Origin of the sequence: Synechococcus sp. W4D4 (assembly GCF_047716805.1) — a bacterium.
Taxonomy (GTDB): Bacteria; Cyanobacteriota; Cyanobacteriia; order PCC-6307; family Cyanobiaceae; genus Vulcanococcus.
In genome coordinates, this window is the sequence record NZ_CP180404.1 from 275,059 (window position 1) to 381,094 (window position 106,036).

Annotated in this window: 119 protein-coding genes, 4 tRNA genes and 1 other RNA gene (2 of these 124 running past the window's edge); 58 read left to right on the forward strand and 66 right to left on the reverse strand. The window is 62.1% G+C overall.

The features are described 5' to 3' along the window. On the forward strand, positions 1 to 976 hold the 3' portion of the coding sequence (locus tag ACLM42_RS01505) for a glycosyltransferase (protein ID WP_415399509.1). It extends 221 nt beyond the left edge of the window; 976 of the gene's 1,197 nt are visible here — the last part of the coding sequence; its start codon lies off the left edge, out of view; it ends in the stop codon at positions 974 to 976. 76 nt (positions 977 to 1,052) lie between these two features. After that, on the forward strand, positions 1,053 to 1,736 hold the full coding sequence (locus ACLM42_RS01510) for a sugar transferase (RefSeq protein WP_247911653.1): 684 nt from the start codon (positions 1,053 to 1,055) through the stop codon (positions 1,734 to 1,736). Here the strand turns inward: ACLM42_RS01510 and cbiB are convergent. Genes cbiB through ACLM42_RS01535 form a run of 5 tightly spaced genes read right to left on the reverse strand, consistent with a single transcriptional unit; the run spans position 1,710 to position 6,339 of the window. Beyond that, complete coding sequence (gene cbiB / locus ACLM42_RS01515) at positions 1,710 to 2,720, reverse strand: adenosylcobinamide-phosphate synthase CbiB (protein ID WP_415399510.1); 1,011 nt, start codon at positions 2,718 to 2,720, stop codon at positions 1,710 to 1,712. The genes ACLM42_RS01510 and cbiB overlap by 27 nt on opposite strands. 26 nt (positions 2,721 to 2,746) lie before the next feature. After that, the gene (ilvC, locus tag ACLM42_RS01520) at positions 2,747 to 3,742 is read right to left on the reverse strand and encodes a ketol-acid reductoisomerase (RefSeq protein ID WP_415399511.1); all 996 of its coding nucleotides are present in this window, start codon (positions 3,740 to 3,742) and stop codon (positions 2,747 to 2,749) included. 60 nt (positions 3,743 to 3,802) lie between these two features. After that, positions 3,803 to 4,405: an ATP-dependent Clp protease proteolytic subunit gene (locus ACLM42_RS01525; RefSeq protein WP_247911651.1), complete on the reverse strand. Its 603-nt coding sequence runs from the start codon at positions 4,403 to 4,405 to the stop codon at positions 3,803 to 3,805. A gap of 36 nt (positions 4,406 to 4,441) precedes the next feature. Next, positions 4,442 to 5,119: an ATP-dependent Clp protease proteolytic subunit gene (locus tag ACLM42_RS01530; protein WP_247911650.1), complete on the reverse strand. Its 678-nt coding sequence runs from the start codon at positions 5,117 to 5,119 to the stop codon at positions 4,442 to 4,444. 32 nt (positions 5,120 to 5,151) lie between these two features. Then, entirely contained in the window at positions 5,152 to 6,339 is a 1,188-nt protein-coding gene (locus tag ACLM42_RS01535) for a PIN/TRAM domain-containing protein (RefSeq protein ID WP_415399512.1), read from the reverse strand. On the opposite strand from ACLM42_RS01535, the gene hemW reads away from it, so the two are divergent. Next, positions 6,323 to 7,621: a radical SAM family heme chaperone HemW gene (hemW, locus tag ACLM42_RS01540; protein WP_415399513.1), complete on the forward strand. Its 1,299-nt coding sequence runs from the start codon at positions 6,323 to 6,325 to the stop codon at positions 7,619 to 7,621. The genes ACLM42_RS01535 and hemW overlap by 17 nt on opposite strands. On the opposite strand, the gene panB is transcribed toward hemW, so the two are convergent. Next, a complete protein-coding gene (gene panB / locus ACLM42_RS01545; RefSeq protein WP_247911647.1) occupies positions 7,524 to 8,360 on the reverse strand; it encodes a 3-methyl-2-oxobutanoate hydroxymethyltransferase in 837 nt (278 codons plus the stop codon). The two genes, hemW and panB, sit on opposite strands and share 98 nt — an antisense overlap. A gap of 44 nt (positions 8,361 to 8,404) precedes the next feature. Between panB and ffs the strand changes: the two genes are divergently transcribed. Next, an RNA gene (gene ffs / locus ACLM42_RS01550) (signal recognition particle sRNA small type) lies at positions 8,405 to 8,501 on the forward strand. Between the two features lie 59 nt (positions 8,502 to 8,560). On the opposite strand, the gene ftsZ is transcribed toward ffs, so the two are convergent. From ftsZ to miaB, 5 genes are all read right to left on the reverse strand, one after another. Next, on the reverse strand, positions 8,561 to 9,703 hold the full coding sequence (ftsZ, locus tag ACLM42_RS01555; protein ID WP_415399514.1) for a cell division protein FtsZ: 1,143 nt from the start codon (positions 9,701 to 9,703) through the stop codon (positions 8,561 to 8,563). Positions 9,704 to 9,807: 104 nt separating this feature from the next. After that, the gene (locus ACLM42_RS01560; protein ID WP_247911645.1) at positions 9,808 to 10,659 is read right to left on the reverse strand and encodes a cell division protein FtsQ/DivIB; all 852 of its coding nucleotides are present in this window, start codon (positions 10,657 to 10,659) and stop codon (positions 9,808 to 9,810) included. Next, a complete protein-coding gene (locus ACLM42_RS01565) occupies positions 10,656 to 11,066 on the reverse strand; it encodes a hypothetical protein (RefSeq protein ID WP_415399515.1) in 411 nt (136 codons plus the stop codon). Before ACLM42_RS01565 ends, ACLM42_RS01560 begins: the two co-directional genes overlap by 4 nt. Then, positions 11,063 to 12,157, reverse strand: coding sequence for a D-alanine--D-alanine ligase family protein (locus ACLM42_RS01570; protein WP_415399516.1), 1,095 nt, complete (start codon positions 12,155 to 12,157; stop codon positions 11,063 to 11,065). The genes ACLM42_RS01565 and ACLM42_RS01570 overlap by 4 nt, the downstream gene beginning before the upstream one ends. Positions 12,158 to 12,210: 53 nt before the next feature. Then, the gene (gene miaB / locus ACLM42_RS01575) at positions 12,211 to 13,605 is read right to left on the reverse strand and encodes a tRNA (N6-isopentenyl adenosine(37)-C2)-methylthiotransferase MiaB (protein WP_415399517.1); all 1,395 of its coding nucleotides are present in this window, start codon (positions 13,603 to 13,605) and stop codon (positions 12,211 to 12,213) included. 70 nt (positions 13,606 to 13,675) lie between these two features. On the opposite strand from miaB, the gene ACLM42_RS01580 reads away from it, so the two are divergent. Continuing rightward, positions 13,676 to 14,731 (forward strand): dipeptide epimerase, encoded by a 1,056-nt coding sequence (locus tag ACLM42_RS01580; RefSeq protein WP_415399518.1) that lies wholly within the window; start codon positions 13,676 to 13,678, stop codon positions 14,729 to 14,731. Then, on the forward strand, positions 14,731 to 15,792 hold the full coding sequence (locus ACLM42_RS01585) for a DUF1611 domain-containing protein (protein WP_415399519.1): 1,062 nt from the start codon (positions 14,731 to 14,733) through the stop codon (positions 15,790 to 15,792). Before ACLM42_RS01580 ends, ACLM42_RS01585 begins: the two co-directional genes overlap by 1 nt. A gap of 67 nt (positions 15,793 to 15,859) precedes the next feature. On the opposite strand, the gene ACLM42_RS01590 is transcribed toward ACLM42_RS01585, so the two are convergent. After that, positions 15,860 to 15,932 (reverse strand) — tRNA-His (locus ACLM42_RS01590). Between the two features lie 40 nt (positions 15,933 to 15,972). Here ACLM42_RS01590 and ACLM42_RS01595 point away from each other — a divergent pair. Genes ACLM42_RS01595 through ACLM42_RS01605 form a run of 3 tightly spaced genes read left to right on the forward strand, consistent with a single transcriptional unit; the run spans position 15,973 to position 19,084 of the window. Next, on the forward strand, positions 15,973 to 16,398 hold the full coding sequence (locus tag ACLM42_RS01595) for a DUF4359 domain-containing protein (protein WP_415399520.1): 426 nt from the start codon (positions 15,973 to 15,975) through the stop codon (positions 16,396 to 16,398). Between the two features lie 11 nt (positions 16,399 to 16,409). Beyond that, on the forward strand, positions 16,410 to 17,687 hold the full coding sequence (locus tag ACLM42_RS01600) for an amidohydrolase family protein (protein WP_415399521.1): 1,278 nt from the start codon (positions 16,410 to 16,412) through the stop codon (positions 17,685 to 17,687). Further along, on the forward strand, positions 17,687 to 19,084 hold the full coding sequence (locus ACLM42_RS01605; protein ID WP_415399522.1) for an FAD-binding oxidoreductase: 1,398 nt from the start codon (positions 17,687 to 17,689) through the stop codon (positions 19,082 to 19,084). Before ACLM42_RS01600 ends, ACLM42_RS01605 begins: the two co-directional genes overlap by 1 nt. On the opposite strand, the gene ACLM42_RS01610 is transcribed toward ACLM42_RS01605, so the two are convergent. From ACLM42_RS01610 to murA, 5 genes are all read right to left on the reverse strand, one after another. Continuing rightward, the gene (locus tag ACLM42_RS01610; protein ID WP_247911964.1) at positions 19,081 to 19,608 is read right to left on the reverse strand and encodes a pentapeptide repeat-containing protein; all 528 of its coding nucleotides are present in this window, start codon (positions 19,606 to 19,608) and stop codon (positions 19,081 to 19,083) included. The two genes, ACLM42_RS01605 and ACLM42_RS01610, sit on opposite strands and share 4 nt — an antisense overlap. Before the next feature lie 21 nt (positions 19,609 to 19,629). Beyond that, complete coding sequence (locus tag ACLM42_RS01615) at positions 19,630 to 20,829, reverse strand: bifunctional folylpolyglutamate synthase/dihydrofolate synthase (protein ID WP_415399523.1); 1,200 nt, start codon at positions 20,827 to 20,829, stop codon at positions 19,630 to 19,632. Then, the gene (locus ACLM42_RS01620) at positions 20,799 to 22,013 is read right to left on the reverse strand and encodes an aspartate aminotransferase family protein (RefSeq protein WP_247911635.1); all 1,215 of its coding nucleotides are present in this window, start codon (positions 22,011 to 22,013) and stop codon (positions 20,799 to 20,801) included. Before ACLM42_RS01620 ends, ACLM42_RS01615 begins: the two co-directional genes overlap by 31 nt. A gap of 41 nt (positions 22,014 to 22,054) precedes the next feature. Beyond that, positions 22,055 to 22,136: transfer RNA gene (locus ACLM42_RS01625), tRNA-Leu, on the reverse strand. Positions 22,137 to 22,165: 29 nt separating this feature from the next. Next, positions 22,166 to 23,461 (reverse strand): UDP-N-acetylglucosamine 1-carboxyvinyltransferase, encoded by a 1,296-nt coding sequence (gene murA, locus ACLM42_RS01630; RefSeq protein ID WP_415399524.1) that lies wholly within the window; start codon positions 23,459 to 23,461, stop codon positions 22,166 to 22,168. Positions 23,462 to 23,648: 187 nt separating this feature from the next. On the opposite strand from murA, the gene ACLM42_RS01635 reads away from it, so the two are divergent. From ACLM42_RS01635 to trpC, 5 genes are all read left to right on the forward strand, one after another. Further along, a tRNA-Leu gene (locus ACLM42_RS01635) sits at positions 23,649 to 23,732 on the forward strand. Between the two features lie 108 nt (positions 23,733 to 23,840). Further along, a complete protein-coding gene (locus tag ACLM42_RS01640; protein WP_415399525.1) occupies positions 23,841 to 24,089 on the forward strand; it encodes a hypothetical protein in 249 nt (82 codons plus the stop codon). After that, positions 24,089 to 24,898 carry a TrmH family RNA methyltransferase gene (locus ACLM42_RS01645; protein ID WP_415399526.1) on the forward strand — a complete coding sequence of 270 codons (810 nt, stop codon included), beginning with the start codon at positions 24,089 to 24,091 and terminating at the stop codon, positions 24,896 to 24,898. Before ACLM42_RS01640 ends, ACLM42_RS01645 begins: the two co-directional genes overlap by 1 nt. A gap of 35 nt (positions 24,899 to 24,933) precedes the next feature. Further along, a complete protein-coding gene (gene lpdA / locus ACLM42_RS01650; protein WP_415399527.1) occupies positions 24,934 to 26,376 on the forward strand; it encodes a dihydrolipoyl dehydrogenase in 1,443 nt (480 codons plus the stop codon). Positions 26,377 to 26,401: 25 nt separating this feature from the next. Next, a complete protein-coding gene (gene trpC / locus ACLM42_RS01655; protein WP_247911963.1) occupies positions 26,402 to 27,286 on the forward strand; it encodes an indole-3-glycerol phosphate synthase TrpC in 885 nt (294 codons plus the stop codon). Positions 27,287 to 27,369: 83 nt separating this feature from the next. Here the strand turns inward: trpC and rpsD are convergent, their stop codons facing one another. Next, positions 27,370 to 27,978, reverse strand: a complete 609-nt coding sequence (rpsD, locus tag ACLM42_RS01660) for a 30S ribosomal protein S4 (protein WP_415399528.1) — start codon at positions 27,976 to 27,978, stop codon at positions 27,370 to 27,372. 131 nt (positions 27,979 to 28,109) lie between these two features. On the opposite strand from rpsD, the gene yidD reads away from it, so the two are divergent. The 3 genes from yidD (at position 28,110) to ACLM42_RS01675 (ending at position 30,207) form a co-directional block, all read left to right on the forward strand. Further along, positions 28,110 to 28,337, forward strand: coding sequence for a membrane protein insertion efficiency factor YidD (yidD, locus tag ACLM42_RS01665; protein WP_247911625.1), 228 nt, complete (start codon positions 28,110 to 28,112; stop codon positions 28,335 to 28,337). Continuing rightward, the gene (locus ACLM42_RS01670) at positions 28,337 to 28,591 is read left to right on the forward strand and encodes a glutaredoxin family protein (protein WP_247911624.1); all 255 of its coding nucleotides are present in this window, start codon (positions 28,337 to 28,339) and stop codon (positions 28,589 to 28,591) included. The genes yidD and ACLM42_RS01670 overlap by 1 nt, the downstream gene beginning before the upstream one ends. A 104-nt stretch (positions 28,592 to 28,695) precedes the next feature. Further along, complete coding sequence (locus tag ACLM42_RS01675; RefSeq protein ID WP_415399529.1) at positions 28,696 to 30,207, forward strand: UDP-N-acetylmuramoyl-L-alanyl-D-glutamate--2,6-diaminopimelate ligase; 1,512 nt, start codon at positions 28,696 to 28,698, stop codon at positions 30,205 to 30,207. On the opposite strand, the gene ACLM42_RS01680 is transcribed toward ACLM42_RS01675, so the two are convergent. After that, the gene (locus tag ACLM42_RS01680) at positions 30,204 to 31,424 is read right to left on the reverse strand and encodes an aminotransferase class V-fold PLP-dependent enzyme (protein WP_415399530.1); all 1,221 of its coding nucleotides are present in this window, start codon (positions 31,422 to 31,424) and stop codon (positions 30,204 to 30,206) included. The two genes, ACLM42_RS01675 and ACLM42_RS01680, sit on opposite strands and share 4 nt — an antisense overlap. On the opposite strand from ACLM42_RS01680, the gene ACLM42_RS01685 reads away from it, so the two are divergent. From ACLM42_RS01685 to ACLM42_RS01695, 3 genes are all read left to right on the forward strand, one after another. Continuing rightward, entirely contained in the window at positions 31,402 to 32,571 is a 1,170-nt protein-coding gene (locus ACLM42_RS01685) for a tyrosine-type recombinase/integrase (protein ID WP_415399531.1), read from the forward strand. The two genes, ACLM42_RS01680 and ACLM42_RS01685, sit on opposite strands and share 23 nt — an antisense overlap. Positions 32,572 to 33,296: 725 nt before the next feature. After that, the gene (locus ACLM42_RS01690) at positions 33,297 to 34,205 is read left to right on the forward strand and encodes a hypothetical protein (protein ID WP_415399532.1); all 909 of its coding nucleotides are present in this window, start codon (positions 33,297 to 33,299) and stop codon (positions 34,203 to 34,205) included. 69 nt (positions 34,206 to 34,274) lie between these two features. Continuing rightward, positions 34,275 to 34,433, forward strand: coding sequence for a ribbon-helix-helix protein, CopG family (locus tag ACLM42_RS01695; protein ID WP_415399533.1), 159 nt, complete (start codon positions 34,275 to 34,277; stop codon positions 34,431 to 34,433). Positions 34,434 to 34,442: 9 nt separating this feature from the next. On the opposite strand, the gene ACLM42_RS01700 is transcribed toward ACLM42_RS01695, so the two are convergent. Then, the gene (locus tag ACLM42_RS01700; RefSeq protein ID WP_415399534.1) at positions 34,443 to 34,634 is read right to left on the reverse strand and encodes a hypothetical protein; all 192 of its coding nucleotides are present in this window, start codon (positions 34,632 to 34,634) and stop codon (positions 34,443 to 34,445) included. 16 nt (positions 34,635 to 34,650) lie between these two features. Next, positions 34,651 to 35,280, reverse strand: a complete 630-nt coding sequence (locus ACLM42_RS01705) for a hypothetical protein (RefSeq protein WP_415399535.1) — start codon at positions 35,278 to 35,280, stop codon at positions 34,651 to 34,653. A gap of 102 nt (positions 35,281 to 35,382) precedes the next feature. On the opposite strand from ACLM42_RS01705, the gene ACLM42_RS01710 reads away from it, so the two are divergent. Then, on the forward strand, positions 35,383 to 35,880 hold the full coding sequence (locus tag ACLM42_RS01710) for a hypothetical protein (RefSeq protein ID WP_415399536.1): 498 nt from the start codon (positions 35,383 to 35,385) through the stop codon (positions 35,878 to 35,880). Positions 35,881 to 35,944: 64 nt separating this feature from the next. Here ACLM42_RS01710 and ACLM42_RS01715 read toward each other — a convergent pair whose 3' ends face one another. Beyond that, on the reverse strand, positions 35,945 to 36,595 hold the full coding sequence (locus ACLM42_RS01715) for a hypothetical protein (RefSeq protein WP_415399537.1): 651 nt from the start codon (positions 36,593 to 36,595) through the stop codon (positions 35,945 to 35,947). A 795-nt stretch (positions 36,596 to 37,390) separates the two neighbouring features. On the opposite strand from ACLM42_RS01715, the gene ACLM42_RS01720 reads away from it, so the two are divergent. Next, positions 37,391 to 37,753 (forward strand): hypothetical protein, encoded by a 363-nt coding sequence (locus tag ACLM42_RS01720; RefSeq protein ID WP_415399538.1) that lies wholly within the window; start codon positions 37,391 to 37,393, stop codon positions 37,751 to 37,753. 51 nt (positions 37,754 to 37,804) lie between these two features. Here the strand turns inward: ACLM42_RS01720 and ACLM42_RS01725 are convergent, their stop codons facing one another. Together ACLM42_RS01725 and ACLM42_RS01730 are read right to left on the reverse strand one after the other, a co-directional pair. Further along, positions 37,805 to 38,353 (reverse strand): hypothetical protein, encoded by a 549-nt coding sequence (locus ACLM42_RS01725; RefSeq protein ID WP_415399539.1) that lies wholly within the window; start codon positions 38,351 to 38,353, stop codon positions 37,805 to 37,807. 371 nt (positions 38,354 to 38,724) lie between these two features. Next, complete coding sequence (locus ACLM42_RS01730) at positions 38,725 to 39,189, reverse strand: hypothetical protein (protein WP_415399540.1); 465 nt, start codon at positions 39,187 to 39,189, stop codon at positions 38,725 to 38,727. A 219-nt stretch (positions 39,190 to 39,408) separates the two neighbouring features. Between ACLM42_RS01730 and ACLM42_RS01735 the strand changes: the two genes are divergently transcribed. Beyond that, a complete protein-coding gene (locus tag ACLM42_RS01735) occupies positions 39,409 to 39,504 on the forward strand; it encodes a DUF1651 domain-containing protein (RefSeq protein WP_415400109.1) in 96 nt (31 codons plus the stop codon). Positions 39,505 to 39,668: 164 nt separating this feature from the next. Here the strand turns inward: ACLM42_RS01735 and ACLM42_RS01740 are convergent, their stop codons facing one another. Beyond that, a complete protein-coding gene (locus ACLM42_RS01740) occupies positions 39,669 to 40,685 on the reverse strand; it encodes a carbamoyl-phosphate synthase L chain (protein ID WP_415399541.1) in 1,017 nt (338 codons plus the stop codon). Positions 40,686 to 43,037: 2,352 nt separating this feature from the next. Beyond that, positions 43,038 to 43,253, reverse strand: coding sequence for a hypothetical protein (locus ACLM42_RS01745; RefSeq protein ID WP_415399542.1), 216 nt, complete (start codon positions 43,251 to 43,253; stop codon positions 43,038 to 43,040). A gap of 2,036 nt (positions 43,254 to 45,289) precedes the next feature. Between ACLM42_RS01745 and ACLM42_RS01750 the strand changes: the two genes are divergently transcribed. Next, positions 45,290 to 45,817, forward strand: coding sequence for a hypothetical protein (locus ACLM42_RS01750; protein ID WP_415399543.1), 528 nt, complete (start codon positions 45,290 to 45,292; stop codon positions 45,815 to 45,817). A gap of 409 nt (positions 45,818 to 46,226) precedes the next feature. Beyond that, on the forward strand, positions 46,227 to 46,370 hold the full coding sequence (locus tag ACLM42_RS01755) for a hypothetical protein (protein ID WP_415399544.1): 144 nt from the start codon (positions 46,227 to 46,229) through the stop codon (positions 46,368 to 46,370). Positions 46,371 to 46,779: 409 nt separating this feature from the next. On the opposite strand, the gene ACLM42_RS01760 is transcribed toward ACLM42_RS01755, so the two are convergent. Then, positions 46,780 to 46,965 carry a hypothetical protein gene (locus ACLM42_RS01760; protein ID WP_247911621.1) on the reverse strand — a complete coding sequence of 62 codons (186 nt, stop codon included), beginning with the start codon at positions 46,963 to 46,965 and terminating at the stop codon, positions 46,780 to 46,782. Next, the gene (locus ACLM42_RS01765; RefSeq protein ID WP_415399545.1) at positions 46,956 to 47,189 is read right to left on the reverse strand and encodes a hypothetical protein; all 234 of its coding nucleotides are present in this window, start codon (positions 47,187 to 47,189) and stop codon (positions 46,956 to 46,958) included. The genes ACLM42_RS01760 and ACLM42_RS01765 overlap by 10 nt, the downstream gene beginning before the upstream one ends. 97 nt (positions 47,190 to 47,286) lie before the next feature. Between ACLM42_RS01765 and ACLM42_RS01770 the strand changes: the two genes are divergently transcribed. Beyond that, positions 47,287 to 47,460 carry a hypothetical protein gene (locus tag ACLM42_RS01770; protein ID WP_415399546.1) on the forward strand — a complete coding sequence of 58 codons (174 nt, stop codon included), beginning with the start codon at positions 47,287 to 47,289 and terminating at the stop codon, positions 47,458 to 47,460. On the opposite strand, the gene ACLM42_RS01775 is transcribed toward ACLM42_RS01770, so the two are convergent. Continuing rightward, positions 47,457 to 47,687: a hypothetical protein gene (locus ACLM42_RS01775; RefSeq protein ID WP_247911618.1), complete on the reverse strand. Its 231-nt coding sequence runs from the start codon at positions 47,685 to 47,687 to the stop codon at positions 47,457 to 47,459. The two genes, ACLM42_RS01770 and ACLM42_RS01775, sit on opposite strands and share 4 nt — an antisense overlap. Positions 47,688 to 48,144: 457 nt before the next feature. On the opposite strand from ACLM42_RS01775, the gene ACLM42_RS01780 reads away from it, so the two are divergent. Further along, positions 48,145 to 48,306: a hypothetical protein gene (locus ACLM42_RS01780; RefSeq protein ID WP_415399547.1), complete on the forward strand. Its 162-nt coding sequence runs from the start codon at positions 48,145 to 48,147 to the stop codon at positions 48,304 to 48,306. Here the strand turns inward: ACLM42_RS01780 and ACLM42_RS01785 are convergent. The 11 genes from ACLM42_RS01785 to sppA form a co-directional block, all read right to left on the reverse strand. Then, the gene (locus ACLM42_RS01785; RefSeq protein WP_415399548.1) at positions 48,303 to 48,527 is read right to left on the reverse strand and encodes an RNA recognition motif-containing protein; all 225 of its coding nucleotides are present in this window, start codon (positions 48,525 to 48,527) and stop codon (positions 48,303 to 48,305) included. The two genes, ACLM42_RS01780 and ACLM42_RS01785, sit on opposite strands and share 4 nt — an antisense overlap. Positions 48,528 to 48,549: 22 nt before the next feature. After that, positions 48,550 to 48,711, reverse strand: coding sequence for a hypothetical protein (locus tag ACLM42_RS01790; RefSeq protein ID WP_247911615.1), 162 nt, complete (start codon positions 48,709 to 48,711; stop codon positions 48,550 to 48,552). Between the two features lie 90 nt (positions 48,712 to 48,801). Beyond that, positions 48,802 to 50,289, reverse strand: coding sequence for an AAA family ATPase (locus ACLM42_RS01795; RefSeq protein WP_415399549.1), 1,488 nt, complete (start codon positions 50,287 to 50,289; stop codon positions 48,802 to 48,804). Further along, positions 50,286 to 50,828, reverse strand: coding sequence for a YceD family protein (locus ACLM42_RS01800; protein ID WP_415399550.1), 543 nt, complete (start codon positions 50,826 to 50,828; stop codon positions 50,286 to 50,288). The genes ACLM42_RS01795 and ACLM42_RS01800 overlap by 4 nt, the downstream gene beginning before the upstream one ends. Positions 50,829 to 50,831: 3 nt before the next feature. After that, a complete protein-coding gene (gene yidC, locus ACLM42_RS01805) occupies positions 50,832 to 51,968 on the reverse strand; it encodes a membrane protein insertase YidC (protein ID WP_247911612.1) in 1,137 nt (378 codons plus the stop codon). Between the two features lie 41 nt (positions 51,969 to 52,009). Next, positions 52,010 to 52,462 carry a PH domain-containing protein gene (locus tag ACLM42_RS01810; RefSeq protein WP_247911611.1) on the reverse strand — a complete coding sequence of 151 codons (453 nt, stop codon included), beginning with the start codon at positions 52,460 to 52,462 and terminating at the stop codon, positions 52,010 to 52,012. After that, a complete protein-coding gene (gene rnpA, locus ACLM42_RS01815; protein ID WP_415399551.1) occupies positions 52,459 to 52,848 on the reverse strand; it encodes a ribonuclease P protein component in 390 nt (129 codons plus the stop codon). Before rnpA ends, ACLM42_RS01810 begins: the two co-directional genes overlap by 4 nt. An 81-nt stretch (positions 52,849 to 52,929) precedes the next feature. Further along, a complete protein-coding gene (gene rpmH, locus ACLM42_RS01820) occupies positions 52,930 to 53,067 on the reverse strand; it encodes a 50S ribosomal protein L34 (protein ID WP_071778002.1) in 138 nt (45 codons plus the stop codon). Between the two features lie 57 nt (positions 53,068 to 53,124). Beyond that, entirely contained in the window at positions 53,125 to 53,730 is a 606-nt protein-coding gene (locus tag ACLM42_RS01825; protein ID WP_247911608.1) for a DUF2808 domain-containing protein, read from the reverse strand. 121 nt (positions 53,731 to 53,851) lie between these two features. Continuing rightward, positions 53,852 to 54,223, reverse strand: a complete 372-nt coding sequence (aroH, locus tag ACLM42_RS01830) for a chorismate mutase (RefSeq protein WP_415399552.1) — start codon at positions 54,221 to 54,223, stop codon at positions 53,852 to 53,854. Beyond that, positions 54,220 to 55,032, reverse strand: coding sequence for a signal peptide peptidase SppA (sppA, locus tag ACLM42_RS01835; protein WP_415399553.1), 813 nt, complete (start codon positions 55,030 to 55,032; stop codon positions 54,220 to 54,222). The genes aroH and sppA overlap by 4 nt, the downstream gene beginning before the upstream one ends. Before the next feature lie 77 nt (positions 55,033 to 55,109). On the opposite strand from sppA, the gene ACLM42_RS01840 reads away from it, so the two are divergent. The 3 genes from ACLM42_RS01840 to ACLM42_RS01850 are packed head-to-tail and all read left to right on the forward strand — an operon-like array spanning position 55,110 to position 58,965. Beyond that, complete coding sequence (locus ACLM42_RS01840) at positions 55,110 to 56,045, forward strand: DMT family transporter (RefSeq protein ID WP_247911962.1); 936 nt, start codon at positions 55,110 to 55,112, stop codon at positions 56,043 to 56,045. Next, on the forward strand, positions 56,042 to 57,130 hold the full coding sequence (locus tag ACLM42_RS01845; RefSeq protein ID WP_415399554.1) for a glycosyltransferase family 4 protein: 1,089 nt from the start codon (positions 56,042 to 56,044) through the stop codon (positions 57,128 to 57,130). Before ACLM42_RS01840 ends, ACLM42_RS01845 begins: the two co-directional genes overlap by 4 nt. A gap of 26 nt (positions 57,131 to 57,156) precedes the next feature. Beyond that, positions 57,157 to 58,965 carry an ArnT family glycosyltransferase gene (locus ACLM42_RS01850; RefSeq protein ID WP_247911604.1) on the forward strand — a complete coding sequence of 603 codons (1,809 nt, stop codon included), beginning with the start codon at positions 57,157 to 57,159 and terminating at the stop codon, positions 58,963 to 58,965. On the opposite strand, the gene ACLM42_RS01855 is transcribed toward ACLM42_RS01850, so the two are convergent. Next, positions 58,959 to 59,528 carry a DUF721 domain-containing protein gene (locus tag ACLM42_RS01855; RefSeq protein WP_415399555.1) on the reverse strand — a complete coding sequence of 190 codons (570 nt, stop codon included), beginning with the start codon at positions 59,526 to 59,528 and terminating at the stop codon, positions 58,959 to 58,961. The genes ACLM42_RS01850 and ACLM42_RS01855 overlap by 7 nt on opposite strands. A 76-nt stretch (positions 59,529 to 59,604) precedes the next feature. On the opposite strand from ACLM42_RS01855, the gene ACLM42_RS01860 reads away from it, so the two are divergent. From ACLM42_RS01860 to ACLM42_RS01880, 5 genes are read left to right on the forward strand one after another with little or no spacing between them, the layout of a single operon-like run. Further along, positions 59,605 to 60,372 (forward strand): PspA/IM30 family protein, encoded by a 768-nt coding sequence (locus ACLM42_RS01860; RefSeq protein ID WP_247911600.1) that lies wholly within the window; start codon positions 59,605 to 59,607, stop codon positions 60,370 to 60,372. Between the two features lie 24 nt (positions 60,373 to 60,396). After that, positions 60,397 to 60,729: a thioredoxin family protein gene (locus tag ACLM42_RS01865; protein ID WP_415399556.1), complete on the forward strand. Its 333-nt coding sequence runs from the start codon at positions 60,397 to 60,399 to the stop codon at positions 60,727 to 60,729. Further along, positions 60,716 to 61,924, forward strand: coding sequence for an aminotransferase class I/II-fold pyridoxal phosphate-dependent enzyme (locus ACLM42_RS01870; RefSeq protein ID WP_415399557.1), 1,209 nt, complete (start codon positions 60,716 to 60,718; stop codon positions 61,922 to 61,924). The genes ACLM42_RS01865 and ACLM42_RS01870 overlap by 14 nt, the downstream gene beginning before the upstream one ends. Next, positions 61,906 to 62,652, forward strand: a complete 747-nt coding sequence (locus ACLM42_RS01875) for a biotin--[acetyl-CoA-carboxylase] ligase (protein ID WP_247911596.1) — start codon at positions 61,906 to 61,908, stop codon at positions 62,650 to 62,652. Before ACLM42_RS01870 ends, ACLM42_RS01875 begins: the two co-directional genes overlap by 19 nt. A 38-nt stretch (positions 62,653 to 62,690) precedes the next feature. Beyond that, positions 62,691 to 63,650, forward strand: a complete 960-nt coding sequence (locus ACLM42_RS01880) for a M23 family metallopeptidase (protein ID WP_247911961.1) — start codon at positions 62,691 to 62,693, stop codon at positions 63,648 to 63,650. Here the strand turns inward: ACLM42_RS01880 and ACLM42_RS01885 are convergent. Then, positions 63,647 to 64,357 carry an ABC transporter ATP-binding protein gene (locus ACLM42_RS01885; RefSeq protein ID WP_415399558.1) on the reverse strand — a complete coding sequence of 237 codons (711 nt, stop codon included), beginning with the start codon at positions 64,355 to 64,357 and terminating at the stop codon, positions 63,647 to 63,649. The genes ACLM42_RS01880 and ACLM42_RS01885 overlap by 4 nt on opposite strands. Then, positions 64,357 to 65,928 (reverse strand): NAD(P)H-quinone oxidoreductase subunit N, encoded by a 1,572-nt coding sequence (locus ACLM42_RS01890; RefSeq protein WP_247911959.1) that lies wholly within the window; start codon positions 65,926 to 65,928, stop codon positions 64,357 to 64,359. The genes ACLM42_RS01885 and ACLM42_RS01890 overlap by 1 nt, the downstream gene beginning before the upstream one ends. 129 nt (positions 65,929 to 66,057) lie before the next feature. On the opposite strand from ACLM42_RS01890, the gene topA reads away from it, so the two are divergent. From topA to ACLM42_RS01915, 5 genes are read left to right on the forward strand one after another with little or no spacing between them, the layout of a single operon-like run. Then, the gene (gene topA / locus ACLM42_RS01895) at positions 66,058 to 68,775 is read left to right on the forward strand and encodes a type I DNA topoisomerase (protein WP_415399559.1); all 2,718 of its coding nucleotides are present in this window, start codon (positions 66,058 to 66,060) and stop codon (positions 68,773 to 68,775) included. Continuing rightward, positions 68,775 to 69,197 carry a hypothetical protein gene (locus ACLM42_RS01900; protein ID WP_415399560.1) on the forward strand — a complete coding sequence of 141 codons (423 nt, stop codon included), beginning with the start codon at positions 68,775 to 68,777 and terminating at the stop codon, positions 69,195 to 69,197. The genes topA and ACLM42_RS01900 overlap by 1 nt, the downstream gene beginning before the upstream one ends. A gap of 14 nt (positions 69,198 to 69,211) precedes the next feature. Continuing rightward, positions 69,212 to 69,850, forward strand: coding sequence for a DUF2232 domain-containing protein (locus ACLM42_RS01905; protein ID WP_247911593.1), 639 nt, complete (start codon positions 69,212 to 69,214; stop codon positions 69,848 to 69,850). Next, entirely contained in the window at positions 69,847 to 70,965 is a 1,119-nt protein-coding gene (gene cobT, locus ACLM42_RS01910; protein WP_415399561.1) for a nicotinate mononucleotide-dependent phosphoribosyltransferase CobT, read from the forward strand. The genes ACLM42_RS01905 and cobT overlap by 4 nt, the downstream gene beginning before the upstream one ends. A gap of 24 nt (positions 70,966 to 70,989) precedes the next feature. Then, a complete protein-coding gene (locus tag ACLM42_RS01915; RefSeq protein WP_415399562.1) occupies positions 70,990 to 72,069 on the forward strand; it encodes a hypothetical protein in 1,080 nt (359 codons plus the stop codon). Here ACLM42_RS01915 and ACLM42_RS01920 read toward each other — a convergent pair. Together ACLM42_RS01920 and ACLM42_RS01925 are read right to left on the reverse strand one after the other, a co-directional pair. Next, positions 72,066 to 73,136: an aldo/keto reductase gene (locus ACLM42_RS01920; protein ID WP_415399563.1), complete on the reverse strand. Its 1,071-nt coding sequence runs from the start codon at positions 73,134 to 73,136 to the stop codon at positions 72,066 to 72,068. The genes ACLM42_RS01915 and ACLM42_RS01920 overlap by 4 nt on opposite strands. Positions 73,137 to 73,188: 52 nt before the next feature. Next, complete coding sequence (locus ACLM42_RS01925; RefSeq protein ID WP_247911587.1) at positions 73,189 to 73,731, reverse strand: bifunctional nuclease family protein; 543 nt, start codon at positions 73,729 to 73,731, stop codon at positions 73,189 to 73,191. A 55-nt stretch (positions 73,732 to 73,786) separates the two neighbouring features. Between ACLM42_RS01925 and ACLM42_RS01930 the strand changes: the two genes are divergently transcribed. Both ACLM42_RS01930 and ACLM42_RS01935 read left to right on the forward strand, forming a co-directional pair. After that, complete coding sequence (locus ACLM42_RS01930; RefSeq protein ID WP_247911586.1) at positions 73,787 to 74,452, forward strand: riboflavin synthase; 666 nt, start codon at positions 73,787 to 73,789, stop codon at positions 74,450 to 74,452. Positions 74,453 to 74,507: 55 nt separating this feature from the next. Continuing rightward, positions 74,508 to 75,092, forward strand: coding sequence for a DUF308 domain-containing protein (locus ACLM42_RS01935; protein ID WP_247911585.1), 585 nt, complete (start codon positions 74,508 to 74,510; stop codon positions 75,090 to 75,092). A gap of 15 nt (positions 75,093 to 75,107) precedes the next feature. Here the strand turns inward: ACLM42_RS01935 and ACLM42_RS01940 are convergent, their stop codons facing one another. The 4 genes from ACLM42_RS01940 to ACLM42_RS01955 all read right to left on the reverse strand — a co-directional run bounded on the left by ACLM42_RS01940 (position 75,108) and on the right by ACLM42_RS01955 (position 78,736). After that, on the reverse strand, positions 75,108 to 75,479 hold the full coding sequence (locus tag ACLM42_RS01940; protein WP_247911584.1) for an AbrB family transcriptional regulator: 372 nt from the start codon (positions 75,477 to 75,479) through the stop codon (positions 75,108 to 75,110). Positions 75,480 to 75,606: 127 nt separating this feature from the next. Then, on the reverse strand, positions 75,607 to 76,218 hold the full coding sequence (locus tag ACLM42_RS01945; protein ID WP_247911583.1) for a heme-copper oxidase subunit III: 612 nt from the start codon (positions 76,216 to 76,218) through the stop codon (positions 75,607 to 75,609). 5 nt (positions 76,219 to 76,223) lie between these two features. Then, on the reverse strand, positions 76,224 to 77,900 hold the full coding sequence (gene ctaD / locus ACLM42_RS01950) for a cytochrome c oxidase subunit I (RefSeq protein ID WP_247911581.1): 1,677 nt from the start codon (positions 77,898 to 77,900) through the stop codon (positions 76,224 to 76,226). After that, a complete protein-coding gene (locus ACLM42_RS01955) occupies positions 77,897 to 78,736 on the reverse strand; it encodes a cytochrome c oxidase subunit II (protein ID WP_247911580.1) in 840 nt (279 codons plus the stop codon). Before ACLM42_RS01955 ends, ctaD begins: the two co-directional genes overlap by 4 nt. Before the next feature lie 206 nt (positions 78,737 to 78,942). On the opposite strand from ACLM42_RS01955, the gene ACLM42_RS01960 reads away from it, so the two are divergent. The 7 genes from ACLM42_RS01960 (at position 78,943) to ACLM42_RS01990 (ending at position 84,352) form a co-directional block, all read left to right on the forward strand. Further along, complete coding sequence (locus ACLM42_RS01960; protein WP_247911578.1) at positions 78,943 to 79,824, forward strand: COX15/CtaA family protein; 882 nt, start codon at positions 78,943 to 78,945, stop codon at positions 79,822 to 79,824. Next, entirely contained in the window at positions 79,817 to 80,833 is a 1,017-nt protein-coding gene (locus tag ACLM42_RS01965; RefSeq protein ID WP_247911577.1) for a heme o synthase, read from the forward strand. The genes ACLM42_RS01960 and ACLM42_RS01965 overlap by 8 nt, the downstream gene beginning before the upstream one ends. A gap of 49 nt (positions 80,834 to 80,882) precedes the next feature. Beyond that, positions 80,883 to 81,902 carry an ATP-binding cassette domain-containing protein gene (locus ACLM42_RS01970; protein ID WP_415400110.1) on the forward strand — a complete coding sequence of 340 codons (1,020 nt, stop codon included), beginning with the start codon at positions 80,883 to 80,885 and terminating at the stop codon, positions 81,900 to 81,902. A gap of 51 nt (positions 81,903 to 81,953) precedes the next feature. Next, complete coding sequence (locus ACLM42_RS01975; protein WP_247911575.1) at positions 81,954 to 82,820, forward strand: ABC transporter permease; 867 nt, start codon at positions 81,954 to 81,956, stop codon at positions 82,818 to 82,820. Positions 82,821 to 82,838: 18 nt separating this feature from the next. Then, complete coding sequence (locus ACLM42_RS01980; RefSeq protein ID WP_415399564.1) at positions 82,839 to 83,390, forward strand: hypothetical protein; 552 nt, start codon at positions 82,839 to 82,841, stop codon at positions 83,388 to 83,390. Next, positions 83,380 to 84,069: an N-acetylmannosamine-6-phosphate 2-epimerase gene (locus ACLM42_RS01985; RefSeq protein ID WP_415399565.1), complete on the forward strand. Its 690-nt coding sequence runs from the start codon at positions 83,380 to 83,382 to the stop codon at positions 84,067 to 84,069. The genes ACLM42_RS01980 and ACLM42_RS01985 overlap by 11 nt, the downstream gene beginning before the upstream one ends. 91 nt (positions 84,070 to 84,160) lie before the next feature. Then, positions 84,161 to 84,352, forward strand: coding sequence for a hypothetical protein (locus tag ACLM42_RS01990; RefSeq protein ID WP_247911572.1), 192 nt, complete (start codon positions 84,161 to 84,163; stop codon positions 84,350 to 84,352). 7 nt (positions 84,353 to 84,359) lie between these two features. On the opposite strand, the gene groL is transcribed toward ACLM42_RS01990, so the two are convergent. Next, positions 84,360 to 86,036 (reverse strand): chaperonin GroEL, encoded by a 1,677-nt coding sequence (gene groL, locus ACLM42_RS01995; RefSeq protein WP_247911571.1) that lies wholly within the window; start codon positions 86,034 to 86,036, stop codon positions 84,360 to 84,362. A gap of 129 nt (positions 86,037 to 86,165) precedes the next feature. Between groL and ACLM42_RS02000 the strand changes: the two genes are divergently transcribed. Then, complete coding sequence (locus tag ACLM42_RS02000) at positions 86,166 to 86,414, forward strand: hypothetical protein (protein WP_247912099.1); 249 nt, start codon at positions 86,166 to 86,168, stop codon at positions 86,412 to 86,414. Positions 86,415 to 86,417: 3 nt separating this feature from the next. On the opposite strand, the gene fabG is transcribed toward ACLM42_RS02000, so the two are convergent. From fabG to ACLM42_RS02015, 3 genes are read right to left on the reverse strand one after another with little or no spacing between them, the layout of a single operon-like run. After that, complete coding sequence (gene fabG / locus ACLM42_RS02005) at positions 86,418 to 87,170, reverse strand: 3-oxoacyl-[acyl-carrier-protein] reductase (protein WP_415399566.1); 753 nt, start codon at positions 87,168 to 87,170, stop codon at positions 86,418 to 86,420. A 26-nt stretch (positions 87,171 to 87,196) separates the two neighbouring features. Further along, on the reverse strand, positions 87,197 to 88,330 hold the full coding sequence (locus tag ACLM42_RS02010; protein WP_415399567.1) for a potassium channel family protein: 1,134 nt from the start codon (positions 88,328 to 88,330) through the stop codon (positions 87,197 to 87,199). Then, positions 88,327 to 89,160, reverse strand: a complete 834-nt coding sequence (locus ACLM42_RS02015; protein ID WP_247911568.1) for a glycosyltransferase family 9 protein — start codon at positions 89,158 to 89,160, stop codon at positions 88,327 to 88,329. Before ACLM42_RS02015 ends, ACLM42_RS02010 begins: the two co-directional genes overlap by 4 nt. A 73-nt stretch (positions 89,161 to 89,233) precedes the next feature. Between ACLM42_RS02015 and ispD the strand changes: the two genes are divergently transcribed. After that, positions 89,234 to 89,911 (forward strand): 2-C-methyl-D-erythritol 4-phosphate cytidylyltransferase, encoded by a 678-nt coding sequence (gene ispD / locus ACLM42_RS02020; RefSeq protein ID WP_415399568.1) that lies wholly within the window; start codon positions 89,234 to 89,236, stop codon positions 89,909 to 89,911. On the opposite strand, the gene ACLM42_RS02025 is transcribed toward ispD, so the two are convergent. Both ACLM42_RS02025 and ACLM42_RS02030 read right to left on the reverse strand, forming a co-directional pair. After that, positions 89,908 to 90,819, reverse strand: coding sequence for a S66 peptidase family protein (locus ACLM42_RS02025; protein WP_415399569.1), 912 nt, complete (start codon positions 90,817 to 90,819; stop codon positions 89,908 to 89,910). The two genes, ispD and ACLM42_RS02025, sit on opposite strands and share 4 nt — an antisense overlap. Continuing rightward, positions 90,816 to 91,721, reverse strand: coding sequence for a 4-hydroxybenzoate polyprenyltransferase (locus ACLM42_RS02030; RefSeq protein ID WP_415399570.1), 906 nt, complete (start codon positions 91,719 to 91,721; stop codon positions 90,816 to 90,818). Before ACLM42_RS02030 ends, ACLM42_RS02025 begins: the two co-directional genes overlap by 4 nt. 77 nt (positions 91,722 to 91,798) lie before the next feature. Between ACLM42_RS02030 and ACLM42_RS02035 the strand changes: the two genes are divergently transcribed. Then, a complete protein-coding gene (locus tag ACLM42_RS02035; RefSeq protein WP_415399571.1) occupies positions 91,799 to 93,391 on the forward strand; it encodes a Ppx/GppA phosphatase family protein in 1,593 nt (530 codons plus the stop codon). A gap of 119 nt (positions 93,392 to 93,510) precedes the next feature. Here ACLM42_RS02035 and psbA read toward each other — a convergent pair whose 3' ends face one another. After that, on the reverse strand, positions 93,511 to 94,590 hold the full coding sequence (psbA, locus tag ACLM42_RS02040) for a photosystem II q(b) protein (RefSeq protein WP_247909500.1): 1,080 nt from the start codon (positions 94,588 to 94,590) through the stop codon (positions 93,511 to 93,513). A 20-nt stretch (positions 94,591 to 94,610) separates the two neighbouring features. Between psbA and ACLM42_RS02045 the strand changes: the two genes are divergently transcribed. Then, complete coding sequence (locus tag ACLM42_RS02045; protein WP_415399572.1) at positions 94,611 to 94,808, forward strand: hypothetical protein; 198 nt, start codon at positions 94,611 to 94,613, stop codon at positions 94,806 to 94,808. Between the two features lies 1 nt (position 94,809). On the opposite strand, the gene ACLM42_RS02050 is transcribed toward ACLM42_RS02045, so the two are convergent. From ACLM42_RS02050 to petC, 5 genes are all read right to left on the reverse strand, one after another. After that, positions 94,810 to 94,881: transfer RNA gene (locus ACLM42_RS02050), tRNA-Val, on the reverse strand. Positions 94,882 to 94,936: 55 nt separating this feature from the next. Continuing rightward, entirely contained in the window at positions 94,937 to 95,701 is a 765-nt protein-coding gene (gene cobM, locus ACLM42_RS02055) for a precorrin-4 C(11)-methyltransferase (protein WP_415400111.1), read from the reverse strand. 5 nt (positions 95,702 to 95,706) lie between these two features. Next, complete coding sequence (lgt, locus tag ACLM42_RS02060) at positions 95,707 to 96,561, reverse strand: prolipoprotein diacylglyceryl transferase (protein WP_415399573.1); 855 nt, start codon at positions 96,559 to 96,561, stop codon at positions 95,707 to 95,709. Next, complete coding sequence (petA, locus tag ACLM42_RS02065) at positions 96,561 to 97,493, reverse strand: cytochrome f (RefSeq protein WP_415399574.1); 933 nt, start codon at positions 97,491 to 97,493, stop codon at positions 96,561 to 96,563. The genes lgt and petA overlap by 1 nt, the downstream gene beginning before the upstream one ends. A 38-nt stretch (positions 97,494 to 97,531) precedes the next feature. Continuing rightward, complete coding sequence (gene petC, locus ACLM42_RS02070) at positions 97,532 to 98,080, reverse strand: cytochrome b6-f complex iron-sulfur subunit (protein WP_247911559.1); 549 nt, start codon at positions 98,078 to 98,080, stop codon at positions 97,532 to 97,534. Positions 98,081 to 98,178: 98 nt separating this feature from the next. Between petC and ACLM42_RS02075 the strand changes: the two genes are divergently transcribed. Continuing rightward, the gene (locus ACLM42_RS02075) at positions 98,179 to 98,547 is read left to right on the forward strand and encodes a DUF3067 family protein (RefSeq protein ID WP_415399575.1); all 369 of its coding nucleotides are present in this window, start codon (positions 98,179 to 98,181) and stop codon (positions 98,545 to 98,547) included. Between the two features lies 1 nt (position 98,548). Here the strand turns inward: ACLM42_RS02075 and tatC are convergent, their stop codons facing one another. Together tatC and ACLM42_RS02085 are read right to left on the reverse strand one after the other, a co-directional pair. Next, a complete protein-coding gene (gene tatC, locus ACLM42_RS02080) occupies positions 98,549 to 99,397 on the reverse strand; it encodes a twin-arginine translocase subunit TatC (RefSeq protein WP_415399576.1) in 849 nt (282 codons plus the stop codon). After that, a complete protein-coding gene (locus tag ACLM42_RS02085; protein ID WP_415399577.1) occupies positions 99,394 to 101,112 on the reverse strand; it encodes an Rqc2 family fibronectin-binding protein in 1,719 nt (572 codons plus the stop codon). The genes tatC and ACLM42_RS02085 overlap by 4 nt, the downstream gene beginning before the upstream one ends. Positions 101,113 to 101,171: 59 nt before the next feature. Here ACLM42_RS02085 and gmk point away from each other — a divergent pair, with 59 nt between their 5' ends. Beyond that, positions 101,172 to 101,741, forward strand: coding sequence for a guanylate kinase (gmk, locus tag ACLM42_RS02090; protein WP_415399578.1), 570 nt, complete (start codon positions 101,172 to 101,174; stop codon positions 101,739 to 101,741). A 63-nt stretch (positions 101,742 to 101,804) separates the two neighbouring features. Here gmk and psaJ read toward each other — a convergent pair whose 3' ends face one another. Continuing rightward, on the reverse strand, positions 101,805 to 101,921 hold the full coding sequence (psaJ, locus tag ACLM42_RS02095) for a photosystem I reaction center subunit IX (RefSeq protein WP_010303754.1): 117 nt from the start codon (positions 101,919 to 101,921) through the stop codon (positions 101,805 to 101,807). A gap of 38 nt (positions 101,922 to 101,959) precedes the next feature. After that, entirely contained in the window at positions 101,960 to 102,439 is a 480-nt protein-coding gene (locus ACLM42_RS02100; RefSeq protein WP_415399579.1) for a Photosystem I reaction center subunit III, read from the reverse strand. 65 nt (positions 102,440 to 102,504) lie between these two features. Here ACLM42_RS02100 and tsaD point away from each other — a divergent pair, with 65 nt between their 5' ends. After that, a complete protein-coding gene (tsaD, locus tag ACLM42_RS02105) occupies positions 102,505 to 103,572 on the forward strand; it encodes a tRNA (adenosine(37)-N6)-threonylcarbamoyltransferase complex transferase subunit TsaD (protein ID WP_415399580.1) in 1,068 nt (355 codons plus the stop codon). Positions 103,573 to 103,608: 36 nt separating this feature from the next. Then, on the forward strand, positions 103,609 to 103,791 hold the full coding sequence (locus ACLM42_RS02110) for a high light inducible protein (protein WP_247911554.1): 183 nt from the start codon (positions 103,609 to 103,611) through the stop codon (positions 103,789 to 103,791). Between the two features lie 10 nt (positions 103,792 to 103,801). Here ACLM42_RS02110 and ACLM42_RS02115 read toward each other — a convergent pair whose 3' ends face one another. Further along, entirely contained in the window at positions 103,802 to 104,980 is a 1,179-nt protein-coding gene (locus tag ACLM42_RS02115; RefSeq protein WP_415399581.1) for a type IV pilus twitching motility protein PilT, read from the reverse strand. A gap of 103 nt (positions 104,981 to 105,083) precedes the next feature. Here ACLM42_RS02115 and wecB point away from each other — a divergent pair, with 103 nt between their 5' ends. Then, positions 105,084 to 106,036: the 5' portion of a non-hydrolyzing UDP-N-acetylglucosamine 2-epimerase gene (gene wecB / locus ACLM42_RS02120; RefSeq protein WP_415399582.1), read on the forward strand. Its footprint extends 184 nt past the window's final position; 953 of the gene's 1,137 nt are visible here — the first part of the coding sequence; the start codon lies at positions 105,084 to 105,086; its stop codon lies beyond the right edge, outside the window.

The window sequence follows — 106,036 nt, forward strand, 5'->3', positions numbered from 1 at the left end:
CCAGCAGTACCTGCCGCTGCTGCCCATGGCGATCGAGCAGTTGGATCTGACGGGCTACCCCCTGGTTCTCAGCAGCAGCCACCTGGTGGCCAAAGGCGTCCTGACCGGCCCGGACCAATGCCATCTGAGCTACGTCCACACTCCCGTGCGCTACGCCTGGGATCAGATGCACGCCTACCTGCGCCAGTCAGCCCTGGCACGGCGCGGGCTGGGCCCCCTGATTCGTGCGCAGCTGCATCAACTGCGCCAATGGGATGTCCTGAGTGGTCAGCGCCCGGATCAGTTGTTGGCCAACTCCCGCTTCACCGCCTCGCGTATCCGCCGCTATTGGGGCCGTGAGTCCACCGTCGTTCACCCCCCGGTTGAGGTGGACCGCTTCCGCTGGGATCAGCCCCGCGATGACATCTACCTCTGTCTCTGCAGGCTGGTCCCCTACAAGCGGGTGGATCTTGTGGTGGAGGCCTTCAACCGCACCGGTCTTCCCTTGGTGGTGATTGGAGACGGCCCCGAGCGTGCTCGCCTGCAGGCCATGGCCGGGCCCAATGTCCGCCTGCTCGGTCGCCTTCCCCAGGACGATGTCAATAACTGGTTGAGCCGTTGCCGCGCCTACGTCTACGCCGGGCTCGAGGACTTCGGCATTGCCCCGGTGGAGGCCATGGCGGCGGGGGCTCCGGTGATTGCTTTAGGGCAGGGTGGCTTGCTGGACACCGTCCGCTGCATCCAACGGGGCGATCGCCAGCCCACCGGCCTGCTCTTCCCGGATCAGCAGGTGGCCTCTCTGGTGGCGGCACTGGAGTGCTTTGAGCAGCAGCGGCTTTGGCAGCAACTCCCTGCCGAACGGCTCAGGCAATGGGCGGAGGGCTTCAGTCCCCTTCGCTTCCGCGCTCGCATGGAGGCGGTGATTGAGCACAGCTGGAACCGGCATCAACGGGCTCGCCAGGAGCGCAGCCGAGCCCTGCCTGTGCCTATGGCTTGAGTGACTGCAACGGGGTTTCGCTGCGAACACTTGACTTCTTTAATGACAACTGGAAACTGACCAACCGCTTCGCCGTTTGTCCGCTGTTGACTCGATTCCCGCTGAATCCACGGCCAGCTCTTGGCTGAGGGCTCAATCCAAGCGCGGACGCATCGTCAAACGCGTCGGTGACATCAGCTTTTCGCTGTTGGTGCTGATCCTGGGCTCCCCGCTGCTGTTGCTGCTGGCCCTGGTGGTCAAGCTCAGCTCCAAGGGATCGGTCTTCTATTGCCAGCGCCGCATCGGCCGCGGCTACAGGGGCTTTGGCTGCCTGAAGTTCCGCACGATGCGCAAGGACGCTGATCGTGTCTTGGCGGCGGTCTTGGCCTCCGATCCGGTCCTGCGGGCTGAATTCGAGCGGGACTTCAAGCTCAAAAATGACCCGCGGATCACGCCGATCGGCCGTTTCCTGCGCCGCTCCAGCCTCGATGAGCTTCCTCAATTCATCAATGTCCTCAAGGGCGAGATGAGCGTGGTGGGTCCCCGCCCGATCGTCTGGGATGAACTGGAGCGCTACGGCCGCACCATGGATGAAGTCCTGGCGGTTCGCCCTGGATTGACCGGCCTCTGGCAGGTCTCCGGCCGCAACAACCTGCCCTACGAGACCCGGGTCAAGCTCGATCTCTTCTACGCGCGCAACCGCAACTTCTGGCTCGACCTGGGCATCGTCCTGCGCACGATTGGTGTGGTCCTCCTACCGATGGACCGCGGCGCCTACTAAGAGGGCCACCAGCAGCCAGAGGCCCTCAAGACGGCGACTTAAAGCGAGGAGGCGTTCGACATCGGCTGGCTCGGGAGCCTGAGCCCCGGCAGCCAGCAGCGGTTTGCAGGTGCTCTGGTCGCCGTAGCGATTGACGCCCCCCAGTTGAATCCCCAGGCACTGGGCATAGATCGCCTGGGAGACCCCAGCGTTGGGTGAGGGGTCGGGCTTGCCCTCCAGCAGGGCCCGCCGCGCCAGGGGCAGGGCCCGTCGGGCGGTACTCGGCTGCGCCAGGGGCAGGCTGACGGTCACGAGCCGGCAGGGCAACCAGACCAGCAGATCATCGAGCCTGGCCCCGGCGGTCCCGAGCCAACGCAGGGTTCCGCGGCGGTAGCCGAGCATGGAATCGAGGGTGCTCGCGGCTTTGAATCCCCAGGCCAGGGCCAAAGGACCCGGCCCGCCGTATGGCCAGAGCGCCGCTCCGATCAGCATCCAGAACAGCGGAGCGAACAGACCATCAACAGCGTTCTCGCTGGCGGTCTCCGCGGCGGCCCGCAGGATCTCTTGGCGGCTCAAGTCCTGGGTGTCTCGGCCGACGATCCAGCTCAACGCCTGGCGCGCAGGCCCGAGCTCGGTCTCGTTTTTCAGGGCCTCCAGGACGGCCTGAACCGCCTGCTCCAGGCTCCTTCCGGCCAGGGCACTGGCCAAGGCGACCAGAAGCAGAGGCCAACCCAGAACCCAGGGCAGATCATGGCTGCGTTGCTCAAGCCACCAACCGCAGCCGCCGCTGCCCAGCACCAGTAGCAGGGTGATGCAGCAGCCCGCTAGCCGCAGGCCGAGGGGGGAGTGGCTGAACCAGCGCTCCGCGAAGCTCCGAAGTTGGGTGATCCACCAGCCCATGACCACGACCGGGTGCAGGCACCAGCGCGGGTCCCCGATCCAGCGATCGAGTCCGGCCGCAGCCAGGACCAATAAAAAGGGGTGGATCCCCGAGAAGGAATCCACCCCGACTGGAAGCAACAAGACCTGAATCAGGCGGCCTTCAGCCAGGAGAACATCGAACGCAGGCCCTTGCCGACTTTCTCGATCGGGTGCTGGCTGTCGCGCTCGCGGATCTTCTTCATTTCAGGCTTGCCGGCTTCGCATTCGGCCACGAAGTTGCGGGCGAAGGTGCCGTCCTGGATGTCGCCCAGGATGCGCTTCATTTCGGCCTTGGTCTCGGCGGTGATCAGGCGGGGACCGCTGACGTAGTCGCCGTACTCGGCGGTGTTGGAGATGGAGTCACGCATGGCGGTCAGGCCGCCCTTGACCATCAGGTCAACGATCAGCTTCACCTCGTGCAGGCACTCGAAGTAGGCCAGCTCGGGCTGGTAGCCCGCTTCCACGAGGGTCTCAAAGCCCGCCTTGACCAGCTCGGAGAGGCCGCCGCAGAGCACGGCCTGCTCACCGAAGAGGTCGGTCTCGGTCTCTTCCTTGAAGTTGGTCTCCAGGATGCCGGCGCGGGTGCCGCCGATGCCTTTGGCGTAGGCCATGGCCAGGCCACGGGCGTTGCCGGACGCGTCCTGGTGGATGGCGAACAGAGCAGGGACACCCTGGCCGTTCTGGTACTCCCAACGGACGGTGTGACCGGGGCCCTTGGGGGCGATCATCACGACGTCGACGTCAGCGGGGGGCTTGATCAGCTCGAAGCGGACGTTGAAGCCGTGGGCAAAGCTCAGCACTTTGCCGGCGCTGAGGTGGGGCGCGATTTCGGCGTCGTAGACGGCCTTCTGGGTCTCATCGGGCAGCAGCACCATGATCCAGTCCGCCTTGGCGGAGGCGTCGCTGACGCTCACGACTTCCAGGCCATCGGCCTTGGCCTTCTCGGCGGAGCGGCTGCCTTCGTAGAGGCCCACCACCACGTTCACACCGCTGTCTTTGAGGTTCAGGGCGTGGGCGTGGCCTTGGGAGCCGTAGCCAATGATGGCCACCGTTTTGCCGTTCAGCAGGCTGAGGTCGGCATCGGTGTCGTAGTACAGCTTGGCCATCAGGGGCTTCGGTTCAGCGCTAAGCAAGGATCGAGCTTACGAAAGCGCCGGTCAGCTCCCTCAGGCTTCGTTGGGGTGGGCGATCACCCGGTCGATCAGGCCGTAGTTCATGGCCTCCTCGGCGCTCATGAAGTAGTCCCGGTCGGTGTCCTTCTCGATCTTCTCGACCGGTTGGCCCGTCATGCCCGCCATGTTGTTGTTGAGCATGTCCTTCATGCGCAGGATCTCGCGGGCCTCGATCTCGATGTCACTGGCCTGGCGCTGGCTCGTGCCGCCCAGGGGTTGGTGAATCATGATCCGGCTGTGGGGCAGAGCCAGGCGCTTGCCCTTGGTGCCGGCACCCAGCAGGAAGGCGCCCATCGAGGCCGCCAGGCCCACGCAGATGGTCACCACGTCACTCTTGATGTATTGGATCGTGTCGTAGATCGCCAGACCCGCGGTCACCGAGCCACCGGGCGAATTGATGTACAGGTAGATCGGCTTGCTGTTGTCCTCGGAGTCGAGGTACAGCATTTGTGCCACCAAGCTGTTGGCAATGGCGTCGTTGACCTCAGAGCCGAGGAAGAGGATCCGCTCGACGCCAAGGCGCGTGTAGATGTCAACCCAACGCTCGTATTGGCTGCCGGGGAGGCGGTAAGGAACGCTCGGGGTACCGATGGGCATGGCTGGTCGGGTGAGTGAAGGACGGGGAAAGAGGGATCAGCCGATGCCGCCTGGCACGGGTGAGGGCAGGTCTTTTTGGCTTGTCAGGACCCGGTCAATCAGCCCGAAGTCCACCGCTTGCTCGGCGGTCAGGTAGGTCATCCGATCGGAGGCCTTGGAGAGTTCTTCGGTGCTCTTGCCGGTGTTGGCCGCGAGCATCTCGAGCATGGTGCGCTTGTTGTGCAGCACCTCCTGGGCCCGGATTTGGATGTCGCTGGCTTGGCCGCGTGCACCGCTGCGGGGCTGGTGGAGCACGATCGAGGCGTGGGGCAGGGCAGCCCGATGGCCCTTGGTGCCTGCGCTGAGGATCATCGCGGCGGTGCCCATGGCCTGACCGATGCAGATGGTGTGCACCGGGGGCTTCACGTAGCGGATCGTGTCGGCGATGGCGAAGGCCTCGGTTTCAAAGCCGATGGCATCGCCCGAGTACCAGCTGGTGCCCGTGGAGTTGATGTAGAAGAAAATCGGCTTCTCGGGGTTGTCGAACTCCAGATAAAGGAGCTGGGCAATGATCAGCTCGGTGACGTCGATGCCCATCTGACGCTTGGCATCGTCATCACTGAAGAGGGGCAAACCCAAGTAGACGATCCGCTCCTTCAGCAAAAGGGAGGGAAGGTCGGGCGGTGGGGTGCGCATCACGGCCGAATCGCCGTAGTAGGGGGCTGACACCGACATCCGCGGATCCACTGCTGGCATGAAGCCGGAGCCTAGCGGGGGTTGGCGGGGTCCTGATCGCCTTTCTCGCTGCGTTTTCCGTTGGACTTGCTGCGATTGCGTGCGTTGTTACCGCTTCCCTTCGGAGGAGTGGGGCCTGAGCTCTCATTCCCCTCCCAGCCATCGCGCTTGGCGAAGACCATCCGACCGGTCGGGGTCTGCAGGGCTCCGGTGACGGTCACCTGCAGGCGCTCACCGCTGAGGCCGTGGCCGCCATCGACGACCACCATGGTGCCGTCCTCGAGGTAACCCACCCCTTGATGGGATTCCTTGCCATCGCGGACGACCTTGATGCTGAGCTCATCGCCGGGCTGCACTTCTGGCCGAAGGGCAATGACCAGTTCGCTGAGGTTCATCACCTTCAGCTCTTGCACCTCGCCAACTTTGGCGAGGTTGTAGTCGGCCGTGAGCAGGGTGCCGCCGGTGTCTGCCGTCAGCTTCAGCAGCTTGTCGTCGACTCCGTTGCCTTCGTAGCGGGTGGTGTTGACCACCAGGCGGCGCCCGTAGCGCTCGCGCAGATTGCTCAGCAGCTTTAACCCGCGCCGCCCCTTGCCGCGCTTTTCGGTGTTGGAGGAGTCAGCCAGGGCCTGCAGTTCATCGATCACCGCCTGGGCCACGATCACCTGTCCCTCCAGCAGCCCCGAATCCAAGAGGCCGCGGATGCGGCCATCGATGATCACGCTCGTATCGAGGATCTTGGCGCTCGCGGGCATCAGCACCCCGTCGGCCACCAGCAGGGCTTCGGTGCTGTTGGGGTTGAACAGGCGCAGCAGTGTGCGGCCGTGGACCTCGGCGAGGTTGTAGCCCGAGACGCCAAAGAAGACGTTGGCGGCGATGGCTGCCAGGGGTTTCACCAGCACCAGCTCCCAGGGAAGGGAGAGGAACAGGATCGGCGAGATCAGCAGATTGGCCACGAGCAGGCCCAGGATCAAGCCCACGGCTCGGCTCACCAGCAGATCGGTGGGCATGGTGCGCACCTGCTCCATCAGCCGGCGCCGTAGCCGCTGGAACACCACCCCCGCCAATAGGCCTGCGAGGGCACCGCCGCCGCCGAGGATCCAGCTCAGCTGCTCAATGTTCTCGATGCGGATCAACTGTTGCTCCGGCAGCAGATCCACCCCGAGCCAGCCCGCGGCGGCTCCGGAGACCACGAACAGCACCAGGATGAGGGTGTCCACCATGGCGGGTGCTGTGGCTGCCAGTCGCTCGGAAGCAGCATGCCCTATTGCGGCGGGTTTGGCCCAGGGAGGTAACCGGCCTTCAGCTCGCCGGCCGCCGCGCAGTGCCTACCTACACATCCCGTTTTGCCATCGGCGCTGCTTTTATTGCGACTTCCCGGTGGTGCCGCTGGGGGATCGGGCCGGTGGCGGAGCAGGGCAATCCGGCAGCCGCTCGATTGAGGCCTACCTGGAGCTGATCACGGCGGAAATCGAGGCCTCACCCCCCGGACCGCCACTCTCGACCGTCTATGTGGGGGGCGGCACCCCCTCGATGCTCACGGCGGAGCAGATCAAGGTTCTGCTTCGGAGCCTGAGGAACCGCTATGGCTTGGCGCCCGGTGCCGAGATCAGCCTGGAGCTCGATCCCGCCAGCTTTGATCAGACGCGCCTGCAGGGCTATCTCCAGGCCGGGGTCAATCGGGTCAGCCTCGGTGGTCAGAGTTTCGATGATCAGGTGCTCGAGCGCCTCGGGCGGCGGCACCGCCGTGCTGATCTCGTGGAGGCGGCCGCCTGGCTGCAGGCTGCCCGGGCTCAGGGTGAGCTGGTGAGTTGGAGCTTGGATCTGATCCAGGGGCTGCCGGGAGCCACGGCCCAGCACTGGCAGCAGCAGCTGCAGCAGGCCCTCGCGCTGGATCCACCCCACCTCTCGGTCTATGACCTGATCGTTGAACCGGGAACGGTCTTTGAGCGGCTGGAGTCCAACGGGCAACTCCAGCTGCCCCTGGAGGACCTCGCCGCCGATTTGATGGAGCTCACGGCTGGAACCTTGGCCGCTGCAGGGTTTGGCCACTACGAGATCTCGAACTACGCCCAGCCCGGCCACGCCTCACGCCACAACCGCGTCTATTGGAGTGGTGCCGGCTGGTGGGGATTCGGGATGGGGGCGACAGCGGCCCCTTGGGGCGAGCGCCAACCGCGGCCCCGCACCCGTGAGGGCTACGCCGCATGGCTGCAGCGTGACCCAGTCGAGGGCCCCGAACCCCAGCCCATGCCCATCGATGAGCGGGTGATGGTCGGCCTCCGCCGGCGGGAGGGTGTGATGCTCTCGCCGCTGTTGGCTGGGTTGGATCAGGCGGAGCTGAGGCGCCGCTGGCAGCCTTATCTCGAGCGTGGCCTTCTCCGCCGTGAGGGCGGTCGCTGGCGTCTCAGTGATCCAGAGGGCTTGGCTCTGAGTAATGCGGTCCTGCGGGAGTGGCTGGCGTGGTGGGAGGAGCAGGTTGCAGAGCACCCACCCAGCCCCTGAGAGCTTCAACGCAGAGGGCGCGGCCCTGGATCAGGGGAGGGCAGAAGGGCGGTTGTTTGGCTGTTAGCCCCAGTAAATCGGCGGTGACGCGCACCTGGCCATCGCACTGCTCTCCAGCGCCGATGCCAATGACGGGGATCGTGAGCTCCTGGCTCAGGGCCCTGGCCAATTCAGCGGGGACATGCTCAAGCACCAGGGAAAAACAACCGGCGGCTTGCAGGTCGCGGGCGCAGCGCTTCAGGCGCTCTTGGCTGATGGGGTCGTTCGCTTGGCGGCGATAGCCCAGGCGATGCACCGACTGGGGGGTGAGCCCCAGGTGGCCCATCACCGGGATGCCGGAGCGCACGAGGCGATCGACAACCGCCAAGGTCTCTGGTTCCCCGCCTTCCAGCTTCACGGCGGATGCGGGGCTGTTCTTCAGCACTTGCCCGGCGGCGGCCACGGCTTGGTCCACGCCGCACTGGTAGCTGAGAAATGGCAGGTCCGTGATGATCAGCGGTTGCTGATTGGCGGGGCGCTGCAGCCCGCGGCCCACGGCCCGGGTGTGCATCACCATCTCTTCGAGGGTGACCGGAAGGGTGGTGGCGTGCCCCAGGACGACCATGGCCAGGGAGTCACCCACCAGGATCGCGTCTGCCCCTGCGTCCTCCACCAGGGCCGCGGAGAGCGCATCCCAGGCCGTGAGGACGGCGATTGGCCGGCCCTCCTGCTTGCACGTGAGCAGATCAGCAGGTCGCACCTGGCGATCACCGGATGGATGGGGCTCATTGCTAGCATCCGACTGACTCGGACCCATGCGGCCCGGACGCCCAAATCTGGTCAGGACCGGAAGGGAGCAGCCACACGGGATGCTCTTGGCAGGCGTGGACTCCGGGTCACCCAATTGAGCCACAAAAAAGGGGCCCACAGGGCCCCTTTTGCTTGGGTTGAGTCCCGCGCTCAGTTGTTGTTTTGACGGTTGAGCAGGAAGGAGGGGATAGCCGCGCCGGGCAGGTCGCCTTCAGCGCTGTCGCCGGCCACGAAGCTGTTCAAGGGGCGCTCTGGGCGATAGGCACCGCCGCCTTCGAAGCCCGTGGCGATGACCGTGACGTGGATCTCGCCTTCCAGCTTCTCGTCCACCACGGCACCAACAATGATGTTGGCCTCGGGGTCGACCACGTCGTAGATCACCTCGGACGCGGTGGTCATGTCCTCGAGGGTCATGTCCTTGCCGCCGCTGATGTTGATCACGCAGCCCTTGGCACCGTCGATCCGGGCGGACTCGAGCAGCGGGCTGTTGATGGCGGCCTGTGCGGCTTCGCTGGCGCGGGAGCGGCCGGAACCAACGCCCAGACCCAGTAGGGCCGTGCCGGCATCGTTCATGACCGAGCGGACGTCGGCGAAGTCCACATTCACCAGGCCGGGCTTGGTGATGATGTCGGTGATGCCCTTCACGCCCATCCGGAGGACGTCGTCAGCGGCGCGGAAGGCGTCCTGCAACGGAGCGCCAGCGATGGCTTCCCGCAGCCGATCGTTCGGAATCACAATCAAGGTGTCCACGTGCTCGGAGAGGCGGGCGATGCCCTCCTCGGCCTGACGCATGCGGCGGCGACCTTCAAAGCCGAAGGGCTTGGTGACGATGCCCACGGTCAGGGCGCCGCACTCCTTGGCAACTTCTGCAACGACCGGAGCGGCACCAGTGCCGGTGCCGCCACCCATGCCTGCGGCGATGAAGACCAGGTCAGCACCCTGGAGGGTCTGGGCCAAGTCGGTGCGGGATTCTTCGGCTGCTTTCTGACCGATGGCCGGGTTGCCGCCTGCCCCAAGGCCACGGGTCAGCTTCTGCCCGAGCTGAACCCGCTGCTTGGCTGCGGATTGAAGCAGGGCCTGCGCATCGGTATTGAGTACGCGATATCCAACGCCATCGAGATCCGAGAGGATCATCCGACCAACGGCATTGCTGCCGCCGCCGCCCACGCCGATCACCTCAATCCGTGCGGACTGACTAGGCACGATCCCCGCCGAGCCATTGCTGGTGACGGCACTGAGGCCCTCGGGTGCGATCTCCATAGCAGGTGCAGTGCCGTTGGTGCTTCGCTGCATTATGTCGTTGATCCTGCCGATCACAGGCTTAGTTCGGCATACCTTTGCTGTCCAAGGGCTTTAGCGCAATGCCCTGTCACCGTTTACAGGTTTTGCCGCTGGCTCTAGGGGTTGCGGGCTGCAGTTTGGGGCGCGGCTTTGGCTTCAGGTGGTTTCGGTTTGGCCTTGGCGGGAAGGCCTAGTTCAGGTTGATCCGGATCGCTGAGGTCAATCGACTGCAGTTTCAGGTTGCGGATCTGGCCGGGCAGTTCTGTGGAGAGGTGGCGCAGGACATCCAGGCGCTTGGCCAACTTGTCGTCGTTGGGGCCCAGGTGGATGTCCCCCAGGGCTGCGGTCCGCAGCCAGAGGCTGCCGTTGGCTTCAAAGCGCACCTGCAGCAGGGGGCTGCCCAGGGCATCCCGCTCCGCCAGGACCCGAGCCAAGGCTGGGCGTAGGCGGTCCTGCCAGCCCAGGACCATCACCGTTGGTGCGGCGGCGGGGGCGCCCGCGAGTTGCTGACGGCGCGTCATCCAGTTGCCGAGGCGATCGACGTAGCCCATCTCGAAGCCCTTACGGCTGCGGCGTTGGGCCTGGGCGACCGCTTCCCTGTCCACCAGGGCGATCTGTAGCCGAGGCGGAAGCATCAGGCGGTTCACCTGGACCTGCTCCACCGGAAGTCCCGCCGAGAGACGTTGGGCCAGTTGCTTGGGTTGGAGGGTGAGCAGTGGCATGGGCAGTTGCAGGTTCCCCTCTCGGATCACCTGCGCTCGGCTGACCTGGCGACTTCCCAGGACTTCGATTTGCTCGGGGTCGCGCACGACCCAGCCCTGCTTCAGCAGGCCCCATCCCAAGACCCCTGCACTGCCAGCGAGGACCGCAATCCGCCAGATCTGCTTCCAACGCTCTTGCCGGCGTTCCTGCCGCAGCTGGCGTCTGCGCTCAAGGGCTTGGCCTGAGCGCGAGGAGGCCGTGCTCACAATTCGCAGCGGGAGCGGGACATCAGTTGATCCCGCCAGCGGCGGGCGCGCTCGGCATCGGCAAAGGGAACATCCGCCTGGCGGCCTCCCCCCATCAGACGAAGCCGGCAGGCCCCCTGCGCTTCTTCGGTGAGGGGGGCTTCGCCGGAACCCAGGGCCAAGAGGTCGACCTGATCGAGGCTTTTGACCTCAAAACGACCGATCTCGTTGAGCTTCCCGGACTCAAAGACGCTCCAGGCGATGGTTCCGTCGATCAGGCGGGCGCCTCCGCAGTCATCGAGCTTGGAGAGCTCGGCCCCCTCAGCCCAGGTGCGAAAGAGATTCTGGCGGCGGCGTTCCAGCCAGCCGAGGGCGGTGATCAGGGGAAAGATCACCAGCAGAGGGAGCCAGATCAGACCGTGACTCATGCCGCTTCGGTCCTCCTGGATTGACGGGGCTGCGCTGATTCTTGCGCCAGCTGCACCAATTCGTGCACCAACTCTTCAAGCGGTAACCCTGTCTTGGCCCAGAGCATCGGATACATGCTTTGGCTGGTGAAGCCGGGCAGGGTGTTGATCTCGTTCAACCACAGCGCCCCGCTGGCTTCCTCATAGAAGAAGTCCACCCGGGCTAGTCCGGAAGCACCCACGGCCCGGCAGGCGGCGATGGCCATGGTCCTGGCCCGCTCACTGAGGGCCTCGGGCACGTCAGCGGGGATCACGGTGTGGCTTTTGCCGTCGCTGTATTTGGTGTCGTAGTCGTACCAATCAGCGTCAAAACAAATCTCTCCGAGCACCGAGGCGCGCATCTGCTGCCCGCCCAGGACGGCGCATTCCAGTTCTCGGGCTTGGATGCCCTGTTCCACCACCATGCGGGGGTCGTGCTGGGCCGCTAGGGCTAGGCCCTGCAGCAGCTCAGCGCGGTTGTTGGCTTTGCTGATGCCGACGGAAGATCCGAGGTTGGCGGGCTTGATGAAGCAGGGGTAGCCCAGCTGCGTCTCCAGCTGTAGTGCCAGGGCCTCGGGCCGGTCCTCGAGTTCGCTGGCCGCAACGCAGGCGTAGGGCACCTGGGGCAATCCGGCAGCGGCAAAGGCGGCCTTCATCGCCTGTTTGTCCATCCCCACAGCGGAACCCAGGACCCCTGAGCCCACAAAGGGCACCTGCATCAGGCTGAACAGGCCTTGGATCGTTCCGTCTTCCCCGTTGGGGCCATGCAGCACGGGAACCCAGAGCTCGATGTCGAGTGCACCCTCGGGGAATCCTTGAAAACCAGGCCTGAGCGGCGCCGCCGGCAGTTCGCTGCGCTCAGCTGGGGTGCCTTTGGCCAGGACGGCATCGGCCACTGCCGGCGGCCACCAGTGTCCCCATTGGTCGATGTAGAAGCAGTCCAGCCGATAGCGCTCTGCATTGGCCCCGGAGCGCAGGGCCGTGGCGACGGTGCTGGCCGAGCGAATCGAGACCGCATGCTCGCCCGAGACACCCCCAAAGACCAAACCCAAGTTGATGGCTTCGGTGCTCATAGGGGCGTCAGGTCAGGGGCCAAACGTATCAGTGATTTCGCGCTTAGCCAGCGTCAGGACAGGGCTACTCCGCTGAGGGAGAAGGCCCGCACGTCCTCGATGCGCACATCCACGAGATCGCCGGCTTGCCACTGCCCACCAGCGGCGCGGGCGGCGGGGAAGAAGGTCAGGCGGTTGGTGCGGGTTCGCCCCATCACCTGATCGGCCTGCTTGGGGTTCACACCCTCCACCAGCACCTGCTCCGTGCGGCCGGCGTAGCGGGCGCTGCGCTCCTTGGCCTTGCGCTCCACCAGGGCGTTGATCTCTTGGAGGCGTTGCACTTTCACCTCTTCGCTCAACTGGTTAGGCCAGTCAGCTGCAGGGGTGTTTGGACGGGGCGAATAGGCGGCGGTGTTCACCTGGTCAAAGCCGATCTCGTCGATCAAATCCAGGGTGCGGCGGTACTGGGCGTCGCTTTCCCCCGGGAAGGCCACGATCACATCGGCACTGATGGAGGCGTCGGGCATGCGATCGCGGATGCGGTCGATGATGCGGCGGTAGCGCTCGACGGTGTAGCCCCTGGCCATGGCCTTGAGGACCTCGTCGTCTCCGCTTTGAAAGGGGACGTGGAAGTGCTCGCAGACCTTGGGCAGATCCGCGCAGGCGTCGATCAGCCGCTCGGTGAAATAGCGGGGGTGGCTGGTGGCGAAGCGAATGCGTTCAATCCCCTCGACGTCATGGACGGTGTGGAGGAGATCCGTGAGGGTGTGTTGCCGGCGGCCTTCCGGCGTGATCCCTGGCAGGTCGCGGCCGTAGGCATCGATGTTTTGCCCGAGCAGGGTGATCTCCTTAAAGCCCTGGGCGGCCAGTCCTTCCATCTCGAGCTTGATCGCCTCGGGTAAGCGCGATTGCTCCTTGCCCCGCACCGAGGGCACTACGCAGTAGGTGCAGCGCTCGTTGCAGCCATAGATCACGTTGACCCAGCCGCAGATGCTGCTGTCGCGGCGGGCGGTGGTGATGTCCTCAAGGATGTGGTGCTCCTCGGTGGCCACGACCTGTTGGCCCTGCTCCACCTGGTTCAGCAGGACATCGAGGCGATTGGCGTGCTGCGGCCCCATCACCAGGTCCAGTTCTGGCACTCGGCGCAGCAGGGATTCGCCTTCCTGCTGGGCGACGCAGCCGGCCACGACCAAGGTGAGGTTGGGGTTGGTGCGTTTGCGCTGGGCTTGGCGGCCCAGATAGCTGTAGACCTTCTGCTCAGCGTTATCGCGGATCGTGCAGGTGTTGTAGAGGACCAGATCGGCCTCCAGCTCAGCCGTGGCCTCGCTGTAACCCATGGATTCGAGGATCCCGGCCATACGCTCGGAATCCGCCTTGTTCATCTGGCAGCCGAAGGTGGTGATCCAGTAGCTGCCGCGTCCCGTTGTGGCCTCAGGGGCCTGGGGAGCACTCAGTTGTGTCGCCGTCATGACTCCAGTTTCCGGTATGGGCGGCGCGGCGGTTCGATCCGTGCCAGCTTGAAGGAGAAGCCGTGTTTCGATGCGCCTCCGTCTGAGCCGTTTTCGCCTCAGCAAAGCGGTGCCCTTGGCCATCAGCCGCGGCACGACCTCTGCTGTTGAGCACCTGCTGCTGGAGCTGGACCATGGCGGCATCACCGGCCGCGGCGAGACCGGTGGCTTTGATACGGGGCACCGCCACTACGAGACCGACGCGGTTGCAGCGGAACTCGAGGCCCTGGTGCCACGGCTGGATTCCCTCGAGCCCCAGCCTCTGCAAGCCCTGGAGCCCCTACTGGCTGGGCTGAGCCCACCGGCCCGCTGCGGTTTGGATCTGGCCCTGCACGACTGGTGGGGACAGCGCCTGGGACAGCCGCTGCATCGGCTTTGGGGCTTGGATCCCGCGGCCTGTGTGGCCACCAGCGTCACCCTGGGTTTGGGATCGCTTGCGGCGGTGTTGGCGCGGCTGGAGCGTTGGCGGCAGCAGCTGCCGGCTACGCGGGTGAAGCTGAAGTTGGGCTCCCCCGATGGCCTGGCCCATGACCGGCAGTTGGTGGAAGGGGTGAAGGCGGTCCTACGTCCTGGCGATGAACTGCAGATCGATGCCAATGGGGGCTGGGACCTCGAGGGCGCCCACCAGATGATCCCCTGGCTGGCGGATCAGGGCGTGGTGTTGGTGGAGCAGCCCTTGCCGCCCTTGGCGGATCCCGAGGCCGACCGGGCTGGATTTGCGGCGCTGCATGGACTGGCGTCCGTTCCTCTGGTGGCCGATGAGAGCTGCTGGGACCTGTGCGATCTGCTGCGCCTGGCTCCCCATGTGGATGGCATCAACATCAAGTTGGTGAAATCCGGTGGTCTCAGCGAGGGCCTGCTCATGGCCCGCACGGCCCATCGCTTGGGTTTGAAGGTGATGCTCGGTTGCTATTCCGATGGCGGATTGCTGAATAGTGGTGCGGCTCAACTGCTGCCCCTGGTGCAGTGGCCTGATCTCGATAGCCACCTCAACCTGGTGGATGACCCCTTCTCTGGGCCCGATCGCCAGGGGGATCGGCTCGTTCCGGCGGATCGCCCGGGCCTGGGCGTCCAGGAGGTGGGCTGATGCTGTCGACTGAGCGTCCAGTGGTGCTTTTGCAGCATGGCGGGCTCGACAACCTCTCTGGCAAAACAGGGTTGGCGATGCTCCGGTATCGCTCCGGTCCGATCGTGGCGGTGGTGGACCCGGCCCACGCCGGGGAGTCCCTCGAGGCGGTCACTGGGATTCAGCGCTCCGTTCCCGTGCTGGCGAATGTGGAGACGGCATTGCCCTACGGCCCCGAGGTGGCGGTGGTTGGGTTGGCGCCCTCCGGTGGACGGCTGCCCATGGAGATGCGGGGCGATGTGGTCCAGGCCCTGCGGGCTGGGCTGAGCTTGGCCAGTGGTTTGCACAGTCGCCTGGCGGATGACCCGGAGTTCGCAGCGATTCCCTTGGCTCCAGGCCAGTGGATTTGGGATCTGCGCCATGAGCCAGCGGATCTTGAGGTGGCGACAGCCCGTTGCGCCGCCTTGCCCGGCCGGCGTGTGCTGGCGGTCGGCTCCGATATGGCCGTTGGCAAGATGAGCGCCTGCTTTGAACTGCAGCACTGCGGGCTGCAGCAGGGCCGGGACGTGCGCTTTGTCGGCACCGGCCAGGCAGGGATTTTGATCAGTGGCCAAGGTGTGGCCCTGGATGCTGTGCGCGTCGACTACGCCGCCGGCGCGGTGGAAGCGGCGGTGCTCAAGGCTGCTGAAGGGGCCACGGCCGACACCTTGGTTTTGGTGGAAGGGCAAGGGTCCCTCTGTCATCCGGGCTCGACGGCCACCCTGCCTTTGATGCGCGGCAGCCAACCCACGGCCCTGCTGTTGGTGCACAGGGCCGGTCAGACCCATGTCCGCACCCGTCCCGGTGCCGCTTTGGTGGCAATTCCGCCGTTGCCAGAGGTGATTGCGGCCAATGAGGCCCTGGCCGCCTTGGCGCGCCCCGATGGATGGCGTCCCAAGGTGCGAGCGATCTGCCTGAACACTGCCCTCTTGAGTGAGGACCAGGCTGAGCAGGAACGCTCTTCTTTGCAGGCGCTGACAGGCTTGCCGGTCTGGGATCCCGTGCGTCAAGGACCCTTTGAGCTGCTGGAGGCCCTGGGCTAATGCCGCACTTTGCTCCAAATAGGGCGAATCCCCTGATCCTCAGAGAGAATCAGGGGATTCTAGAAGGGGCGAGCGAGGGGACTTGAACCCCCGAATGCCGGGACCACAACCCGGTGCCTTAACCACTTGGCTACGCCCGCCAGGGCGTGCGAATCCTACCAATGCAACAGTTCTCGATCGATGACTGCCTCCGCGGGTGATGGACGCTGGACCTGGGCGGCGGCGGCCGGTGTCGCCGTTTTGGCCTTGGCGGTGACGAACCCCGGGACAGAGGATTTCGAGTCATTTGCTGGCGATCAACTCGTGCGGGCTGCTTCCCGCGAGCTCTGCGCTCCTGGATCACTCCCTCTGTTGGCACGCTTGGTGATTCGGGATTGCCCCCAGCTGGTGGCGAGTCAGCGCACGGCGTTGGGTCAGTTGGCGGCGGCTTCGAGCCGCCGATACAACGCCGGTCTGTTCAGCATCTACACGACCGAGTTGGGCGGTCAGACCCTGTTGCCGGGACTCACCATCCCCCGCTATCGCGCTGTGACCTTGGGGGGCGCTGGCCAACTCTTGGTGGTTCAGAGTTCAGAGGGAGCGGCGCCGGGTTTGGCGCAGCGTTGATCGCATTCGGGATGGATTTAGGCATCGAGCAGCGGCTGCAATGTTTGGTGCCGCGGGCCCTGCTGGATCCCGAGCGCAGAGATCTGCCCTGCGGCGATGCCCAGGGATTACTGCCGGTCGAGTTGCGCTGGCAGGGCGATCAGCTCCGATCGATCGAACCTTGCAACCAGCCAGGGTTGCCTTTAGCGCTGACCCCCTTGGTGGACCCCCATGTCCATCTCGACAAGGCTTTCAGTTGGCCGGACTTTCCCAACTACAGCGGCCGGATGCAGGCGGCGCTGGAGCAGAACATGCAGGAGGGGCAAGAGCGCAGTGCTGAGCAGGTCCTGCAGCGCGGCGAGAGGGCCCTGGATCAGGCCTGGCGTTATGGCCTGCGGGGGCTGCGTAGTCACATCGACAGCGGTGGCCCCTGCGCGCTGCCCAGCTGGGATGCCCTGCTGCAGCTTCAGGAGCGATGGAGGGACCGGATCCGCTTGCAGTTGGTCGCCCTGGCCCCGCTTCCCCTCTGGGGCCAGGGCGAGGGTTTGGCGTTGGCGCGGCGGGTGTCTGCCGCGGGTGGGCTTCTCGGTGGTGTCTTGGGACCTCCATTCCCCAGTAGTGGCCGGGATGGGACGGACCTGGATGTGCTGCTGCGGTTGGCCGGAGAACTGGGCTGCGGCATTGATCTGCACATTGACGAGTCCTCCGAGGCCCCCGCCGCTGGGGTCCAGCTTCTGGTTCAACGGCTCGAACGGTTTCACCCGGGGGTGCCCATCACGTGCAGTCACGCCAGCAGCATGGGGCTGCTGACTGCGCGGCAAGCTCGGCCGCTGGCGCACCGGTTGCAGCGCCTGGGGGTGGCTGTTGTGGCCTTGCCCACCACCAACTTTTGGTTGTTAGGCCGTGAGCAAAGCGTGAGCTCTGGTTTCCGTCCCCTGGCCCCCCTGCGCCTGTTGCAGCAGGAGGGGGTCGCGGTGGCGCTGGGGGCTGACAACGTCCAGGACCCCTGGTACCCCGGCGGTGACTTCGACCCGTTGGATTTGCTGCGTCTGAGTTTTCGCGCCACCCACACCCCCCCTTGGGAGCGCCAGGGCCTGATGCCGTTCACGACAACGCCTGCGCGCCTGTTGGGGTTGGCCTGGGACGGGGTGCTGCGGGTCGGAGGACCGGCGGATCTGTTGCTGACCAGCGCCGGTAGTTGGCCGGAACTGCTGGCCCATTCCCCGCAGCGCCGGGTGTTGCGACAGGGCCGTTGGTTGCCGCCACCGGAACAGGCCCATCCCGATCCTCGGCTTGCCAATTTGGTCTGATGCAGAGCACCTCTGACCTGCCGGGCTCCCTGCCCCCGGGCCTCCCTGATCCGGCGACGTCCGCCCAGCTCGAGGCCCTGGCCTCGGATCTTCGCGCCGCTGGATTGCCCTTGCTGCGGAGTGCGGGGGAGCTGGAGAGCCTGGCGGCGGATGGATTTGTGTATTCGCCCGTGCTTCAGCCCCTGCTCTGTGGTCTGCGCGCCCAGATCGGCGTTCAGGTGAATGCCCCTGAGCAGGTGCTTCAGGTGGCCGCGGCCTGCAGCCGCCATGGGGTCAGCCTGACGGTGCGGGGTGCTGCGACGGGGAACTACGGCCAGTGCATTCCCTTGGCCGGTGGCTTGCTGCTGGAGACCAGTGGCCTGAACCGCCTGCGAGGGGTTGATGCCACCTCGGGGGTCTTCACTGCTGAACCCGGGATTGTCTTGGCGGAGCTCGATCGCCAGTTGCTCGCCCATGGCCGGGAGCAGCGTCTGTTGCCGAGCACGGTGCGCACCGCCAGCCTCGGCGGCTATGTGGCGGGAGGATCCGGCGGCATTGGTTCGCTGCGCTGGGGATTTCTGCGGGACCCCGGGCACCTGCTGGGGGTGGAGATGGTGACCTTGGAGGCCGAGCCGCGGCTGCTGCAGCTGGACGCCAGCGCCGCCCGTCCCCTGAACCACGCCTACGGGACCAATGGGATCTTCACGGCCTTGACCATGGCCTCCGCTCCGGCGGTGGCCTGGCGGCAGTGGGTGCTGGAGTTTGACGAGTGGTCATCGGCCCTGGCTGCGGCCCAGCAGCTATCCGCCTCTGCCTTGGAGTTGAAGGCCTTGTGTCTGCTGGAGGCCGCCGTCGCTGCGCGCTTGCCTTGGCCCCAGGGTTGCCCGGGCGCCACGGGCGAAGGCCATCGGGTGTTGCTCCTGGCGGCGCCGGATGCCACGAGCGTCCTGGAGTCCTGGACGCTTGAGCTCGGGGGGCGGCTGAGCTGGAGCGCTCCCCAAGGGCAGAGCCGGGGAATTCCGCTGCGGGAGCTGACCTGGAACCACACGACCCTGCATGTGCGCAGCCAGGATCCCGGTTGGACCTATCTGCAGCTGCTGTTGCCACAGCCGGAGGCCCCAGCTCTTGAGGCCCTAAGGGAGCGTTGGGGCGACGATCTGCTCTGGCATCTGGAGGCGGTCCGCAGCCAGGGCCGGCAGCGCTTCGCCTGTCTCCCGTTGGTGCGGTGGCGTGGGACCCGAGCTCTCCAGGACCTGATCGATCAGGCCCGAGAGCTCGGTTGCCTGCTCTTTAACCCCCATGTCATCAGCGTTGAAGACGGGGGCCTTGGGGTGGTGGATGCCGATCAGGTGGATGCCAAACGGGCCTATGACCCAGCGGGGCTGATGAATCCAGGCAAGTTGCGCGGCTGGACTTAGCAGCCGAGGCTGGCCCGGGTGTCGACTCCCGTGGTGGGATTGGTGCCAGACGCGCTGATGCAGAGGCTGCGCTGATCGGCGCGATCAAGCAGGGCATCGCTGAAGTCGGCGTTCTCCACCTGGGCGCCGGTGAAGGTGCTGCCGGAGGCGATCACCCCCACCAGGACGGCATTGCGCAAGTCGGTCCCGCTCATGTCGGTGCGATCCAGCAGCACATCCGAGAGGTCAGCGCCGTTGAAGTTGGCTTCGGGGAAGGCCCCCTGGGTCAAGATCGCGCCATGGAGGTCGGCCCCACTGAAGTTGGCGGCTTTGCCGACGGCCCCTGCGAAGGAGGTGTTGGCCAGTTGCTGACCAGAGAAGTCCTTTCCGCTTTGGTTGGTGAGGGTGTAGTCGACGGTGTCCTGAAACAGCGCCCGATCCTGCAGTCCCACACCAGCAGAGGTGTCGAGGGCCATGGTCATGGCCGGAGCCGACAGCAGCATCACCACGGCCCACAGCCAACTGAAGAGACGGATGTAGGTCATGGCGGTCATGGGGCCGGGTCTTCAGTCTGTCGGGTCGAGCAGGGGGAGGAGTGCCGCCACCAGATAAAGGGAACCGCAGGCGACCGGCAGCCCCTCCGATTGCACAAGCCACTCAAGGTTTTCACTCAGCTCGTTGGCCCCTTCCTCGATGCCTGGGAGCTCTTGGCGCAGCTCATCAGCACTCCAACTGGCGTGCTCTGGCAATGGGACGACGCGCACCTGGTCACCGGGTTGCAGCAGTTGGCGCAGTAGATCCGGGGCGTCCTTGTGCCGTTGCATTCCGATCAACCAGCGCCGCTGAGTGGGCTCGAGTTCTTGGCGTAGGGCCGCGGCGGCGGGGGGGTTGTGGGCCCCATCAATCAGCAGAGCCTGGCCGCGGAACCGACGGAGCTCGAGGCGACCAGGCCAACGGGCCTGCTGGAGGCCGCGGCGGATGGCGTCATCCGGGATGGCCCAGCCCTTCTCCCTCAGGGCTTCTGCTGCGGCGATCGCCACGGCGGCATTGCTGCGTTGCAGGTCGCCATGGAGTCCTAAGGCCGGGCCCCCATCAGCTTGGCCAGGGAGGGGATCTCTCCAGCGCAGCTCGCAATCTCGCGCCGTTGCTTGCGCTTGAAGCACCGCGGTCACCTCAGGGGCCTGGGGGCCGCTGACGGCGATGGCCCCTGGATTCATGACGGCAGCCTTTTCTTGGGCGATGGCCTCGAGGGTGGGGCCGAGGTGTTCGATGTGGTCCAGGCCGATGCTGGCGAAGGCCAGAACGTCTCGCCGCGGGTGGACCGTTGTGGCATCGAGCCGGCCGCCGAGTCCCACTTCAAGGACGGCCAGTTCCACCTCGGCTTCAGCAAACGCGACAAAGGCAGAGACGGTGATCAGTTCAAAGGGGGTGAGGTCGTGGCGTAAAGCCACGGGCTGCAGCCGTCGCAGAAGGCGTTTCAGCTCTTCCTCTGCAATGGTTCCCTTGGGAAGGCGGATTCGCTCACACCAACTCAGGAGATGGGGGGAGGTGTACAGCCCGCAGCGCACCCCGGCGGCGGTAGCGATTCGCTCGACCATGGTGGCGATGGACCCTTTGCCATTGGTTCCAGCCACCTGCAGGGCGACGAAGCGCTGCTCTGGATGCCCCAGTTCAGCGAGGGCTGCTTCGATTCGGTTCAGCCCCAGGTCCACACCCCGGCGGCTGAAGGGAGCAATTAGCTCGCTGAAGGGGTCGGAGATGGACACGCCAGCAGAGCTTTCTCGAGTCGTTTGACCGCTAAGCGCAGATGCCGCGGTTGGATCGTCAGGGGGGGGACAAAACGCACCACATCGCTGCCGGCGGGTACCACCAGCAGGCCCTGGTCCATGGCGGCTTTGACCACGTCAATCGCCTTGGGGCCGTCGGCTTGCAGGACGAGGCCCTGCAGCAGTCCCCAGCCTCGAACACCTTTCACCAATTGGGGATGGTGCTTGGCTAGCTCTAGCAATAGCTGCTGCAGAAGCTCGCCCATCTGCTCGGCATGGGCCGGAAGGTTGCGGCGATGCAGTTCCGCGGCCACCGTCAGACCAGCGCGGCAGGCCATGGGGTTCCCGCCAAAGGTGCTGGCATGTTCACCGGGCTTGAGCTGATCCGCCAGGGCTTTGACGCAGAGGGCGCCGATGGGGAACCCGCCGCCGAGACCCTTGGCCAGGGTGAAGGCATCGGGCTCAACCCCGAGCTTTTGGTAGCCCCACAACCGTCCAGTGCGGCCAACGCCGACCTGGACCTCATCAAAGATCAGCAGGATTTTGTACTGATCACACAGGTCGCGCACCCGCTGGAAGAAGGTCACATCCCCGGGATTGACTCCCCCTTCTCCCTGCAGCGGCTCGAGCATGACGGCCGCTACGCGCGGACCGGCGGCCTCGCAGCGATGCAGCAGCGCCTCAAAGGCTGAGATGTCGTTGTAAGGGAAGTAGCGAAAGCCCTGCACCATGGGCTCAAAGCCCTGGTGGTACTTGGGTTGTCCGGTCGCGGTGACCGCAGCAAGGGTGCGGCCGTGGAAGCTGGCATGGGCCGTGAGGATGAGCGGGCCCCGTTCGCTGCTGGTGTCGATGCCTCGCACCACATGACCATGCTTGCGGGCGAGCTTGATGGCCGCTTCGTTGGCTTCAGCGCCTGAGTTGCAGAAAAAGACCCTGTCGGCGCAGCTGTTGTCGCGAATCCAGCCGGCCAGTTGCTCTTGCTCGGGGATCCGATAGAGGTTGGAGACATGTTGAAGCTTGCGCAACTGTCCACCAAGCGCCTTGCGCATGGCGCGGCTGCTGTGGCCCAGGGTGCAGACCGCGATGCCGGCCACGGCGTCGAGGTAGCGGCGACCCTGTTGATCCCAAACCCAGACACCCCGGCCGCGAACGAGCTCCAGGGGGAAGCGGCCGTAGGTGTTCATCACCGCCGTCTCAGCCGGCGATGTCGTGGGTGGGGGAGAAATAGGAGCGGTGGGACTTGAACCCACATGCCCGAAGGCGCTCGATTTTGAGTCGAGTCCGTCTACCAATTCCGGCACGCTCCCGCGCTTGCGACTCTAAAGGGCAGCGGGGATCAGCCGAGTCGGCGGATCGAGGCGCCGACCGCGTTCAGCTTCCCCTCGAAATCGGCGTAGCCGCGATCGAGGTACTCCAGCCCTTGGACCGTGGTGATTCCATCGGCGGCGAGGCCGGCCAGGACCATGGCGGCTGAGGCCCGCAGGTCCGAGCCCTGCACCGGAGCACCGCTGAGCCGTGGAACCCCTTCGATGAAGGCCGTATTGCCCTGGGTGCGAATGGCAGCCCCCATGCGCTGGAGCTCGGCGACGTGTTGCAGCCGGTTCTCAAAGATGTTTTCGGTGACGACGCTGTTGCCGTTGGCTGTGGCCAGGAGGCTCATGAACGGGGCCTGCAGGTCGGTGGGGAATCCGGGGAAGGGCTGGGTGCGTAGGTCAACTGCCTGAATCGTGTCGGCACTGATGGTTACGTTGGTGCCGTCAATCTCCAACCGGCAGCCCACTTCCTCGAGCTTGGTCAGCACGGCGCCGAGGTGATCAGTCACGACTGGCGCAACGGTTAGGCAGGAGCGCGTGATGGCTGCAGCCAGCAGAAAGGTTCCGGCTTCGATCCGATCGGGAATGACGGCGTAGTCCGCGCCGTGCAGCCGCTCGACCCCAACGATGGTGATCGTCGGGGTACCAGCACCGCGAACCTTGGCGCCCATGGCCAAGAGCAGGCCTGCCAGATCGACAACCTCGGGCTCAAGGGCCGCGTTTTCAATGACGGTCTCGCCCTCGGCGAGGGCTGCCGCCATCATCAAGGTCTCGGTGGCGCCAACACTGGGGCAATCGAGGTGAATGCGTCCGCCTCTCAGGCGGTGGCTGCGGCCTGGGACCACGGCGGAGACGACGCCGTGCTCAATCGTGACCTGGGCGCCCAGGGCTTTGAGGCCTTTGACGTGCTCGACCACCGGGCGCGTGCCGATCTGGCATCCGCCGGGAAGGGGGACTCGAGCGATGCCGAGGCGAGCCAGCAGGGGGCCGATGCAGAAGAAGCTGGCGCGAAGGCTGTTGACCAGCTCATAGGGAGGTGAGGACTGGCTCAACCCCGAGCCGTCCATCTCAAGGGTGTCGCCGTTGTGGGAGGTGGCGACACCGAGGGAGATCAAGATGTCGGCCATCCCTCCGATGTCGGTGAGGGGCGGCACGTTGCGAAGGCGCAGCTGCTCCGTGGTGAGCAGGCTGGCGGCCATCAGGACCAGCGCAGAGTTCTTGGCGCCACTGACACGCAGCTCGCCGGCCAAGCGGCGACCACCGGCAATTTCCAGTTGCGGCGTGAGAATCTGTTGAGACGGGACGAGAGTCGCGGTCATGGCTAAAGGCGTCCCGCCTGGGGGGCCTCATCCTGGCAACAACGAATGAGACCGGCAAGACGGCCGGCAAGCGAACTGGCTCGAAGCCGTTGCTGGCCTGGTTTGTGGCCGATTGATCCACTCCCCTGAGGAGGGACCTTGATGGGGTACATTTCGCTGGTCGCGCCAAGCGGCGTCGCCCACCCCTGCGGATGTGGCGGAATTGGTAGACGCGCTAGTTTCAGGTACTAGTGGCAGCAATGTCGTGGGAGTTCAAGTCTCCCCATCCGCACTGAAGGCTCCTCCCGTTGGGGAGGAGCTTTTTTATTGCTGATCCTCGAGGCTGTTGCCAGCTTTGGGGTCGGTGCCCAACCCAGCGCTTCCTTCTGTTTTTGAGTCGATGCTCGTTCTGAAGATCACCAATGCCCCGGAAGTGGTGGCCTCCAAGATGGGGCGCTTCCTCGAAGCCCTCACCCCTGATGTCTTCGATCAAAAAACGATCGAAGACGTGCTGATTAAGGAATTGATCAAGAACCTGCAGGCTGAGGGCCTCAAGGGCGAGGTGGCCGCGGTGCGAGGTCTCGATCTTGATGACAAAAATATTGTTGTGGGCGACGGCCTGCACGTGAGGCGCCACGAAACCTTCTGATGGAGCTGATCACCAGCCGCCGCAATCCCCTTGTTGGCCGGTTGCGTGCTCTGCATCAGTCGAAGGGTCGCCGCGAGCAAGGCTTGCTGCTGTTGGAAGGAACCCATCAGCTCCAAGAACTCCTCCGCCTTGGGCTGTTGCCCGAACAGTTGCTGGCGACCCCGGCTTGGCTGGAGCGCCATGGGTCCTTGCTGGAGGGCCTGGCTGACGACGCGTGTCTCCAGCCGGTCGGGGAGGCTGTCTTAGCGGCTGTGGCCACCACCGAAACTCCAGACGGGGTGGTGGCGACCCTCAAGCAAGAGGCGTTGCCAAAGACCCAAGGGCTGGGCTCGTTTGTTCTGGCCTTGGATCAACTTCAGGATCCCGGCAATCTCGGCACCTTGATGCGGACTGCCCTGGCCGCGGGTGTTGATGACCTCTGGCTGGGGGGTGGGGCCGATCCCTGCCAACCCAAGGTCTTGCGTGCCTCGGCTGGGGCGGCCCTGGCCTTGCCCCATTGGCGTGGCCTCGATCGGGCGGCCTTGGGGGAGCGCGTGGCGAAGGCGCGCGCTGCAGGTCACCAGGTGGTGGCCAGCTTGGTGGATCAAGCCGAGACGCATCCCTATTGGGAGCTGGATTGGACTCGCCCCACGGTGCTGTTGCTCGGTAACGAAGGGGCTGGGCTTCATCCCGAGCTCGCGGCCCTGGCCAGTCAGCAGGTGACCATCCCCCACAGCACGGCCGTGGAGTCCCTGAACGTCGGTGTGGCGGCCGCTCCCTTGCTGCTTGAGCGATGGCGGCAGCAACACAACTTGGGTTTGGGGGGCTGACAGGGGAGAATGCCCCCCAATTGGGCAGGCCTCAGGTGAGCGACGGCAGTTTCGACTTTGACGTCATCGTGATTGGCGCGGGCTATGGCGGCTTCGATGCTGCGAAGCACGCCGCTGAACACGGGCTGCGCACCGCGATCATTGAAAGCCGCGACATGGGCGGCACCTGCGTCAACCGCGGTTGCGTTCCCTCCAAGGCCCTGCTGGCCGCCAGTGGTCGCGTGCGCGAGTTGGCTGATGCGGAGCATCTCAAGGGGTTTGGCATCCACGCCGCTCCCGTCCGCTTTGAGCGCCAGAAAATCGCCGATCACGCCAACCAGCTGGTGGCGACGATCCGCACCAACCTGACCAAAACGCTGGAGCGCGCCGGGGTGACGATCATCCGCGGCACTGGCCGGCTGGAGGGTGCCCAGAAGGTTGGTGTGCGGGAGGTCAGCGGTGTTGATCGGGTACTGACCGGCCGCGACGTGATCATCGCCACCGGTTCGGATCCGTTTGTCCCCCCCGGTATCGAAACCGACGGCCGCACGGTGTTCACCAGCGATGAGGCCGTCAATCTCGAGTGGCTGCCCCGCTGGCTGGCCATTGTTGGTAGTGGCTATATCGGCCTGGAGTTCGCCGACGTCTATACGGCCCTGGGCTGTGAAGTGACGATGATCGAGGCCTTGGATCGGGTGATGCCCACCTTCGATCCCGACATCGCCAAGATTGCCGCCCGCAACCTGATTGACGGCCGTGACATCGACGCCCGCTCCGGGGTGTTGGCCAAGTCGATCAAGCCCGGTGCTCCGGTTCAGATCGAACTGGTGGACATGCAGACCCGCGAGCCCGTGGAGACCCTGGAGGTTGACGCGGTCCTGGTGGCCACTGGCCGGGTCCCCACCAGCAAGGAACTGAACCTGGAGGCCTGCGGCATCGAGACCAACCGCGGCTTTATTCCCGTGGACGATCAGCTGCGGGTCCTGGTCAACGGTGCTCCGGTCCCCCACCTCTGGGCGGTTGGTGATGTGACCGGAAAGATGATGCTGGCTCACACCGCAGCGGCCCAGGGCACGGTGGCGGTGGACAACATCCTGGGTCACCCCCGCACGATCGACTACCGCTCGATTCCGGCGGCCACCTTCACCCACCCGGAGATCAGCTCGGTGGGTCTGAGCGAAGCCGACGCCAAGGAGTTGGCGGCTAAGGAGGGCTTTGAGCTGGGCTCGGTCCGTAGCTACTTCAAGGCCAACTCCAAGGCCCTGGCTGAGCTGGAGAGTGATGGCTTGATGAAGCTGCTCTTTAACAAGGCCACCGGTGAGGTATTGGGCGCCCACATTTATGGACTCCATGCGGCCGATCTGATTCAGGAGATCGCTAACGCCGTGGCCCGCCGCCAGAGCGTGAAGCAACTGGCCAATGAGGTGCACACCCATCCCACCTTGAGCGAGGTGGTGGAAGTGGCCTACAAGCAAGCCGCCATGGCGGTCGCCGCCTGATTTCAATCACCCGATCGAGATGACCATGGAGATCCGCCGCAGGCCCCCGAACCCCAAGGTGAAGGTGGCCCACCTGGAGTACGCCTGTCCCCATGAGGAGGGCGAACCTCGCAACATCCTCGAGAAGATCGTCTGGGAGAAGGACCGCGAAGTGGCGGCGGCCCGTGATCGGGTCCCCCTGGATCAACTCAAAAACCAGGTCGCAGCTCTGCCCGCTCCCCGCGACTTCCTTGCCGCGCTGAAATCCGCCTGCCGCAAGCCGGCGGTCATTGCGGAGGTGAAGAAGGCCAGTCCGAGTAAGGGCGTGATCCGCGAGGACTTCGATCCCGAGGCGATTGCTAAGGGCTACGCCGCTGGGGGTGCCAGCTGCCTGTCGGTTCTGACGGACAAGCAGTTCTTCCAGGGGGGCTTTGAGGTTCTGGTGCAGGTGCGTCAGGTGGTGGACCTGCCGCTGCTGTGCAAGGACTTCATCCTCACGCCTTATCAGCTCTATCAGGCCCGGGCGGCTGGGGCCGATGCAGCTCTGTTGATCGCGGCGATCCTGAGCGACCAGGACATGGCCTACCTCCTCAAGGTGGCCAAGAGCCTCGGGCTGACGGCCCTGGTTGAGGTGCACGATGCGGCTGAACTGGAGCGGGTGCTGGCCCTCGAAGGCGCCCAGCTGATCGGGATCAACAATCGCGATCTGGCCACCTTCCACACCGATCTGGCGACGACCGAGCAGTTGATGGCGCGCTATGGCGAGCAGCTGCGCGCCAAGGGTTGCCTCTTGGTGAGCGAATCGGGGCTGTTTAACCGCGACGATCTCGATCGGGTCCAGAGCGCCGGTGCCGATGCGGTGTTGGTGGGTGAATCGCTGATGCGCCAAGACGACGTCACCCAAGCGCTGGAATCGTTGATTGGGGGCTGAGGCCAGCTGCCCGCTTGAAAACGGGCACAAAAAAGCCCCCGCCGAAGCGGGGGCTTGGTGATCTGAGGGGTGTCTGATCGGGATCAGACCTTGCGGGAGTAGTACTCCACCACCAGCAGTTCGTTGATTTCTAGAGCGACCCACTCGCGCTCGCACTTACCGCCGACCTTGGCGGTGAGCTTGTTCTTGTCGAGCTCGAGGTGAGGGGGGATGTTGGCCAGGCCAGGGAATTCCAGGTTGCCTTCAACCAGCTTCCGGCTCTGCTTGCGCTCACGGATGGCGACCACGTCGCCGGCCTTGCACTGGTAGCTCGCGATGTCCACGACGCGGCCGTTCACGGTCACGTGGCCATGGTTCACCAGCTGACGGGCACCGGGGACGGTGGGGCCGAAGCCGAGGCGGAAGCAAACGTTGTCGAGACGGTTCTCGAGCAGTTTCAGCAGGTTGGTACCCGTGGAGCCCTCTTGGGCACGGGCCTTTTTGACGTAGCGAACCAGCTGACGTTCGGAAATGCCGTAGTTAAAGCGAAGCTTCTGCTTCTCTTCGAGTCGGATGGCGTATTCGGAGCGCTTGCGACGGGCTTGGCCGTGCTGACCGGGGGGATAAGACCGCTTGGCGGACTTACGGGTGAGACCAGGGAGGTCTCCCAAGCGCCGCGTAATCCTCAGGCGAGGGCCGCGGTAGCGAGACATAGGAACTGATGTTCAGGTTGATCCAGACATGGCTTGCCTGAGAGCATGGAGTGGTGGTCCTGGGACCTCTCTCCACTGCAAGGCTTGATGCCACGCCAGTTGTCGATCTTATCGCTCGGCCTGAAGCGCCTATGAACGCCCTGCTTCAACGCCTGCTCCTGGCCCTGATTGGCTTCTATCGCCTGGCGATCTCGCCGCTGCTGGGTCCTCCCCGTTGCCGCTTCATCCCCAGCTGCAGCGCCTATGGCCTGGAGGCGATTGAGCGCCATGGCCCCTGGCGCGGCAGTTGGTTGACGCTCAAGCGCCTGCTGCGCTGTCACCCCTGGACGCCCTGTGGTTGTGACCCGGTGCCCGATTGATGGCGACTCTGGTGCTGGTGACCCGGGTGGGCTGCTGCCTCTGCGAAGGCCTGGAGGAGAAGTTGAGCGCTGCAGCGGTTTCTTTTGAAACGGTCGATGTCGACAGTGATCCCCAGCTGCTGGCCCGTTTTGATCTCGAAGTCCCAGTTCTGATTCACCGAACTCCAGATGGAGAAAGGGTTCTGCCTCGGCTTTCCCCCAGGGTGAGCGTCCCGCAGTTGGCCCCTTGGCTGGCCCAGCAGGGGGTCCTCTAACCCGGTTCCTTGGATTGTCTTGGTTGAGGCTCACGGGACTGGTCTCAGCGGCGACGTTTTCAGCGCAGAACCGACTTAAAACAGCGTTATCGCAACCCTCCTCCATGTCCCAACGGCTCCATACCCTGCTGCGACAGGTCGGGCTGGCGGTGCCCCCTGGGCTTGGGAATGTCGAGCTGGAGGGGGTGAGCTGTGACTCGCGCCGCGTTGGCTCCGGGACCGTCTTTGTCGGATTGCCTGGCGCCACCGTGGATGGCGGTGCCTTTTGGCCTGAGGCGCTTCAGGCCGGTGCGGCCTTGGCCGTGATTGGTCGCGCTGCCGCTGAGGCCAGGCCCCCAGCCGATGCCGACGCGGTGTTGGTGGTCTCCGATCCGGTGTCTCGTTGGGCAGGTTTGCTGGCCGCCGAGTTTTGGCAGCAACCCAGTCAGCGGATGGCCCTGATCGGAGTGACGGGGACCAATGGCAAGACCACCACGACCTATCTGCTTGAGCATCTGGCCAGCCGATGCGGCTACCCAACGGCACTGTTTGGCACGTTGATCAACCGCTGGCCGGGTCACAGCGTGACGGCACAGCACACCACCGCCTTTGCCGACGAGCTGCAGGCGCAGCTGGCCATGGCGGCTGAAGCCGGTTCGCGGATTGCGGCCATGGAGGTGAGCTCCCATGCCCTCGATCAGGAGCGGATTAGTGGCTGCCGCTTTGCCGGGGCGATTTTCACGAACCTGACCCAGGACCACCTCGATTACCACCCCTCGATGGAGGACTACTTCGAGGCCAAGGCCAAGTTGTTTGAGGCCCCCTTGTTGCGGTCTGACGCTCGGGCCGTGGTCAATGTTGATGATCCCTGGGGGATGCGCCTGGCTGAGCGCTTGGGCGATCGGTGCTGGCGTGCCTCTCTGGAGCCGGGTGCCTCAGCTGAACTGCGGATGGAGGCGTTGCAAATGGGTTCCCAGGGGGTCAGTGGAACCCTGATTACTCCGGTCGGCAGCGGAGCGTTCTCCTCTCCTTTGCTGGGCAAGTTCAATCTGATGAACCTGCTGGAAGCGGTTGGGGTCTTGCTGCAGCAGGGGCTGCCCTTGTCCTCGATGTTGGAGGCCCTGGGGAGCTTCAAGGGGGTGCCGGGCCGGATGGAGCGGGTCCAGGTGGCCCGGGTGGAATGTTGTGATTCCGGTTTGCCCTCGGTCTTGGTGGATTACGCCCACACCCCCGATGGTCTCGAGAGCGCCCTGAATGCCTGCCGGCCCTTTGTTGAGGGACAACTGATTTGCGTGTTTGGTTGCGGTGGGGATCGCGACCGCACCAAGCGTCCCCAGATGGCGGCGATCGCAGCGCGGTTGGCCGATCAGGTGCTGGTGACCTCCGACAACCCCCGCACGGAAGATCCCCAGCAAATCCTCAAGGACGTCGTGGCTGGGATTCCTGAGGGAGCGCAGTTTCGAGTCGATGCGGATCGGGCCCAGGCCATCGCCGAGGCCATCGCCATGGCCCAGCCCAAGGACCTGATCTTGATCGCGGGTAAGGGCCACGAGGACTATCAGATCCTTGGCACCAAAAAGGTGCATTTCGATGATCGCGAGGAGGCCGAGAAGGCTCTGCGCAATCGGCCTTGTTAGCCGAGGTTGTTGAGTGCTGCGATCAGGCCTTCGATTTCCGCGGCGGTCGTGCAGATGTGGGTGCAGGCCCTCAGGCAATCCGGTGAATCCAGGCGGCGGATCCAGAGCCCGGCTTGACCCAAGGCCTGGACCGCTTGGGAGGTCTCAATGCCCTCAAGCCGGAAGCTGACCAGTCCGGCAGGCGGTGGTTCTGGCAGCAGGGTTTGGCAGCCCGGGAGCGATTGCAGCCTTTCCCAGAGCTGCTGACTGCCCTGCCGGATCCTGTCCAGACGATCCTCGTCGCTTCCTTCCTCGGCCAACAACTGCAGGGATTGATGCAGTCCGCTGAAGAGGGGGATACAGGAGGTGGCGACTTCAAAACGGCGACCATCGCGGTGCCAGCTGCTGCCGGCGCTGCCCTCGTTCTCCAGGCTGCGCCAGCCAATCAAGGTGGGCTGGCCTTGATCGAGGACGCGCTCAGAGAGGGCCACCCCCCCTAGACCTTCTGGCCCGCAGCACCACTTGTGTCCTGTGAAGGCATAGATGTCGGCGGCCCTTGCCGCCTCCGCGACGGGAAGGCTTCCCATGGACTGGGCTGCATCCACCAGCAGCCAGGGTTGTTTGGGGTGTTGCTCGAGCTGAGCGGCGACCGCCGGGATGGGCATCACCGCCCCGGTGTTCCAGAGCAGGTGGGAGAGAACCACGAGCCGGGTCCGGGGGGTTTGGGCTGCTTCGAGCTGCTGCAGCACAGCGGACTCCAGTTCCGCCTGAGCTGTGGTCTGGCAGAGCGCGAGGACCGGCAATGTGGCCAGGCTGAGCTGGTGGCGGCGAGCCAGTTCCTGGCAGGCGGCGACGACTCCTGGGTGCTCGCAGTCACTGATCAGCAGTTCATCGCCGGCCTCCCAGGGCAAGCCCCAGAGCGGCAAGACACAGCCGCTGGTGACGTTCTCAGTCAGGGTCATCCGATGGGGGCCGACTCCGCACCAGCCGGCCAGGGCCCGGCGCAGCCGGCTCGTCTCCTGCTCGATGAACGGCCAGACATCGGTTGTGAATGGCCCGAGCTCCTGAATCGTTCTCCAGCTCTGGTTGATCGCCTCCAGCGATGGGGTCGGCAATGGCCCCTGACCGCCGTAGTTGAAGTAGGTCTTGTTGGCTAGTGCTGGACATAGATCCCTAAAACTACTAGCGTTTGCGTTGGTAGAGGCGTTGGTAGCGATGCCCAAAATTGCCAGCCACATCTACAAGGCACGTCAGTCTTACGTGCTCCAGCGGGCGGTGCCATCTGACGTGCGTCAGGTCGTCGGCAAGGCCACTTGGAAGGAGGGAGGGGGTAAGACCCTCAACGAAGCGAGAGCGCGCTTACCAGGCTTCCTGGCGAGGACTGACAGGGAGATCGCCATCGCTCGGGGGGAGCTGCAGCTGACGCCGGATGAACAGATCGACAGGCTTCCGCTGACTACTGATCTGAAGGATCCAGTCATGCAGGAGCTGCTCCTGGAGGGAGCACGGATCGATCCCGAGCTGACTCAGGCGCAGCGAGAGCGGATGGCGGCTGTTGTGACAGGTGATCTGATTCCAGATCCCGTCTACACAGCGGAGGATCTGATCGCCATCGCGACCAAGCTCAAACAGCCAGCCAAGCGCACTCTCGAGAGCTGGTGTAAGCAGCTCGATCTGTTCATGCAGTTCTGCGGAACTGGGTCACCGTTGTCCTGTACGAAGGATCAAGCGGCTGCTTATCGGACTCATTTACTTGAGCGCGTTAGTCCCAATACCACCAAGACGACCTTGAATTACCTGAGTGGTCTGTGGTCAATCCTTGAGGAAGTCAAGCCTGGTTCAAATCACATCTTTAAGGGTTTGGCTAAACGGATAAAAGTCGTTAAGTCGGATAAGGATGCTGAGGTGTTGCCAATTGAGCTGTGGTCTGGAAGCATTTATGTTCCGGTTTTTAAGATCCTCTATTACACCGGTGCACGGCTTTCTGAAATTGCTGGTCTAAAGGCGGATGACCTGCGGGATGACCGAATTCTGATTCGACCGAATACAGAGCGTTCCCTGAAGACCGCTGCCTCTGAACGTGAAATACCTCTACACCTCAATCTTGTTGAACTGGTTGAACCTCTTCGTTCACGTCAAGGCTTTGTCTGGCCTCAGCTTCAAGGAAGTGGCGGGCGTTGGGGTCATAACCTTTCAAAGCCATGCAAGGTGGTCACCGGTGTAAACCCACATGGTCTTCGTCATCGAGCTGCCACTCGCCTGCGAGAGATGAACTTCAACGAAGCGACTGTTGGGAAGCTTCTTGGACATGAGCCTGTAAGTATCACTGCTAGCTATGGCTCTGTTCCTTGGAGTCGCTTGGTTGAAGCTGTGAATGCTCTGTAGTGAGTCATTGCGTCTACTTGGTTCACAATCACCCCTCGAATGGACCATCGAAACCAGGACGAAGGCGAGTCAGCGAAGCAAGGCTTCTGTTAAGTGATCAGTCTGGGGTGAACGACTAGCTCGGTCCATAAATAGGCAAGCCGAAGATCTAGTCAGTGCAAGGGGTTTGGGTGGTCAGGGGTGTATACAGGGAGGAGGCGACGAGGAAGCATTAGTTGCGAGTTGGTCCCACCCCTATACAGGGAGAAGCGCAATAAGGGGTGTATACAGGAAGGATTTGATCCCCGGTGTATACAGGAGAGAGCGATCCCGGCCGTATACAGGAAGAATCTGGTCACCTGTGTATACAGGGGAGAACCAAAGGCACGCCAAGGATGGTGCTGGTCACAATCACCTAATCGTCAAGGCAAAGACGTTAAAACCCGACGAATGGAACCGTCGTTAAAGAAAGGAGCAGCTCCGAATACCAACCATGACTGGTTGGAGTAGGTCGTTGTTCGCGTTGTTGGACGCCAGGGAGAACAAGCCTTCAGGCAGCTTGTAGTAGTACCCGTTATCCAATCCCGTCAGTCCGACACATTGACACTGTGGCGGCACCATGAACTCAGGTGAAACCCATCAGCAATGGTGGGCTAAACGGTTCGTGTTTACGGAGTAAGTGCTACAGGCGGAGCCTACGGCAACACTTCCCAAACCGAATCTAGGTGAACTAGCTAGACAGTTAGTTGATCCCAGCTTGCCACCAAGCCATTTGCCAGGACGAGTTACCAGCAGGTGGCAACCAAAAAGTTTCAACGTGGAAAGAAATGAACCTATCGACAATTATCAATCCAACTAGAGAAGATGGTGGTATGGACCAACGCTTCACTGGCCTTGCAAAGGAGATCGTCAGCAGGGCAGGAGAAGAGTGCATCACAGACTTAACTCGTCTTTATGAATGCACGAATAACGCCGAAGCACGCTACGAAAAAGCGGGACTGGCTTTGGTTACAAGCTTCTTTCAGGTCGAAATGGAGAAGTGGCAACGCAAGACCTTCTTGAAGCGACTTCGAGAGTGTCTTCAAGAAATAGGGTTTAAACCATCCAAAGTTTCAAAGTTAATAACAGCAGGTGAGTTTATTGCAGCAGAGTTAAAGAACATTGAAGGTATGAGCGATGAATGGTTTGGCTCGATAGCAGAGCTAGAGCAATGGAAGACAGAACATGTTGCATATTACCAATCTAATGGACTTTCAAGTCTTTACCTACTAGCTCGAATGAACTGGAAGGGACAGGTTAATGCACGAAATAGCTACACAGCATCTGAAGGTAAGCCGCTAACTGTCCGTGAACTTGAGAAGCTGCAAGCAAGATATCCAGCCGAAATCACAGGAAACCGATCTCGTAAAACCAAATTTAAGAAGAGGGTCGTCGAGGAGGTCCAAACAAGGGATCTGGTCACCCAGCTGGTGAAGACGGTTCAAGCTATTGACTGGGCAAGCATCCAGGACGATCAGGAGTCAATGGATCTCCTGAGCAGTGTCGGACTCAAGCTGAACCATATGGCAGAGCTTGTCGACCAGTGGAAACATGCACCAGTCACACTCACAAGTCGATATGAGCAGCTGGAGATGGAACTACATCTGAAGGCATAAGGGGGGTTGCAAGGGTTGATACAACGGATGGATAGTGGCAACCTTTGGCTTACCTGAAGAAAGTCTGCCGTGGGTAACGCAGAGAGGATTACGATCGAGCTAAGCGAGGATGTCTTGACAGCTTTAGACACGCTGAAGCAAGAACTTGGCCTTAGAAGTCGTGGATCATTGATTGAGAGGCTTTTGACGGAGTTATTACTTCCAGAGGACGAAAGTCAAAGAGGATAGATCATTGCATTAATCATGATCTTCTCGAATTGCCTTGAATGCATCTGCTCGTTGAAGCATTTCATCCAGTTTTGTTTTTGAGGTTACAGCTTCAAGTGTGTCATTGACCAAGACGCAAATCAGCTCCCATTGGACTTGGTTCAAGAGTTCGTCTTGTGATTCAAAGATATAACCGTCGACTGGAGCAATCAGCTTATTCATTTGGCAAAGCGGAGTACTAATTAGTTTTTACTCTGAACCATGGTTTGTTGTATACACAGTTTCCATCATCTGCAAATTTCGTAATGTCACCTGGATAAGTGGGGTCTTCCCAGGTTTCTGGACTGAGCCAGCTTTGATAGTAGCCAGGGCACAAACGATCTAAAAAGCCAACTGGTCGGGGAGCACAGTTAATGCAAACTACAGTATCTACTGGCCATAGTGGTGCTTTTGCAGCAAGGTAACCTGCCTGGGCATCCGATTGATCTTTAAATAAGAAACAGATCCAACTCTTGCTAGGTACTTGGATTAATGAGACTTTTGCATTCCCTTCGTTGAAGGAGCAAAAGCCATATCCAATTGCAAGGCCATTGATCCTGTCTTTTTCGTAGAAAGAAATTCTTGAGGCTGATTGCAACCTTTGTAAGTTTTTTTCCCTGCTGCTGCCACCCTTCGCAAAATAGAGGTCACCTGATTGGACTCCTGAGGGGGCGTGAAAATAGCCAACCTGTGGGTCGGAAATATCCCTATGACCAAGAGGAGCTATTGGAGGGTTTTCAGCAACTTCTTTTGCTGAGGGTACAGAGGATGTTCCTATCTTGCAACTAGCTAGAAAGACGACTGAGATGAAGAAAAGACCAGCGCGCATAGCCTTTGAGTAAAATTGTCGTACCATTTAGTCCATTCATGTCAATACATCGTCATGAGCTTACTCTCGAAAGTCAAGAATGGGGCCATTGTCATAGGCCTGTTGACGTTCTTTGCTGCTTGCCAGTCACTCCCCCTTATTGGCGACCGCAAATGGAGCCGAATGGTCGAAAGCAGTATTGAGAAGAACGGTCTTACTTGTATTGCTACATCCACTGTGGCGGAGATATTTAATCCAATCACCTGGTTTGCATCTCCCCCTACATACTATTTATCCGTAAAGGCTGCTGATGTCAGTCCCATACCAGGATATTCGAATGCATTTGCTGTCGAGCATAGATATGCATCGAGGCGCAAAGAGAATGATGGAGGCTCATCTAACGAATATGGTTCGACCCTTTATTACTATGATGTCGAGGAATCTAAGGTTGCCTATATTGGACCCACGGACGATAAGGATCTATCGGCAAAGGACAAGCAAGAGTTCTTGTCAAACATGCGAAACCCAGACTGGGAAAAGCCGATGTACTCGCAGAAAGATGTTCTTGCTTGGCTGAAGCTTGGAGCTCCAAGCCAATACGACAAATGCAAGTCCTGGTAAAGAGTTCCCGTATTGGCAGGCTAGTTAAGTCGGGAGTCTTGCCTTCCTTATTATCAGAATTGATTTAATAATCGTCTTCTTGAGCAGTCTCGGTAAACCGGCACAATTTCGTCCATCGTGAGTGAATTGCGCCATACACGGACTGAGTCTTTGCTTGCCCTTTGAGCTCACCGTCTTCGATGAAGACACTCTCGGCTGAGACTTCAACTAGCTCAGCCTCGCTGTTGGTTGTGAAGAGGCCTTCCTTGCACTGTGCAAACCACCAGCTCTTGGATTCTGGCGGTCCGACTCTTGCGCCACCTTGCTTCCAGGCCCAACTGTCTGATTCTGAGTCGTACTCGTTAACCCAGACCTGGGACAGCACCTCGACCCGTAGCCAGTCGTCCTTGATGACTTCTGGTTCAGACAGCTGAAGGTTCCGAACAAGGCAGCCAGCGCCACAGCCGTAGCGAGCCATCACATAGGTCGGCTCCTCATCGGTCGAGCTGACGTTCTCTTGTAAGGGAGGCTTGTCCCACCCAGCTTTCCGTTTAGGCATCTCCAAGCTGCCGATGGCCGCATCAACGGCGATGTCTGCTGGTACTGGCAGAGGGACGTAGGTCTTGACCGCTCCGCTGGCAGCTGACTTCAACAGGTTGAACAGCGGGAATGCTTCGACAGGAGCCGACAGGGAGCACAGACTCAAGGCAGTGGCAGCAAGCAGTGAGCGGTTCATTGCTGCATTCTGGTTGGCAGCAGCCGATGGTCTACAGGACGCAGACGCTCATCGTCGGTCAAGTCCAGCTAGATGAGTGGAGTGAAGGCGTCGGTGTCTAGCCACCCATGCAGCGTCCTATACGTTCCACCGACATCGGCTCGCCATATTGGGAGAGTCCGGAATTCGTATTTAATGCCGGTCTTGCTACACAGCTGAGTTGTACCACGGCAAAGAGTCCAACAGGCAATAGCGACAGACCGATCACCGCCAAAGCGATGCCGGTTCCAGGTGAATGGACATTCGCTGTGAACCATGGCTTCTGTGGCATGCCATCCTTCTCCCAGTTCCTGGTTTTATACGTCAATGGAGAACAACGACGTGAAGTCGCTGTGTCAGATCCTCCCTTGTAATGTAGACTGGATGTCTGAACGCACCCGTCATCAGAGAGAATCGCCGCTCTCTACGCATTCATAGACGGTGCTTTTCACGCTGGCGAGATTATCGATGGGACGTATCAGTTTGCTGCCGATCTGATTCAGCTTCTAGACCCTGACTAGCAAGATATTGATGTTGTTCCCATGCCAAAGAGCTCTCCGCTATGAGCCCTGAAGAGTTAAGAGAATTCAGGCGTGAAGACCTGGAGCTATGGGAGCAGGAGAGTCCCGGGACCTTGGGAAGACGATTCGAGGTGGGAGAAGGGAATCTCTTCGCAAACCTTGACGAGTTAATTGTCGAGACTGACTTTGCCTTTATTAGAAACCAAATATTGCCAATGTACTTGGGCTTAAGACCGATTCCCGGAAAGGCCGAATCATGACTGATCTTGAATTCATTGAAGCACATCCTGGAAATCGGGATTTCGAAAGGATCAATGCTTTGGTTTGTATTGGATGGGGACACACCTCATCTTCGGCAATTGTTGAACAGCCTGTAGCAGAGATGGGGATTTCTGAAGATCGTAGTCATATCTGGTGTAATTGGGTCGCAGGCAGCCTGCATAGCAACTTGTACGAATTTCATGGAGAAGGCAAAGTGATAGATAAAGGCTCTGAAAAGAGTTGCGATGTTTCCAGGCTGGCAGGAGGTCTCGAACTTGCTTTGAACGTTCTGGAGCAGATGACAGATATCAACAGGGATTCAATGCTTAATGTAGTTCTTGAAGAGATCTCTTCGTAAGAGTTGGTCTTTAGCCCCCGTTTCTGTGTGACTGCTGCACGCAGGCAGCCTCTAATCTCCAGGCTCCGTGCAGACTGACTTGTATTGACCTTGGCATAACTCGAACAGAGTCTGATTAAGTTTTTTGGGTGGGTCGTCAAAGAATCCCTCTGCCATTAACACTGCCATAAATCTTGCAGCTTGCTTAGATGGGAACTCAATGGCTAGCCATGTGATTGCTGTGTTGTGGCAATCTTTCATGGCTGATGACAAGGTAAGATTCTTGTAGTCCTCTGCACTTAGCCCATTCCTCTGAGCATCTAAGACTCCACTCCAGTGACTCTTCCAGGCATCGTCGCGAGCATTCTCCAGCTTTATCTTTGCCAATGTGCCGGCACCTGCGCGGTCAAATAAACCCGTCTCAACCAGGCATCTTGACTCGGCAAGCGACTGGATCTGATGCTTGTCTAACGATTGTGGCTGGTTAATTCTTGTTGTGCATCCAACTAAGGCTGTGAGGACGATAGCACTTGCGAATAGGTGCAGCTTAATCATCAGCGGTAACCCTCTATGAATGCATCCATTCTTGTTCTTATCTCTCTTTCCATAATCGGCTGACATGTTTGCACTGACTGCGACATCGAATCACCAGAAATGATTGAAGCCGCAGAGCATTGACAGTAAAGCTGCATCGAGGGTCTCATGACGTTCTCGACAAAGACTGGGTAAGCGGTGCCAATCTCGTCTCGAGCACGCAGAAAACGTGGATCGCTAGTTGTCTTTTTAAGCATATTCTCAACGCATTCTCGATCTCCCCATCTGGCGAAAGAGTTCTTCGTCTTTTGATCCATTCCACTCGCGATATTGTTCGCAACGTGTGGCTTATCAGCTGACACTTTCTCGCCTCTAAGATTGGCACGCATGGTCTGAGAGATGAGGATGTCTGCTCCAATCCCGATTACAGTTAGTAGTTGCTTCTTCATGTGTCTAGCCTATTCGTGTGAATAAGAGTTGTATGGGTGAACTCCTTTCGCATCTTCAAGGAGTGCTGGGATTGAGTTCTTGTCTCCAAATACTGCTACAACATATCCCGTAAGCGTTGCAGCAAAACCCGTCCAGACTTCCCATGCTGGTACCGCCTTACCGTCAAGCACTCCTGGCTGACCGGAAAGTAGTGCAGACATGCCTAGTACGTAAATGGTCAGATAGATCCCGAACAGCAGCGATACAAGAATTCTGAAGTTTGTCGGCTTTAGGGTTGGAGGCGCCACCCAGGCCATTGAGAGTATCTGGAAGTAACTTAACGTGAATGATTTGACAAACACGATCCATGCGCCATCGGCGCCGCCTCCCCACCACCATCCTCCAAGTCGTATAAGTAGCTGAATGGGAAGCGACAGTAGTGAGCCAACTAAATAGCCTAGCGGTATAAAAAAGATCCACCTGAGAGCTGTCATCTGAAGTATGGCTCTAGTTCTTCAATTATGCCATTGTGGGACTATCTGGCCTAGTCTGTAGTCCTTGTCTTGATTCTGCCTAGGGATTGGTCAGTGCTCTTTGGGTGAAAACCTGGAGTTCGGCCAGCTCTTAGACGATGATAGTCCTGTGACATTTCGGGCCAAACCAAGTTGGGACTGGTCACCGATGCCGAAGTTCTGGACTCAGGCCGCGTCGTGGTGAAGCACCACCGCCGGATGCTGCGATTCAACGCCGAGCAGCTGTGGCGGAATCTGATCAAGCAGGGATGGCAGCGGGTGCCCCCTCAGTGGTGAGAGCTGTATTAGTTAAGAGGCAGAAGATGCCAGGTATTGGAGGCTGATTTGCTGGCTTATGGGTGTGACTGAAGAAATAAAAAGCCCCTGCGCTTGCAGGGGGATTTGGGTGGTTAGCCTGGCAGTTCAGGCAGCCCACACCACGAGTTTAAGTAGATTATATTTTATTTAATTAGTGCCAGCTTTATTAGTGTAGCAATACCCTGTCCAACAGCCACGCCAATCACGCAGGCTCCGGTTCCACATATGTCATGAACGCGGACATCTCGGTAGCTTGGTGTTGATGTTAGGGCACTAACTGCAGCATTGGATTTCGGTGTTTCTTTGCCAGGGCCACCATTTGTATTGAAGCGCCACTTAATGTCAGCTGAGAAGCGAGTGTCAAATGAGTCGTCGTAGGAGAGGTTTGCACCAATAGAGACCTCGTTGTTGATGGCGTAAGCAAGGCGTCCCAGGATGCCGACATTGTCCACTTCTGGATTGCCATCGTCATCAACGTCTCCGTTTTGGTAGTAACCACCGAGTGATGCCAACAGTGACGGAGTGACGTTGTATCCAGCATCTAAGCCAACAGTTGTTAGCACGCCTCCCTTGTAGACGGAGTTGAGCTGTTGGTCGACTTCGCCAGTTGGGATAAGCCCGTAAGCGTTAAAACGCCACTTATCGCTCACCGCTTCTGCATTGACAGCAGCCTGCTGGAAGAAAGCCGTGCGTGAGGCATAGACAGGGATGCCTGTATCAGCAGGACCCGTGCTCATTGGTCGGGTGTCATAACCCGCATTCAATCCATACATCCAACTGCGGTCACCGTTGAGCCAGCGATAGCCCAGGCGGGATGAAGTGGAGATGGTGGTGCCAGCAACGGTGGTGTTGATGATGCTGGAGGAGTTGTTGATATCAGCGAAGTTGGCATTCGCCAGGACGTCAGCAAAGAAGACGCTGTTGCTGCCGACCACCAGTGGAAGGAAGCCACCCAGACCTGCTTGGTTGGGCGTGCCAGCGGCTTGGGTTTGACCTTGGATGCCGACTTGAGGTTTGACGATGTCCTTGAGCTGAATGCTCATCACACCCAGGTCACTGGCAGACCCTTGAGCTACGGCAGGCTCGGCATTGACGGAAGGGAGGGTTGCAAACGCAAAAGCCGTTGCAGCCGCAGCGCAAAAGGGTCTTGTGAGGGACATCGAAAAGGTTTCCCTCACGAATCAATTTGCATCAAATTGCATCGGCGACAGCCCGCTTCAGCGGCTTAGGGGTCAGTCGCTTTATCGGCGGCTCCGACCTTCGGCATGGAGATTGACGAAAGGGGTCACTGCCTTGATCAATGATGGGTGATGCACTTAGGGTGTGTTCGCGAAATTCCGAGCAGGCCACCTTCGCGGATTCTTCGCTACACCTGTAGCGCCTGTTGAGTGAGTCGCTACAGGCTGTGGAGCTTGGTGCTTCCACTCAGGCAGCTCCTGCTTGGTGCCAATAACTTCACCGCTAGTACGCATCAAGCCAGGCATAAAAGTAATCACAAAGAAGATCACAGGTAGACCAACGACGAGCCCGCCAACGAATACATAGCTAAGCGCAAGTTCGCTCCATGACATGGTTCCAATCTCCTGCTCACCGATGAGCCAAGCCTAAGGGCGATGGATTCCGAACTTGTTAAGACTGCATTGTCGAGATAGATCTCCTTCATATCTGCTCCAACATGCAGTATCGCGTGGGTCTCATAGATCTTCTGTTGGCTGTCGTATCGGAGCCGTTGCTGACTGGTTGGGATTGCGACTCCTTTGCGTATCTCCTTCTCGTTTGGATTACGGATGAGCGCAACATGGCAGTGAGCTGTGCGGCATCGATAAGGAATCTCTACATACAGGCAACTAACGCAAAAACCACAGCTGCAACAGGTGCGCGTTAGGCGCAGAAGCTAACGCGGCAATTAGACATGCAATAAATAACTGACCGATATCTCTGCAAATGACCCTCAAGCCGAGAGACGAACACGAATAGTTCAAACACAGATTTCTGAGGCCAATTCACGTACCCACAAGGACTCCAGTTACCCCATACCGGGTGTCCGTTCGCTGGCATGAGCTGGCGACACCACTACAGCTAGTGCCAGCGTTAGCCGGTTACTGTGCGACCTTCCAATGAACCCAGCCGTGCTCACCCGCCACGACCAGCTGGAGCAAGAATGGCAGCAGCGTCTACTGATGCAACCCAGCAGCGGACAGGTAAAAAAAGAGACGGGTTCCACCCCGCCTCGTCAATCTCCCTTACCCGACCCGAAGGCCGTGAAGTGATCATCCGGCCGCCGTTCAAGCGGTGATGTGCTGTTTGTAACCGGCTGAACGTTTTGTGTGGGACTCAGGACCGCCGCAGGACGAGTTCAGGCAGCTGGCGAGGTGTGCATACCAGCAGCAGCTCCGATACATACCAACGGCGGCTCAAATGCCGCTCAGCGCCTTAGATGCGGCTACCTCCGCACGAAGTGATCAACGCGCTGACCTAGTGCAGGTGACTAGCGAGCAAGACCTGGGTCTGTCGATGCACCCGCGTTGCCGCCGCCAATCCCTGTCGGGACACCTGCTGGGTACTGCATGACCTGACGAGCTGATGGAGGGAGGTTTCCGATTCTCCTAACCGTGGCCTCCCCACCTGTAGTGGTCTTCAAGCCGCTACCGACCAATTGAACCGCCAATGAGACCAGCGCAAAGACGCCGATAAAGACACCACCGATTGCCCAAGGATTGACGTGAGATTGGTGGAGCGTCGAGTTGTGAGCCATAAAAAGGGAGGTTCACTCTCCTCTCTTTATGTAGTCGCGGCTACCAACCTGGCGTGAGTATTTGAGCTCGTCTCTGCAAGTTATGTTCGCCGGTATACAAAAGATTGGAAGGCACGATCAACGGAAATGCAAGCGCCGAAACGCCATGCGCAAAACCAAGAAAAGCCGCCAGGGACACCACTTTTCTCATATCTAGACCCTTAAGAGAATCTAAATATTGACATGGATGGGCCGCCGGCCTCGCGAAAAGCGCCAACAGCTCCCCGACCCACTGCTCAGTAGCGGGGAGTGTTGAGGTGGGGGAGCTTGGCACTCCCCCGTCTCGGATCACGGGGTTCTCTCGGACCGTGTCCTCAGCGGTTATGGCCTTAGTTGGTTCAGGAGTGCAAGGGGAACCCGTCGCGACTTCCCCAATAGGGAGGAAGTTGTTCGTCTCCATCGCCGTTGGCGTCGGCCTCCGGAACATTTCGGCTCAAGTACAGGGCGTTGGCATAGCCCTTTACGACAGTGCATCCAGCAGGACCGCATACGCGGTATTCGTTGCGCCCCAGGGGTTGAAGTGTTCCTTTTCCTGGAGCTGGTTCAGACGGGACGAATCGGAGATCCATCAAGACTTTCGCAACCGAAGTCAGTCCTACCGCCTCGGAAAGAGACCAGCTTGATATAGATGATACAGATTTTGCAATTGTTTGCGTGCTGCGCCTTGTCCCTCTTGAGCGGCGGCGCTTGCAGCTGGCAGCTCTAAAGCTTTAGCGAACTAGTACACCTGAGCATTGCGATTAGGTTTGTCGTCGCAGGTAGGCTCGCCGATCTGCTCAAGGACGTCTCCGTCGCTAGTGACCAGCCGATAGACGCGGCCTGTGACTCGTGATTTCGCCAGTGCTGTCAAGTAGGCCTTGAAATGATTTCTTTTGCTGCCCTCGTCTTGCCAAGGCTCATCGGTGCTGCAGCGGCTTTGGATCAAGACAGCCATGGTGCAGACGGACTTGTTTCCCTGAGATAACGATGCCTCGTCGTCATGTTGAGATAGGAGAAATACCGATCTGCTTTGGGATTCACGATTCACTCGGATTCTCAAGGGGAGCGTGGGATGAGCTGTTGGTTTCCTGTAGTTTCTTCATTCGCAAATGGAGACATTGCTTGCAGGTAAATCGAGGCTTGAGACGATCTCCACAGCACTACGACCTTTGGCTGTATGCCATCGCCAGGCTCTGAATTGAGCGTCGCGGACATAGAGAGGCGCCAACTCGCTTTGCGTGACTGTCCAGACCTTTTTGCTCTTCCCCGCCGCTGCAGTGACCTGGTCATCGACTACCAGAGTTCGGCGCAAGCAGATGTGGATCAACGGATTAAGGGCGGTTCACGGGAAGACAAGCGTGCCGCTTAGCTCGTGCTGAACACCTTGTGTTTTGCAGGTGTTCGCATGTTGCTGATATCGCTTGCCCAGGCTCTTTCCCTTGGGGACCAATAAGTATCCACTACATGCAGTGTTCCGTGTAAGGCGATACCTCCTGGGACGCTGTGCATGGCGTGATCCCAAGGAGATTCCGTTGTTTTTACCCAAGTCAGTGGCGCCGATTGACCTTGTGCATCCCCTCCACTGAGAAGCTCGTGTTTTCCATCGAAAGACTGACCAGCACAGGCTGGAGACAAACCGAAGAACATCCCGACCACGATCTTGCCCACTTGCACGCACGGCTCAAGAACTTCGCGGATGGTTCCACCTACAGAGTCATTGACCCTGACCAGACCATGGTTTGCCTGTTCGCAGGCGGCGCCACGGAGTGTTGGGCAATGGACCACGTCAAGGTGGGGTGAGTCCAGGCTTGCCTCGGCGAAACAGCTCCCACCGCTTCTATTCGGCCGCAACGCCAGTGCTATCACGCAACGGCTCCCTGTTCATAGAGGTCGACGGCGCGATCGCCGATCTATGTGCAAGCTTCGGGAATGGAAACGAGTTTCAGTGCCCGTCCGAGCGATGAGGATTTAGCCCTTTTGTGGCCAAAAACCCCCTACAACTGCTGGATAGGTGGCGACTTTGTGTTGCCTTGCAGGTGTGAGCTGTGCGCTGCTCACCGACGCTCACGTTGGGACGAAGAAGACGAGTAGCGCCAACAGCTCCCAACCAACTGCTTAGTAGTAGGGAGTGTTTCTCAGCAGTCGGCCACGGGTTTGTCGTCGCCCTGCCGGATGTACACGTGGCAAGACGGTTCTGGCTTCTTCCAGGACCCTTTTTGATCACCGCAACCGTTGCGCAAAGGAACAGCGCAATGAGGATGCCGTCAGTGAGTGGTTCCATCAACCTCTCCTTCCCTGTCTCTGGTTTAGCCCTGGCAGGGAACTAAGACCGGCAAAGGCTCGAAAGGCAGGCTGCTGCTGGAGTTGTCTTCTTTTGGCGCACAATCTGGCGCATACTGATTGATGTTTAGGTGTTTCCGGGGCTCTGCTTCCCTCAAGAAGCCTTGCCATGACTAGACGCCCCCTGTTGGATTCGAACCAACGACCGGCTGCTTAGAAAGCGGTCGGTCGAGGCTCAAACACAAGCCATTGCAAGGGCTTTAGGTGAGACGTGGAGGCTTAGGGTGAAGTCTGGGTGAAATCTCGCCCCTCACGCATCCACGCCACCAGCAGTACCTGGTTCTCCTCGGTGACCAGGGCACTTCAGATCGCAAGCAACGCAAAACCTCCTCAAGGGTCAAACGGACTGTGTGCGTAGGTCCCAAGGTCCCTCTCGCACTGCTGAAATGACATCAGCAGTTCGTCCAGCAAAAGCCTGACCCGTGGCGCTTGCTCATTGGTGGGAGCCCCGGTCAGGGGCTGTACCCCGCCTCAGAGGTTAACGATGGGACCTGTCCAGAAAAAACAGACCACCTCAAGCTCACCAAGGCCAGTAGCTCAAATAACGAAAGACGCAACCCGGCAAAAATCAATCGCAGAATTCGAAGTATGTCGAAATATTGAGCCTTTGCTGCAGGCATGGACTTAATTGTCTGAGGTGGCTAAGCGTAGATGAGCATTGGACTTCATTTCCGAGGATCTTTTGTGTCTTCAATGAAAAAAGTAATTGGTTTAGGATTTATCGCAACCCTTCTTGCTCTGAGTTCGAATCCGAGTTTTTCTCAATCCAGAGACCAAGTTGTTCAGCTTCCAAAAGTATGGACAGGACTTCAAACAGCTACAACTTTTGGGACGCCAGCCAAGCTTCATTCAAGGCATCCTTTTCATGTGGGAGCAGACAAAGCCAGCAAAGGTTTTGATCACTTTACGGATTCCGGATTTAAGCTTTTAATCACGCGTCAGGAAGGGCGTCATCTGGAGATCGAGTTCGGGAATTCTAGGCACAGCTTAGCTGCAGTCGGTACGCTTTCATTTGACGGCAAAATGATGCTGGTCAAATCTCAGTTCTTCACCATTCCCTTCACTATTAATGGAAACAGAATCAGCGGTTGCGGCGGCGCCAATGGCAACGACGGCACTTTTGATCATTGGCTAACCAACTATGCTGCGCTGTGTTTTGAGGCCCAGGCACAACCCTAAGGGACCCTGCCTGTACGAAACAAAATTGGCATGGGTGCCCCTTATAGAGCAGTTGTGTAGCGTCAGATTCGGTTCTGTTGCTGTTCATGATTCAGATGGTGGTTTGACCAGAAAATCCTTGGCGTTGTGACCGTTGGCGCCCACAGCTTGGCTAACTCAACACTCACTCCGAGGCTGCTGTATTCCTGCTAGACACTGAGCCCTGCAAATAGCGGGGCTTTTTTGTTGGTTGGCCGCTGGCCTCAGCGCCGCCAAGGCTGTCGCATGGAGCGGATTTGCTCTTGCGGAAACCACAGCGGGCAACCGCCACCCTGAGCTAGCAACTCCACCAGCGCCTACAAGAACGCGCTGACTACGAAGGGCGGTCGTTGTCGAGCCTGGTTTGCCACCTCCTGAAGCTTGGGTGTGGATGAAACTGGGCAGCGAAGTCCGCGGGCGTCATCCCGCTCCGCGCTTCCGTAGCTCAGCCACCCAGTCCGCCACGGGTTTGTCGTCGCCCTGCCGGATGTACACGTGGCAAGACGGTTCTGGCTTCTTCCAGGACCCTTTTTGATCACCGCAACCGTTGCCCAAAGGAACAGCGCAATGAGGATGCCGTCGGTGAGTGGTTCCATCAACCTCTCCTTGCCTACCTGTGGTCTGGCCCTGGCTGGTGCTTCTTAGGGAGGGCAGCTGAGCGGGCGGCTCAGGAGTGCAAGAGGGTGTCAAGCAACTAAGGACCGCTAATCGCACCATAAATTTCAGAAGCCCCTTCTCGTACCCACAAGGACTCCAGAAGCCCCCATGGGCCTCCTTTTTGTCGTTGCTTGTGTTTCTGGCGTTGGTAGAAGCGTTGGTAGAGCCGCTCCACTCTCACCCTTAAAACCATTGCAAATACTGGCTTCTTGGAGCTTGTGTCTCTAGTTGAAGTAGGTCTTGTTGGTGAGGGCTGGGCAGAGATCGCGAAACATCTGGTTATCCCCTCAGTACCCCAGGCTGCGCATTCCTGGCCTTGGTGATCCCATCCCGGATGCAGGAAGCCCGCCGCCGCTGGTTGGAGCGGTGCGGGGTTGATGCCGCGTGATCCAGGCCAGGAGGCCGATGACAATGATCAAGGCGATAAAGCGCACGGCTCTCCCCGTGGCTGTCATCGGGCGAATCACGCGCATTGATCGAGGTTCATTCCCTGGTTGATCCTGCCGCGATGGAGGCGGAGTAGCCGGAAGCGTTCGCGGCTACTGAACACCTGATAGACGACCTGACCTTGTTTTGCGGCCGCGGGCTGGCAGTCCACCTCGGAGGGATGGATCCCCGAGTGCAGAAGGTCACCATTGTTGAATTGATACCAATAACCGCCCATCGCACCGCCCCTGTTAGGGACGATCCAAGCCAAGGCCTGAGCGATGTCAAGGTCGAATGTTTCATCAGGATCTCTTCCCCTGGTCGTTCTTTGACTTGTGCCGGATAAGGGGGGGAGCCGCGATCTCCCGATGAATCCGTTTCGTGGACGGCCCCAGAAGCACCTCAACCTCGAGCAACCCTCCACCATCGTCTTGCTCACGCTTGGCGTTCTCGTCGGCTGTTTCCTGGTGCCTTCACTGGCCCAGGTCTTGGCCTTGACCCTGATCTGTTATTTGGCCTATCTCCGCTTTAGCCGCGTCTAAGCGGGCAGCTTGAGAACAGCGATATTCATCCCCACTCCAGCACTGATGCCGATCACATTCGAGAGGCCCAGCACGCCGCTGATCAGGGCCCAGGTGGCCCAGAAGGTCCAGGTGGCAGCCAGGCAGAAAAACAACAGCGAGACAAGCAGCGCTGGGATCCGCAGGGGGTGCCCCACCGTCAGAAAGCGAGCCAGGAACTCAGAGACCTTCCGGTAGATCTTGAACATGCAGCGGCTGGCCTGGGCTTCTGGCGCTCTGGTGTTTTAACGGTTGGCCTGAGTGCTTGCTAGCGCCTGCCTCGCAGCCAGGGCAGGAGCAAGAAATCCATCACGGCGAAGCTCATCAGGCAGGGCAGGAATCCGCGTTCCACGATGTGGCAGATGGGTCTAGTGACATCGATTTGGCAGATCCACAGCTTGGCGAACCAAAACAGGGCAATCTTGATGGCGAAATTGCGCCAGGACCGAGTGCTGGGTCGGAGCATTTGGCTTCAACTTGGAGGCGTGATGCCCTGGGTGACGAAGTAAACCGAGACGTATAACCCTGCAAACACCAGCAATAAGCCAATCACCACAAGCCGTCCGTCCATGCCTGCCCTTTGCGTTGTGGGTTTGAACACTACTGGTGACAATCCCTTGTTGGTTTTGAACCTGCGAGCTCTAATGGCGCATCGGCACGCGTCTGATGGACTTTGAACCCACAACCGATGGCCTCGGTTACAAGGTTTGCCTTACCAAAGATGGCCACACGGCCTGTGCCTTCGTCAGCAGCGCCCATCTGATTGAAGACAAACGGCGTCAGCTTGAAGCGTCGATCAAGGCGGACGCCGAGCGGATGTCCCGCTAAGAGGCTTTCCCTTCTTCGATCAGGTCCTTGAGCCAATGGGCCGCTATGGCCCGTGAGATCGAGCGGCTGATCAACAGGTCGCAGATCAATTCCCAGAGGGGTTCGCGTCCGGTCTGGGCATAGTCCTTGGAAAACGCCAGGCGTTCCTCAGTGCTTCGGCAGGAACGCAGGGCGTCAATCAAACTCTCCCGCTGACTGGTCGAGAGTGTGTCTGCGGGCATGGCAGTCAACTCGGGCTCGTGTCTACAGGACCTGGCCGACCATGACGGCAGCCAAGGCTGAGAACACCGTAATGCTCAGGGCGGTCAAGGGGTTTTGTCCTTGGGCGACTGCATAGGTCGTAATCACACCAGCGCCAAGGCCAGCAACCAGCAGTTGCGTTGTGAGGGAAGGGCGTTGATCCATGGCGGCTTGGATGCGTTCCAAGCAGCTTGGGCTGGTCTTTCAATTCGGGGAGATCGGCCAGCGGACTTCTTTACCTGGAGTTGGTCTTCTTTACCCGCTGCAATGTGTCGAGGCGGGTCGGGCTCGGCCGCTGCTGGCCCACTGTTGCAGTTGCTCCAGTTGTTCGCGGGCGGTGCGAGACAAGGGCACCAGTTGTGCGGCTGCGCTGCTGAGGTCGGCCTCGCCGAATTCACGGGATTCGCTGAAGGCCTGGTGCATCGCTTCGATCACCACCTGCTCGAGCTCCGCTCCGGAGAATCCCTGGGTGCGATCCACGACGACATCCAGGGGGATTCGATGCTCTGGGCGCCTGCGCCTGAGTTGCAAATCAAGGATGGTGCGGCGTTCCTGGGCGTCAGGTAGATCGAGCAGGAAGATCTCATCAAAGCGGCCTTTGCGAAGCAGTTCCGCAGGAAGTTTGTCCACACCATTCGCGGTGGCCACGACAAAAACAGCGGTGCTCTTCTCCGCCATCCAGGTCAGCAAACTCGCCAGCACCCGTTGGCTCGTGCCCCCATCGCTGCGGCCATCGGCACTGCCAAAGCCCTTGTCGATCTCATCAATCCAGAGCACGCAAGGTGCCATCGCTTCGGCCCGTTGAATCATGTCCCGGGTCCGGGCTTCGGATGCGCCGACCAGGCCGGCAAACAGCCGTCCAACATCCAGGCGCAGTAGCGGCATGCTCCAGCTGTGGGCGATGGCCTTGGCCGTCAGTGATTTCCCGGTGCCCTGGGGCCCCACCAGCAGCACGCCCCGTGGGAGCGGCAGGCCGTAGCGGCGCGCCTCATCGCTAAAGGCCATGTGGCGCTGCTCGAGCCAGCGCTTCAGGGCATCCAGTCCACCGATGTCGGCGGGAGTGGCCTCGGTTGGGCAGTACTCCAGCAGTTCGCTGCGGGCGATCGCCTGGCGTTTTTCTTCGAGTACCTCATCGAGGTCCGCCCCTCCCAGCTGGCCCCGGCTGGCTAGTCCCCGGGCGGCGACCTGGCGGATTCGCTGTTCACTGAGTCCGCTGCAGCTGTGGGTCAGCAGTTCCAGCAGATCGGCGCCGATGGGCTGTCCGCTTGCCTGGGCGATATTCCCCAGCAACGTCTGGATCTCCTGTTGGTTGGGCAGGGGGAGATCCAGCAGGGTGATGCACTCCTCCAATTCCCGAGGAAGCTGCCATTCAGCCGCTGTGATCACCAGGGTTTGCGGCCGTTGGCGCAGGCTCGATGCCAGGTTGCGGAGCTTGCGGCAGATGCTGCTGTCGTCGGCGTAGCGATGGAAGTCATGGAGCACCAGCAGGGCTGGCTGCTCGGCTGGTAGAGCGCTGAGGCTTTCTAGGGCACCCAACGGATTGCGAGCAGCCTCTCCATCGCGGCCGGCCCATCCCTTGAGCCCACTAATGAAATCCCAGCGGGCCAGGGATCGCTGATCGAGGCGTTTGGCCGCGTCGCTGAGCAGGTTGGCGATCCGTTCTTCCTCTTGGCTGCGGATCCAGAGGATGGGCGTCCGTGCCCGGATCAACAGATCAAGGTGGTCCGCCCAGGCCTGACTCATGGGTTCAGTTTCTTCAGGGCAGCCCAGCGGGGATCGATCGGTTCGTCTGCGACTGCTGCGTTCAGGTTGGGTCCAGGACAGTCCGATCCGCAGCGATTCACGACCGGCAGCTGGAGATTCAGTTGTTCAAAGACCCAGTGCTCGGGATCGAAATCCGCTCGGGGATCCATGCTTTCGGTGAGCTCATCGGGGTCCAGCTCAATCACAGCACCGCCCGCCTCGAGCACGCTTTCGAGATCCATCCCCTGCTCCCTAGCCTGCTCTCCAAGCCAGAGCACCTCGTGGGTTTCAAAGAGCAGGGGGTGATTGAACTGCTGGAGGCAGCGGTCACAGCAGAGGGTGACGATGGTGCTGGCCTCGCCGTCCAACTCGAGAATATTGCCGCGATGGACTGCGCGTAGTTGTCCGCGGACGGGAGTCAGGCTTTCCAGCTCACTGAGCCGTTGATTGATCCTCCACTGCTTGCCCTGCTCCAGAAGGGAGAGCTCCTGGAGCGGGACTGGAATGAGCGGATCACCGGTCTGGAGGCCGTCGCCCATGCCCTATTTCTTGCCCTTGGGTTCAAACGGCATGCGACTGCTGCCAGTGACCGTCGCCGTCACGGTTTTCGCTTCGGCAGCCCTTTGCTGATCGAGGATCGTCTGCAGGTTGTCGGGCAGTGCCTCACGAGTGAGCAGGAAGGTCTGGACTGCCTGGAAGACGTTGGCAATCACCATGTAAAGCAGCACCCCAGCAGGCAAGGGGAAGAACAGGAACATCCCGGTGATCATCACGGGGGTGATCTTGTTGGCCGTGGCCTGTTGGGGGTTAGCGGGCATGCCCATCCCCGAAAGGATCTGGCTCAGGAAGAGGGTGATGCCAAAGCCGCCCACCAGGATCGCGATATCCCAGTTGATGGCGCCATCGGTGTAGAAGCCGACTTGGCCAAGAGCCTTGATGAACAGGAAGCCGCTGCGGGCTGCCAGGCCAGGGATCTTGGCCTCGACGGTGGCGTCCCCAGCGGCGATGGCATGGATGGCGCCGTTCTGATCCACGCTGACCACCCCTTCACCCTTGGTGACGGACCAGGTGGGGGCAAACGAGGAACCGTTCTCGACACCGCTCAACACCGACGAGAAGCTGGAGCCGTCCTTGGTGTGCAGGCTGACGGTCTCGGTGTCACCCACTCCAAGCTTGGTTCCCTTTTCCAGGCTGGCGATCACGGGGACGTGATCGGTCGTGGTCACGAAAATGGAATGACTGGCACTGTTGAAGGGTTTGGGCTCAACAGCGGCGATCTGATCGGCCGGCAACACCTTCAGATTCAAGGTGTAGGGGACATCGGCGAACGGTGATCCCCGCAAAGTCGCGAAGAGTGCAAACAGGATTGGCATCTGCACCAACAAGGGCAGGCAGCCGGAGAGGGGGCTGCCGAACTCCTTCATCAGGGAGCCCAGCTCCTCCTGTTGCTTTTGGGGGTTGTTGGCGTACTTGGCTTTGATCTCGGCCTGACGCTTTTGCATCACCGGCTGGGCGATTCGCATGCGGCGGGCATTGCGAATCGAGCCGGCGCTGAGGGGGAAGAGAGCCAGGCGAATCACCACCGTTAGGGCAATGATCGCGAGCCCATAGCTCGGTACCAATCCATAGAAGAAATCCAGGATTGGCAGCAGCAGGTTGTCGGAGATGTATCCGATCACGGCGTCGCTAACGGGGGGGGTTGGTGGAGTGGTTCAGTGTCTCAGGCAGCGGCGTCGCTACCGAAACCGGCGGTGCCAGCGCTCTTGGCGGCGGGACCGGATTTCAGCCGTGCCTCGATGAACGCTTGGGCATCGCGGTAGCGGGGCACAGCGCGCATCTCGAGCTTCATCCCATCGCTGAGCACCAGGACCATGTCACCCCAGAAGCCGAAGCCCCGGGAGACCGAGCGGACCTCACGAATTTGGCTGTAGACCACCTGGGTGCGGTCGCGGCCGAGCCAGCCGCCGGTGACCTCAACCCGTCGGCTCGTGATGCGGAAGCGCAGCCAGAGGGCCCGGACCACAGCACCCACGGCAAAGGGCAGGCCGATCAGGGTGAGTCCGAAGAGCATGTTGCTGATCAGATCTCCTTTCGCAGGCCCGCCCTCATAGAAGACCTCTTCGTTGATGCTGGCCCCCGGGGCCACGGGAGCGGGTTGGGAGGCAGCGCTCATGGTCTCAGTCCTGCCTTGGCAATGAGTTCACAACATTCTCCCAGGAGGAGTCGCTCTTCCGCGTCCGCGCTTCCGGGTTTCAGGGAGATCAGCAGCCAAAGTCCCTCTCCATGAGTGGGGATTTCAGGAAGTTGCCGGCTGAGATGGCCGTGCAGGAGCCGGCGCAGGCGGTTGCGTTGAACGGAGCGCTTGCTGACCTTGCTACTGACGACAACACCCAGGCGGCAGCTCAGGGGGCTTTGGTCCCTTGGATCGACTTTCAGGAGCTGGGGTTCGGCCCTCATCGTCCGCAGGACCATCCATTGCCCATGGATTCGCCGCCCCTTTTGGTAGATCCGATCAAAGACAAAACGCCCCCTCAGCCTGTGTTCCCGAGAAAGCGCCATGGCTTGGGGCTACGCGGGGTTGGCTGAGGGGGCGGTGGGACTTCGGTGCTAGGGCCGAAGCGTCTTTGGAAATGGCCGGGATCAGACCGACAGACGGGCCCGACCGCGCTTGCGGCGGGAGCGGATCACGCGACGGCCGGTATGGCTCCGCATACGAACACGGAAACCGGACACCCGTTTGCGCTTACGGCTGGTTCCTTCAAGGGTGCGCTTGGTCATGGCTCCGGCTCGGCTGCGCCTTCAACGTCGATCCGTCAACTTATCAGTTGGAGTGACTCAGAAATCCGAGGTGGCGTCCACCTGGATCAGCCAGCTGCCCAGGTAGCCAGAGATCGGGACGGCACCGGGAGCTTGAGCCAAGGCGTTGAACTGGAACATTCCCGCGCTGCGTGGATTGATCACCTGCATGTAGACCCCGATCGTCTTGCCAACGGGAACAGGGGTGTCCGGGAAGATTTCGATCGAGCGTCCATCGGCGGTGACTTCAACCGTCGCGGGAATGGTCTCTTCGCACCGGGTGCGTTTGGTCATGCTGCCCGATTTCATGTAGCAGAGCTTGATTTTTTGGGGATCAAGCGTTGTATCGAAGGTCTGCGGTACCGAAATCGCCAGCTTCAAGATCGCGGTTTTGCGATCCTTCGGCTTCAGCAAAAAATAGTATTCAGCGCGTTGTTGACGAACGGTATTCGTCGTGAAGTAGTAGAGCTTTCGGTAGTCCTTGGTGTTATCCCAGCGGAACTCCATGATGCTCGGGGTCCCTTGCGCCAGCGCCTTTTGAGGAGCGAGACCCAGCTGGGCTCCAGTCAGGGCTGCACCACAGCCAGCCAGGGCCGCAAGTTTGAAAGCAGTCCGTTTGAAGGACACCCGGTTGCGATTGATCATGGTTCCTCAAACATTGCCCGTTAGGGCCATTCTCAGGGGGTAAGGGGTTCAGACCGGGGCCGGTGGGCGGCCAAGCAGCTGGCAGTTGTGACCAGATGCGACTGCCTAGGTATTGGCGAGGTCAGGAATTGGCGAGGTCTGGTCTGAGTCGTGCCGCTTCCCGCAAGTAGGCGTGGCGGGCGGGTTGCGTCAGCCAGACATGGGCTAACAGACGAATGCAGCGCTCCAGGTCCCCAGCGACAGCCATTTGCTGGCAATCCAGCAGGGCCACGCCGTCCCAGCCGGGCCGCTGCCGGGCGATGGCAGCGGGGAAGCAGGCGTCGAGATCGGCCGTAGCTGAAAAGGTGAGCGACAGGATTTGTTCGCCTTTCAAGTTGTTCCGCTCTGCCAAAGCATCGAGCAGCTCTTCCACCGCCTCTTGGATGGCCTCGCGGCTGTTGCTCGTCACTGTGGTGGCGCCCCTGAGGGCACGGAGCGATTGCTCAGGGCTCATGGACGATGCAACCAAAGGGGTTGGCCACTGCTGCTCAGTTCCAGCTTGAGCCACTGCAGGGCCAGGGAGAAGAGAGAGCGGCCAGGGATGACCCCTGCGAAGCGGTTTTTCTCTTGTCCAAAGGTGATGGGCTTGGTCTTTTCAAGATCCAGCTCGGCCAGTTCACAGGCCAGGCGCCGGGCCTGCTCCTCATCGCCCAAAGCATCCACGAGGCCCAGATCTTTGGCCTGGGCACCGCTAAAAACGCGTCCATCGGCAAAGCGACGAACTTCTTCTTCACTCAGACAGCGCCCTTCAGCAACGGCGCTGACGAACTGACCGTAACTGGAGTCGATTAACTCCTGAAGGAGCTGCCGCTCGCCAGCACTCAAGGCGCGGTCAGGGGAAAGGATGTCCTTGTACAGACCGCTTTTGACGGTCTCGAACTGGATGCCGATCCGCTCCAGCAGGCGCGAGAGGTTGTTGCCCCGCAGGATCACGCCGATGGAACCGGTGATGGAGCCAGGGTTGGCCACGATCTTGTCGGCTGCAACACCGATGTAGACGCCGCCGGAGGCAGAGATGTTGCCAAAGCTGGCGATCACCTTGCAGTGCTTCTCACGCAGGCGCAGCAGGGCGGCATGGATTTCTTGGCTGTCCCCAACGGTCCCACCGGGGCTGTCGATGCGCAGCAGCAGGGCGGGGAATTCCCGTTTCTCGACTTCCCGTAGGGCCTTGAGGACTCGCTTGCGGGTGCCGGAGGCGATGGGCCCTTCAATGGCAATGCGCGCGAGTTTGCGGCGTGACTTGCGTCGCCAGGGCCAGGGCATCGAGTCGATCTGCAATCGCTGGATCTTAAAAAGGAGCCTGTGGGCGGTTGGAGCCGGTGAACCTGCGCTGGCTGGCAATGGTGCTCCCCTTTGCGCTCTGGGGGACCGCGATGGCGGCGATGCGGCCCCTGCTGGATGGGGCTAGTCCCCTGACCTTGGCCTGGATGCGGCTTCTTCCTGCAGGTCTGGTGGTCTTGGTGGCAGCCCAAGTCTTGGGGCGATCCCTGACGGTTGATCGCCGCGATTGGCTTTGGTTTGCGCTGTTCGTTGTGGTGGATGCCACGGCCTTTCAGGGCTTGCTCGCCCGGGGCCTTGGCGGAACCGGTGCTGGCCTGGGTTCGGTGTTGATTGACTCCCAGCCGCTGCTGGTGGCCCTGTTGGCCCGGAGCCTGTTTGGTGAGGCGATCAACCCTGTGGGTTGGGTGGGCCTGCTCGTGGGCTTGCTCGGCATCCTTTGTCTGGGACTGCCGGAGTCCTTGCTTCGGCAGTGGTGGTTGATGGGACCGGAGGTGTTTGGCGAGAAAGCATGGAGCCACGGTGAGCTCTGGATGTTGGCCGCGGCGTTGGCCATGGCCTTAGGGACGGTCTTGAGCCGCTATGCCTGCCGCCACAGTGATCCGGTGGCAGTGACCGGCTGGCATCTGGCGCTAGGGGCTTTGCCACTGCTGGCGGGCGCGGCCCTTGAGCCGCTCTGGAATCCCGTGGCCCTGGGCCCGTGGCCGCAGTGGTCAGCGATGGGCTGGCTGCTGATGGCCTATGCGGCCTTGTTTGGCAGCGCCCTGGCCTACGGACTGTTCTTCTGGTTTGCGAACCATGAAGAGCTGACCAGCTTCACGGCCCTCACGTTTTTGACCCCCGTCTTTGCGCTTCTCTGTGGAGTGGCCCTGCTCCAGGAGCAGCTGAGCCCCCTGCAGTGGCTCGGCGCGGCCCTGGCGTTGTTGAGTGTGGTTCTGATTAATCGACGCACCCAGCTCTGGCAGCCCGATCCGATCGAGCAGGAACTCATTCCATGAGCACGCGGTCGCTTTCGATCCTGGTGGTCGCTCCTGCGCTGGGTCCCCTGGGGAGCGGGAAGTCTGGGGGTGTGGAGCTCACCCTGGTGAGCCTGGTGAGTGGGCTGCTCGATCGCGGCCATCGCCTGACGGTGGCCGCGGCCGCGGGCTCTCGCCTGCCCTCCAGTTGCGCAGGAGCCGCTCTGTTGGCTGAAAGCGGTGCGCCCCAAGAGAGCTGCCAGCACGCTCCACGCGCTTCTGATGTGTGGATCCCAGCCCAGGGACTCCTGCCACGGCTCTGGCAGAGGGCGCTGCAGGAGCCCATCGATGTGGTGCTGAACCTCGGCTACGACTGGCTGCCGTTTTGGCTGACTCCTCTGGTTGAGGTGCCGATTTTTCACCTGGTCAGCATGGGCTCGGTGAACCAGGTCATGGATGGGGCCATTGCCGAGCTGGCCCGATGGGATCAACGGCGGCTGGCCTTCCACACCGCCACCCAGGCGGCCGATTTCGACCTGCCGCAGCCCCCAGTGGTGGTGGGCAATGGTTTTGATCTCGCGGACTACACCCTTTGCCTGGAGCCCGAGCCCCTCCTGGGTTGGGTGGGCCGGGTGGCCCCTGAAAAGGGGTTGGAGGACGCGGCCGCGGCGGCGGCTGAAGTGGGCCAACGCCTGGCGGTTTGGGGCCTGGTGGAGGATCCCGGTTATGCCGAGCGGGTCCAGGCCTCCGTTCCGCCCGGAACCTTGGATTGGCGTGGCTTTTTGCCCACCGCTTCCCTCCAGGCGCAGCTAGGCCGCTGCCGCGCTCTGCTCAACACCCCGAAGTGGAATGAGGCCTACGGCAACGTCGTCGTCGAGGCCATGGCCTGTGGTGTGCCCGTTGTGGCCTACCGCCGGGGCGGTCCAGGGGAGTTGGTTCAGCCCGGAGTGAACGGCTGGTTGGTGGAGCCCGACCAGCCGTCCGCCTTGGCCGAAGCGCTGGAGCAGGTCGATCAGATTGATCGCCGTCAGTGCCGGCAATGGGTGGAGCGGCAGGCCTCCAAGGCTGTTCTGGCGGAACGGCTCGAGCAGTGGCTCGTAGACGGCTTGATCAAGAAAGGGCGATAGGGTCAGGCCTGTCGCGATCCGCTGTGGTGCCTCGGAACGGCAAGCCCTGGTTGGTGCTCTTGCTGGTTGCGGTCTTCGGCCTGTTGCTGTTCGTCTGGCGGCTCGGCACGACCGGTTTGGTGGATGAGACGCCGCCACTGTTTGCCGCTTCCGCTAAGGCCATGGCGGAGACAGGGGATTGGCTGACCCCACGGGTGAATGGTTTACCCCGCTACGACAAGCCGCCCTTGGTCTATTGGCTGATGGGGTTGGGTTACGCCCTGCCGGGTCAGGAACTGTGGAATCCGCTGGGGACCTGGGCGTCCCGCCTGCCGTCGGCCCTCAGCTCCATCGGTCTGATGCTGCTGCTGGCGCTGACCCTGCTGCGCCGCCCCCAGCCCTCCCCGCAGGGCCACTGGCCTGATGCCCAGCAACAGGCCATCACCGCGATGGCGGCGGCCTTGGCGTTTGGACTTTCGCCGCTGGTGCTGCTCTGGAGCCGCATCTCCGTGAGTGATGCCCTCTTCAGTGGCTTGTTGTCGGCGGCGTTGCTGCTGTTCTGGTGGCGCTATGCCGGGCTTTGCCGTTGGTGGCTCCCATGGCTGGTGCTGGGTCTGGCCATGCTTGCCAAGGGTCCCGTGGCGGTGGTCCTGGCCGGCCTGACGGCGCTCCTTTTTGCCCTGCTGCAGCGGGATCTACCCGGCCTTTGGGTCCTCTGGAGACCCTGGCGTGGATTGGCCCTGACCGGGGCAGTGGCCTTGCCTTGGTACGCCCTGGAGCTCTTGGTGGAAGGGCAGCCCTACTGGGACAGCTTTTTTGGCTACCACAACCTTCAGCGCTTCACCGGCGTGGTCAACAACCACCTGCAGCCCTGGTGGTTTTTCTTTCCGGTGTTGGTGGTGGCCTCGCTGCCCTTCACCCCGTTGCTGTTGGCAGGCTTAGCCGGAGCCCTGCGTCCCAGGCCCGTTGCTCCCGAACAGTCACTCCAACGCTTTGCAGCCTGCTGGCTGCTGGCTGTCTTTGTCTTTTTCACCGCAGCGGCCACAAAGCTCCCCAGCTACTGGATCCCCGCGACGCCGGCCGCTGGCCTCTTGATCGCCTTGGCGGCGCAAAACCTGCGGGCGGGATGGCGCTCCGCTGCTCTGAGGGCTGCCACCCTGGCCCTGGTGGGTCTGCTGACGGTCGGTTTGGCCGCCGGGAACCTCTGGGTTCCCCTGATCAATGAACCGGAGATGCCGACCTTGTCCTCGGCGCTCTTGGCGAGTGGTGCCATTCAGCGGGCTGCGCTCTGCTTCGGACTGGGCGGGGTGGCGGCACTGCTGCTCTGGTGGGGGCCCTCCAGTTCCCGCAGGGGCTGGCTGTTGGTTCAGCAGCTGGGGATGGGGGCATTTGTCTTGACGGCCCTGGTGCCCATGGTCGAGTTGGGAGATCGCCTGCGTCAGCTCCCCGTGCGCCGGATGGCGGCCCTTGTGCTCGAGCAGCAGCGGCCGCAGGAACCCCTGGCGATGGTGGGCATCCTGAAGCCCTCCCTGCACTACTACACCCAGCAAGTCGTGGTGTACGAGGGGATTCAGCCCAATGGTCCGCTGAACCTGAACGACCGCTTGGCCCGTGAGGAGCGGCGCGGTCAACGACCGACGCCGGCGTCCCCTGGATCCAGCGTTCTGGTGGTGATCGATGGCCAGACCGCAACGCTGCCCCACTGGCGCGGGGTTCAGCACCAGCGTCTCGGAGCGATCGGTCTCTATCAGCTTTGGCGGGTTCCCCGCTTAGCCCTGGCCCAGTGGTCCCAAGATCTGGGGGCACAGGCTGGCCTTGCTACGGATTGGCAGGATCCGCGCCCTGAGCGCTACTGATCAGCCTCTGTCTCCTGGCTCGAAGTCCCCATGGCGACACCGTTATCCATGGTGTCCCGTTGGCAGAAGCTGCAGTGTCCCCAACGCTGCAGCTCCCCGCAGGGTGAGGGCCGGTTGCACTTGGGACAGGAGCCCATGCCAAAGACATCGACTCGGCTGGGATGCTCAGCCCAGACCTCCTCTTCCAGACCGCTGCCGGCTGGGGGCAAGGGGGTGCTTTGGTGCTGCTGAAACTGCAGATCTTTCACAGCAAAGCCTGCTCCGCGCAGGGCGCCGAGTAGCTGGTGCTTGTTAAACCGCAGGGCCTGGAGCCATTGGGGGTGATTGGCTCCCACCACGAGCCGTCCGCCGTGCAACCGCAGTGGCCGGCAGTGGGGAGCGAGTTGGGGGCCGGCGATTCGCGGCCAGGCCTGCCAGAGGCCCGCCAGGCTCCCCTCGTCTTTCCACTCCCGCTGCAGGCTGCTGAGGGATTCCCTCAGGCCTTGAATCGGTGGCCTCGGCGGCGGCACCAAGAGGTTCACATCCCCCTGGCGGCGCGTCTGGTTGCGGGGGGCGATGCCCATGGATCGAACCTAGTGGAATTGGCGCTGTGCAGGGCGGCTCACACTGGTTAGTCTCGGCCTCAGCTCTGCTTGCTTCATGGGCTTTTTTGATCGCCTCGGCCGGCTGGTTCGTGCCAATGCCAACGCAGCCCTGAGTGCGGCTGAAGATCCCGCAAAAATCCTCGAACAGTCGGTCGCGGATATGCAGGCCGATCTGGTCAAACTTCGCCAGGCCGTCGCCACGGCCATTGCCAGTCAAAAGCGAATCCAAAACCAGGCGGATCAGGCCGATGCCCAGGCCAAGACCTGGTACGAGCGTGCTGAGTTGGCCCTGAAGAAGGGGGAAGAGGATCTCGCGCGTGAAGCCTTAGGGCGACGCAAGACTTGCCAGGACACCGCCACGGCCCTGCAAGGGCAGTTGCAGAGCCAATGCGGCCAGGTGGATCAGCTCAAGAAGAGCCTGGTGCAGCTCGAGAGCAAGATCGCCGAAGCCAAGACCAAGAAAGACATGCTCAAGGCACGGGCCCAAGCGGCCCAAGCCCAGGAACAACTGCAGAGCGCCGTCGGCAATCTCGGCACCAATTCCGCCATGGCGGCCTTTGAGCAAATGGAGGAGAAGGTGCAAGCCCTGGAGGCCCGTAGTCAGGCAGCCGCTGAACTGGCCGGAGCGGATCTTGAAAGTCAGTTCGCTGCCCTGGAAGGAGCCCCCGAAGTGGATTCCGAGCTTGAGGCCCTCAAAGGCAAGCTTTCGGGTTCCTCCGCGGCCCCGTCCTTGCCCGCCGGCACTGAAGGGGTTCAGCCGGTCAAGGTGAGTGAGGTTGATACGGAGCTTGAAGAGCTCAGGCGTTCGATCGACAACCTCTAAGCCCTCCATACAATCGCCTCACCCATGTCTGCCGCCGTGTCCGTTCTTCAGCTCACCGATGCCAACTTCCAGGCCGAGGTGCTGGAGTGCTCGACCCCGGTGCTGGTCGATGTTTGGGCCACCTGGTGCGGCCCCTGCCGCCTGATGGCCCCGCTGATGGATTGGGCGGCTGAGGAGTACGCCGGTCGTCTGACCGTGGGCAAGTTGGAAGCGGATCCCAATCCCTCCAGCCGCGACCGGATGCAGGTCCAGGGACTGCCCGCCCTGGTGCTCTTTAAGGACGGCCAAGAAATTGCCCGCCACGAGGGTGCCATGGCCAAGTCCCAGCTCCAGGGTTTCTTGGATGCCCAGCTCTGATCCGTTCACGATTTCTGAACGGGTTCGTGGCCTAGGTAGCGGCGTTTTTGCCCGCAACGACCAACGCAAGGTGGCCTATCGGGCCCGGTCCGAGGCCGGGCTGGCCCCCCTACTTGATTTGTCGTTGGGGTCGACGGATCTTCAACCCCCCCCGGTGGCGATTGAGGCGATCCGTCAACGTTTAGGGGAGCCAGATAGTTCTTCCTATTGCCTTCACGGCGCGACCGCCCCCTTGCGCGAGGCGGTCGCCGCCTGGGCCCAGCGTCGCTTTGGTGTGGCTGTGGATCCAGCCACTGAGGTCCTGTTTCTGGTGGGTTCCCAGGAGGGAACAGCCCACCTGCCGCTGGCGGTGCTCAACCCCGGGGATTCCGCCCTGCTGCTCGATCCCTTTTATCCCTCCCACCTGGGGGGGCTGCGCTTGGCTTCTGCCCAGCCGCGTTTCCTGCGGCTCGAGAAGGAGCGGGGCTTTGCTCCCAACTTTGATCAACTGAGTGATTCCGAGTGGGATGCGCTCAAGTTGATGGTCCTGGGGTTCCCCCACAACCCAACGGCGACCACCGGCGAGCAGGCCTGGGTCGATGAGGCGGCCTCGAGGGCTGTCCGCCATGGTCTGGTCTTCGCCCACGACAACCCCTATGTCGATCTAGCCCTCGAGGGGGAGGCACCGTCCCTGCTCCGTTCACCCCATTGGCGCCAGTGCGGCATTGAGTTCTTCTCGTTCTCCAAGGGCTGGTGTCTTGGTGGGTTCCGGATGGCCTTCGCGATCGGCGCCGCTCCGCTGATCCAAGCGCTCCGCCAACTCAAGGGTGTGGTGGATTTCAACCAGTCCTTGGCCCTTCAGGCTGGGGGAATCGCGGCCCTTGCGCAGGCGCCAGATTGGCCCGAGCGGCTGAAACCGATCTACCGGGAGCGCAGGGACCGGATGATGGCGGCCTTGGCGGGGGCGGGTTGGCCCGTTCGCTGTCCGTCGATGGCGCTCTATCTCTGGCTTGCCTTGCCCGAGCAGGCTCGTCTGCGCGGTTGGAACTCCGAGCAGTTCTGCGGGCAGTTGCTGGACGCAACGGGGGTCTGCCTAACCCCTGGTAATGGCTTTGGCGAGGGGGGAGAGGGGTTTGCACGCCTGGCCTTGGTGCATGACATGGCGGCCCTGGAGGCTGGCGCCCAGCGCATGGGGGCATGGCTACAAAGCCTTTAAGCGCCGGAGTTCTGGCGCGGCAGTTGCGTCACTCTCCCGGGGACTACCCCCTGCCGTGGAGGATTCAGGTGCGACGAATCTGCGCCAGCACCGAGATTGAGCTGGACCGTTGGATCAAGCACGATCCGATGGGGTCAGCAGCACGCGTGGTCCTGGCCCGCCGCCAGGGCTTCGGTCATGGGCAACAGGGACGCCCGTGGTCGTCTCCAGCCGGTGGGATCTGGCTCAGTGCCGCCTTGCCTTGGCACTCGGATCCGGAGGCGGCGGCCTCCCTGGCCTTGGCGGTTGCCGTGGGTTTGGCGCTTGAGTTGGAGGACCTGGGACTGGCACCCGCCATCAAGTGGCCCAATGATTTGCTGGTGTCGGGCCTCAAGCTCTGTGGTTTCCTGCCGCGGCTGGCCTGGCGCGCTGGCCGCCTTCGCTATGCCCGGGTGGGCTTGGGATTAAACGGCTCCAATGCTGTCCCTGCTGGAGCGGTCAGCCTGCATCAGCTGCTGGGGCAGCAGCGGCCCGCGGAGTTGGGAGCCCGCGTCCTTCAGGCCCTGGAATGGGCCGTAGCAGCGGCCGACCAGCCGGAACTGGTGCGGCGTCAGGCTGAGCAGCGGTTGTGGAATTCCGGAGGGTTTGAGCACGATGGCCAGCAATGGACTGTCAGAGGACTCAGCCGTGATGGTGGCCTGCAACTCCAAAACGCCTCAGGCGCGATGGTCCTGCGGCGGCGTTTTTAGGGCTTCCTAGTCTTGGCTTCATTCGTGCCCCGGTGGCTGTGATCCTCATCCCACGGCTCCGTTGGCTGCTGCTGACGCCCTTGCTGCTGGCTGGACCTGTGGCGTCTGAGCCCGGTGGACCGTTGGCTCCGCCGCCCATACCGGCTCCAGAGCCCGCCCTGCGTCCATCGCTTCAACAGCTTCAGGCTGTCCCTCCCCCCAAGCGCTTTGATCAGTCCCTCGATGCCTTGGTGCGTCAGGGCATTGTTACCCCCTCAGAGCGCCGAGCCCTTCGGCGGGGAGGCATGGATCTGCAGCCGCTGGATGTGGGGGCCTTCCAAAAGGGCTGCCGGAGTGGGGCACTCTCCGCCCGTGAATGCCGTGGTGGCATAGCCCTGCGTTGGGGGTTGCGGCAGGAGGGATCGCGCCGTCCTCCCTTGTCGGTCCCGGTGTCGGCCCTATTGGGCGGACGCTTTGACATGGCGAAGGTGTTTCGGGTCACTCCGCGGCCGGCACCGGTTGCGGGCAATGGCAACCGGCGTTTGCTGTTGCCGATCCTTGGCTCTGCCTTCAAATCCAGTGGTTTTGGCTGGCGTCTGCATCCTCTGCTGGGGGGCTGGCGTCTCCATGCCGGAGATGACCTGGCGGCCCCAGAGGGCACCCCGGTGGTCGCGGCCTTGGCCGGTCGGGTGGTGAGCAGTGGTTTGGCTGGCGGCTACGGCTTGGCGGTGGAGGTGGAGCACCAACGGCCGCGGCGGCGCAGCCTCTATGGCCATCTCTCGGAGCTCTATGTCCGCGCCGGTGATCGTGTGCTCCAAGGGGAGGTGTTGGGCCGGGTGGGCAGCACGGGCTTGAGCACCGGCCCTCACCTGCATTTCGAGCTGCGTCAGCCGGTTTCTGGTGGCTGGGTGGCCGTGGATCCCGGGGAGTTCGATGCTGGATCTGCCCTGCGCGGGAGCGATGCGGTCGCCCTGCTGATGGGGCAGCTGATCAGCAGCCTGGAGCGTCCTAGCGGTTAAACCTGGGAGCCAGCGCCTGAGCTCACCAGGCGACCGTCGTGGAAATGGACCACCCGTTGGGCCCGTGCTGCCACGTCGTGTTCGTGGGTGACCAGCAGGATCGTTATTCCCTGCTGCCGGTGCAGCTCGTCAAAGAGGTCCAAAACCTCGGCAGTGGTGCGGGAATCGAGCGCTCCAGTGGGTTCGTCCGCCAGCAGAAGATTGGGTTGGTTAATGATCGCGCGAGCCAGAGCGACACGCTGCTGCTGGCCGCCCGAGAGTTGGTTGGGCTTGTTGTAAAGCCGCTCACCAAGGCCGATGCGCTCGAGGGCATGGATGCCGCGTTCCTCGCGCTCCTCGGCCGGAACTCCCGCGTAGACCATGGGCAACATCACGTTCTCGAGGGCCGTGAGCTCCTGGAGAAGATGAAACTGCTGGAAGACAAATCCCAGCTCGCGGTTTCGAAGATCCGCCAGTTGATCGTCTGTGAGCTCCTCGACGGCGGTGCCGTTGAGGAGATAGCTGCCGCTCGTGGGTCGATCGAGGCAGCCGAGGATGTTCATCGCTGTGCTCTTGCCTGAACCGGAGGTGCCCATCACGGCGACGTACTCCCCGCGGCGCACGCTCATGGTCAGATCATCGAGAGCGACGACCGTTGTGTCTCCGCTGCCGTAGGTCTTGCGGATGTGCTCGAGTTCGGCAATGACCGGCCCGGTGCCGCTTGTCATCAGCCAACCGGGAGGCCCGCGGCCGAGGCCAGGGCTTTCTGGAGCATGGGTGTGCCAGAGACGGCTCCACTGGCCCAGTTGAAGAGGGGGTTGGAGAGGATGCCGCCAACGGCGGTCACCACCACACAGGAGACCAGCGCGGCGCGCAGCGGTTGCAGTCCAGCCAGGCTCCAGTTCAAGTCGGGGTAGGCCTTGACCACTTCAGAAGCCTCATGGGGCTCCTTGACCACCATCATCTTGATCACAGAGATGTAGTAATAGATCGAGACCACAGAGGTCAGCAGACCCACCACCACCAGGAGATATTGCTGGTCGGCCCAGCCGGCAAAGAAGAGGTAGATCTTGCCGAAGAAGCCCAGCATCGGGGGAATGCCGCCCAAGGACAGCAGGCAGAGGCTTAGGCCGAGGGTGATCAGGGGGTCCTTCTGGTACAGGCCGGCGTAGTCGCTGATGCGATCACTGCCAGTGCGAAGGGAGAACAGAATGATGCAGGCGAAGGCGCCCAGGTTCATGAAGAGGTAGGCGGCCATGTAGAGGACCATGGCGGCGTAGCCGTCTTCCGTGCCGCAGACCAAGCCGATCATCACGAAACCGGCCTGACCAATCGAGCTGTAGGCCAGCATCCGTTTCATGGATGTCTGGGCCAGCGCAACGACGTTGCCTAGGACCATGCTCAAGATGGCTAGGACCGTGAACAGCAATTTCCATTGGGCTTCGAACGGCTCGAAGCAGCCCACCAGGATCCGCAAAGCAAGAGCAAAGCCAGCGGCCTTAGAACCCACTGAGAGGAACGCCACCACCGGGGTCGGAGATCCTTCGTAGACGTCAGGGGTCCACTGGTGGAAAGGCACCGCGGCGATCTTGAAGGCGACCGTTGCCAAGACGAACACCAACGCCAGGGCGGCGACTGGTGAGGCACTGGTTTGTAGGGCCAGCCCCACGGCCTCCAAGCTGGTGCTGCCGCCTGTCAGGCCGTAGAGGAGGGAGGCGCCGTAGAGAAAGACGGCTGCTGCTGCTGAGCCGACCAGCAGGTATTTCAGTGCTGCTTCAGAGCTGCGGGCATCGCGCTTCATGTAGCCCGACAGCAGGTAGCTCGCGACCGAGAGGGTCTCGAGGGAGACGAAAATGCTGACCAGATCGGTGGCGCCGCAGAGCAGCATGGCCCCGAGCGTGGCAGCCAAGAGGATCGAGGCGTATTCACCCACCGGTGTTCCGGCCCGCTCGACATAGCGCCAGCTGATCAGAAGGGAGACCAGCGTTGAGGCGGCGACCACGGCCCGGAAGGCGATGGCCAAGTTGTCGGCGAGGAAGGCGCCCAGGAATGAGGGCTCCAGTGGCGCCGCATCCCATTGCAGGGCGAGCAGGCCCAGGGCTCCGCCCAGACCGATGTAAGAGAACAGGGGAACCCAGCGTGCAGCAGCTTTCTCGCCGGCCAGATCCACGAGCAGGCAGGCCACCATCGCCAGCAGGACAGCACCTTCCGGCGCGATGGCACCTGCATTGAGTTGTAGCGATGTAATGCCACTCACCGCTGGTGCAGCCGCAGTTGCAACGGTGTCGGCGGCAGCCAGAAGAGAGAGCACAGCTGTTGGAACACGCCCGTTGGGCTGGACTGTAGCTGCGCTGGCGTCATCCTTCGGCGTTTCTCGACGGGGTTGACCGCCGATGCGATAAAGAGGGAAGCGGTTCACCGCCTGCCTGTGGCGCACACCCTCGTCATCGTTGAAAGCCCCACCAAGGCCCGCACCATCCGCGGGTTCTTGCCGAAGGACTTCAAAGTTGAAGCCTCAATGGGGCACGTGCGTGACTTGCCCAACAACGCCAGCGAGATCCCCGCGGCTCACAAGGGTGAGAAGTGGGCCAATCTCGGCGTGAACACCACCAACGACTTCGAGCCGCTCTACGTGGTGCCGAAGGACAAGAAGAAGGTGGTGAAGGAACTCAAGGACGCCCTCAAAGGCGCCGATCAACTCCTCCTGGCCACGGACGAAGACCGGGAAGGGGAATCCATCAGCTGGCACCTGCTGCAGCTGCTGAACCCGAAGGTTCCGGTCAAGCGGATGGTGTTCCACGAGATCACCAAAGAGGCCATCGGCCGTGCCCTCGACCAGACCCGTGAGCTCGACATGGAGCTCGTCCATGCCCAGGAAACACGGCGGATCCTGGATCGCCTGGTGGGCTACACGCTCTCTCCTCTGCTCTGGAAAAAGGTTGCCTGGGGCCTCAGTGCAGGCCGGGTTCAGTCCGTGGCCGTACGGTTGCTGGTGCAACGCGAGCGGGCTCGCCGAGCCTTCAAGAGCGGCAGCTACTGGGATCTCAAGGCTGAGCTGGCCAAGGGCAGCAGCAGTTTTGATGCCAAGCTCACCCATCTCAAGGGCGAGCGCATTGCCGGTGGGTCGGATTTCGACGAAAACACCGGTGGGCTGAAGGCCGGTAGCAAGGTTCGTTTGCTGAGCGAAGCCGACGCCCGCAGCCTGCGTGAAGCGGTCTTGGCGGCCCCTTGGCGGGTGTCGTCCGTGGAGGAAAAGCCCACCACCCGCAAGCCGGTGGCGCCCTTCACCACCAGCACCCTGCAGCAGGAGGCCAACCGCAAGCTGCGTCTCTCGGCCCGCGAGACCATGCGCACGGCCCAGGGGCTGTACGAACGCGGATTCATCACCTACATGCGCACCGACTCGGTGCATCTCAGTGACCAGGCCATCAATGCGGCCCGCAATTGCGTCGCTGACAAGTACGGCAAGGACTACCTCAGCGGTTCACCCCGTCAGTTCTCCACCAAGGCCCGCAACGCCCAGGAGGCCCACGAGGCGATCCGGCCCGCCGGTGAAAGCTTCCGCGACCCCTCGGCCACCGGCCTGGATGGCCGTGATCTGGCCCTCTATGAGTTGATCTGGAAACGCACCGTTGCCTCCCAGATGGCGGAGGCCCGTCTAACCATGCTCAGCGTTGAGCTCGAGGTCGACGGCGGAAACCTGGGGCCTGCCAACTTCCGGGCCAATGGCAAGCGCATTGATTTTCCTGGTTTCTTCCGTGCCTACGTCGAGGGAAGCGATGACCCCGATGCCGCTTTGGAAGGTCAGGAAGTGCTGCTGCCGAGCCTGAAAACCGGCGACAGCCCCAGCTGTAAAGCGGTGGAAGCATTGGGCCACCAAACCCAGCCCCCCGCTCGCTACAGCGAAGCGGCCCTGGTGAAGATGCTCGAGAAGGAGGGCATCGGTCGCCCTTCCACCTATGCATCGATCATCGGCACGATTGTTGACCGCGGTTACGCGACGCTGCAGAACAACTCGCTGACCCCCAGCTTCACGGCGTTTGCAGTCACAGCCCTGCTGGAGGAGCACTTCCCCGATCTGGTGGATACGAGCTTCACCGCGCGGATGGAGGGCACCCTCGACGACATCTCGACCGGCAAGGTGCAGTGGTTGCCCTACCTCGAAAGTTTTTACAAGGGTGACCAGGGTCTCGAGACCCAGGTTCAGCAACGCGAAGGGGACATCGATCCCACCGCCTCGCGAACGATTGCTCTTGAAGGTCTGCCCTGTGTGGTGCGGATCGGCCGCTTTGGTGCCTACCTGGAGACCAAACGTGTGACTGATGACGGCAGCGAAGAGCTGCTGAAGGCCACCCTCCCCAATGAGATCACCCCTGCGGATCTCGACTCTGAAAAAGCGGAGCTCATTCTCAAGCAGAAAGCGGATGGTCCCGAATCGCTGGGTGAAGATCCCGAGACCGGCGATTTGGTCTATCTGCTGTTTGGTCAGTACGGGCCCTACGTGCAACGCGGCCAGGTCAGCGACGAGAACCCCAAGCCCAAGCGCGCCTCCCTGCCCAAGGGCACCAAACCCGAGGATCTCACCCTTGAGGACGCCCTCGGCTTGTTGCGTCTCCCCAGGCACCTGGGGGAACACCCCGATGGCGGCAAGGTGGAGGCCGGCTTGGGCCGCTTTGGCCCCTACGTCGTTCACCACAAGGGCAAAGGGGAAAAGGACTACCGCTCCTTGAAGGCCGAAGACGATGTCCTGATGGTGGGCCTCTCCCGCGCCTTGGAATTGCTAGCGATGCCCAAGCGGGGCCGTGGTGGCCGCACAGCGCTGAAGGACATCGGCACCCCCGAAGGAGCCGATGAGGCGATCCAGCTCTTTGATGGCCCCTATGGCCTGTACGTCAAGCAGGGCAAGGTGAACGCCTCACTTCCCGAGGGGACGACAGCCGACACCATCACCCTGGAGCAGGCGGTGGAATTGCTGGCGGCCAAGGCCGCGGCTGGCAAGGGCAAGGGCCGCAAGACCGCGGCGAAGTCCACGACTGCCAAGAAGCCAGCCGCCAAGAAGCCAGCCGCGAAGAAAGCTCCGGCCACCACCAAGACAGGTCGCCTGCGGGCCAGCGCTGTGAGGATCGTGAAGGCGGCAGATAGCTGATGGCGCATCTGCGCTGGGGTTCGCTTGTGCTCCTGGCAGCCGCCCTCTCCGGTTGCCAGGGCACGCCCCTGGGCGATCAGCTCTCCCGCAGTTTCTCGGACCCCCTCCCTGCTGCACCGGCCCCATCCCCTGCGCCAACCAGCCAACCGGCTGCCCCTGCACCGGCCGCCAAGAAGGATGAGCCGCCGGTGGTGCAAAAGCCCACGCCGAAGCCTCCTCAGCCCCCAGCTGCTCCTCGCCGGAGCTCCCCTCCGGCCCCCTATCGGGTCACGATCAAGTTGCCCGCCGCTGACCCCTCCGCCCCTGCGGAGGTGCTGACCCAGGCCTTGCGCGCCGCTGGTTTGGCCTTTGAAGTGGAGACCATTGAGCGCGTTTCCGACGGGACAACGCCAACACGTACCCCTGCGCCTGATCCGCGCTAGGCCGGCCTCTACCCATGTCTTTGAGTCGCCGTCAGGCCCGACAGCTCACCGATACGGCCTACCTGGCGGCCGCCACGGCGTTGCTCTGGGTTGGCCTGTACTACCTCCCGGTCGGAGGCGCTCTGTTTCGCTTGGCCTTACCTCTGCCCCTGGCCCTGCTTCAGCTTCGCCACAACGGGCGCTGCGCGGTGGAAGGCGTCACCGTGGCGGCCCTGCTGCTGGTGGCCTTGATGGGGCCGATTCGCGGCCCGTTGGTGCTCTTCCCCTATGGGTTCCTAGCCCTTTGGCTCGGTTGGTGTTGGAGCCGGCGTCTGAGTTGGTACCTGAGCTGGGGCGTGGGTCTGTTGATCGGCAGTGGCGGCTTCCTGGTGCGGGTGGCGGTGCTTTCGATCCTGTTGGGCGAGAACCTGTGGGTGCTGATCACCTCCGCGGCCTCCCAGGTTCTCGATCGCCTGCTGGGCTTGGTTCACATCGGTGGTGGTCCGGATCTGGTTCAGGTGCAGCTGATGGCCCTTGCCCTGGTGCTGCTTCAAAACCTGATCTACGTGCTGGCCTTGCATGCGGTGGCCCTTTGGATCTTTCCCCGGCTGAAGAGCCCGATCAGTGAGCCGCCTGCGCTGCTGCGCCCCCTGCTCGCCCTCGATCCCCTTTGACTCTGGAGCGCCTGAGCGGAGCGTGCGACGTCGCCGAGCGGTGGTGCGAGCTCCTAGCTACGGCTGCGGCCCAGACTCGGGTCTTGTTGCTGTTGGCCGGCACGGACACGGCTGCGGTGCCTGGGATCTCGGCGGCGGGAGCGACACCGGACTCCCGCCGTTTCACGGCGGCAGCGGATGCGGAGTTGCTCTGGCAGGGCCCCGCCGCCCGGCGGCCCCATGCCTTGCCGCCCCTGCCGGCGGGTGTCACACCGGCGTTGATTGCTTGGGCCGTGCTCCAGGGCTTGGATCTGGAGCCTTTGGTGCTGAATCTTGGCGCTCCGGTTGCGCCGGCCATTCCCCATCTCCAGCTGAACCAGTCGCCCGCCCGCTGCCTCAGCACTGGGGCGGCGATGGATCTCGATCGGGTGCAGGCGCTCTGGTTGTGGGGAGAGCGCTGGGGCCGCGGCTTGGCACGCTCCGGCCAGCCGGTGCTGCTCAGCGAGTGTGTCCCCGGGGGGACGACGACGGCTCTGGCGGTGCTGGAGGCCCTGGGGGTGCCCTCCACGGGCCTGGTGAGTGGCAGCGTTCGTCAACCTGATCACCAGCTCAAGCGGCAACTGGTGCAGCAGGGTTTGGGGGCGGCCCAGCTCGGCCCATTGGCCAGCCCTAAGGCTGTATTGGCGGCGGTTGGTGACCCGATGCAGGTGGTGGCTGCTGCCTTGCTGAAGCGGGCGGCCTTGGCGGGGACGCCAGTTCTCTTGGCGGGCGGTAGCCAGATGGCGGCGGTCTTAGCCCTGGCGTTGGCGGCATGCACCCCGCTGGAGCGCCAGCAACTGGCCACCCAGGCGGCCGTGGTGACCACCGCCTGGGTGGCCCATGAAGCGGCCAGCGATTTTGAGGGGTTGATGGCCCAGCTGGCACAGCGCTTTGCCGTCGAGCCGTTGGCCTTTGCGACGGGTCTGCGCTTTACGGGCAGCCGCCGGCAGGAGTTGCTCGACTACGAGCGGGGGTATGTCAAGGAGGGGGTCGGCGCTGGTGGTTTAGCGGCCCTCTGGCAGCTCAGCGGCCGCTCGCTTCAGGCGCTGCAGCAAGCCTGTGAGCAGGCCTGTGACCAACTCCAGCACCCGGCTTAGGTTCAAAGCGCTTTGCCCTCGGTTGTGACCTCCCGCCGCCAAGTCCTGCAACTGATGGGTTCGGTGGTGGCCCTCGGAACCGCTGGCGGCTGCGCGCCTGCCCGTTCCGGCCAGCCGCAACTGTTGAACGTGACAGGGGATTTGCCCAAGGCCTGGCTGCAGGAGCTGCCGTCCCCCTGGCAGCCTCGAAGCTTGGATCGTCCTGAGCAGGTTCTGAGCTTGGTGGACAGCTCGGCCCTCCAGGAGGAGGCTTTGGCGGGGGCTGCGCTACTGGCTTTGGTTGATGGCTGGGCCCAACAGCTCGATCGCGCCCGGCTCCAGCCCCTCGAGGCATCGGCCCTGCTGGAGCAGCTGGCCCCGATCGCCCAGGCCCCGAGTCGTTTGTTCGCGGCTGAAGGCAATGTGCCCTTGGCCTTTCCCTGGGCCTTTGGAACCTGGCTGCTGGTGCTGCGCAGCCGCCCCGACCTCTGGCGTCAGCGCCAACGGGGTTGGTCACTGCTGTTGGATCCAAGCCTGCGGGGCAAGGTGGTGCTGCCCTCCAGCCCGCGGGTGGTGATCGAGTTGGCCCTGCGTCAATTGGGACTGTCCAGCGCCGATCCCCAATCCCTCACCAATCCAGCGCTGCCTAATCAGGTCTCTCAGCTGGTGGATCAGGCCCTGGCCCTTGATGAGCGGGACGGACTCAATCTGCTCTTGGCCGGGGAGGCGGATGCGGCTGTGGTCCCCAGTCATCGGGCGATTCCCCTGCTGAAGAAGGATCCACGCCTCTCGGCACTGTTGCCGGAGTCCGGCTCCCCACTCTGGTGGCAGCTCTTGCTGCGTCTGGCCCCCCGTGACAGTGCATTGGTGGATCCGCCGCTGCCCTTGGAGTGGATTCGGGATGGCCTCTCGCTGCCCCTGCTTGATCGCCTGCTGGCGGCCGGTTGGGTGCCGCCGCTTCCGCGTCAACAGCTGGAGCCTGTGCTGCGGCGCTGGCCTGAACGACTGCGGCCGTTGTTGCTCCCGAGCGACGCCGTCTTGCAACGCTGCAACAGCCTGCCGATGTTCAGCCCGGTTGAGCGCAGCCGTTGGCAAACCCTTTGGGATCAGGCCCTGAGCCGTTAACCCCAGAGCCTGCGCCGCGGTGCAGCAGCCAGCCGTTGATGGGTCTCTGCCAGCAGCTCCGGAATCGGGAGGTCGTAGGGACAGCGGGGCAGGCAATCGCCGCAGGCTTCGCAGGCGGAGGCGTTCACGCTCTCCCACCAATGCCCAGCGCGTCCGATCAGGTTGTAGCGCTCTTGGGCGAAGGCGCTCATGCCGTGGCCCAGGTCCAAATTGCGGAGGCGCAGGAGCTCGGGGATCGGCACCTCATTGGGGCAGGGAAGACACGCGCGGCATTGCTGACAGGCGGTTGCAGCCAGACGGGTTTGGCCGGCTTCCCAGGCCCGCTCCAGGACCTGGCGATGGCTGTCCTGTAGCCAGCTTCCCTGTTCAGAGCGAAGGCGGTAGGCGAGGGCTAGGTCGCTGGCTTGGGCGGCCCCCAGGGTCAAGCTGGAGATGCCCGCATCGAGCAGGAAGCGATAGGCCAATTCCAGGGGCTCAAAGGGATCGCAATCGGCGCGGAGCTGCTCGGGGGGGGCATAGAGGCGGCCCCCTTTATCGGCTGGAGAGATGGCCAGGACCCCGATTCCCTCCCGCAGGGCCGACTGGGCGAGGGGGAGTCGGGTTTGATCAAACCAGTGCAGATGGAGACTGCAAAAGTTGAAGCGGCCTGAGGCCAGCGCTGTTTCAATGATCCCCAGCTCACCGTGGCTGGAAAACCCCACCTGGGTGACGAGCCCCTCCCCCAGGGCCCACTGCAGTAGCTCGGCCCCAGCTCCCTTGAGGGCCCAATCCAGGTGATCAGGGCGGTTGAGTCCGTGAACCGCCAGGTTGTCGAGCCGCGTCAGGCCTAGGCGCTGGAGGATCCCGAGGAGTTGCGTCTTCCCATCCTCGAAGCCGATCTCTGGCAGCAGTTTGCTGGTGATCACCAGTTCTTCAGGCCCTTGCCGTTGGCGGCGTGCGCTCAGGGCCTCGCCGAGGAAGGCTTCCGCCGGGCCGTAGGCCGGGGCGGTCTCGATGTGGTTAATCCCCGCTGCAAGAGCTGCATCGAGCACCTCCGTCATCTGCTGCGGGCTCGTGGTGGCCCGCATCGTGCCGAGGCAGAACGGGGAGACCAGCGGTCCCCGGCCAAAAGGGCGGCGTTCAGCCAGGGTCTTCCTCCGTTTGGTCGGCGGAGCGCTCCGCTTCCGCCTGGGCTTGGCTGATATTCCTCACCAGTTCAGCCGGACTGATGCCATCGAGGAAGCGACGGAAATCGGCAGCATCTTCTGCATCGGCTTCCGCATCCACGGGGATGGAGGCATCGGCCACCACTTCCTCCAGCATCCAGATTCCGCTGCCGGTGCGGACGGCCAGGGCAATGGCATCGCTGGGCCGGGCGTCGAGCTCGAGTTCTTCTTCGCCCGCCGTCTGCAGTTTGAGCACGGCGCGAAAGGTGCTGTCCTCAATGGTGTGAACGATCACCTTGGTGAGTTCCAGGCCCCCGGCCTGCAGCAGTTCCACCATGAGGTCATGGCTCAGGGGTCGGGGCGGGGTCTGATCGCTGAGCCCCGCCATGATGTTTTGGGCTTGGGCCTGGTCGATCCAGATCGGGACCTGACGGCGCCCCGACGGATCACGAAGCAGCACGATCGGACTTCGACTGGCGGCGTCAAGGGCAATGCCGGCCACACGCATTTCGACCATGGCTTGCCCGTTCTCCCTTCTGCCCGATTATGGCCAGTGTTGATCGGGCCACCTCATGTTCACTGGGCTGGTTCAGGCCACCGGACAACTGCAGCGCAGCAGCGGCGGCGTGACGCTGCGGATTCCTCCGGGTGCTGATCTCGATCCTGCCCAGTTAGCCCTGGGGGACAGCGTTGCGGTCGATGGGGTCTGTCTGACGGTGACCGAGCACTCTGCTCATGGGTTCCGTGCTGACGTCAGCGAGGAAACACTGGGTCGCACGACCCTCGCGGTGAAGGCCGACCGAGGGGGTTGGGTCAACCTGGAGCCGGCCTTGCGTCTTCAGGACCGCCTTGGGGGTCATTTGGTCAGTGGCCACGTCGATGGCTTGGGCCATGTGGTGGCGGTGGAGCAGCAAAGCGCCTCTTGGAAGCTGGCCCTGCGTTGGGAGGATCCGGCCTTTGGTCGCTACATCTGCGAGAAGGCCAGCGTCGCCGTTGATGGCATCAGCCTGACGGTTGCGGGCTGCAGCGCGGACGGGGCTGAGTTTTGGATTGCGGTGATTCCCCACACCTGGGGCAGCACGACCTTGCAGCATCTGCAGCGGGGGACGGCTGTGAACCTGGAGGCGGATCTTCTCGCTAAGTACACCGAACGCTTGTTGCAGTCCGGTTCAGCGGGGGGCACTCCTTCGGTGGCGCCCATTAGTGATGCCTGGCTGAAAGACCACGGCTGGAGCTGACAACGCCAGAAGCCATGCCTACCTTCCGGGGGTTCGTGTTCCTGCTGAACACTTCATGGCTTCTGACGACAATTCCGATCTGGCGGTAGGCGCCCTGCGCAGCTTCACCGTCGCCGAGGGCATCCTGCTGCTGGTGCTGGGTGTTCTTGCCCTGATCTTCCCGATGATCGCCTCCGCCTGGGTCACGGTGGTGGTGGCTCTGGCCTTTCTGGTCGGTGGACTCATCGGCTGGGTGAACAGCCTCAATCGCTCCCGGCAGCTGAGCAAATGGCACTGCTTCTGGCGGCTCGTGGTCTCCACCTTGTTCGTGGTGACCGGCGCTTGGATCATCCAGCAGTTCAGTGCTGGTGTGGAGCCGGCTGCAGCTCAAGTCGCGGCCTTGGCCTTCGCCATTGGCATCGTCTTTTTGGTGGAGGGTGTGGTGGCCAGCATCGTCTCTCTCTCCCACACCGAGATGGCTGGCTGGGGCTGGGGTTTGGCCAACGGCATCGTCACCTTCGTCCTCGGCCTGATCATTGTTTCGATGAAGGGCCTTGGTTTGCTGAGCGTGCTCGGCATCCTGGTCGGGATCAGCTTCCTGTTCAGCGGGATTGACCTTCTGGTCTTCAGCGCCGCCTTCCACGCCCCCGACGAGCGCTGAGCGCCTGGTCGCGCTTCAAAGGGTTTCGTTTGCGCTCCCGTCCTGCCCAAGGGGAAGGAGCCAAATGGAGCCCGTTTCTTTGTGGATTTCGATCTTGAACTCTTGGCCGGGTTCAAGGCCCATGCGCCTGGTGTAGGCGTTCCCGATCAACAGGTTTCCATTGCCGTGAACCTTGGTGCGGAATTCGGCTTGTCGGCCTTTGGTGCCGCTTCCGCCGCCGCTTTGGCTAGGAAGCTTGTAGCCCTTGGCTTCGACGAGGGCGCGGTAGAAGCTTTTTTTCAGAAGACGGCCGCTGGGTCCGACGTAGCCGCAGGCCCTGGCGATCTGATCTTCTGGGCGATTGCTGAGGGAGCGAGCTTTATCAAGCAGCGCCTTGCCTTCCAGCATCTGGGTTGGCTTTGTTGTCTTCTCTTCGACGAACACCGGTGCAGTGAGGCGCTGGCGGCCCGATTGTGCCGATCCCTAGCAATGCTTCGCAAGGGCAACTTGCAAGAACTGTGATCAAACAGCTCCTCTACAGCAGATAAAGGATTCCGTAGAGGACCACCCAGATGCCATCGACAAAGTGCCAATAAAGCTCAGCGGCCTCCAAGGGAAAGAGGTTCTCTGAGCTGACACGACCGCCCTCACGGCATTGCCACCAGACGATCAGGATCATCAGACCGCCCAAGGTGACGTGCAGGCCGTGGAAGCCGGTGATCGCGTAGAAGGTGCTGGCAAAGAGGTTGTCGGTGAGGCCAAAGGGGAGCTCGAAGTACTCCTTCATTTGCCCTGCCAGAAAAGCGAAGCCGAGGGCCGCACTGATCAGCAACCAGCGCTGGCCTAAGGCCCGTTGGTTGCGCTTCATCGCCGCGCCCGCGCGATGGAAGGTGAAGCTGCTGACCAGCAGCAGCAGGGTGTTGATGGTGGGCAGCACCAGCTCGAGTTCGTAGGTGGCCCCGGATGGCAGCGGATTAACGGCCCGGAAGGTCAGGTAGGCCGCAAAGAACCCGGCGAAGGTCATGCCATCGGCGACCAGAAAGGTCGCAAGGCCGAACATTCGGAAATCGCCATGGTGCTCTTGATGCTCTTGGTGCTCGACACCCTGTTGTTCGCTCAGGGACTCGCTGGGGCTCAGGCTTGTCATGGTGTTCAGGAGCGCTGGTCAGAGTCGCCCAGCTTCCAGAGCTCAGAGCCCGAAGTGGCGGCCAATTGGAGTTCACCGGCGGGGGTGCCGTAGCCATAGGGCTCCTGCACCAAGGGGGCTTCCCCTTTCCAGTTCTCTACCGGTGGGGGAGAACTGGTGAGCCACTCGGGGGTGAGGGCATTCCAGGGGTTGTCACCAGCCGGGGCGCCGTTGAACGCACTCATCACGACGTTCAACAGGAAGGGCAGGGTGCTGATCGCCATCAGCAGTGCCCCCACGCTGCTGAGTTGGTTAATCAGCTCGAACTGGGGGTCGTATTCGGCCACACGCCGAGGCATTCCATTCAGTCCAAGCCAATGCTGCGGAGCGAAGCAAAGGTTGAAGCCGACGAAGGTGAGAAGAAAGTGCAGTCGTCCAAGGTCCTCATTGAGTAACCGGCCGGTCACCTTGGGATACCAGTGATAGATCGAGGCAAAGATCACAAAGACCGTTCCTCCGTAGACGATGTAGTGAAAGTGGGCGACGACGAAGTAGGTGTCGTGCACGTGGATGTCGAAGGGGACCTGGGCGAGGGCGACGCCCGTAATCCCGCCAAAGACAAAGTTGATGATGAAGCCGCAGGAGAACAGCATTGCGCTGTTGAGGGCAATGCGGCCGCCCCACATCGTGGCCAGCCAGTTAAAGAATTTGATGCCCGTCGGTACGGCAATAAACGAGGTGGCGATGGTGAAGAACAGTCGCATCCAAGGAGGCGTGCCGCTGGTGAACATGTGGTGGGCCCAGACGATCAGACCCAGGAAGACAATGCCCAAAATCGAGTACACCATCGTTGTGTAGCCGAACAGGGGCTTGCGGCAGTGGATGGGGAGGATTTCGCTTACCAGGCCGAAGGCTGGCAGCACCATTATGTAAACCGCCGGGTGGGAATAGAACCAAAAGAGGTGCTGATAAACCACCGCATTACCACCCAGGCTTGGGTTGAAAAAGCCGGTGTGAGCAATGATGTCGAAGCTCAGCAACACCAGTGTTCCAGCGAGGACTGGTGTTGAGAGAACCACCAAGATGCTGGTGCCGAGCATGGCCCAGCAGTACATCGGCAGCTGCATCAGCTTCAGTCCCGGACGCCTCAATTTGAGGATCGTGGCGATGAAGTTGATGCCTCCAAAAATGGAGCTGCCGCCCAGCAACAGCACACTCAAGATCCAGATGATCTGACCGGTTGCCGGGGTCGTGATGCTGAGGGGTGGATAGGCGGTCCAGCCCGACTGGGGGGCACTGGCGATGAAGTAACTGCTGATCAAGAGCAATCCCGCAGGTGGGATCAGCCAAAAGGCCACCGCATTGAGCCTGGGGAAGGCCATGTCGCGGGCACCCACGTAGAAGGGGATCAGGTAGTTGCCGAAGGCGCCATTGACCACTGGGACGATCCAGAGAAAGATCATCACCGTCCCGTGGAGGGTCAGGACTTCGTTGTAGGTCTCTCGCGGCAGGAAGTCAGAAATCGGTGTGAGCAACTCCGTTCGAATTGCTCCAGCGAGGGCTCCACCGATGAGATAGAAGATGAAGCCACAAACCAGATACTGCAGTCCGATCACCTTGTGATCGGTGCTGAAGCTCAGATAGCGGAGCCAGCCCTGGGGTTGCAGAGGAGTGCTGTGCTCGGGGGTCAGGCTGATTGTCATGACTGCACCGGTGTTTGTGGAGCTGCGTTGGCAATCGGACTGTTTTGGTTGACCCAGGCTTCGAAGGTCTCGGGCTCATCGACGATCACGGTCGAGCGCATGCCGCCGTGGTACGGGCCGCAAAGCTCGGCGCAGACGATCGGATAGCGGCCAGGGCGAGTGGCGGTGAAGCTCAAGAGGGTGGGCTGCCCCGGAATGATGTCTTGCTTGAGCCGGAATTCGGGGACCCAGAAGGCGTGGATTACGTCGTTGGCCTTCATGTTCAGAGCCACCGGCTGTCCCATGGGGACATGCAGCTCGCCGCTGGTGATCTCGGCGCCGGGGTAGTGAAAGATGAAGGCGAACTGCATCGCCGTCACATCGATCGGTAGTGGCGCCAATGCACCGTCACTCTCGAGACTGACCGGACTGATGCCACCCCAGGTGCGGGACTCCTGCATCTCTCCGCCCATGGCGTGCATGCTGTGGTCATTGAGCGGCGCCATGCCGCCCATGCGGTCGTAGATGTCGTAGCTGTAAATGCCGACAAACAGGACCACCACAGCAGGAATGGCGGTCCAGAGGATTTCGAGAGGGAGGTTCCCCTCCACGGCCTCTCCATCACCGCTTTCGCCGGGCTTTCGCCGGAACTTCACCAAGCTGTAGACGATGAGTCCAGCAATCCCAACAAAGAGGATTGTTCCGATGCTGAAGAGCACCTTGAACAGCTCGTCGTAGACCGGCGCGTTTGCACTGGCGTCCACCGGGAGCAGGTTGACGTTCTGCCCGATCCAGAGACCCATCAGAACGAGGGCCATGCCGGTGATCAGGGTGAGGATTGCGGCTGGAATCCGCATAGTCCTGGAATCGATCGCGTTCAGCCTATGGAGGGTTGGCCATTGGCGCGGCGTTCGTGGTTCTTTGCAGTAATCCGCCGCGGGTCGGTGAGGGAATGCTCACCCGTTGATCACTGTTGGTGTCGCTTTTGGACTGCTGATTGCTGTCGTCAGCGAAGCCGGTGAGACGTCATTAGTTTGACGCCAATCGCCCTTCTCCACCTGAGATGTTCGGCGCCACACAGCCCAGCAAACGAGACGGCCTCGCCACACTCTGCGCCCACCTTCTGGTGGCTCTGATTGCGCTGGTGGTCATCGGCGGAGCGACGCGCGTGATGGAGGCGGGCCTGGCTTGCCCCGACTGGCCCCTCTGCTACGGCTCCTTCTTGCCGGGTCGTCAAATGAACCTCCAGGTCTTCCTGGAGTGGTTCCATCGCCTCGATGCCTTCGTTGTCGGGGTGGGCCTGCTCGTGCTCACCGTGGTGAGTTGGTGGTGGCGACGCGATTTGCCCAGAGGCTTTCCCCTGGGGGCCAGCTTGAGCCTGCTGCTTGTGGCCGTCCAAGCGGGACTGGGGGCGTTAACGGTGACCTTGCTGTTGCCGTTCCCTGTGGTGACGGCTCACTTGCTGACCGCCTTGGTGCTGGTGGCCCTCTTGAGTGGTTTGAGCGAATTGCTGAGGGCGGGTTCGCTGGCTCGGGCTTCGGGAGGCTCCCTGGTATGGGCTGGTTTGGCCGCTGGCCTTGCGCTTGCGGTGCTCGTCCAGTGCCTGTTGGGCGGGTTGATGGCCAGTCAGTGGGCGGCGGGCCGTTGCTTGACGGCTGGTGAGGGGTGCTCTTGGCTCTTCCTGCACCGCCTTGGCGCTCGGCCGGTGGGTGTCTTCGTACTCCTTGGTTCGGGGCTCCTGCTGTGGAAGCGTCCCAGCGATCGCCCCTTGGCTTTGGCTGCAGCCTTGCTGGTGCTGCTTCAGATCGCACTGGGAGTGCTGAGTTTGCGCCTCAGCCTGTCTGTCCCGGCGGTGACGGTTGCCCACCAGCTCGGGGCCGCTCTGCTGGTGGCCGTCCTGGCGGCCTTGACCGTTCGTAGTTGGCCGGAGGTCCTTCGTGGCTAATTCACTGACCCTGACCCGAGAGGAGATTGTTCCCTCCAGGAAGCGGCTCAAGTTGCCGCCCTGGTTGGAGATCGCCAAGCCGCGGTTGATTCCCTTGCTGTTGGCGACCACTCTTGGTGGGATGGCGATGTCGGAGGGTTGGCCCCTGCCTCCCTTGCGCATGGCCTGCACCTTGGGTGGCGGCGCTTTGGCGGCGGCCGCGGCGGGGGTTCTGAACTGTCTTTGGGAGCAAGAGCTCGATGGCCGCATGCAGCGGACCAGTGGCCGCGCTCTCCCTTCTGGGCGCCTGTCCATCACGACGGCTTTCGCCATCGCCGTCACCCTGACCCTCACGGCAGCGACGCTCTTGGTGGGGGGCGTGAATTGCCTGGCCGCCAGTTTGTCGCTGCTGGGACTCTGCAGTTACGTGCTGCTCTACACGGTGCTCCTGAAACCACGGACCACTCAGAACATTGTGATCGGCGGCGTCGCTGGTGCTATTCCCCCGCTTGTGGGTGCCGCCGCAGCAACGGGACACCTGGGCTTGGGCAGTTGGTGGTTGTTTGCTCTGGTGATGTTTTGGACGCCAGCCCATTTTTGGGCGTTGGCCTTGCTGCTGAAGGAGGACTACCGCGCCGTTGGGATTCCGATGCTCCCTGTGGTCAAGGGCAGTGGTGCCACGGCTGAGGCGATTCGCTGGTACGCCCTGGCGACTGTGTTGCTCAGTCTCTTTGGTGTTTGGGCCTTGCCCGGAGGTGGTCTGCTCTATGGGCTACTGCTGCTTCCGTTCAATGCCCGGCTGCTTCAGATGACCTGGAACTTGCATCAGGACCCCGACGATCTTCAGCGGGCGAAGGGATTGTTTCGCTGGTCGATCTTCTACCTCTTTGGTGTTTGTCTGCTGCTTCTGCTGGCGCGGATGCCGGCTGGCGAACAGTTTTCGCAACAGGGCTTTGCCCTGCTCGGTTGGAGTGGGTCCGGCAATGCAGGTTTCACCCTGGTCGCATCGCTGGTGAGCAACGCTTTCTAGATTCAATCTCCTTAATGCTTCAGTGAGGTCGGCGGCGGTGACTCATCCAGTGATTGATCTGGAAAACGTCTCCAAGCGCTATGGCAAAGGCGAGAAGGCCGTTGATGCTCTGAACGGTCTCAACTTGAAGGTCCCCGCAGGCAGCTTGTTTGGGTTGCTCGGCCCCAATGGGGCGGGTAAAACCACCACCCTGCGCATCCTCGCAACCTTGCTGGCTCCGTCCAGCGGCCGCGTTCAGGTGGCTGGTCTCGATGCTCTAGTTGACCCCAGGGGCGTTCGCGAGCGCTTGGGTTATGTGGCCCAAGAGGTCGCCCTCGACAAGATTTTGAGCGGCCGCGAGCTGCTCCAGCTGCAGGGGGATCTGTATCACCTGCCCCGCTCAACGAGGGATCAGCGCATTGCTGAGCTGATTGAACTGCTGGGGATGGCCGAATGGATCGACCGCCGTAGCGGCACCTATTCCGGCGGGATGCGCCGCCGCCTGGACTTGGCCTCTGGACTCCTGCATCGCCCCGATGTGTTGGTGCTCGATGAGCCGACCGTCGGCCTGGATATCGAGAGTCGCGCCGCCATCTGGACTGTGTTGCGTCAACTGCGGGACCAGGGGACCACGGTGTTGCTGAGCAGTCACTACCTCGAGGAGGTCGACGCCCTGGCCGATCAGTTGGCGATCATCGAGGGTGGCCGGGTCATCGCCGCTGGTCCTCCTTCGGAACTCAAGGCGGCCCTCGGCGGCGATCGCGTCACCTTGCGGGTTCGGGAGTTCAGCGATGAACCGGAGGCCCTTCGGGTTCAACAACTGCTGCAGGCCTGCCCCGGAGTGCGCCAGGTGGTGGTCAACCGTGCCCAGGGCTTCTCTTTGAACCTGGTGGTCGAAAACGATGGAGTGGTGGAGCAACTCCGGCGTCAGCTGGCTGAGGCCGAACTGCCGGTCTTCGCCTTGGCCCAGAGTCGCCCCAGCCTGGATGACGTCTACCTGCAGGCAACGGGTCGCACGTTGATGGATGCTGAATTGGCCGTGGCCGGTGTGCGTGATCCCAAGGCGGAACGCAAGCAGTCGATGCGTTGACCTCTGCTTTGTTTCGGGATTTCCCGTGGATGGACTTTTCTGTTTTCTGACATGACCAGCGCTTCCTCCTCTTTGCTCAGTCCGGCCCCCAGCGCCAGCGCTCCGCGTTCGGCCATGGCTGATCTGATCCAGGAAACCCTGGCCCTGACCCGCCGTCTGTTTCTGCAATTGGCGCGTCGTCCCTCCACCTTGGTGGCAGGGGTGCTGCAACCTCTGATATGGCTGGTTCTCTTTGGTGCGCTCTTCGCGAATGCCCCAGAGGGGCTCCTGCCAGAAGGCATGAGCTACGGACGCTTCCTCGGTGCCGGTGTGATTGTCTTCACCGCGTTCAGTGCGGCACTGAATGCGGGCTTGCCGGTGATGTTTGACCGGGAGTTCGGTTTCCTCAATCGTTTGCTGGTCGCTCCTTTGCGCTCCCGCAGCTCGATTGTCTTGGCGTCGGTGCTCTACATCACGGCGCTGAGTCTGGTGCAGAGCGTCGCGATCATGGCTACCGCCTGGCTTTTGGGCTACGGCTGGCCGGGTGGTGGTGGATTGGTGTTGGTGCTGCTCACCTTGTTGCTCTTGGTCTTTGCTGTCACCGGCCTGAGTTTGGGTTTGGCCTTCGCTCTGCCGGGCCACATCGAGCTGATTGCCGTGATTTTCGTGGCCAACTTGCCACTTCTGTTTGCCAGCACGGCCTTGGCTCCGATTTCCTTTATGCCGGCTTGGTTGGGCTGGCTAGCGGCCGTAAATCCCCTTACCTTCGCCATTGAGCCGATTCGCGCCGCTTACGCCGGTCACTTCTCCCTTACTGCTGTGGTGTTGCATGCCCCCTACGGGGATCTGACTGCCGCAGCCTGTCTGGGGGTTTTGGCTGCCCTGGCGTTGGGTTTGTTTCTGCTGATCCGCCCCTTGCTGGATCGCAAGCTCGCCTGATTTTTTTTGCACGCGATCGTGGCCCAACGCCCTTCCCCTCCTCCCTCACCACAGGCACGCCGCCAGGCTCATGTCCTGTCCCTGCGTCAGGCCCTCGCTCAGCGGGATCGCTTGGGGGTTGATGGGCTGCTCGGGCAGTGGGTCCATCGCCATGGTGTCGATGGCCTCGAGCCATTGCTTCAAGAGCTAGAGCAGGACGATCCCGAAGGCCTGAGCTGGTGGCGTCTTGGTGAGCCGAAGCCGGAGCCAGAGCCCAACCCTGAACCGGCATCGGAACCTGAGCCTCTGGTCACGGCGGACCCTGCGCCTGCGCAGCTTGATCCCATTCCTCTGGTCGTTGCCGAGAGGGAGCTCGTGCCAGAGGAGAGCGCTCCAGAGCCCATCCCTGAACCGGTGTCAGAACCTGAGCCTGCGGTGACGGCGGCCCCTGCGCCCATCGCCAAGGAGGCGCTGAAGCGCTCCGTGCGTCGTCGCCCTGGCACACCCCGTCCTGCTCCTGCCCCGAGTCATCCAGCCCTCGCTGAGTTGCGCTCTTGGCTCCCGAGCTCGGAAGACTCCCGTGCTGCCTGATTCCTCCCAGCTTCGGGCTGGCCTGATCGTTTCTGTGCAGGCTCCTGAGGGTTCGCCGATGCGCGATCCGCAGGTCATAGCGGCCATGGCCGAGGCCAGTCTGAACAACGGCGCGGTGGGTGTTCGCTTGGAGAGCCCAGAGCACATTGGGGCGGTTCGCCGCCGCTGCCCAGAGGCCTTGATCATTGGGCTTTGGAAGCGCACGTTCCCCGATAGCTCCGTCTACATCACCCCAGGCTGGAAGGAGATTCAGGCCGTCTGGGCAGCTGGTGCCGATGTCATCGCCCTCGATGCCACGGAACGGCGTCGTCCTGATGGAGCGCAGTTGTCCGTGTTGCTTCAGCGGGCCAAGCAGGAGCTCGGTGCCTGCTTGATGGCTGATGTCGACAGCTTGGACAACGGTTTGCGAGCCGCAGAGCTCGGCTGCGATTGGGTTGGCACCACTCTCTACGGCTACACCGAGGCCACGGCTTCTCTTCGCCCTCCGGCCTGGTCAGTGCTTCGCCCCTTGCGGGAGCGTTTGCCAGCGGAGGTGATGTTGATCTGTGAGGGGGGGATCGCCTCGGCCCAGCAAGCTCGTCAGGCCTTCGATGGGGGCGCCGATGCTGTCGTTGTAGGCACGGCAATCACCGGCGTGGATCTGCAGGTGGCGGCCTATCGCCGCACCCTGGAGTCCTAGCCACCAAAAAGCTTTCTGAAGGAGCGAGACCTGGGGCCCAGGCTGAGACAAGCTGAGCATGTCTCAGTGGTCTCAAGTGGGAGGAAGGCTGATGGGCTCCCAGCGTGCGCTGCCGATTTTTTCTGTGGTGGTGGGCGTGACGCTATTGGCCACGCCCATGGCGGGCTTGCCCATCGTTGAGCTTGAAGCGCTGAATCGGGAGTTGGGTCGCCTCTGCAGCAACCCGCCCCGAGAAGCCCTGGCCGTTTGCCGGATTCACGCCCGCTTGATTCGGGCGATGTAGGCCGGCATCACATCATGCCGGGCATGCCCATGCCACCCATGCCGCCCATACCACCCATTCCGCCCATGCCACCCATGGGATCCATGCCACCGCCACCCGGTGCGGCAGCAGCAGGCTCGGGTTTGTCGGCGATCACCGCTTCGGTGGTGAGCAGCAGCGATGCGACTGAGACGGCATCCTGCAGGGCCAAACGGACCACCTTGGCGGCATCGAGAATGCCTGCGGTTAGAAGGTTTTCGTAGGTACCGGTGGCCGCGTTAAAGCCGTTGCCGCTCGAGGCGACTTGATCGGCCACCACGTTGGGGTCGTAGCCCGCGTTGGCAGCGATCTGATGCAGAGGGGCAGAGAGGGCGCGCTGCACAATCTCAACGCCTGTGCGCTCATCGCCTTCGAGTTGGGCTGCAAGGCCGTCCAGGTTGGCGGCGAGCTGGACCAGGGTGCTGCCGCCGCCAGCGACGATCCCCTCTTCCACGGCGGCGCGGGTGGCGTTCAGGGCGTCTTCGATGCGCAGTTTTCGGTTGCGCAGTTCCGTCTCGGTGGGGGCGCCCACCTTGATCACGGCCACGCCGCCGGCCAGCTTGGCGATGCGCTCGGTGAGCTTCTCGCGGTCGTACTCCGAGTCGGTGTTGTCCAGTTCACGCTTGATCGCAGCGACCCGGTCTCGCACGGCGGACTGGTGGGCGTCGCTGGCCACGATGGTGGTGTCGTCCTTGCTGATCGTGATCCGGCGCACGCTGCCCAGATCCTCCAGCCCCACTTGCTCCAGCGCCATGGCGCGGTCTTCGCTGATCAAGGTGGCACCGGTCAGGATGGCGATGTCCTGGAGCATGGCCTTGCGGCGATCACCAAAGCCCGGGGCTCGCACGGCGGCCACCTGAAGGACACCGCGGTTCTTGTTGACCACCAGGGTGGCCAGGGCTTCGCCTTCGACTTCCTCCGAGAGGATCACCAGTGGTTTACCGGCTTTTGAGACGGCCTCGAGCACGGGGACGAGGTCGTTGATCGCGCTGATCTTGCGGTCGGTGACCAGCAGGAGCGCGTCCTCGAATTCGCAGACGCGACGGTCGTTGTCGGTCACGAAGTAGGGGGAGCTGTAGCCCCGATCGAAGGCCATGCCTTCGGTGATTTCCAGCTCGGTCGCGAGGCTCTTGCTCTCTTCAACGGTGATGACGCCATCGACGCTCACCTTGTCCATGGCTTCGCTGACCATCCGGCCAACTTCCTCATCGCCACCGGAGCTAACGGTGGCCACCTGGCGTATGGAGTCGCCCGCCACAGGGGTGGAGCGTTCTTGGATGCCCGCGACGACTTGGGCGGTGGCTTTCTCCATGCCCCGGCGCAGGCTCACGGGGCTAGCGCCAGCGGCGACGTTCCGTAGCCCTTCGCGGGTCATGGCCTGGGCGAGGACGGTGGCGGTCGTCGTGCCGTCACCAGCCTGATCCTTGGTCTTGGTGGCCACTTGCAGGAGCAGCTTGGCGCCGAGGTTCTCGAAGGGATCTTCCAGCTCGATGTCCCGGGCGATGGTTACGCCGTCATTCACGACATCGGGGGCCCCGAATTTCTTCTCGAGAACCACGTTGCGGCCCTTGGGCCCGATGGTGACCTTCACCGCATCGGCAAGGGCGTTTACGCCGCGCTCCAGGTAGGCGCGGGATTCATCGGAGAAGGAGAGCAGCTTGGCCATCGCGGAGGCTGATCGCGCTGTAGTGGCCACAGGCTCCCATGGGGAGGTGGCCATTGGCTTGTGGGGAAAGCCGAATGGATCGGAGCTCACCCCTGTCGCTGGCCGTTGCTGCTCGATAGGGTTCCGACCATGGAGGACAGCATCAGCGACGCCCTGGTCGAGGGGCTGAATGGGCCCTTGACCGAGGCCTTGGCCGATCCAAGCGCCGGCAGCAACGTGATGGCCTTCCTGATCGTGGCCGGCTTGGGCCTGGGGATGGCCTTGATCTACGTCCCCCTGCGGATCTTTCTCACGGCCACGGCACGCAGTCGCCGGTTACGCCTGTTGCAGCGCATCCGGCGCTTGCGTGAGGAGCTCACCCAACCCGTCGAGAGTTAGGGCTCAGCGCATCACCATGCCGCCATCCACCTGCAGGACCTGACCGGTCATGTACGCGGCTGCGGGGTCAGCAGCCAAGAACCGAACGGCACCGGCGACTTCAGCCGGTTGGCCCATCCGCCCCAGGGGGATGGCTTTGAGGATCGGCTCCTTGTCGAGTTCCGCGGTCATGTCGCTTTCGATAAACCCAGGGGCCACCGCATTCACGGTGACCCCGCGGCTGGCGAATTCCGCGGCGCTGCTGCGGGTTAGGCCAATCACGCCTGCTTTTGCGGCGCTGTAGTTGGCCTGGCCAGGGTTGCCCATGAGTCCCACCACCGAGGTGATGTTGATGATTCGGCCGCTGCGGGCTTTCAACATCGCTCGGCTCACCGCGCGGGTGCAGAGGAAGACGCCGCTGAGGTTCAGGTCGATCACGCTTTGCCAGTCGGCGCTCTTCATGCGCATCAGCAGTCCATCACGGGTGATACCCGCGTTATTGACCAGCACATCGAGGCGACCTTCCTTCTCCAGGACGGCCTTCACTAGGGCCTCAACCTGCTCTTCATCGGCCACGTTGGCCTGGTGGGACCAGGCCTGTCCGCCAGCCGCCTGAATCTCAGCCACCACCGCTTCGGCCGCGGCGGGAGAGCTGGCGTAGTTCACCACCACGGTTGCCCCGGCTTGCGCCAGTTCGCGGGCAATCGAGGCCCCGATGCCTCGGCTGGCCCCGGTGACCAGCGCAACCTGACCGGCAAGGGGGGTGCTGTCCGCCATGGAGAACGCAGAAAAGTCGGCCCAGGCTAGGCGGGCATGTTTTTCACGTCGGCTAGGGCTGGGCCTAGAAGGTCACCAAAGCGCTGCAATTGCTGTTTGCTGCCCATCACCACCAGCAATTGGCCGGGGCCGAGGCGGACATCACCGCCAGGGTTGGCGATCAGTGGTTCCGGGGCCCCAGTGCTGAGTTGACTGGCAGCTGGGTTGCGGATCGCCAAGACCAGGGCCCCACTCCGGCGTCCCAACTGCAATTCCGAGAGGCTGGCGCCGTTGAGGTCCCCGAGGTCGTCGGGCCGCTCACTCAGCAGAAATTCATCCACCTCGCAATCGCTGCCAGCCAGAAGGTCCATGAAGGTCACGGCCAGGGGCCTGAGGGCGGTGGCCGCCATGGCACGGCCTCCGGCAACGTAGGGACTGACCACCTGGTCGGCCCCGGCTAAGCGCAATTTGCCTTCGGCTTCTTCGCTGTCGGAGCGAGCAATCAGGCGAGCGCCCGGCGCCAACCCCCGCGCGCTGAGGATGACGTAGAGGTTGGAGGCGTTGCTGGGGAGTGCGGCCACCAGCGCCCGGCAGCGATGGATACCGGCTTCCTCAAGGGTTTCATCGAGCGTCGCGTCGCCCTGGAGGACCATCAGGCCTCGTTGCTGGGCTTCTTCGATGCGATCGCTGTCGTTCTCGACCACCAACAGCCGGATGTTCTCTCCAATGAGTTGGTCCGCGATTTCGCGGCCCATCCGGCCGTAGCCGCAGAGGATGACGTGCTGATTCATCGATCGCTGCAGCTGTTCGCGGTAACGCCGCTGGCGGATGCGGCGAAAGTAGCCGGAGTTGGTTAATTCCAGCAGTTTTTGGATGGTTTGCTGGACCACCACCAGGCCGCCGACCAGGAGCAGCGCCGTCACGATGCGGCCGCCGGTGTGGATCAGCTGGGTGTGCTCATCGCTAAACCCCAACGTGCTGAGGGTGATTAGCACCATCCAGTAGCAATCACCCCAGTCCCAGCCTTCGGCGAGCCGGTAGCCAACCGCGCCGGCATTCACCACCGTGGCCAAGGCCAGGATCGGACCGGCCCAAGGGCGCTGAGCCACGTGCGAGCGAATGGGGCTGAAGAGGCCGCGTCCGCGGGGCAGTGAACGGGGTCGCTGCCGCATTGGAGTCATCCCAAACCGAGGGCTTGTAAGACCTCGGTGACGCTGAGGTTGTGTAGAGCTCCTGCCTGGCCCACCACTTGAACCCCAGAACGTTGCGGCAGGGAAGTCGGGTCCTGGCCTAAGGCCACCAGAGGCATCCCGCTGAGCAGGGCCAGTTGGGTCGTGATGGGATCACTGCTGAGGACCACGTCACAGCTGGCCAGTTGCGCGGCCCGCTGCAGCAAGTTGGCTCCACCGGCCTGGATGACCCGCAGGTCAGGCAGCTTGCCGCGGATGGCCTCCGGCAGGGCTCTCCAGTGTTCGTCGGGCCAGTCCTGACGGTCGCCTGAGGGGGCCAGCAGGAGAGCAGGACCCTGACCGTTTGGCATGGAGGCCGCGGCTTGCTCCAGTGCTCCTTTGGGCAAGGACAGGCGAAACTGGCTCGCCTCCAATTCCACTCCCAGTTGGCGCAGGAAGGGGGCGAGCGCTTGTGCTCCCCATCCAGTTTCCGGGGTCACCGTCGAGGTCGCCGAGAACCCTGAGGCGGCCACGCGATTCGGGATGTGACTCATCGACAGCATCAGATCGACCTGCCGTCCGCTGGCGAGGTTGATGCAGGCTTGGAAGTCGGGCTCGCGCACATTGCCGAGCAGGTTGGCCCAATCAGCCAGGCTGGGGCCGTCATCAAAGGCGAACGGAATCACCTTTTCCACTGCCGGAAGCAGGGACCAGGCGGCCGCAGCAGCAGGGGCACAAGCGACTTGCACCTGGGCCTTGAGGTCTTGTGCGACCTGGGCTGCCGCTGGAATGGTTTGCAGCTGCGCACTGACACCACCCGGCACCAAAAAGAGGACTCGCATGGACGCGCGGGTGTGAAGCGGATCGCTGGCTGATTGTATGTAGGTCGGATTACTTAGTCCTCAGGAGCGCGCCATGCATCTGCTGATTGCCTGTGCCGGGAGCGGTCGGCGGATGGGGGCGGAGCGCAACAAGCTGCTGCTTGAGGTCAGTGGGCGGCCCGTCTTGGCGTGGACCTTGGACGCGGCTCTGGCCTCAAGCAGCGTGCGCTGGATCGGCGTGGTGGGCCAAGAGATTGACCGTCCCGACATTGAAGCCCTGGTTGAAGCAGCGAAGCCCGACCGGCCTGTGCAGTGGATTCAAGGAGGAGACACCCGTCAAGATTCGGTCTGCAACGGCCTGGCGGCGCTGCCTTCGCAGGCCCGCTCGGTGTTGATCCATGACGGCGCCCGTTGCTTGGTGGATCCAGCCTTGATTGACCGTTGTTCCGCCGCGGTCGACTCCGGTGCTGCCGTCATTGCTGCGGCGCCGGTGACCGACACGATCAAGCGGGTCGATGCCGATGGGGTGATTCAGGACACCCCCGATCGCTCCGTCCTCTGGGGCGCGCAAACCCCCCAGGGTTTTCCGGTGGAGCAGTTGCGCCAGGCCCATGCTCAGGCGCGACAGGAAGGTTGGAGCGTGACCGATGACGCCTCATTGTTTGAACGCCTGGGATGGCCCGTGCGGGTGATGGAGTCATCCCCCTCGAACATCAAGATCACCACCCCCTTTGATCTGACGATCGCTGAAGCGGTTCTCTCGTCCCGCTAGAGCAGCTGCAGCTCTCCCGTCGTCCCGTCCAGATGCCCCATACGTCCGATGGGGATTGCGGCGTTGCCGCAGCGATGACCAAACGGCAGGTCGGCGATCACTGGGATTCCGAGGTCGCCGCAGCGCTCCTGCAGCACTGCGTTGAGACCAAAGGACCGTTGGGGGTCGCGGGCGTCCTCCTCATCCGCCTCACAGTCGCTGAAGCTGCCAAAACCAATGCCTGCGACTTGCTGGAGGGCTCCACTGAGGCGCCAGTGGGAGAGCATCCGATCGATTCGATAGGGAGCCTCACCGACGTCTTCGAGGAGCAAGATCGCTCCGCGCAGCTCCGGCAGGTGGGGTGTGCCCAGCAGGTGCGTGGCCACGGTGAGATTGCCGACCAGGCAGGGGCCCCTCGCCTGACCTTCGCTCCAGCTCGTCCCCTTCAGAGCAGGAAGAGGCTCCCCAAAGAGCAGGGCCCGCAGACGCTCTTGGCTCCACTCGGGTTCTGCGCCCAAGGTGGTGAGCATCGGTCCATGGACGCCGCCTGGAATGCCTGCGGCCTGACGGGCCCAGAGCAGGGAGGTCACATCGGAGAAGCCCAGCAGCCAGTGGGAGGAGGCTGCCCCCAGCAGGTCATCCATTAGGGGATGCTCCAGCAGTCGAGCCGAGCCCCAGCCGCCTCGAACGCAGGCCACCAAAGGGGCGCAGGCTTGCAGGTCAGCCAGGCGTTCCTGGTCCGTGCCGGCGTAGTAGCCCCAATGCCGCTCAAGGTTGTGATGGCTGCAGACCTCGAGGCCCCAGTGCTGAAGCACGGCGATCCCCGCTTCCAGACGGCTGATGGCCTCGCCCTGGAGCGCGGAACTGGCGGCGGCAAGCTGAACGCGATCCCCAGACTGAAGCGGCTGGGGCCAGGGGCGCTCGTTCATGCCCAGATCCGCCCAGCGACCAGGCCGAGAAGCAAGAGCGCACCCAGGAGCACTTGGTGTTTGAAGTGCCGGCCGTAGGCCGAACGCGGCAGTTGCGGCTGCTGCAACGCGAGGGCCTCCTTGAGCTGACCGAGGACAACGACGATCCAGAACAGCCAGAAGAAGGGCTGAACGCCCTGCAGACCTGAGGCGATCGCTAACAAAACACCAGCGCCTGCGTAGCAAAGGGCCACAGCCAGGGGGGCCCGCTCGCCCAGGCTCAGAGCGCTGCTGCGGACCCCGACAGTGCGGTCATCCTCCCGATCTGACATGGCGTAAACCGTGTCAAAGCCGAAGGTCCAGAGCAGGGTTGCGAGCCAGAGACAGAGCAGGGGCCAGCCTCCCTGGAGGCTGCCTCGGGCGGCGGCCCAGGGGATCAAAACCGCAAAGCCCCAGCAGAGGGCCAGGACCGCCTGTGGGTAGGCAAACCAGCGCTTAGCGGATGGGTACAGCAGCACTGGAGGGAGTGCCGCGATCGCCAGCTGGAGACACAGGGTCCGGTGGGCCGCAGGGAGGCCCCAAAGCACCACGGCTAAGGCGGCGATTAAACAGATGAGCAGTAGGACCACGGCTCCCATGACACCGATCTGCCCACTGGCGAGGGGGCGTTGGCGGGTCCGCTCCACCTGAGGATCGATCCGCCGATCCCAGAGGTCATTGGCGACACAACCGGCGCCACTGACGGCCAAGCCCCCGATCACGATGGCCGCCACCAAGTTGATGCTGGGAGGGCTCTGGCCTTGAAGCCACAGGCTCCATCCGGCGGGGATCAACAAAATCAACCGTCCGCTGGGCTTGTCCCAGCGCAGCAGACCCAGCCAAGCCCGGAGCAACGATCCAAGGCCCTTGCTGTCGGCAGGCACGTTCAGCAGGGGAAAGATTCTTCGCACCCTAGGGCTGAAGGGCAGTGCCAAAGTGGCTCAGCTCCAGAGATTGGACTGTGAGTGAGCCCCGCATTGGTGCCCTACGCCCCGTGGCAGGCATCGACATCGGCACCAACTCGATCCACCTGTTGATCGCCAGCGTCGATCCCGACTTGCGTAGCTTTTCGGTGGTCCTCACTGAAAAATCAACGACTCGCCTGGGCGAGCGTGATCCAGTCAGCGGCGACCTCTCCCCGGAAGCGATTGAGCGGGCCTTCACGACCCTTCGTCATTGCAGTGAGCTAGCTGCCAGCCATGGCGTCGCCCCTGGGGATGTCGTCACGGCCGCCACCAGCGCGGTTCGTGAAGCACCCAATGGCCGGGAGTTCCTGCAGTCGATCCAAGAGCAATTGGGTCTGGCGGTCGACCTGGTCAGCGGTCCGGAAGAGGCTCGCTTGATTTATCTGGGCGTGCTCTCGGGCATGTCCTTTGGGGATCAGCCCCACGTGATCATCGACATCGGGGGCGGCTCCACCGAGTTGGTGCTTGCCGATGGCTCCGACTCCCACGCCCTGACCAGTACCCGCATTGGTGCAGTCCGTCTGCAGCGGGACTTCGTGCAGGACGACCCGATGCCTGCCAAGCGGGTCACCTTCCTGCGGGCCTTTATCCAGGGGGCGCTTGAGCCTGCGGTGCTGAAGGTCCGTGAAGGACTCAAGCGTTTGGGTGATCAGCCGGTGTTGGTCGCCACCAGCGGAACGGCCATGGCGGTTGCGGCGATGGCGGCAGCGGAGGATTCACGTCCGCCCTTGCGAATGCAGGGTTACCGCGTCTCGCGGCAAAAACTGGATCAGATTGTCGATCGCCTGTTGGCGATGACCCCGGCCGAGCGGAGGGCACACCCTGCGCTGAATGAACGACGGGCTGAAATCATCGTCCCCGGCGCGCTGATTCTGCAGACGGCGATGGGGATGATCGGCGCTGAGGAATTAGTGATCAGCGAACGAGCCCTCAGAGAAGGCCTGATTGTTGATTGGATGCTGCGCAACGATTTGATCGTTGATCGCTTTGCTTTTCAAAGCAGCATTCGTCAACGGACGGTGTTGCATCAAGCCCAGCGCTATGGCGTGGATCTCCCCCGTGCCGAGCGGGTCGCTTCCCTAGCGATTCGCCTCTACGACCAAAGCCAAGGCCTGCTGCATCAAGACGATGGTCTGGGGCGTCAGTTGTTGTGGGCCGCGGCGATGCTGCACAGCTGCGGTCAGCACATCAATGTCGGTGCGTATCACAAACACACCTGGTATTTGATTCGCCACGGCGATCTCTTGGGCTATTCCCAAAGCGAGCATTTGATGGTCGCTGCAATCGCTCGCTATCACCGCCGCTCCCTGCCGAAAAAACGCCACGAGTCCTGGCAGCTGATTGAAGGTCGGGACCAACGCCGCACGGTGTCCGCGATGGCTCTGCTCTTGCGTCTGGCAGTAGCGATGGATCGTCGACCTCAGAAGGTGATTGCCGATTGTGTTCTGAAAGGCCATGGCGAAGGTGGCCTTGCGATCCAGCTCATGCCGCTCACCGCAGAGGTGGACCTGAACTTGGAGCGTTGGAGTTTGCAGGCCTGCCAGAGCTATGTCGAAGAGGTCGTTGGTTTGACCTTGAGCGTCAACTAAGGATCTCCACGCAAAATTCAGGGTTCCAACAACAAAAAGCCCCCACCTTGCGGTGGGGGCTTCTGATTCAACCGTCCTCGAGGTTCGAGAAGAAGCTGAATCGTTGGTGGGGTTCAGCCTCAGCCGATGGCGGGAGCTTGCAGAGCCACAGGAGTGGACTCAGCAGCAGCCAGGTCGAGGGGGAAGTTGTGAGCGTTGCGCTCGTGCATCACTTCCATACCGAGGTTGGCGCGGTTCAGCACGTCAGCCCAGGTGTTCAGCACACGACCCTGGGAATCCAGGATCGACTGGTTGAAGTTGAAGCCGTTCAGGTTGAAGGCCATGGTGCTCACGCCCAGGGCGGTGAACCAGATGCCAACCACAGGCCAGGCAGCCAGGAAGAAGTGCAGGCTGCGGCTGTTGTTGAAGGAGGCGTATTGGAAGATCAGGCGACCGAAGTAACCGTGGGCAGCCACGATGTTGTAGGTCTCTTCCTCTTGGCCGAACTTGTAGCCGTAGTTCTGGGACTCGCTCTCGGTGGTTTCACGCACCAGGGAGGAGGTCACCAGGGAGCCGTGCATGGCGGAGAACAGGGAACCACCGAAGACACCAGCCACACCAAGCATGTGGAAGGGGTGCATCAGGATGTTGTGCTCAGCCTGGAACACCAGCATGTAGTTGAAGGTGCCGGAGATGCCGAGGGGCATGGCGTCCGAGAAGGAGCCCTGACCGAAGGGATACACCAGGAACACAGCGGAAGCAGCAGCCACCGGTGCGCTGTAAGCAACGCAGATCCAGGGGCGCATGCCGAGGCGGTAGGAGAGTTCCCACTCACGTCCCATGTAGGCGTAGATGCCGATGAGGAAGTGGAAAACAACCAGCTGGAAAGGACCGCCGTTGTACAGCCACTCGTCGAGGCTGGCAGCTTCCCAGATGGGATAGAAGTGCAGACCAATGGCGTTGCTGCTAGGGATAACAGCGCCAGAGATGATGTTGTTGCCGTAGATCAGGGAGCCGGCAACAGGCTCACGGATGCCGTCGATGTCGACGGGGGGTGCTGCCACGAAGGCAACGATGAAGCAGATGGTGGCGGCCAGCAGGCAGGGAATCATCAGAACGCCGAACCAACCCACATAGAGGCGGTTGTCGGTGCTGGTGACCCACTCGCAGAACTGGTTCCACGCAGAAGCGCCTTGGCGCTGCTGGATGGTGGTCGTCATGAGTACGGGAAAGAGATGCCTTGCGCGAGCGCTTGGCGGTTTATGAAGAGCTGGACATGTCCAGCATTGAAACTTTAGGCGTTTTTCGCTGCATCGAAGGCGTTCTGGGATCTAAGCCGCTGATGACCTCGATCAGCCAGGCTAATAACCCGTTGCTGCTGGCTTGGGCCATCAAAAAGCCGGACGCAGAGAAGCGCCCGGCCAAGGGAATCAAATAAGTGGGCGATACTGGATTCGAACCAGTGACCCCTTCCGTGTGAAGGAAGTGCGCTACCGCTGTGCTAATCGCCCGCGTGCGCTCTTCGCTCGCGCTGAATGAGTTTAGATCATGGCCTGCGCGGCAGAGCTACTCGGCTCCCCCGCGGAACAAGTGGTTGTGGCTCGACGAATAGAGCTTGGATCGGGCCTCCCCAGGGGCAGCAAGCGCCGGGCTCACCACATAGAGGGTGGTTCGAATCAGCTCCCGTTCACGGCTGACCCGATCCATCTCTTTAAGAGGAACCACGCTGATCCACTCATCAGGCCAGCTGACGCGATAGCCAATCGCCACAGGGGTCTCCGGTGGGTAGTGCAGGAGCAGTTCCCGTTGAACCTCCTCCACGTGGCGAGCGCTGAGATACAGGCAGAGCGAAGCCTTCAATGACGCCAGTCGCTCCAGGGCTTCGGTCTCAGGGACTCCGGTTCGGCCGCCAGCGCGGCCAATCACGATCGTTTGAACCAGGCCCGGAATGGTGAGCTCACTTTTTAACCGAGCGGCAGTTGCTTGATAGGCGCTCAGTCCGGGGACGACCTCCACCTCCACTTCGGCATCGAGCAAGCGGCAGAGCTGCTCGTTGAGAGCGCTGTACAGGCAGGTGTCCCCATCGTGGAGTCGCACGACCCGCTTGCCTTCTTTGACTCGGGAGAGCATCACACCCATCACCTCTTCCAAGGTCAGGGTGCTTGTGCGGATCCGCTCGCAGCTCTCAGGAGCCATGCTGGCCAGCTGCGGATTCACCAGCGAATCGGTCCAGATCAAGACCTCGGCTTGCTCAATCGTTCGCGCTGCCCGCAGGGTCAGCAGATCGGGAGCGCCTGGGCCAGCTCCCACGATCCAGACTTTGCCCTTCATCTCGCTCATGGGGTCACTCCGCTTGGATCCGGTAGGGGGCGCTTACGGCCGTACAGCCAATAGAGGCCAAGTCCGCCAAGGGCGATCAAGGCCAAGCTGATCAGCTGTGCCATCCGCAATCCACCTGCGCAGTAGGGCGGGGTTCCCATCAGGCAGAGCGGATCGATGCGTAACCCTTCAATCCAGAGGCGGCCGCAGCTGTAGCTAATCAGATAGACGCAGCTCAAGGCGCCTGCAGGGAGCCTGATCTGTCCGTTGATCCCCTTTCGAAACAGCCAGAGCAGCAGCAGCAGAACCCCCAGGTTCCAGATTGATTCGTAGAGAAAGGTGGGGTGAAAGGTCGATTGATCGAGGAATTCAACCGGCCGGTTCGAAAAGGGGATGGTCAATCTCCAAGGCAGGTCAGTTGGAAGACCGAAGGCCTCGGAGTTGAAGAAGTTTCCCCAGCGCCCGATGGCCTGGCCCAGGGCTACCGATGGCAACAGGACATCCAGCAGGTTCCAGAAGGCAATCTTGCGCCAGCGGGTGTAGAGGATGACCGCGAAGGTCCCTCCGATGAGGGCGCCGTGGATCGCGATTCCCCCACGCCAGATCGCTAGGGCATCGAGCCAGTTGAAGCGGTACTGACGCCATTCAAAACTGACGTAGTAGATCCGTGCTCCGACCACGGCCGCCAGGACCAGCAGCGGTAGGAGATCGGCAATCAGCGTCGAATCGATCCCTCTTTCCTTGCCGAGACGTGTGGCCAGAGCAAGGCCGCAGAGCACCGCAATGGCGATCAGCAGTCCGTACCAACGCAAAGAAAAGGGCCCCAGCTGAAAGAGCAAGGGGCCCGGAGAGGTGAACACAGCGAGGGACATCAAACGCCTTCGGCGGCCTGCACCTTTTCGATTTGCCTCTTCTTCAGAACAAGCATGATCTGGGCGAGGGCCACGGCGGCGAAGAAGGCCAGCAAGCCGTAGATGCGCACGGGGTTCTGCAGAACGACTTCAGCGTCGAGCTGTCCGAAACCACCGACATTGGGATCGTTGGTCAGGGCAGCACCAGCGGCCACCACATCACCGACCTGGGCGATCACGGTCGGACCAGCGGGAACTGTGTCGCTCACGCTGTTGCCGTCGGCGGTTTTGATGACCACCACTGAGGCTCCGGCGTCACCAGCGTTGATGGATTCAACGGTGCCAGCGGCAGAGGCGTTGTAGACGCTGTTGTTGCTCTTCTCACCGGTGGGATACACCTGACCGCGGCCTCGGTTGCCGCCTACGTGCAGCTGGAACTTGCCGAAGTGGATGTTGCTGTCGGCAGCGGGGTCAGGGGAAAGGATCGGGAAGACGATTTTCTGGTGGTCATCACCGGGCAGAGGACCCACCAACAGGATGTTGGGATTCTCCTCATCCCAGGTGGTCACATAGACACCTTCGGTTTCTTCCTTGAGCTCGTCGCTGAGGCGATCAGCGGGAGCCAGTTGGAAACCATCGGGGAGCATGACGACAGCACCGACATTCAGGCCTGTGGGAGAGCCATCGCCAGAGACCTGCTGGACGTCGGTGTCGTAGGGGATTTCAACCTCGACTTTGAACACCTCATCGGGGAAGACCGCCTGAGGCAGCTCGACATGGGTGGGCTTTTTCGCCAAGTGGCAGTTGGCGCAGGCCAGTTTGCCGGTGGCTTCCCGTGGGTAGTCGTATTGCTGTTGAGCCCAGAAGGGATAAGCCCAGCTGGCCTGTGGGGCAAAGAACAGGGCGCCGAGAACCAGAACCGAACTCAGCAGCAGGGAGAAGGAGCGACGCATGGGGCGTATTGGCGAGAGGGGAACGGTTGGGGAGGAGATCAGACCCACCAGGGCTTCTCGCCGGTGCGGAAATCGGTTTCGGTCCACTGGCTCAGGAACACGTTGTCGTTTTCAACCGAGACGTGTGCCAGGGCCAGGGAGAGGGGTGCGGGGCCGCGAACCACCTTGCCGGTGGCGTCGTACTGCGAGCCGTGGCAGGGGCACATGAATTTGTCAGCCGCGGCATTCCAGGGCACAACGCAGCCCAGGTGGGTGCAGATGGCGTTGATGCCATAGCTACCAATGGCGTCACTGCCTTCGACCACCAGGTAGGTGGGATCGCCTTTGAGGCCCTGAACCAGGTTGCGGTCACCTTCGCGGTGCTCGCTCAGCCAACCGCTGGCGGTGACAGCGTTGCCGAGTTCGTCTTTGGCGGCAGTACCTCCACCGGAGCCTGCAGCCTTCGGGGGGATGAAGTAGTTGGCAACCGGGTAGAGGGCGCCAAGGGCAACTCCGGTCACCGAGCCGAAGGTCAGCAAGTTCATGAACTGCCGGCGACCCATTCCGGGGACATCACTGTTCGAGGCGCTCGCTGGAATTTGGGTCATACGGGGCGGCCGGCTGCCACAACGACGTGGGGGCCATTATGGACCTTGTCGTTCCCACAACGGGCCCGAACTGCAGGCAGGTGGTTGAAGCCTGCAACATGCTGTTGCGCTGTTCGTCTGTCTGCCTTCCTGTGACTGAGTCACCAGCTGCTCCTCTGGCTAGCGCAGAGATCCTCGAGACCCTCCGCAGCCGTTGGCAGGCCTCCTATGACCTGCAGCTGACCTCCCGTCGGGGCCGTCTCTACCTCCAGGTGATGTGGGCCTATCTGGAGCAGCAATCCTTTCCCCTGGATGCTGACCAGTACGTCGCCAAGTTGGATGAGCTCGTGGCCACCTTGAACGGTCTGGGGGTGGCAGGGCAGGTTCGTGAATGGCTCACCACCACTCACGACAAACCTCGCTTGGGTAAGGCGATGACTCTGCCGCTGGAGCTTCCCGAAGGCCGAGCCAGTGAGTTTCTCCTTTAGATCAGGCAGGACGCTGGACGACCCGAGCGAGCCCAACGCCAACGAAATAGAGGGCCGTGATAGCTCCGCTCAGCAGCAGCATCGTGATGGGGTCCGTTGAAGGCGTCAGCACTGCCCCAGCCAAAGCCGAAGCCATCACCACAAACCGCCAGGCCGAGAGCATGGCTTCGGAACGCACCAGCCCCAGGGCTGCCAGCAGCATCTGCAGGACTGGGAGCTGGAACGCCAAGGCCGTAGCCACCATCAAGAGCAGCACGAAGTCGAGATAGCGCTCGATGGACCAGAGCGGTTCAACAACATCCGCTCCGTAATTCACCAGGAAGTTCAGGGCGGCTGGAACCAGCGCCCACCAGGCAAAGGCCAGTCCCGCCATAAACAGCACGGCTGAGCCGGCCACCGCCGGTGCCACCAGTTTTTGTTCTCTGCGGGTCAGTCCCGGTAGAACGAAGGCCAGGCCCTCGTAGAGGACGTAGGGGAGCGCCAGGGTGAGCCCCGCATATCCCGCCACCTTTAAGGAGACCAGCAGGAATTCCCCCGGGGCGAGCTGCAGAAAGTGGATGCCATGGGCGGGCACCTCCAGCATCCGCACCAGCGGACGCACGAAGAGCAGGCAGGCCGCTGCCCCGATCACTACCGCAAGCAGGCTTCGCAGGACGCGGCTACGCAATTCCTCAAGGTGGCCCAGCAGGGTCATTTCCACCTCGGAGGGGAAGTCCTCTTGCGTCTCAGCAGCCTCGATCTCAAGCGAGGCCGCAGGAATTTTGATGGGCGGAGGCGGCGCTAACCCGGCAGGGCTTTGGGTGCCGTCCGAAGTGGAGCGATCGCCTTGGCCCGGGGGTTGATCGCTCATGGCTCTAGATCCCCGTTGAGGCTAAGGGGTTCTCCGCGCAGTAGCGCGTCAGCACTCTCAGGATTGGCCCAGAGGACTTCCCCTCCGCGGTGCCTGACGGTTCCCGGACCCGCTCCAGGGATCCGTTGCAGCTGCTCACACGGGGTCATGACCACCGCAACTTGGCGATTGCCGCGGGCACGGCTGAAGTGGGCCGCCAGGCTGGCCGCCGCCTGCAGATCGCTGTCCTCCGCCGGGGCGACTGAACTCTTCAGCACCACATGGCTACCGGGACACTCCTGGGCGTGAAACCAGAGGTCACCTTTACGGGCTTGCTGAAGGCTGATCCATTCGTTCTGGCGGTGGTTGCGTCCGACCTGGATCGTCAGGCCACGCGGGCTGCTCAAGGTCAAGGGTGTGGGATCCCCTTGCTGGCGTCTGCGTTCTTTGCGGTTACCGAGTTGGCGCTGCCAGAGCCGTTCGCTGTCCTCCTCGAGGGCCTGCAGTTGCTGGAGCCCGCTTTGGGGGTTCCATTGGTATTCGAGTTGGATGAGCTCCAAGAAGGTCAGGCTTCCTTCCAGCTGCTCGATCTGTTGCTGGTGCTGGGTCAGCCTGGGGGTGATGGCGGCAACGGAGCGCCGCAGGCGCCGGGCCTTTTTGTAGAGCTTTTGCGCCTCACTGATCGTGTCGCGGCTGGGGTTGGCTTGGCAGAGCAGCGTGTCGGCCTGCTCCTGCAGTCCATCGCTGTTCTCGACTTGATCCAGGAGCCCTTGTTGGTGCTGCTGTTGTTGGCGTTCGCGCTCGAGGGCTCGCTCCAGCCGCTGTTTGAGGGCCTGTTGCCGCTGGTTGAAGGTCCTGGCTTGCAGCCGGCTGTGGTGGTACGCCGCCAGTTGGGCGTTGAGGCTGGTGGATAGGGCGTTGTTCGAGGCGTCAGCCCAGCAGCAGTAGCCCCCGTCCTCGTCCAGACGGAAACCAAAGCGTTCCTCCTCTAGGGCTTCCAGCCACTGCTGCCAGCGCTGCCAGAGCTGTTGCCAGCTCGGCTCGCTGAGCTCCTGGGCGGGTTGGTTGAGCAGGTCATCAGCGAGCCCCTCCACCAAGTGGCGCGCCAGGGCTGGGCTGACGCCTTGATAGGCGCTCGGCAGGGCGCGTTTGAGCGGTAGGGGGAGTAGCTGAAGCTCCCCTTTCCAGTGCTCGAAGCTTTCCGTGCGGCTGGGACCACGGCCGCCCATGGGCGGCGGGGGGACGTAGATGTCGCCCGTGCTGATGGGGCGCAGGCGCGATTGGCTCTCCCGGACCTGCCTGGCCACCGCCACCACCCTGCGGTCTTGATCCAGCAAGAACAAATTGCTGTGGCGGCCCATCAACTCCAAGACCAGGCTCCGTTGGGGAGGCTCTCCAGGTCGGGGGGCGAACTCCAGCTCCACCACCCGCTCCCATCCCTCTTGCCGGAGTCCAGTCAGAGCGAGACCGCTGAGTCCGTGCTGAAGCTGTTGGGCCAGGGTGCTGCCATCGCCCAGTTTGGGCGGCGCTGGAATTTCCAGCAGCCGGGGTGCTTCAGCAAGCCAGCTCAGCTCAATCCATAGCCGCCGCTCCAGCGTGCGGAACCCCAGATGGATGGTTTGCCCGTCAGCCTGCTGCGCTTTTTCAAAGCGACTGGGAACGAGTTGCGGTCTTAGTTCAGCCAGGACCGCGCGAAGGCTGGTGAGATCCATGGCCTGGAGGTGCTGGGCGGCCATGGTCTGCGCGGGTTCGCTGCGGAGGCACTCTTACTCTGCAGGTCCATGGTTGAGTCCCAATGGCGGAAGACCCCTCCTCCAGCGGCAGGTTGTTTCTGATCACAGGTCCCAGTGGAGTGGGCAAGGGGACCCTGGTCAGTGCCCTCTTGGAGCGTCATCCAGACATCTGGCTCTCGATTTCAGCAACAACCCGTGCCCCCCGCAGCGGTGAAGTCGACGGCACGAGCTACTTCTTCCTGGAGCGATCTGAGTTCGAGGCCAAGGTGGCCCAGGGCGGCTTGCTCGAGTGGGCTGAGTTCGCCGGCAACTGCTATGGCACCCCTCGCGAGCCCGTTGAAGAGCAGCTTCAAGCGGGCCGGCCGGTCCTTCTCGAGATTGAGCTGGAAGGGGCTCGTCAGGTGCGCCGCACCTTTCCCAGCGGCTTTCAGATCTTTATCGAGCCCCCGTCCTTTGAGGAACTGGAGCGCCGGATCCGCGGCCGGGGCACCGATAGCGAGGAGGCCATTGCCAGGCGCTTGGAGCGGGCCAAGGTGGAATTGCAGGCCGCCTCTGAATTTGACGCCGTGATCGTCAATGGCGAGTTGGCTGAAGCGTTGACGCAACTGGAGCAGTTGATGGGCCTCAGCTGAAGCGCCCGATGGGTGGACATCAAAAAAGGCCCCTTTCGGGGCCTTTTCTTTGGCGACTGCCGATCACATCGGGTGGAAGAGGAGATCGGGGTAGAAGCGGTTGAATTCGATCAGGATGCCAGCGGTGACGGTGAACCAGATCGCTGCGAAGACCGGTGCAGTGGTTAGGAACTTTTTCATCGGAAAAGCGTTGAAAGAGTGGAAGTAACCCGCCGCGATCAGCGAGGGGAGACGGTGATCTTGTCGTCGGATTCGGTCAGCTTGCCGCCGCTCAATTCAGCGAAAGCCGCGATGGGCCAGCTGGCAGCAGCCAGGGTGCTCTTGAAGGCCAGAGACAGATCGATCTGGATTTCCTTCATGGCGGCGTCCTTGCTGCCGCGGATCGCCATCAGGTAGTTACGACCGGCCCAGCCGATGCAACCAGCGATGTAGAGGAAGGCGATGCCGGGGATGATGAAGTCACCAGCGTGGCTGAGGCGACCATCCACGATCAGGTGGGGAAGGCCATCAGCGCCACAGGAGGCCTGGCTGTACATCTCGAAGCGCGCCTTGGCCTGGGGGGTGGAGGCGGCGGCGGCACGGGATTGGAAGCGTGCGCTTTCAGCGCAGGGGGTCAGACCTGCGACATCAGCCTTCGCCACGGGGGCGAAGCCGAAGATCAGCAGGGCAGAAATGAGAACTGCAAAAAGGCGGCGCATCGTCAGGTCCAGCTGCTGCACGGCAGGATGTCACAAACGGACAGTAAGAGAGTCCTCAAGACCTGATGCCCACGTTGCTGGCCCTCGAAACAAGTTGTGACGAGTCAGCAGCCGCTGTTGTGCGTGATCAAACGGTCCTCGCAAGCGCTGTAGCGACACAAATTGAGGAGCACGCCCGTTGGGGTGGAGTGGTCCCCGAAATTGCATCCAGGCGCCATGTCGAGGCCCTGCCCCATCTGATTAAACAGGTGATGGCTGAAAGCGGCGTGGGCTACTCCGAGCTCGATGCCATTGCGGCCACCGCCGCTCCTGGTTTGGTCGGTGCGCTCTTGGTGGGATCGGTGACTGGGCGAAGTTTGGCCCGTCTCCATGGCAAACCCTTTGTGGGTGTCCATCACCTCGAGGGTCACCTCTGCTCTGTGCAACTGGGTGAACCCTTGCCCCCAGGGCCTTATCTGGTCTTGCTCGTCAGTGGCGGGCACACCGAGATGATTCGTGTGGATGGTCCTGGCTCCTATTGCCGTTTGGCCCGCAGCCGCGATGACGCCGCAGGGGAGGCCTTTGACAAGGTGGCCCGGCTTCTTGGTCTGGGGTATCCCGGAGGCCCCGCCGTCCAGGCTGCCGCGGTCAGTGGTGATCCCAAGCGTTTCAACTTGCCGAAGGGCCGGGTGTCTCTGCCCCAGGGGGGCTTCCATCCCTATGACTTCAGTTTCAGCGGGCTGAAGACAGCGGTGCTGCGTCTGGTGAATCAGTTGCGGGCGGACGAGGCGGCTGGCGGGGAGCCGTTCCCTTTGGCCGATGTGGCGGCCAGTTTTGAGCAGGTGGTGGCGGATGTGCTGGTGGAGCGCACCACCCGCTGCGCCCGCGACCAGGGCTTGGCCACCATCGTGATGGTCGGTGGTGTCGCGGCCAATCGTCGCTTGCGGGCTCGGCTGGAGGAGCGTTGCCAGGCCCTTCAACTGGAGTGGCGGGTTGCGCCTTTGGCCTATTGCACGGATAACGCGGCCATGATCGGCGTCGCGGCGGCGCAGCGCTTCAGTGCTGGCGGTCAAAGTTCGATCCGACTGGCTGTTACCCCCCGTTTACCCCTTGAGGAGGCCCCGGTTCTCTACGAACCCCAGCCACCCTTCTGAGGTTCGTAGGCTGGACTCAGTTAGAGGGCAGAGGCGATGGCCACTGCAGACCCCACTCCCACCCCCGACCAGGTGGTCGAAGCCGCTCCTGAAGAGCTGAACGAGTGGAAGCGTGGATTCACGCCTCAGGCTGAGATCTGGAACGGCCGGATGGCGATGGTCGGCCTCTCCGTCGGTCTGAGCGTGCTGTTGATCGCTCGCCTTGCCGGCAAGGTTTGAGGTTTCGCCGCTAGTTGGAGTCCTTGCCACGCAGGGCCTGGGCGAGTTCGTTGGCTTTGAGGCTCTGGGCCAGAGCGGCCTCGCCTGTGGCCCTGCCCTGTTCGACCAGGGCGATTAAGGCTTGATTGACGGTCTGCATGCCATCAAAACCGCTGCGGGCCATGATCGATTCGATTTCTTCGAGCTCACCGCGCTCGAGGTAGTCCTTGCAGGCATCGGTGTTGATCAGGATGTCGTGGAAGGCGGCTCGTTTCCCGTCGGTGGTTTTGATCAACCCCTGGGCAATGACCCCAAGCAGGCTTTCTGCCAGGGAGCGTCGCAGGCTGCCTTGGTCTTGGGCCGGGACCATGCCCAGAACACGTTCAACGGTTTTGACTGCTGAGTTGGTGTGCAGGGTGCCAAAGACCAGGTGACCGGTCTGCGAGGCCTCCAGGGCGGTGGTGAGGGTCTCGCCGTCGCGAATCTCCCCGATCAGGATCACGTCGGGGTCTTCCCGCAGGGCCGCTCTGAGGGCGTTGTGAAAGTGCTTGGTGTGCTGCCCGACTTCGCGGTGGCGAATCAAGGACTGCTGGCTGTGGTGCACGAATTCCACCGGGTCCTCAATCGTGAGGATGTGACAGGACCGGTTGCGATTGATCCAGTCGATCATCGCGGCGAGGGTGGTGCTTTTCCCTGATCCAGTGGGGCCTGTGATCAGGACGAGACCTTTGGGTTTGGAGGCGAGCTCCTGCAGTACGGGGGGGAGCTGGAGCTCTTCGAGGCTGGGGATGGTTTGAGGAATGAGCCGGAGCACCATCGCTGGTCCCCGCAGGCAATCCATCAGGTTGATCCGCACCCTGACAAAGGGAAACGAGTGGGACCCGTCGAACTCTTTTTCCCGCTGGAAGGCATCCACCTGGGCGGGGCTCAGCAGTTCCCGGAGCCAGCTCTGGAACCCCGCGGCGTCGGTGACGGGCCAACCGGTGCGGAGCATCTCGCCGCGGTCGCGGTAGCGGGGTTCTTCGCCAACGCCGAGATGGACATCGGAGAAGCCCTGCTCAGCGGCGAGTTTGACGATGCCCTGAAGCGAACTGGGTTGGCTGCCCTGCAGTGAGCCATCCAGCGGTTGCGGTTGGGAGATGGGAGTGGCTTGGGCGGCTTTCCCTTGCTGCGGGAACAGCCCGATTGGGAAGGGCGAACTGTTGCTCACTGCCCCGCAGCCTCGCTGCCGCCACTGTTGCGGCAAAGCGAATCAAGAGCAGCTTTTCTGCCCGCCATCTTTAGGATCCAATCGACTGCCCGTGGCCCCTCGAGTGAGCGCTCCCCACAACGTCTGCATCGTGTTGGGAACTCGTCCGGAGGCGATCAAGCTCGCTCCGGTGATCCAGGCGTTCCAGCAGTCCGATGACTTCAAGACTCGGGTGGTGCTCACCGGTCAACACCGGGAGATGGTGACCCAGGTGATGGACCTGTTTGACCTGCAGGCCGATCACGACTTGGCCTTGATGGCCCCCAAGCAGACCCTGACCCACATCACCTGTGCGGCATTGCAGGGATTGAAGTCGGAGTTCGAGCAGTTCCCCCCCGATTTGGTCTTGGTCCAGGGGGACACCACCACGGCCTTTGCTTCCGCCTTAGCGGCCTTCTACGAGCAGATCCCAGTCGGTCATGTGGAGGCGGGCCTGCGCACCGACAACATCTTTGATCCCTATCCGGAGGAGGCCAATCGCCGTCTGATTTCCCAGGTGGCCTTGTTGCACTTTGCCCCGACCCATGTGTCGGCCCGCAATCTCGCGGCCTCCGGGGTGGTCGGCCAAACCATCACCACCGGCAACACCGTGATTGATGCCCTGTTGCTCATGGCGAAAAAGGCTCCGCCCTTTGAGCTGCCGGGTCTGGACTTTGAGACGCAGCGGGTGATCCTGGCGACGGTCCATCGCCGTGAGAACTGGGGCGAGCGCCTTCAGGAGATCGGTAAGGGCTTCTTGGCCGTTCTGGAGCGCTACCCCGATACGGCGCTGCTGCTGCCTCTGCATCGCAATCCAACGGTGCGCGAGCCCCTGCAGGCGCTGCTGGGCGATCACCCCCGGGCTTTCTTGACGGAGCCTCTGGACTACGACCGTTTGGTGGCAGCCATGCGTGGCTCGACGCTTCTCTTGACCGACTCAGGCGGACTCCAAGAGGAGGCCCCTGCCTTGGGTAAACCCGTCCTGGTGCTGCGGCGCACCACAGAGCGACCGGAGGCCGTGGATGCGGGCACCGCCAA

Excerpts from the sequence above, each read along its gene's own strand:
- psaJ (WP_010303754.1), bottom strand. The coding sequence starts at position 101,921 with ATGAAAAAGTTCCTAACCACTGCACCGGTCTTCGCAGCGATCTGGTTC.
- ACLM42_RS01535 (WP_415399512.1), bottom strand. The coding sequence starts at position 6,339 with ATGGTGGACACCCTCATCCTGGTGCTGTTCGTGGTCTCCGGAGCCGCC.
- yidD (WP_247911625.1), top strand. The coding sequence starts at position 28,110 with ATGAACGCCCTGCTTCAACGCCTGCTCCTGGCCCTGATTGGCTTCTAT.
- ACLM42_RS01845 (WP_415399554.1), top strand. The coding sequence starts at position 56,042 with ATGAGCACGCGGTCGCTTTCGATCCTGGTGGTCGCTCCTGCGCTGGGT.
- ACLM42_RS01725 (WP_415399539.1), bottom strand. The coding sequence starts at position 38,353 with ATGTCAGCCGATTATGGAAAGAGAGATAAGAACAAGAATGGATGCATT.
- ACLM42_RS01930 (WP_247911586.1), top strand. The coding sequence starts at position 73,787 with ATGTTCACTGGGCTGGTTCAGGCCACCGGACAACTGCAGCGCAGCAGC.
- petC (WP_247911559.1), bottom strand. The coding sequence starts at position 98,080 with ATGACCCAAATTCCAGCGAGCGCCTCGAACAGTGATGTCCCCGGAATG.
- ACLM42_RS01920 (WP_415399563.1), bottom strand. The coding sequence starts at position 73,136 with ATGCGGGCCACCACGAGCCCGCAGCAGATGACGGAGGTGCTCGATGCA.
- ACLM42_RS01670 (WP_247911624.1), top strand. The coding sequence starts at position 28,337 with ATGGCGACTCTGGTGCTGGTGACCCGGGTGGGCTGCTGCCTCTGCGAA.
- ACLM42_RS01825 (WP_247911608.1), bottom strand. The coding sequence starts at position 53,730 with ATGATCAATCGCAACCGGGTGTCCTTCAAACGGACTGCTTTCAAACTT.
- ACLM42_RS01785 (WP_415399548.1), bottom strand. The coding sequence starts at position 48,527 with ATGCCCGCAGACACACTCTCGACCAGTCAGCGGGAGAGTTTGATTGAC.
- ACLM42_RS01600 (WP_415399521.1), top strand. The coding sequence starts at position 16,410 with ATGGATTTAGGCATCGAGCAGCGGCTGCAATGTTTGGTGCCGCGGGCC.
- ACLM42_RS02025 (WP_415399569.1), bottom strand. The coding sequence starts at position 90,819 with ATGAACGAGCGCCCCTGGCCCCAGCCGCTTCAGTCTGGGGATCGCGTT.
- ftsZ (WP_415399514.1), bottom strand. The coding sequence starts at position 9,703 with ATGCAGCGAAGCACCAACGGCACTGCACCTGCTATGGAGATCGCACCC.
- miaB (WP_415399517.1), bottom strand. The coding sequence starts at position 13,605 with ATGACGGCGACACAACTGAGTGCTCCCCAGGCCCCTGAGGCCACAACG.
- ACLM42_RS01565 (WP_415399515.1), bottom strand. The coding sequence starts at position 11,066 with ATGAGTCACGGTCTGATCTGGCTCCCTCTGCTGGTGATCTTTCCCCTG.
- psbA (WP_247909500.1), bottom strand. The coding sequence starts at position 94,590 with ATGACGACCACCATCCAGCAGCGCCAAGGCGCTTCTGCGTGGAACCAG.
- petA (WP_415399574.1), bottom strand. The coding sequence starts at position 97,493 with ATGCGTCGCTCCTTCTCCCTGCTGCTGAGTTCGGTTCTGGTTCTCGGC.
- ACLM42_RS01795 (WP_415399549.1), bottom strand. The coding sequence starts at position 50,289 with ATGAGTCAGGCCTGGGCGGACCACCTTGATCTGTTGATCCGGGCACGG.
- ACLM42_RS01885 (WP_415399558.1), bottom strand. The coding sequence starts at position 64,357 with ATGACAAGCGGCACCGGGCCGGTCATTGCCGAACTCGAGCACATCCGC.
- murA (WP_415399524.1), bottom strand. The coding sequence starts at position 23,461 with ATGACCGCGACTCTCGTCCCGTCTCAACAGATTCTCACGCCGCAACTG.
- rnpA (WP_415399551.1), bottom strand. The coding sequence starts at position 52,848 with ATGGCGCTTTCTCGGGAACACAGGCTGAGGGGGCGTTTTGTCTTTGAT.
- ACLM42_RS01530 (WP_247911650.1), bottom strand. The coding sequence starts at position 5,119 with ATGTCGGTGTCAGCCCCCTACTACGGCGATTCGGCCGTGATGCGCACC.
- ACLM42_RS01860 (WP_247911600.1), top strand. The coding sequence starts at position 59,605 with ATGGGCTTTTTTGATCGCCTCGGCCGGCTGGTTCGTGCCAATGCCAAC.
- ACLM42_RS01780 (WP_415399547.1), top strand. The coding sequence starts at position 48,145 with ATGGACTTTGAACCCACAACCGATGGCCTCGGTTACAAGGTTTGCCTT.
- ilvC (WP_415399511.1), bottom strand. The coding sequence starts at position 3,742 with ATGGCCAAGCTGTACTACGACACCGATGCCGACCTCAGCCTGCTGAAC.
- ACLM42_RS01585 (WP_415399519.1), top strand. The coding sequence starts at position 14,731 with ATGCTGTCGACTGAGCGTCCAGTGGTGCTTTTGCAGCATGGCGGGCTC.
- ACLM42_RS01525 (WP_247911651.1), bottom strand. The coding sequence starts at position 4,405 with ATGCCCATCGGTACCCCGAGCGTTCCTTACCGCCTCCCCGGCAGCCAA.
- cobM (WP_415400111.1), bottom strand. The coding sequence starts at position 95,701 with ATGAAGGGCAAAGTCTGGATCGTGGGAGCTGGCCCAGGCGCTCCCGAT.
- ACLM42_RS01760 (WP_247911621.1), bottom strand. The coding sequence starts at position 46,965 with ATGCGCGTGATTCGCCCGATGACAGCCACGGGGAGAGCCGTGCGCTTT.
- ACLM42_RS01800 (WP_415399550.1), bottom strand. The coding sequence starts at position 50,828 with ATGGGCGACGGCCTCCAGACCGGTGATCCGCTCATTCCAGTCCCGCTC.
- ACLM42_RS02000 (WP_247912099.1), top strand. The coding sequence starts at position 86,166 with ATGGAGGACAGCATCAGCGACGCCCTGGTCGAGGGGCTGAATGGGCCC.
- ACLM42_RS01755 (WP_415399544.1), top strand. The coding sequence starts at position 46,227 with ATGAAACTGGGCAGCGAAGTCCGCGGGCGTCATCCCGCTCCGCGCTTC.
- ACLM42_RS01580 (WP_415399518.1), top strand. The coding sequence starts at position 13,676 with ATGCGCCTCCGTCTGAGCCGTTTTCGCCTCAGCAAAGCGGTGCCCTTG.
- tsaD (WP_415399580.1), top strand. The coding sequence starts at position 102,505 with ATGCCCACGTTGCTGGCCCTCGAAACAAGTTGTGACGAGTCAGCAGCC.
- ACLM42_RS01945 (WP_247911583.1), bottom strand. The coding sequence starts at position 76,218 with ATGACAAGCCTGAGCCCCAGCGAGTCCCTGAGCGAACAACAGGGTGTC.
- ACLM42_RS01790 (WP_247911615.1), bottom strand. The coding sequence starts at position 48,711 with ATGGATCAACGCCCTTCCCTCACAACGCAACTGCTGGTTGCTGGCCTT.
- ACLM42_RS01570 (WP_415399516.1), bottom strand. The coding sequence starts at position 12,157 with ATGAGCACCGAAGCCATCAACTTGGGTTTGGTCTTTGGGGGTGTCTCG.
- ACLM42_RS01955 (WP_247911580.1), bottom strand. The coding sequence starts at position 78,736 with ATGCGGATTCCAGCCGCAATCCTCACCCTGATCACCGGCATGGCCCTC.
- ACLM42_RS01605 (WP_415399522.1), top strand. The coding sequence starts at position 17,687 with ATGCAGAGCACCTCTGACCTGCCGGGCTCCCTGCCCCCGGGCCTCCCT.
- ACLM42_RS01810 (WP_247911611.1), bottom strand. The coding sequence starts at position 52,462 with ATGAGCGCTGCCTCCCAACCCGCTCCCGTGGCCCCGGGGGCCAGCATC.
- lgt (WP_415399573.1), bottom strand. The coding sequence starts at position 96,561 with ATGTCCCTCGCTGTGTTCACCTCTCCGGGCCCCTTGCTCTTTCAGCTG.
- ACLM42_RS01875 (WP_247911596.1), top strand. The coding sequence starts at position 61,906 with ATGGCTACAAAGCCTTTAAGCGCCGGAGTTCTGGCGCGGCAGTTGCGT.
- ACLM42_RS01870 (WP_415399557.1), top strand. The coding sequence starts at position 60,716 with ATGCCCAGCTCTGATCCGTTCACGATTTCTGAACGGGTTCGTGGCCTA.
- ACLM42_RS01745 (WP_415399542.1), bottom strand. The coding sequence starts at position 43,253 with ATGGCTGTCTTGATCCAAAGCCGCTGCAGCACCGATGAGCCTTGGCAA.
- fabG (WP_415399566.1), bottom strand. The coding sequence starts at position 87,170 with ATGGCGGACAGCACCCCCCTTGCCGGTCAGGTTGCGCTGGTCACCGGG.
- ACLM42_RS02110 (WP_247911554.1), top strand. The coding sequence starts at position 103,609 with ATGGCCACTGCAGACCCCACTCCCACCCCCGACCAGGTGGTCGAAGCC.
- tatC (WP_415399576.1), bottom strand. The coding sequence starts at position 99,397 with ATGAGCGATCAACCCCCGGGCCAAGGCGATCGCTCCACTTCGGACGGC.
- ACLM42_RS01975 (WP_247911575.1), top strand. The coding sequence starts at position 81,954 with ATGACCAGCGCTTCCTCCTCTTTGCTCAGTCCGGCCCCCAGCGCCAGC.
- ACLM42_RS01960 (WP_247911578.1), top strand. The coding sequence starts at position 78,943 with ATGTTCGGCGCCACACAGCCCAGCAAACGAGACGGCCTCGCCACACTC.
- ACLM42_RS01865 (WP_415399556.1), top strand. The coding sequence starts at position 60,397 with ATGTCTGCCGCCGTGTCCGTTCTTCAGCTCACCGATGCCAACTTCCAG.
- ACLM42_RS01640 (WP_415399525.1), top strand. The coding sequence starts at position 23,841 with ATGCTCGTTCTGAAGATCACCAATGCCCCGGAAGTGGTGGCCTCCAAG.
- ACLM42_RS01705 (WP_415399535.1), bottom strand. The coding sequence starts at position 35,280 with ATGCGCGCTGGTCTTTTCTTCATCTCAGTCGTCTTTCTAGCTAGTTGC.
- hemW (WP_415399513.1), top strand. The coding sequence starts at position 6,323 with ATGAGGGTGTCCACCATGGCGGGTGCTGTGGCTGCCAGTCGCTCGGAA.
- ACLM42_RS01940 (WP_247911584.1), bottom strand. The coding sequence starts at position 75,479 with ATGCTGGAAGGCAAGGCGCTGCTTGATAAAGCTCGCTCCCTCAGCAAT.
- ACLM42_RS01925 (WP_247911587.1), bottom strand. The coding sequence starts at position 73,731 with ATGGTCGAAATGCGTGTGGCCGGCATTGCCCTTGACGCCGCCAGTCGA.
- ACLM42_RS01840 (WP_247911962.1), top strand. The coding sequence starts at position 55,110 with ATGGTGCTCCCCTTTGCGCTCTGGGGGACCGCGATGGCGGCGATGCGG.
- ACLM42_RS01680 (WP_415399530.1), bottom strand. The coding sequence starts at position 31,424 with ATGTGGCTGGCAATTTTGGGCATCGCTACCAACGCCTCTACCAACGCA.
- ACLM42_RS01740 (WP_415399541.1), bottom strand. The coding sequence starts at position 40,685 with ATGTCCCTCACAAGACCCTTTTGCGCTGCGGCTGCAACGGCTTTTGCG.
- trpC (WP_247911963.1), top strand. The coding sequence starts at position 26,402 with ATGGAGATCCGCCGCAGGCCCCCGAACCCCAAGGTGAAGGTGGCCCAC.
- ACLM42_RS01620 (WP_247911635.1), bottom strand. The coding sequence starts at position 22,013 with ATGAACACCTACGGCCGCTTCCCCCTGGAGCTCGTTCGCGGCCGGGGT.
- ACLM42_RS01935 (WP_247911585.1), top strand. The coding sequence starts at position 74,508 with ATGGCTTCTGACGACAATTCCGATCTGGCGGTAGGCGCCCTGCGCAGC.
- rpsD (WP_415399528.1), bottom strand. The coding sequence starts at position 27,978 with ATGTCTCGCTACCGCGGCCCTCGCCTGAGGATTACGCGGCGCTTGGGA.
- ACLM42_RS01730 (WP_415399540.1), bottom strand. The coding sequence starts at position 39,189 with ATGACAGCTCTCAGGTGGATCTTTTTTATACCGCTAGGCTATTTAGTT.
- ACLM42_RS02075 (WP_415399575.1), top strand. The coding sequence starts at position 98,179 with ATGCTGTTGCGCTGTTCGTCTGTCTGCCTTCCTGTGACTGAGTCACCA.
- ACLM42_RS01770 (WP_415399546.1), top strand. The coding sequence starts at position 47,287 with ATGAATCCGTTTCGTGGACGGCCCCAGAAGCACCTCAACCTCGAGCAA.
- ACLM42_RS01715 (WP_415399537.1), bottom strand. The coding sequence starts at position 36,595 with ATGAACCGCTCACTGCTTGCTGCCACTGCCTTGAGTCTGTGCTCCCTG.
- ACLM42_RS02010 (WP_415399567.1), bottom strand. The coding sequence starts at position 88,330 with ATGACTCCAATGCGGCAGCGACCCCGTTCACTGCCCCGCGGACGCGGC.
- ACLM42_RS01595 (WP_415399520.1), top strand. The coding sequence starts at position 15,973 with ATGACTGCCTCCGCGGGTGATGGACGCTGGACCTGGGCGGCGGCGGCC.
- ACLM42_RS01900 (WP_415399560.1), top strand. The coding sequence starts at position 68,775 with ATGGCGCATCTGCGCTGGGGTTCGCTTGTGCTCCTGGCAGCCGCCCTC.
- ACLM42_RS01750 (WP_415399543.1), top strand. The coding sequence starts at position 45,290 with ATGAGCATTGGACTTCATTTCCGAGGATCTTTTGTGTCTTCAATGAAA.
- ACLM42_RS01700 (WP_415399534.1), bottom strand. The coding sequence starts at position 34,634 with ATGAATAAGCTGATTGCTCCAGTCGACGGTTATATCTTTGAATCACAA.
- ACLM42_RS01675 (WP_415399529.1), top strand. The coding sequence starts at position 28,696 with ATGTCCCAACGGCTCCATACCCTGCTGCGACAGGTCGGGCTGGCGGTG.
- rpmH (WP_071778002.1), bottom strand. The coding sequence starts at position 53,067 with ATGACCAAGCGCACCCTTGAAGGAACCAGCCGTAAGCGCAAACGGGTG.
- ACLM42_RS01685 (WP_415399531.1), top strand. The coding sequence starts at position 31,402 with ATGCCCAAAATTGCCAGCCACATCTACAAGGCACGTCAGTCTTACGTG.
- ACLM42_RS01775 (WP_247911618.1), bottom strand. The coding sequence starts at position 47,687 with ATGTTCAAGATCTACCGGAAGGTCTCTGAGTTCCTGGCTCGCTTTCTG.
- sppA (WP_415399553.1), bottom strand. The coding sequence starts at position 55,032 with ATGCCCTGGCCCTGGCGACGCAAGTCACGCCGCAAACTCGCGCGCATT.
- ACLM42_RS02100 (WP_415399579.1), bottom strand. The coding sequence starts at position 102,439 with ATGCGCCGCCTTTTTGCAGTTCTCATTTCTGCCCTGCTGATCTTCGGC.
- groL (WP_247911571.1), bottom strand. The coding sequence starts at position 86,036 with ATGGCCAAGCTGCTCTCCTTCTCCGATGAATCCCGCGCCTACCTGGAG.
- ispD (WP_415399568.1), top strand. The coding sequence starts at position 89,234 with ATGCATCTGCTGATTGCCTGTGCCGGGAGCGGTCGGCGGATGGGGGCG.
- ACLM42_RS01610 (WP_247911964.1), bottom strand. The coding sequence starts at position 19,608 with ATGACCTACATCCGTCTCTTCAGTTGGCTGTGGGCCGTGGTGATGCTG.
- ACLM42_RS01905 (WP_247911593.1), top strand. The coding sequence starts at position 69,212 with ATGTCTTTGAGTCGCCGTCAGGCCCGACAGCTCACCGATACGGCCTAC.
- ACLM42_RS01645 (WP_415399526.1), top strand. The coding sequence starts at position 24,089 with ATGGAGCTGATCACCAGCCGCCGCAATCCCCTTGTTGGCCGGTTGCGT.
- ACLM42_RS02085 (WP_415399577.1), bottom strand. The coding sequence starts at position 101,112 with ATGGCCGCCCAGCACCTCCAGGCCATGGATCTCACCAGCCTTCGCGCG.
- ctaD (WP_247911581.1), bottom strand. The coding sequence starts at position 77,900 with ATGACAATCAGCCTGACCCCCGAGCACAGCACTCCTCTGCAACCCCAG.
- ACLM42_RS01990 (WP_247911572.1), top strand. The coding sequence starts at position 84,161 with ATGGGCTCCCAGCGTGCGCTGCCGATTTTTTCTGTGGTGGTGGGCGTG.
- ACLM42_RS01720 (WP_415399538.1), top strand. The coding sequence starts at position 37,391 with ATGACTGATCTTGAATTCATTGAAGCACATCCTGGAAATCGGGATTTC.
- aroH (WP_415399552.1), bottom strand. The coding sequence starts at position 54,223 with ATGAGCCCTGAGCAATCGCTCCGTGCCCTCAGGGGCGCCACCACAGTG.
- gmk (WP_415399578.1), top strand. The coding sequence starts at position 101,172 with ATGGCGGAAGACCCCTCCTCCAGCGGCAGGTTGTTTCTGATCACAGGT.
- ACLM42_RS01855 (WP_415399555.1), bottom strand. The coding sequence starts at position 59,528 with ATGGGCATCGCCCCCCGCAACCAGACGCGCCGCCAGGGGGATGTGAAC.
- ACLM42_RS02015 (WP_247911568.1), bottom strand. The coding sequence starts at position 89,160 with ATGCGAGTCCTCTTTTTGGTGCCGGGTGGTGTCAGTGCGCAGCTGCAA.